Here is a 114048-nt window from a genome sequence, read left to right as displayed (position 1 = left end):
GATGCGGCACCAGCACGCCTTTGGGCTTGCCGGTGCTGCCCGAGGTGAACATTGCATAGGCCACGGAGATCGGCGTCGCCGGCTGCGCGAGTGCGATCATTCCGGCATCATCGTTCCGGGCCGGCAGAACCCCGTCCCGACCGATCTCGACAAGCGCGATGCGTGCGAGATCCGAATCGAACTTCAAGTGCGCGACGTTCTCGGACAACGTCAGTGCAACGCGTGCGCCGAGTTCCTGCAGATGCTCGTTCAGCACCGCTGCCGGGCCGGCCGGGTCGACCGGCACATAGTAGGCGCCGGCCTTCAACACACCGATCATCGCGATCACCGCGCCGGGCGAACGCGGCAGAAGCAGCACAACGGGCGAGCCCGCGAGAACGCCCGACCGGACGAGGCGAGCCGCCAACAGATCGGAAAGCTCGTCGAGTTTCGCGTAGGTATACCGCGCGCTGTCTGCGGCAAGCGCCGTGTGCGTGGCATGACGCCGGACCATCTGTCCGAATCGCTCGAGTATGCTCATCTCCCACCCCGCTGGATCGACACAAAACGGACGCTCGGATCACCGAGCGCCCTGAAGTGAATCGGGACGCACACCGTCATGCTGCCCCCCTGCCGCCGAAGAACTCGACGATAGAATCGTTCACGGCGTTCCTTCCCCGCAGGATTTCGTAGTGGTCTCCCGGCACCACGAGGTGTTGCTCGGCGTTGCGCAACAGCGCGGCAATGACCTGCGAACTGGCGGCACTGACCTGCTCGTCGCGATCGGTCGAGATCAGGCGCGTCGGGTGCGGTACGCCGCCGGCCAGCGCCATGAAGTCGGTACCGCGATAGGATAGGTAGTTCAGCCCGTGGCGGTACAGACGCGCCGCCGACGAAAACGGCATGCGTACCTCGTCATCGAATTCGGTCCTGGATGACGCACGCACGCGGCTCGCTGCGAGCTTCTCGCATAAGGCGGCCGCGTAGTTGATACCTTCCGCCGCCAACGGCAACAGACTGTCGACCTCCCTTTGAAAATTCGATTGCGGGCACACCGCGGGACTGAGCATGTACTCTCCGCAAACCAGCGCAAGGCGATCGATTCGACTCCCCTCGATGGTCGCGGCTACAAGTGCGATGCCGGCGCCCGAGCAAAATCCGACAACCCCCGTCTTGCGCACACCGAGCGCGTCCAGCACCGAACACATGTCTCGCACATGCGCCTCGGGCGTCAATCCACTCTCGTGCGGACCGGGAGGCTGATCGCATAGCGAGCGCCCTTGCCAGGTGACCACGTTGAATTCACTCGCCAACAGCGAGCAAAGCGTTCGGGCGGCATCGACACGAAGCCCGAACGGAAGTATCAACGTCAGGAACGGATTAGTTTCAAGCCAATCGCCATGAAGCGCGCGCAGCTTCTTTCCGTCAGACGCCGTAACGGACAATTCGTACATAGGCAAGGGTTTCGAACGAAACGGGATGTCTCTCGTGGCCAACGATCAGTGCGATGGATGTCGCCTAGGCTAGTGCAGCAGCTTCCAGCCCGCCTCGTGATACACCAGGAACGTACCGATCGTGCGACGCATCGACGAGCACCGCTCGACCGCGTGCAGATTGCGGCTATTGAATATGCACAGCTGACCGCTCCTTGGCCGCACGGTCAGCGCATCGACGCCATCAAGCACGCCCAGCGTCTTGTTCATCGCATACTCTTCAGCCCACTGGTCGAGCTGCCGACGCGATTCCGGGCGGATGTTCCACAGCACGAAGCCCGCCTCGTTCTCGGCCTTCTGTATCGTGATGAATGCGCCCAGTTGCTCGAGATTGAGCCGAAACGGCCACCGCTCGGCGTCACGCCCGAAGTCGATGCAGTCGCAGTGCGGCGCAAAGCTGAACGGATCGCCTTCAAAAGGAGGATATTCACGCTTCGTGGCCAGCATGAATTGACTCCAGTTCCCGAATTGCAGGGTTTCCGCACCCAGCTCCCGCATGAACAACTGAATGAAGCGCGTCTCGCGCATGTTGATGTTCGCGACACCGGCATGACCGAAGTACTCGGCGACATTGTTCACCAGGGCCTCGGAATTCGAACGCTGAAGCTGACCGAGCGTGATGCCCGTGGCATTCAGCGCGCGGTGGTACTGATGATTGCGCAAATCGGGAAAGCCACGATCGTTCCACCATGCATCGATTTCGCCAGGCTCGACCACGTCCAGCAATGCCACGGCAACTTCCCGATCACGCACGCATTCGGCGGCCTCGCGTAATGTCATGGGCCTGCGGACGTCATACCCGTCAAATGTCATGAATCGGCCACCGAACACCGTTTCCATTTCGCATTTCCAGAATAGTTGAATGACTTTCGCACACCAGCAAACCGGCGGGTCTTGACTTGAAAATCAAAACGCGTCGATGCACACATGCCGGTATAAGCAGCTTTATTGCTATTGAATCGGACTACTACACAACACGACGATTCATCGATCCGTTTTCAGTCGCATGTCATGCCGGATTCGCCGTGGCAAGGGCAGTGACGGAGAAGCACACTCCGTTGCCCGCCGGCCCGGCACACCCTCTTCGTGGTGGAAATACTCTATCCCGGGCCAGCTGCATGAGTAAAGTGCGGCGACGCCCGCTCGACCGCGCAATTCAGTTGATATTGCTGCGCGACGGCACGCCATCGATCGGCGTGGTCGCCACGCGGCCCGTTCGGCCGCAAACCCATACACGACGGGAATCCAGCGCATTTCATCACCATTTTTCGTGAGCGGGAACCCGGTCCGATCCACGCCACTTTTCGACCGGTCTTGCTCACACCGGCCACTCGCAGCTGAGCAAAATTTCGATACTAGTGCGCAATTTTCGTAAAGAAGCGGACGAACGGCCATCGCTATGCTTCACAGCTCGACACCACGATTTGCCTTCATTTTCGAGAGGGGAAAATGGACGTTCTCTCAGAGCAAGACAATGCGCTACGAAACGACGAATTCCTTTCACTCTTTCCGAGAGGCGAATGCCACGGGACATTCGGCGAACTGATGCAAGGTGTCCTGCCGGACAATCGGCACTTTCTGGTCACGTTGCCGGTCAATCTGAAGAGCGTCGTCGAATTCGAGATCACTGGCTCCGATCACGTCGCCGTGGATGTCGGATTCAAGACCAAGGCCTGTCGCGCGGTTCAGGATTACCTGCGCCTTCACGATCTTCCGCCAGGCGGCATGCTGCATTTCAAGTCGATGTTCGCCGTGGGCAAGGGGCTGGCGAGTTCGTCGGCCGACATGGTCGCGGCAGTCCGTGCCGCCGCGTACGCGTATGGCCGAACGCCGGCACCCGAGACCATCGAGTCGATCCTTCGTTTCATCGAACCGACGGACGGCGTGATGTACGACGGCATCGTCTCGTTCTTCCACCGTGAAGTGAAACTCGACGAGCGGCTCGGCAAGACTCCCCCGCTCGTGATCGTCAGCGCGGATCGCGGCGGCGAATGCGACACGATCGAATTCAACCGGAAGAGGCGCGATCCGTCCGCGGAAGTGTGCGACGAATACAGCAGAATGCTGGCGCGCATGAAAACGGCGGTTCGCGACCTCGATCTACCCGAGCTCGGCGAGATCGCGACTCGCAGTTGCGAGTTGTCGCAGTCGTTCAATCCCCACCCACACATCGGCATCCTGCGCACGCTGCGCAACGAGACCAACGCGCTCGGTCTAGTCGCCACCCATTCGGGAACGTGCGTGGGGTTGCTCTACGACGCCAACGCCGCCGAGACGGGAGCATCGGCAGCGCATGCACAGGCGCGGCTGCACGCACATCGAATCGAATCCATTCAATACACAACGGTATAGGAATCGCACATGCTTCAATACGAATCGTCGCTCGATGCAATGCAGGACGCCGTGCTGTTTCCAATCGAACGCGCCCTGCACATGTTGTCTTTCAAGGCGATGAAGATCGTGCCGGCCAATTACATCATCAACAAGGCGCGCACGCGCGGCGAATTGCAGCCGGGAAAAACCGTCGTGGAGACATCGAGCGGTAATTTCGCCCTCGGAATGGCCATCGTATGCAACCGCTTGAATCACCCCTTCGTGGCAATCGGCGATCCCGTGATCGACCCGACATTCAAACGCCAGCTCGAAATGCTGGGCGGCCGGGTGGAAATCGTCACGGACAAGAAAGGCAGCCAAGGATATCAGAAGGCACGACTGGATCGGCTGCATGAAATTCTCGCTGCCGAGCCGGGAGCCTTCTGGTGCCGGCAGTACGACAACGAGAACAACGCGCTCGCTTATGCCAACATCGCGCACGAACTGCTCGACACGATCGGCCCCCGCCTGATTCTCGTCGCACCGGTTGGCTCCGGCGGATCAAGCTGCGGTATCACGACAGCACTGCGCGCGGCAGGCGCCGACTGCACGCTCGTCGGTGTCGACACTTTCAACAGCGTCCTGTTCGGCCAGATCGACGGCCCCCGCAAGCTGCGCGGTCTCGGCAACACGATCATGCCCGGCAATCTGAAGCATGCGCTGTTCGACGACGTGCATTGGGTCAGCGCGGAACTTGCCGATCATTTCACGCGCAAACTCTACAAGTCCACCGGACATTTTCGCGGGCCGACCACCGGCGCCGCATTTGCCGTGGTCCGATTCGTGCGCAACCGATATCCGGACACGCCGATCGTCTTTCTGAGCCCGGACGACGGTTCCCGCTATGTCGACTCGACTTTCGCCAGCAACGACGACAGCCCTGCATACGATCAGCTCCGGCCGGTCCAGATCGAGCAACCGACTGCTTACGACGCCGATACGGAATGGGCGTGGATGAAATGGAATCGCGCGGACATTCACCGGTTTCAATGAATCATGGCGATCGTCTACATCGAATCGAACACCACCGGGTTCGGGCAGAGCTTGCTCGATGTGTCGTTGAACTACGACGAAACCTGTTTCCTCGTGCGCGACCGTGCACGCTATGCTTTTCTCGACCGATTGTCGCCGGACGTTCGCGTGATCGATTGCGACACGCAGTCTGTCGACACGCTCGAGCGTATCGTCGGCGATCTTCCCGACGTGCGTTATGTCGCGTCGACGAGTGATGGATTCATCGAGAACGTCGCACGATTGTCCGAGCGTCTCTGCCTGCCCGGCAATTCGGAGGCGGCCGTCGCCTTGTGCCGGGACAAGTTGCGGCTTCAAGATACGTTACGCGACCATGGCGTCCCGTACCCGTACACCGCGGCAATCGAATCGGCGAATGCTGCGCGCAAGCTAACCTATCCGGTCATCGTGAAGCCCAGACAGGGCACGGGCAGCATCGGCGTGCGCCTGGTCGAACGGGAGCAGGATTTTCCGGACATATCCGATAGCGCGTTCATTTGCCAGCGCTTCGTCCCGGGGGTGGAGTTCTCCGTCGAATCGTTCAGCGACGCCGACGGCCATCATGTGCTCGCGGTGACACGCAAGTTCCTGACCAAGCCGCCGCATTTCCTCGAACTGGCGCACGTCCTGCCGGCGAACCTCGATGCGGCCACCCACGCCCGCATCGTCGATACCGTCCGTCGCGCGCTTCACGCCGTCGGTTATATGTTCGGTCCCGCGCATACGGAACTGAAGGTTCACGGCGACACAATCAGCATCATCGAAATCAATGCGCGCCTGGCAGGGGGCATGATTCCCCGTTTGATGGAGCGTGCCTATGGATGGTCGATCGCGGATCTGTACGTACGCAGCCATCTCTCGGGTCGCAGCCAGTTTGTCGTGCCGACACCCGCGCTGCACAGCGCCGTCGCGTTCGTCGTGCCGGAAGTCGGGCGCCGCTATGTTGGTATCGATTTCCCGGACGATTGCGCCGATGCGGGACTGTTTCGCGAGGAAGGCGTCAACGCAGGCAAGTTCGACTTTTCGGATCGCGCCGGCTACGTGATTTCATTCGGACCGAGCGCCGGCTCCGTGCTCCGGAACGCATTGTCGCTACGGAGGCGTTCACGCGTACTGTACGACGATCCGGACCGGGAGATGCCGGACCGCGACACGATTCACGATATCGTCTACGAACACTCCCCCCCATGCTTCGGCAAGCTTACGGTTAATCTTCTCGCGATCGAAAAAGCCCATCTGATCATGCTGCGGGAACAGTCGATCCTGAGCGCGGAGCAGTTCCACTCGCTGCGAGAAGCGGTGATGGCGCTGGAAGCGAATCCGGCGTTGCTGCGGGAACACGTTTCCGGTCGCGGAGATTACTTCGACTACGAGCAGTACGTGATCAGCCGTTGCGGACGAGACACGGGCGGCATGGTTCAGGCGGCGCGCTCGCGCAACGACATCAATAGCACGCACCTTCTGCTGACCATCCGTCAGGCGCTGTCGCAAGTCACGCGCCGGGCCATTGATCTCGGCGAGGCGCTCGCACGACGCGCTGCGGAGTCAGCCGACGTTCCGCTGCCGATCTATAGCCAGTACCAGACCGCCATGCCAGGGTCGGCAGCACACTATCTCGTCGCACAGTGCGATATCTTGCTCGGGACGCTCGACGCGCTGTCCTCGCTGCGCGACGGGTTGACATCCTCTCCGCTTGGCGCCTGCGCGGGTGCGGGCACGACGTTTACCACCGACCCGCGACGCACGGCGAACCTGCTGGGTTTTTCGACGGGGCCGCTCAATTCGCTGAGCGCGATCACCGACAAGAATCCGGCACTGCGCTGCGCCTGTCTGCTAACCGAGCTGAGTAGCAATCTGAACCGTATCGCCACCGACCTGCAGCTCTGGTCGATGCGTGAAATCGGGATTGTCACGTTGCCCGACGGCATGTACGGCGGGTCGTCCAACATGCCGCAAAAGCGCAATCCGTATCTGCTCGAATGGTTGCGCCTTGGTCACGACCGGATCGCCGGACATTGCGCCGGGGCACTGTCATCACTGTCGCATTTGCCGACCGGTAACTCCTATCAGGCAAGTCGCACCGCGGTGGAAGCGGTCAGCGCGATGAGCGGACTCGTCATCGACATGCTGAAGGTGCTCGTCTATGCGATAAACGAAATCCAGTTCGACGCCAACGCCGCGCGCCGCGCAATCGACATGGGCAATGCGGGCGCGACACTCGTTGCAGAATCGCTTGTGCAGCAACACATGGCATCGTTCAGGGACGCCCACGCGGCTGTGAGCCGTGCGCTGTCAAACACGCCTGATGCTACGCAGGATGTGCTCGACACCGCCGCGGGCACAATGCTCGACCGCCTCCATGTCGAACTGGAAAGCGCAACCGTATTCGATCGCCTCGACAGCGGCGGCGGGCCGTCGACGCGGAACACGCGCGCCGCACTGGCGACGCTCGCCGCGCGTTTGCTGGATCAGCGTAGACGTCAGCGATTGCGCGAGTCGCGCGCTGCTGCGGCGAAGCAAGCGCTCGATCACCGCTTCATGAGTATCCGCGCATGACCGACATCACACTGCTTTGCTCGGATGGCCCGCATCATTTGTACCTTGCCACGGAAATACTGAACGCGTTCGGACAGGTTCGCGTCATCGTCGAGCCCGGGCGCGAACAGGCATCGCGCCTGCTTCGCAAGGGCCACTATCGCGCGTATTTCTGGACACGTTACCACGAATGGCGACGCAAGCTATTCGGCTATGACACTTACCGCCGCCGCTACTTTCTTCGCGACGACGGGCCGCAAACATGGGACGCGCTTCGACGGCATGCCGGCGTGCGGTATCTGGAAACGTCGTGGATCAACGACACGATCGTGCTCGACGCACTGCGCGAGAAAATCTCCGATGTCTATATCGTGATGGGTACCAAGAAAATCGGCACGGCCGTGCTGTCGCTTGTCCCGTCCGATCGCATCGTCAATATCCACGGTGGTCATTTGCCGTACTACCGCGGCAACCACTGCTTCTTCTTCGCGCTGCATCACGGCGAACTCGACAAGCTGAGCACGACGATTCATCGGGTGTCCGCAGGTCTCGACACTGGCGCCATCATTAGCCGTCATTCGGTTCGGCTCTCTCCGGACGACAATTCGGAAACGCTCTATTCGCGTGCCGAGCGTGCCGCGATGGACAGCCTCGTTGCCCGCCTGAAGCGGGATTCCGATATCGCCACATGGAACAGCGAACCTCAGCCGGACATCGGTTCGACCTATCGCATGCGCGATCGCGGCCCGCTGGTCGAACTCGTACATCACCTCAGCGCCGTCCGCCGGCGGCTTGCGGTGGGCGCGAATCGCGGCAAGGAGACCGGCTAGATGAACGTTGACGACGCGCTGGTCGGCAAGCTGCTCCAGATCATGCTGTTTTCGATCCCGCTGATCATCTCTCCGGGGCCGAACAACCTGATGACGACCGCCAACTGCGCGCAATTCGGATACCGGCGCACATTGCCGTCGCTGACCGGCATCTCGTTCGGCGTGTTCGTATTGTTCATGGTCGTCGCGCTCGGGTTGTTCAGCGTGATGAACCGTTACCCATTGCTGCACCCGGCGCTGAAAGTGATTGGTTCCGCGTACATCCTGTACCTGGCCTACAAGCTCTACACGTCGCAGTCGGACAATGCCGAAAGTCGTTCGATCGAACATCCCATTACGTTCGGTGAGGCTGCCCTGCTCCAGGTCGTGAACCCGAAAATCTGGCTGCTCGGCGCCAGCGCGACGTCGACGTTCCTGCCGCTGACGGGGAACGTCTACATCGACGCGACGCTCCTGTCGCTCACCCTCGGGCTCGTCTTCTTCCCATGCAACTCGCTGTGGGCGGTAGGGGGCCTCGTGATGTGCCACGTCCTGAACGGCAAGACGCTCCAGCGCATCCTGGCGCTGCTGTCCGCCTCTTCGATCGCGTTCCTGCTTTTCTGAAGGCGGCCGCACCACCCCATTTTGGAGACGCTCACCCGTGAAGCACATCGTCCTGGCTTTCTGCACGAATCTCGACAAAGATCCGGTATCGGCGCGCGTGCTGGCGCGACTTCTTGCGGTCGGCATCGACTGGCAAGTCGAAGGCACCGTGGACGGACGTCCGATACTGCACACGCAATCCGGAGGCGTACGCTACGACCTGTTGCAACTCGACGACGTGTTCAGTCACAACTATCGACGCTACGCTCCGCTGGTAAACACCGGCTTCGGCGATGCGGACGCGATCGTGATCGTCAACTGGCACGAAGGGAAAAACGCGCCTGATCGCATCTTCACGATTCAGACGACCGGCGACATGGAAAGCGGTACGTTCAGCCCGGTCGATCCCGCCATTGCACGCAGCCTGTTTCTGACGGTCGAACACGAGCGCCGGCAAGCGGGCCTGGATTCGTACTCGACGTGGATGGAAGCCACGCACTGGTCCGGGCCGCTCTACGGCGCCCAGCCCGGCAGCCTCGTCTCCGCCGTCACGCCGTCGGTCATCGATCTGGAAATCGGCAGCACCGAGGACGCGTGGACGTGCCCGGACGCCGTCGACGTGCTCGCGCGCGCGTTGCTGACGGTGGGCAAGCGAATCGTCCAACCGGCGATCTCGCTGCTCTGCATCGGCGGTGTCCACTTCGAGCCCGGCTTCACGCAACTGCTGCGCGACTACGGCGACACGCAAGGACTCGCACTGTCGCACGTGCTCCCGAATCACTGGCTGGTCGCGCACGGCTACGACGCGCCCGAACGGCTTACGGACCTCGTCGCGTGCGCCCGATCGATCAAGGGCGGCGTGGACGCGATCGCTTTTCACGACAACCTGAAGGCCGCCCACAAGCAGCAGGTGCGCAGTCTTGCGAGCGAACTGCGCGTTCCCGCCCTCTCGCATCGGAAGTTGCGGTCACCCGACCTGGCCGGTTTGATTCGCGACGCGAAAGCCTCCCCTTGACCCGGGCGAGGTCATTTCCCGCGCACGGCGCCGGGAGAATAGCCGTAATGTCGCTTGAACGCGGTAGAAAACCGGCTGTGCTGCGCGTAGCCGCACTCGAGTGCGATGCTCATGATCTTCTGATTGGTGTGTTTCAGCATGTCATGCGCGCGGCGCATCCGCAGCTCGGTCAGAAACGCGTGCGGAGACTGGTCGAACGTGTTCTTGAACTTGCGCAGGAAGTGATAGCGGCTGAGATTCACCAGATCCGCCAAATGTTCGAGCCGCACGATCTCACCGAGGTTGGCGTTGCAATACTCGCGGATCTGGTCGGCCTGCTTCATCGACAGACGGCCGCGCGCATCCACGGGTTCCAGCTCGGCCTCGGCATATCCGCGAATCGCATTGAGCAGAATCCAGCTCATCAGGCTGTCGATGCCTAGCGACAGCGTGTCGTCGCCCCAATCGGCCTGCGCGATGCTGTTCGCCGCCGCACTGATGACTGGGGACGCTTCCTGGAATACCTCGCGGAACCGGTAGGCCTCCGGCGGCTGTCGCAAGGACCGGATCAGGCTGGGCTCCAAACTGGGCAGGTCGAAGTAAATGTGCAGAAAATTGAGGCGCTCGGTAATCCGCCACTGCGATTCGCCTTCGCCAATCGGGAACAGGCAGACCGCGCTCTTAAATCCTCGGCGTACGACGCGCCGCCCATCGACCTGCGCACAATTTTCACCGCCGGACAAATAGATACTCAGCACATTCTCCGTTGAGCGCTTATATTCGGTCAGCGTATTATGACCTGTCCATTCTGACAGGATTATGCCCGACGGCAATTGCATGGATCGAACGGCTTCGGCTCCCGCCGAATTCAATGCACCCCGAACCGTAATCGAATTTGAGCAAGACATGTGTCGCAATCGCAAGTTGTGAATGTGGGTACGAAAAGACGGATTACCCGCTGGAGAGGGGTGCCGCATACGCTTTCTGGAATACGTCGCACCACTCCGGGGAAGCATCCGCCGCCAATACCCGAAGCCAGTCTGTCCCTTTCGGCCAGTGCGGTCATGCCTCGTTAGCTTACCTGAAGTCCACCGGAAGCGGCCGGACAATACATGTCGAATTCGGGCTGAAGTGTCCGGCCTGTCGCGGACACTCGTCGGAGTCGTCCGACGAGTGCATTATGGCGATCGGTCCACACTCTATGCACCAGACGCAGCTCTCCGTATGAAATCTTGCCCGTTTTAAAATTACCGCGCAACGACATAGGTTTTCAATGACGCGAATAATGAGCGATTCGATCCGCCCATTTTTGAACGGACGAGATCGATGACAATTCGATTGCGGATATCTTGAAAAAGCGCCGGCATTGGCGTTAATCGCGTCTCGAAGACACAAAATCTCCGTGACTTCCTGGAACGCGTGATACTGTTCGCGGCTGATCCGCAACCGTGGCGAAAGAGTCACGTTTTCAACACCGCGCCGCTCGTACTCGGCGCATTCGGCGTTGCGTAGGCCGAGTCGCTCGACAGCACGTTCGACCGGTCGAAACGCTGCAGTGATCAGGGGGCGAGTGGGGCTTGACGCAGAATTTCACCTGGACTTCATTGGACAAGGTCTTTTACCAGCTTATCGGGGGCAGCTACTTCGCGGATCGTCCTCGCGACCAAGCAATGCAAAGCGCCGCCGAGTGCCACACTCCGAATAACAGAGCCAGCCTGCGCGCACTCCGCCAATAGGCCTGGTGGTGCCTCCAATTCGCCACTTCATGGAAATCGAATAACCTGCCCCACAGGCGCGCCCCCTGATATCGAACAAAATCGGCGATCCACCATTGCCGCACGCCCCGCAACCGATTCACGCTATTCATCCCCCGCGAGCCCGTTCCCGCCGTCGAAGCGCGTAACGCCCGGCAGCGCGCGCAGCTTGTCGCAGATCGCCTTGTATTCGAGTTCCGACACCCGCGCCAGTGCGATGCGCACCTCGTCCTGCTCGCCCGAGTCGTCGGCACGCTGCACGATGAACTGCTTCACGCGCGCACTGTCGGGGCCGAGCGCCGCGTGCAGCGAATCGAACGTCAGCGTGCCGCTCGCAACCGTCAACGCAAGCTGGCGCCGCTGCCGCACCGTGAAATAGCGCCGCTCCAGCGGCTTGATGCCGGCCAGAATGATCAGGATGATGATCGTCGCCGACACCGACGCGACATAGAGCCCGCCCCCCACCGCAAGGCCGATCGCGGCGACCGACCACAGGCTCGCGGCCGTCGTCAGCCCGCGCACGATCTCGCCGCGCAGCAGGATCGAGCCCGCGCCGAGGAAGCCGATGCCCGACACGACCTGCGCGGCGATCCGCGACGGATCGAGCACGACGTGGTCGCTGGTGCCGAGCACGTCGGCGAAACCGAACGCCGACACGATCATGATCAGCGTCGAGCCGACGCACACGAGCATGTGCGTGCGCAGGCCGGCCGCCCACGACAGGCGCTCGCGCTCGAAGCCGATGACGCTGCCGAGCGCCGCCGCGAGCACGAGCCGCATCACGAGTTCCAGGTTGTTGAGCATCCGATTTCTCTCCTTTTTTTGGTGCCGGCCGCGCGGAATGTTTTATCCTTGGCCCCGGCCGCGCCGATTCCCGGGCCGCGCCGACACGTTTTCCGATCCAAGCGCTCAACCCCGCCATGTCCGTTTCCGACTCCGCTTCCGCCCAGGCCGCCCAACTGCGCGACCATTTCGCGCACGTCGTCTTGCCGATCTGGCGGGGTTCAGGGTTCGACCCGGCATTGCACCTGCCGTTCGAGGCCGTGGATCCGGCCACCCACGCGCCGCTGCCCGTGACCCGTTATCGCGCAATGGCGTGCGCGAGGCAACTGTTCGTGTTCGCGCAGGCCGGCGACCCGGCGCACGCGGCCACGCTGTTCGACGCGCTGTGCCGGCACTTTCGCGACCCGCGTCATGGCGGCTGGATCTACAGCGTCGACGCGCAGGGCGCGCCGCTCGATACGACCAAGGATCTCTATACGCACGCGTTCGTCGTGTTCGCGTGCGCCGCATGGCATGCGGCGTCGCGCGACGCCGCCGCACGCACGGTGGCGGAAGAAACCGCCGCGCTGATCCAGGACCGCTTCGCGCCGCGCCACGGCGACGCGTTGCTCGATGCCGCGCGCCACGCCGATTTCTCGTCATCCGGCAGCGGTGCGCTGCAGAATCCGCTGATGCATCTGACCGAAGCGTGGCTCGCAGCCGCCGACGCATTCGGCGACCCGGCGTTCGACGATGCGCTCGCGCGCACCGCGCAGGCCGTCGAGCGCACGTTCGTCGATGCGGCGACCGGCTGCGTGGCCGAGTTGCCGCTCGGGGCGGCCGACAACCGTTTCGAGCCCGGCCATCAGTTCGAGTGGTTCTATCTGGTCGACGCGGCCGGCGCGCGGCTCGCGCAGACCGGGCTTCCCGCCGCGCTGTCGCGCGCGTTCGCGTTCGCCGAGCAATACGGCGTCGATCCGCAGACGGGCGGCGTGTGCGCGGCGCTCGACGCGCAAGGCGCATGCATCGACGGCACGCAGCGGATCTGGGCGCAGACCGAATACCTGCGCGCGCTCGCGACGCACGGCGGCACGCCGGCCTCGGCGCCGCTCGCGCGCCAGATCGAGCGGTTCGCCGCGCGCTTCCTGCATCCGCGCGGCTGGTTCGAGTGCAAGACGGCGGAGGGCCAGGTGTCGCGCGCCGACATGCCGTCGACGACGCCCTACCACCTCGCGACCGCCTACGCGGCGCTGCCGGCCGGTTCGTAACCCGTCGCGGCGAACGACGGCGCCGCGCGGCCGCCCGGTGCGGCGCGTCCGTCGCCCAGCTCGAACACCGACACCGCCTGCATCAGGTGTGCGGTCTGGTCGTTCAGCGATGCGGCGGCGGCCGCGACCTCCTCGACCAGCGCCGCGTTCTGCTGCGTGAGCTGATCCATCTGCGTGACGGCCTGGTTCACCTGCTCGATCCCGACGCTCTGCTCGACCGACGCCGCCGTGATCTCCGCCATCGTCTGCACGACCCGCGTGATCGACGCCGACACCGAGCGCATCGCGTCGCCGGCGCGCTCGACGAGCTCCGCTCCGCCGTTGATCTGCGCGACCGAATCCTCGATCAGCGCCTTGATCTCCTTCGCCGATTGCGCGCTGCGCTGGGCGAGCGAGCGCACTTCGCCCGCGACCACCGCGAAGCCGCGCCCCTGTTCGCCGGCCCGCGCGGCCTCGACCGCCGCGTTCAGCGCGAGGATGTTGGTCTGGAACGCGATGCCGTCGATCACCGAGATGATTTCCGCGATCCGCCCCGAGCTCTGCGCGATGCCGCGCATCCGGTCGATCACGCTGTCGACCACGCCGCCGCCATGGCTGGTGGCTTCGAGCGCCGCGTCGGCCAGCGCGCTCGCCGCACGGGCGCTGTCGGTGTTCTGCCGGACGGTCGCGGTCAGTTCCTCCATGCTCGCGGCGGTTTCCTCGAGCGATGCGGCCTGCGTGCCCGTACGCGCCGACAGGTCGGCGTTGCCGCCCGCGATCTCGCCCGCGCCGAGGTGGATCGCATCGGACGCGTGGCGCACCGTGCGCACGGTGCCCGCGATGCTCGTCTGCATCGCGGCGAGGCCGCGCAGCATCCGGTCGATCTCGAACACGCCGCCCGCCTGCACGGCTTCGTCGAGACGGCCCTGCGCGATCCGCTCGAAATGACGGCCGGCCTGCTCCAGCGGCGCGACGACCGCGCGCCGCGCGGCCGCGTAGATCGCGGCGCTCGCCGCGAGCATCGCCACCAGCAGCACGATGCCGACCGACTTGAACCACAGCATGCCGCCGTCGATGGTGTCGAGCGCGGCGCGGCTCGAGGTGCCGCCATAGTCGGTGAAGCGATGCAGTTCGGCGATGTACGCGTCCTGGAAGCCCTGGGTCGGCTGGTCGAGGAACGCCTGGATATTGTCGGCGTCGAGGAACTGCACGAGCTCGCCCAGCGCGCCGCGCAGCGCGCGATAGCGTTCGGCGAGCGCCGCGACGCGTGCGCGGTTGGTGTCGTCGACCGGCTGCGCGGCCGTCAGCACGGCGAACGCCTTGTCCGCTTCCGCGAGCGACGCGCCCGCGTGGCGGATGATGTCTTCGGGCTTCGGGCCGCCGCGCACCATCCGCGTGCCGGCACGCGACAGGTTGATGCGTGCGTCGAGCAGTTGCTCGGTCGCCCGGCTGGCCGCGTCGACCTGCGCGATCGCGACGTTCGACAGATCGTCGACGCCGCTGCGCGTCGACGCGAGCGTCCAGAAGCCGAGCGCTTCGATCGCGAACAGGAAGAGACAGAACACGGTCAACACGCCGAGCAGACCCGACGCGAGCTTGATTTTTCCGAACATGGAGGATTTCCTGGAGAGCGGACGATGAGGCAATGCCCCGGCATTAGCGGCATTTCTTCGTCGGAATTTAGGCGGACTGCCGGCAACGCAGGTCAATCGCGCGCTTCGCACGCGCATTCGCGTCGAATCGCCCGCAAACGCGGAAGATCTTGGGCATTCGGCGCAATAATCGCGTCGCATCGCACCGGAATTTGCCCGAAACGCGAACGAATTTCCTTGCTTATCCGCAGCCCCCTTCCTAGAGTTCAGCGCAAGCGGCACTCATTTGGAAGGAAGTTCGATGACCGACATCACGGACCACGCGCGCGGCGCATTGCGCGCGCAACCGTTCAGCATGCTGCTGGGCACGGAGCTGATGCATATCGGCGACAACGAAGTGTCGCTGTGTCTGCCGGTGCGCGAGGAACTGCGGCAGCAGCACGGCTTCGTGCACGGCGGCGTCATCAGCTATCTCGCGGACAACGCGCTGACGTTCGCCGGCGCGCTCGTGCTCGGTCCGCGCGTGATCACCGCCGAATACAAGATCAACTACCTGCGGCCGGCCGTGAACGGCACGCTGGTCGCCCGCGCGAAGCTCGTCTACGCGGGCCGGCACCAGGCGACCTGTCAGTGTCACGTGTTCGTCATCGACGGCGATCACGAGCGGCTCGTCGCGATCGCGCAAGGCACGATCAATCGCGTCGGCGACGGAAAGGTGCCGGACAGGCCGGAGGAAACGGCGTGAGACGACGCCCGTCGCGAGGTCAATGAGAGAACGCCGAACACGCAGCGCGTGTCGCGCTAGCGCTTCATCGCGGCAAGATAGACCGCATCGCGCTCGCGACGCCCCACCGCGACTACCAGTACGACGACTTCCGTATCGCGCACTTCGTACACGAGGCGATAGCCGATACTGCGCAGCTTGATCTTGTAGCGGTCCGGATGACCGTGCAGCTTCGCCGAAGGAATGCGAGGGTTCTCGAGCCGTTCGACGAGTCTGGCCTTGAACTGATCGCGAATGGTGCGATCGAGCTTCCTCCACTCCTTCAACGCAGATTCGAGAAAGGCGAGCTCAAAGGTCATTCAACTTGACCTTGACGGCTTTCTCCTTGGCGCGCGAGTCGGCCAGCACGTTGTCTTCGATATCTTCGAGACGTTCGACCATCGCCTCCCATGTCTTCGCCGGAATGCAATAGAACGCGGGTTCGTTGTGATTCAGGATCGCGACCGGGAACCCCTCTCCCGCCGCCACGGTTCCCATCGGGTTCCGCTTCAGCTCCGAGACGCTCGCCGTCACGCTAGCCAGGATGGTATGGGGCATGTCTGCTCCTTTTTCGATCGAATTTATATTGTACTTTATTTGACACTATATTTAGTGTGATATTTGGTGCCAAACAGGCGGTACCGAATTCGCTCTCGACCCGTGAAGTTTGATATCCCTACTCGGCCCCGTCCCCCGCCAGCGGCATAAACCGCGGCGCCACCCGCGCCCGCACGTTGCCGTGCTCGTCCGTCCGATAGATCCCGCGCGCCGCGTTGTGCGGATGCACGGCCGCGTCGGCCACGCCCAGCACCGGCGCGAAACACGCGTCGGTGCCTTCGAGCAGCGCGCGCCAGTGCGCGGACGGCTGCTGGGAGAACACCTGCGCGAAACGCGCCTTCAGCGCGGGCCAGCGCGCCCGGTCGTACTGCGACGCGGGATCGACGTCGGTCAGCCCGAGCCGTTCGACCAGCAGCGCATAGAACGGCGGCTCGAGCGCGCCGATCGTCACGCATTCGCCGTCCGCGCAGCGATACACGTCGTAGAACGGCGCGTCGTGGAACAGGCTCGGCTGCGCGCCGTCGAGCTGCCCGTTCGCGCGTGCCCACAATGCGAGCGACCCGAGCATCGACACGATGTCGACGATCGCGCCGTCGACCACGCGCCCCGGCCCGCCGCCGCGCACGTCGAGCAACGCACAGACGATCCCGAACGCGAGCCCGAGCGCGCCGCCCGCATCGCCGACGACGGTCGGCGGCACGCCCGGCCGGCCGTCGCGCGGCGCGGACAGCGACAGCAGCCCGGTCAGCGCGACGTAATTCAGGTCGTGCCCGGCCGCGGCCGCGAGCGGGCCGTGCTGGCCCCAGCCCGTCATGCGTCCGTAGACGAGTTTCGGGTTGCGGTGCGCACAAGCGTCGGGCCCGAGGCCGAGCCGCTCCATCACACCGGGCCGCAACCCTTCGATCAGCGCATCGGCCTGCGCGACCAGATCGAGCGCGGCGTCACGCCCGGCCGGCGCCTTCAGGTCGAGTTCGACGATCGTCTTGCCTTCGCGCAGCAGGTCGCCATCGCGGGCCTGCAGCGCGTCCGGCGCGCTCGTGCGGCCGGACGGGCGTGCGACCAGCGTGATGCGTGCACCCATACCGGCGAGCATCCAGCCCGCGAGCGGGCCGGGGCCGAGCCCCTCGAACTCGACGATGTGGATGCCGGAAAGCGGCGCGTTCAATGGCATGGCGACCTCGCTGAAATGCAGCCGGGACAGGAACGGCGAAACGTTCCGATTCTATGCGAATGCGTGCGCGCGCCGGCTTCGCGCGGCCAGAGCCTGATCACGGTAATCACGGGCTTGCGCTGGCCTCCCGAACGAATTTCTCCGAACAGAGAGGCGTGAACGCGCCCTAGCGAGGCCCGTCGCCCGCGCGCTCGGCCAGCGCCGCCCGCATCGCGCGCACGATCGCGTCCCGATGCGGGTCGATCCGCTCGACGGGCCCGGCCACGCCCATCGCCAGCGGCAATCCGTTCCAGCCGTCCGCGATCACCATCGAGATCATCGCGGCGCCCTGCGTGACGGTGTGCGCCGAATAGGAATAACCGAGCCGGCGGGTCTGTTCGACCTTGTCGAGCACGACGTCCTCGTCGATCGTCCTGCCCGACTTCCCGATCCGGCGGATGCTGCGCGACACGAGCCGGCGGATCGCGCTGTCCGGCTGAATGCTCAGCAGCGCCCAGCCGAGTCCCGACATGCAGATCTCGCGACGCGTGCCGATCGGCGCATAGAACTGCACCGGAATCGAGTGCGAGCCTTCGACCGCATCGATGTACTGCACGTACAGGTCGCTCTGCACCGCGATCACGACCGCCTCGTGCGTGCGCGCCGCCACCCGCTTCGCGACGGCATGCCAGTGCCGCCGGCTGCCGGCCGCCGAATCGACCAGCGCTTCGCCGAGATTGACGAGCCGCGCGGTAGGCGCATACGCGTGCGTCGCGTCGTCGTACGCGAGGTAGCCGAGCGTCTTCATGCTGGTCAGCAGCGCCGCCGCGCTCGACCCCGGATACCCGCAGCGCGTGGCGATCTCGCGCACGCTCAGCGGCCGCTGCAAGGTGCTGAAGAGTTCCAGCACCTCGAACACGCGCGCTGCGCTCTTGACCACATTTCCGCTCATCCCGCCTCTCCGCAGCGACCGGCGCAGGCCTTCCACGTATGTGGAACGGAATTTCCCGCCGCCAACCGTCGTGACGATACTAGGCTTCGGCCCGCGGCGTGAAGCCCCGCGGCACCGAACACACGGAGACACCATGGCAGCCTTTTTGATCCGTGAACGGCAGGGCGCGATCCTGACCGTCACGATGAACCGTCCCGACACCCGCAACGCCATTTCGGACACCGACGCGATCGACGCGCTGACCGACTGCTGCGACGAAGCGAACCGCGACGAATCGATCCGCGTGCTGATCCTGACCGGCGCCGGCACGACGTTCTCGTCGGGCGGCAACGTGAAGGCGATGCGCGCGTTCGCGGAAGCAGGCCCGCATGATCCCGCCGCGATCCGGACCAGCTATCGCCGCGGCATCCAGCGGCTCGCGCACGCATTCCAGCACCTCGAAGTGCCGGCCATCGCGGCGGTCAACGGCCCGGCCATCGGCGCCGGCACCGATCTCGCGTGCATGTGCGACATCCGCATCGCCGCCGAGCGCGCACGCTTCGCGGAAAGTTTCATCGCGCTCGGCCTCGTGCCGGGCGACGGCGGCGCGTGGTTCCTGCCGCGGATCGTCGGCGCGGCGGTCGCCGCGGAAATGTCGTTCACCGGCGACGCGCTGGACGCGCAGGCCGCGCTGCGCTGCGGGCTCGTGTCGCGCGTCGTGCCCGATGGCGACCTCCTCGCGCATGCGCACGAACTGGCCGGCCGCATCGCCCGTCATTCCGGCACCGCGCTGCGCCTGACCAAGCGGCTGCTGCGCGAAGGCCGCCACGCGAGCCTCGACTCGCTGCTCGACCTGTCGGCGTCGTACCAGGCGTTCGCGCACGCCAGCCCCGAACATCGCGCGGCGGTGAACGCGTTGTTCGCCGCGCGCGGCTGAACCCGCGACGCATCGCGGCCGTGCAGCCGGCGCATGCCGGCTGGCCCGTCGAATCCACAACGAAGGAGACATCGTCATGACCAGCAACAACGAAGGCGCGCTCGCAGGCGTGCGTGTGGTGGACCTGAGCCGCGTCTATGCGGGGCCGTTCTGCGCGCAAACGCTCGCCGACCACGGCGCGGACGTCGTCAAGATCGAGCCGCCGCAAGGCGACGAAACGCGCGACTGGGGGCCCGCGATGCCGAGCGGCATCTCCAGCTACTACTGGGGTCTCAACCGCAACAAGCGCAATCTCGCGCTCGACCTGTCGCATCCCGACGGGCGCGACGTGCTGTTCCGCATGCTCGAGACGGCCGACGTGCTGATCGACAACTTCAAGCAGGGCACGCTCGAACGCTGGGGCATCGGCTACGAAGACTGCCTGCGCGCGCGCTTTCCGCGCCTCGTCCACTGCTCGATCTCCGGATACGGCACCGACGGCCCGCTCGCGCGGTTTCCGGGCTACGACGCCGTCGCGCAGGGCCTCGCCGGCTTCATGTCGATCAACGGCGAGCCGGGCGGCATGCCGCTCAAGGTGCCGTTTCCGGTCGTCGATTACGCGGCCGGCCTGAGCGCCGTCTCGACCATCCTGATCGCGCTCGTCGAGCGGACGCGCTCCGGCCTGGGGCAACACGTCGACATCGACTTGTTCAGCACCGCGCTGTCGATGCTGCACCCGGTCAGCACGAGCTGGATGGCGACCGGCGACGTGCCCGTCGCGACCGGCAACGTGTACGGCGCGATCGCGCCGTACGGCGTCTATCCGTGCAAGGACAAGCCGGTCGCGACCGGCGCCGGCAACAACCGTACGTTCGCGCGGCTCGTCGAGGCGCTCGGCGTGCCCGAGCTGGCGCGCGATCCGCGCTTCGCGACCAATGCACAGCGCGTCGCGCATCGCGATGCGCTCGACACGCTGCTCGGCCGGTTGACCGCCGAACTGCATGCCGACGACGTCGTCGAGCGACTGCTGCACGCCGGCGTCGCGACGGGGCCGGTCAACACCGTGGCCGATGCGTTCGGCCATCCGCAGGCGGCGCGCAACGCGATGTTCGTCGATACCGATACGTACACCGGCGCGGGCATCCCCGCCAAACTGTCCCGCACGCCCGGCGCGATCCGCCGGCCGCCCCGGCCGTTCGCCGCCGACACCGACGCCGTGCTCGACGCATTCGGGATCGATGCGGCGCGCCGCGACGCGTTGCGGCAGGCGGGCGTGCTGCACGACACGCGGGCGGACGCCGCCGGGAGCGCGTCATGACCACCCCGCGCTCGTTTTCCTCGCTGACGGACGATGCCCCGTCGATCCTGCGTGACGACGCCGACGGCATCGCATGGCTGACGATCCATCGCCCGCACGTCGCCAATGCACTGTCTGCCGAAGCGATCCGTCGCCTGTGCGAAGAACTCGTCACGCTCGACGACAACCCGTCGATTCGCGTCATCGTGATCCGCGGCGCGGGCGAACGCGCGTTCAGCGCCGGCGTCGACCTCGGCGATCCCGAGATACGCGGGATGCAGCCGATGCGCGGGCTCGCGCGCAACGTGCACGAGCTGATCCTGGAGCTGCGCAAGCCGACCATCGCGGCCATCAACGGCTACGCCATCGGCGGCGGCTGCGAAATCGCCCTCGCGTGCGATCTGCGAATCGCCGCCGATCACGCGACCTTCGCGCTGCCCGAAGCGCGGGTCGGCATGGGCGCGAACTTCGCGAGCGTGCTGCTGCCGCGCATGTTGCCGCGCGCGATCGCGATGGAGCTGCTGTTCACGGGCCGCCGCTTCGATGCGGACGAAGCGCGGCGCGCCGGCCTGCTGAACCGCGTCGTGCCCGGCGCCGCGCTCGACGACACCGTGCGCGAACTGGCGCTGACGATCGCCGCGAACGCGCCGCTCACGATCCGCCGCATCAAGGAAACCGCGACGCGCAGCCAGGGGCTGCCGGTGGCCGCCGCGCTGCGGCTGGACGTCGGCCTCGACGTCTACGCGAGCGAGGACCGGATCGAGGGCGCCCGCGCGTTTCTCGAAAAGCGCAAGCCGGTGTTCAAGGGACGCTGAGCCCGGCACGGCATCGCGGCCCCTCCGCGCGCACCGCTCCCAGAACGCGGGCGCGCCCAAAAAACATGGACGGAGACACCTTCATGCAACGGAAAGCATTCCTGGTCGGCGTGTGCGTGCTGTGCGCCACGTCGGCGCACGCGTCGTCGGTCACGCTGTACGGGATCGTCGACAGCTACGTCGAACTCGATCGCATCGGCAGCCTGTCGAGCGTGCGGCAAAGCGGCGGCGGCTCGTCGACGAGCCGCTTCGGACTGACGGGCGTCGAGGATCTCGGCGGCGGCACGTCGACGAAATTCGTGCTGGAAAGCGGCTTCTCGCCGGCCGACGGATCGTTCCAGGGCGGCACGCTGTTCTACCGGCAGGCGTACGTGTCGCTGCGGAACACGCGCTACGGCGACCTGCGGCTCGGCCGGCAATACACGCCCGCGTTCTACGTCGTGTACGACGGCGACCCGTTCGGGCTCAACGAACGGATGTCGCCGCTCGCGCTGCTCGCGACGTCGACGGACACGATCACGAGCAACACGACCCCGCCGATTCCGCGCTTCAACCAGGCGGCGTCATATCTGAGCCCCGACTGGAACGGCCTGCGCGTGATGGCCACGTACGGCTTTCCGACGCCGAATGCGCTATCGACGCAGGCCGGACGCAACTACGGCGCCGGGCTTCAGTACCGGATCGGCGGGCTCTACGTCGGCGCCGGCTTCCAGGGCGATACGTCGTCCGGCAGCCTGGCGCCCGTCGTCGCCCCGTCGACGACCCGCCACTACGTGTTCGCGGCCAATTACGCGTTCGCGCGGGTCAAGCTGTACGCCGCGTTCCTGTACGGCGTCGGCACGGCGGCGCGGCTGCCCGCGTTCTCGACCGCGAGCGTCGGCGCGTCGATCGACGTCGGCGCGCTCGATCGCATGCTGGTGTCGCTCGTGCGCCGCGACGTGAAGGGCTCGGCGAACGATGCGACCGCGCTCGGCGTCGGCTACGACCATCCGCTGTCGAAGCGGACGTCGCTCTACGCACGCTATCTCTACATGAAGAACGGCGGCGACGCCCGCAACACCGTCGTCGCCGGTCTGCAACCGCATCCGGGCGGCACCGAGCAGGTGTTCGCGCTCGGCATCTCCCACCGCTTCTGACGGAGTGCCCATGACCCCGACCCTTTCGACCCGCCCGAGCGCCGTCGACGACGGTGCGCCGCAGGCGCTCTACCGCCGGATCTCGCGCCGGCTGCTGCCGTTCCTGATCCTCTGCTACACGCTGTCGTTCATCGACCGCATCAACATCGGCTTCGCGCACGCGCAGATGGCCGCCGAACTGCACTTCTCCGACGCCGTCTACGGGCTCGGCGCGGGCATCTTCTTCATCGGCTACATGGCGTTCGAGATTCCGAGCAACGCGTGGCTCGCGCGGATCGGCGCGCGCCGGACGATCGCCCGGATCATGGTGCTGTGGGGCCTCGGCTCGGCCGCGACGATGTTCGTCGCGACGCCCGCGCAGTTCTACGCGTGCCGCTTCCTGCTGGGCGTGTTCGAGGCCGGCTTCTTCCCCGGCATCCTGTTCTATCTCGGCGCGTGGTATCCGCCGCGGCAACGCGCCAAGGCGTTCGCGCTGTTCATGACCGCGCTGTACCTCGCGGGGCTGATCGCGGGCCCCGTGTCGGGCGCGATCCTGTCGTACTTCGACGGCGTGGCCGGCCTGAGCGGCTGGCAATGGCTGTTCGTCGTGGAAGGGCTGCCGAGCAGCGCGCTCGGCCTCGTCGCGCTGCGCTTTCTCGACGACCGGCCGGACGACGCACGCTGGCTGTCCGACGCCGACAAGGCCGCGCTGCGCGCCGCGCATGCGCAGGCCGAAGCCGGTACGCCGGCCGCGCACGCGGCGCAGCCGTTGCTCGCGCATCGCGATTTCTGGCTGCTGTGCGCGGCCAATTTCGCGATCGCGGCCGCCGGCTACGCGCTCGTGTTCTGGATGCCCGTGATCCTGCATCGCGGCGGCCTGCATGGCGCGATGCAGATCGGGCTGCTGTCCGCGCTCCCGTATCTGTGCGGCATCGTCGGCATGCTCGCGATGGGCTGGCGCACCGAGCGCCGGCGCGAATGGCGCAAGCACGGCGCCGTCGCGATGTTCGCGTGCGCGGCGGCGCTCGCCGCTCTCGCGACCAGCGCCGGCACGTCGCATCTGATGATCGCGCTGTGCATCGCGGTCGCCACGCACGCCGCGGCGCTGCCCGCGTTCTGGGTGCTGCCGGGGCTCGCGCTGCCCAAGCGTGCGATGGCCGTCGCGATCGCGGCGATCACGATGACCGGCGCGATCGGCGGGTTCGCGAGCCCGTTCCTGATGGGCGTGCTCAACACGGCCACCGGGTCGATGCGCAGCGGGCTCTATTTCAATGCCGCGCTGCTGGCGGCCGGCGCGCTCGCCTTGCTCGGCACGCTGCGCGCCCGCGCGGCGGCGCACGCGAACGCCGGCTGACGGCGCGACTTCTTCCTCCCCTGTACGGACCCACCCTGATGAATTTCGAACTCGAACTCGAACACCGGATGATCCGCGACCTCGTCGCACGTTTCGTGAAGGACGAACTGATTCCGCTCGAAGCGGCGGTGATGGCGCGCGAGGCCGACGGCCAGCGCTTCGGGCTGCTCGCCGACGAGCGCGCGCACCTCGACGCGCGCTCCCGGCAACTCGGCCTGTGGGGACTCGACGCACCGCTCGACGCGGGCGGCTCGGATCTGCCGGCCGTCGCGATGGTCGGCGTGAACGAGGCGATCGGCACGACCGTCACCCCGTACATCCTGCCGCCCGATTCGCCCAATCTGCGAATGCTGTGCGACGCGGCCGACGATGCGCAACGCACGCGCTATCTCGAACCGTACGCACGCGGCGCCACGCGTGCGGCGATGGCGATCTCCGAGCCCGGCGCCGGCTCCGATCCGGGCGCGCTGTCGACGACGGCCGTGCGCGACGGCGACGGCTGGGTGCTGAACGGCCGGAAGATCTGGATCAGCCACGCGGCCGAAGCCGACTGGACGATCGTGATGGCGCTGACCGATCGCAACAAGGGCAAGCGCGGCGGCATGTCGGCGTTCATCGTCGATCGTGGCACGCCGGGCTTCGTCATCGAGCGCCGGATTCCGATGATCGGCGGGCTGTCGACCTACGAGATCGTGCTCGAAGACTGCCGCATTCCCGCAGCGCAACTGCTGGGCCGGGAAGGCGCCGGCTTCGCGCCGATGCAGGCCCGGCTCGCGAACCGGCGGCTGGAGATGGCCGCATGGTGCATCGGCCGCGCCGAGCGCGCGGTGGCGCTGCTGTGCGACCATGCGAAGCAGCGCACGACCTTCGGCGTGCCGCTCGCGGAGCGTCAGGCGGTCCAGTGGTGGGTCGCCGACGCGCTCACGCAGATCCACGCATGCCGCCTGATGACCTACGAAGCGGCCGCGCGCGTGGATGCCGGGCAGGATGCCCGCACGCAGATCTCGATGGTCAAGGTGTTCGCGACCGAAATGGCGTGGACCGTCATCGATCATGCGATGCAGACGCTCGGCGCGATGGGCATGACGAAGGAAATGCCGTTGCAGCAGATGGCCACCGAGGCGCGACTGATGCGCATCTTCGAAGGCCCGACCGAGGTGCACCGCTGGGTCGTCGCGCGTAGCGTGCTGTGACCGCGGCGCGCCGCCCACTTCCACGATGGAGCCTGCATTGAAGACCCTGCATCTCGTCGATCCCGAAATCCGCCCGCTGCTCGAGACCTGGCCGACCGTCACGCTCGACGCCGACAACCTCGCGCAGTCGCGCCGGCGCGTGCTGCCGCTGCCGGCGCCCGACCCGGCCGGCAGCACGCTCGAACGCCGCACGGTGCCCGGCCCCGCCGGCGCGCCGGACGTCCCGGTCCTCGTCTATCTGCCCGACGGCCACGCGCGCCCGCTGCCGGCGATCGTCCACCTGCACGGCGGCGGCTTCGTGCGCGGCGCGGCGAGGGATCTCGAAGCGGTGCACCGGTCGCTCGTGACGCAGCTCGGCTGCGCTCTGATCTCGGTCGACTACCGCCTCGCGCCGGAAACCGTGTTTCCCGGCGCGATCGAGGACTGCTATGCGGCGCTCGCGTGGGTGTTCCGTCACGCCGACACGCTCGGCCTCGACGCCGCGCGGATCGGCGTGGCCGGCGAAAGCGCGGGCGGCGGGCTCGCCGCCGCGCTGGCGCTGCTGGCGCGCGACCGCGGCGAATTCCCGCTCGCGTTCCAGCACCTGATCTATCCGATGCTCGACGATCGCACCTGCACGCGCACGCCGCATCCGCATGCCGGCGAATTCATCTGGCATGCGGCCAACAACCGGTTCGGCTGGACCGCGCTGCTCGGTCATGCGCCGGGCATCGACGGCGTGTCGCCGTACGCGGCGGCCGCGCGCGCCACGCGGCTCGACGGCCTGCCGCCCACGTTCCTGTCGGTCGGCTCGCTGGACCTGTTCCTCGACGAGAATCTCGACTATGCGCAGCGCCTGCTCCGCGCGGGCGTGCCGACCGAGCTGCACGTGCTGCCCGGCGGCGTACACGGGTTCGACATCGTGCCCGGCGCGCGCATCTCGGAAACGGCACGCCGCCTGAGCCACGACGCGCTGCGCCGCTTCCTGCACGGCTGACGAAAACGACGCGGGCGGCCGAAGCCGCCCGCATCCGCGCCGGTACCGACGACGATCAGAACGCGTCGCCCGGCACACGCACCCAGCCTTCCATCAGCACGCGCGCGCTGCGGCTCATGATCGCCTTCGTGACGGTCCACTCGCCGTTTTCCCGTTTCGCTTCCGCACCGACGCGCAACGTGCCCGACGGATGGCCGAAGCGCACCGCGTTGCGTTCGCCGCCGCCCGCCGCGAGATTGACGAGCGTGCCCGGAATCGCCGCGGCCGTGCCGATCGCGACCGCCGCGGTGCCCATCATCGCGTGATGCAGCTTGCCCATCGACATCGCGCGCACCAGCAGGTCGACGTCGTCCGCATTCACGCGCTTGCCGCTCGAGGCGACGTAATCTGCCGGCTTCGCGACGAACGCGATCTTCGGCGTGTGCTGTCGCGTCGCGATTTCGTCGAGCGTGTCGATCAAGCCCATGCGCAACGCGCCGTGCGCGCGGATCGTCTCGAACTTCTCGAGCGCCTTCGCGTCGCCGTTGATCGCGTCCTGCAGCTCGGTGCCCGTATAGCCGATCGCTTCCGCGTCGACGAAGATCGTCGGGATGCCCGCGTTGATCATCGTCGCCTTCAGCGTGCCGACGCCCGGCACGGCCAGATCGTCGACGAGGTTGCCGGTCGGGAACATCGAGCCGCCCGCGCCTTCTTCCTCGGCGGCCGGGTCCATGAATTCGAGCTGCACTTCGGCGGCCGGGAACGTGACGCCGTCCAGCTCGAAGTCGCCCGTCTCCTGCACCGCGCCGTTCACGATCGGCACGTGAGCGACGATCGTCTTGCCGATGTTCGCCTGCCAGATCCGCACGGTCGCGACGCCGTCGCGCGGCACGCGCGCCGGATCGACGAGGCCGCCGGCGATCGCGAACGGGCCGACGGCCGCGGACAGGTTGCCGCAGTTGCCGGTCCAGTCGACGAACGCGCGGTCGATCGCGACCTGCCCGAACAGGTAGTCGACGTCGTGGCCCGGCCGCGTGCTCGTCGACACGATCACCGTCTTGCTGGTGGACGACGTCGCGCCGCCCATCCCGTCGATCTGCTTGCCGTACGGATCGGGGCTGCCGATCACGCGCAAGAGCAGCGCGTCGCGCGCGGCGCCGGGCGCCTGCGCGGCATCCGGCAGATCCTGCAGCCGGAAGAACACGCCCTTGCTGGTGCCGCCGCGCATGTAGGTCGCGGGAATCCTGATTTGAGGAATATGAGCCATGTCTGTGTTCTCAATGTGCGTCGTTCAGGCGGCCTGCGACGATTCGAGGAAGTCCTGCGCGAAACGCTGCAGCACGCCGCCGGCCTCGTAGATCGACACTTCCTCGGCCGTATCCAGCCGGCACGTCATCGGCACCTCGACACGCTCGCCGTTCCTGCGGTGAATCACGAGCGTCAGGTCGGCGCGCGGCGTGCGCTCGCCGATCACGTCGAAGGTCTCGGTGCCGTCGATGCCGAGCGTCGTCCGGTTGGTGCCCGGCTTGAACTCGAGCGGCAGCACGCCCATCCCGATCAGGTTGGTGCGGTGGATCCGCTCGAAGCCTTCGGCGGCGATCGCCTCGACGCCCGCGAGCCGCACGCCCTTCGCGGCCCAGTCGCGCGACGAGCCCTGGCCGTAGTCGGCGCCGGCGATCACGATCAGCGGCTGCTTGCGATTCATGTACGTCTCGATCGCTTCCCACATCCGCATGACCTTGCCTTCCGGCTCGACGCGCGCGAGCGAGCCCTTCTTCACCGCGCCGTCGACGACCGCCATCTCGTTGATCAGCGTCGGGTTCGCGAAAGTTGCGCGCTGCGCGGTCAGGTGGTCTCCCCGGTGCGTCGCGTACGAGTTGAAGTCTTCTTCCGGCAGGCCCATCTTCGCGAGGTACTCGCCGGCCGCGCTGTTCGGCAGAATCGCGTTCGACGGCGACAGGTGGTCGGTCGTGATGTTGTCGCCGAGCACCGCGAGCGGGCGCATGCCCTTCAACGTGCGCTCGCCGGCCAGCGCCCCTTCCCAGTACGGCGGGCGGCGGATGTACGTGCTCTGCGCGCGCCAGTCGTAGAGCGGCGCCGCGCGCTCGCCGGCGTCGGCGCCGCGCGCGAACATCGGCTCGTAGACCTTGCGGAACTGCTCGGGCTTCACGCTCGACGCGACGATCGCATCGATCTCCTCGTCGCTCGGCCAGATGTCCTTCAGCGTGACGGGCTGGCCGTTCGGGTCGTGGCCGAGCACGTCCCGCTCGATGTCGAAGCGGATCGTGCCGGCGATCGCATACGCGACCACGAGCGGCGGCGACGCGAGGAACGCCTGCTTCGCATACGGATGAATGCGGCCATCGAAGTTGCGGTTGCCGGACAGCACGGCCGTCGCGTACAGGTCGCGATCGACGATCTCCTGCTGGATCTTCGGGTCGAGCGCGCCCGACATCCCGTTGCAGGTCGTGCACGCGAACGCGACGATGCCGAAGCCGAGCTTCTCGAGTTCCGGCAGCAGGTTCGCTTCTTCCAGATACAGCTCGACCGCCTTCGAGCCGGGCGCGAGCGAACTCTTCACCCACGGTTTGCGCGTGAGGCCCTTCGCATTCGCGTTGCGCGCGAGCAAGGCCGCCGCGATCACGTTGCGCGGGTTGCTGGTGTTCGTGCAGCTCGTGATCGCGGCGATGATCACCGCGCCGTCTGGCATCTGGCCCGGCTGCTCTTCCCACTGGCCGGCAATGCCGCGCGCGGCGAGATCGGACGTCGGCAGCCGCTTGTGCGGGTTCGACGGGCCGGCCATGTTGCGCACGACGCTCGACAGGTCGAACGTCAGCGTGCGCTCGTATTGCGCGTTGCTCAGCGTGTCGGCCCACAGGCCCGCCGTCTTCGCATACGTCTCGACCAGCTTCACCTGCTCGTCGCTGCGGCCGGTGAGGCGCAGGTAGTCGATCGTCTGGCCGTCGATGAAGAACATCGCGGCCGTCGCGCCGTATTCGGGCGCCATGTTCGAGATCGTCGCGCGATCGCCGAGCGTCAGGCTCGCCGCGCCTTCGCCGCGGAACTCCAGGTACGCGCCGACCACCTTTTCCTTGCGCAGGAACTCGGTCAGCGCGAGCACCACGTCGGTCGCGGTGATGCCGGGCTGGCGCTTGCCGGTCAGCTCGACGCCGACGATGTCGGGCAGGCGCATCCACGACGCGCGGCCGAGCATCACGTTCTCGGCTTCGAGGCCGCCGACGCCGATCGCGATCACGCCGAGCGCATCGACGTGCGGCGTGTGGCTGTCGGTGCCGACGCAGGTGTCCGGGAACGCGACGCCATCCTGCGCCTGGATCACCGGCGACATCTTCTCAAGATTGATCTGGTGCATGATGCCGTTGCCCGGCGGGATCACGTCGACGTTCTCGAACGCCTTCTTCGTCCACTCGATGAAGTGGAAGCGATCCTCGTTGCGGCGATCCTCGATCGCGCGGTTCTTCGCGAACGCGTCGGGGTCGAAGCCGCCGCATTCGACGGCGAGCGAGTGGTCGACGATCAGTTGCACGGGCACGACCGGGTTCACCTTCGCCGGGTCGCCGCCGCCGTCCGCGATCGCGTCGCGCAGGCCGGCGAGATCGACGAGCGCCGTCTGCCCGAGGATGTCGTGGCACACCACGCGCGCCGGGAACCACGGGAAATCGCGTTCGCGCTTGCGCTCGACGATCTGCTTCAGCGACTCGGCGAGGATCGCCGGATCGCAGCGGCGCACGAGGTTTTCGGCGAGCACGCGCGACGTGTACGGCAGCGTGTCGTAGGCGCCGGGCGCGATCGCGTCGACCGCGGCGCGCGCGTCGAAGTAGTCCAGCGACGTGCCGGGCAGGGGTTTGCGGTAGGCGGTATTCATGATGTGGGGCGGGAATTCGGGGTATGACGCGCCGCGCGCGCCGGCCGCCCGCCTCGCGGGCGCCGGTGCGCGCGGCGGACGTGTCAGCGCTTCTCGATCGGCACGAACTGCAGGTCTTCCGGGCCCGTGTAGTTCGCGCTCGGGCGGATGATCTTGTTGTCGATGCGCTGCTCGATGATGTGCGCGCTCCAGCCCGACGTGCGCGAGATCACGAACAGCGGCGTGAACATCGCGGTCGGCACGCCCATCATGTGATACGACACCGCGCTGAACCAGTCGAGGTTCGGGAACATCTTCTTCGCGTCCCACATCACCGATTCCAGGCGCTCGGCGATGTCGTACAGCTTCAGGTCGCCCGCTTCCTTCGACAGCTTGTGCGCGACGCCCTTGATCACCTTGTTGCGCGGATCGGAGATCGTGTAGACCGGATGGCCGAAGCCGATCACGACTTCCTTGTTCTCGACGCGGCGGCGGATGTCGGCTTCGGCGTCGTCCGGCGAGCTGTAGCGGCTCTGGATCTCGTACGCGACTTCGTTCGCGCCGCCGTGCTTCGGCCCGCGCAGCGCGCCGATCGCGCCGGTGATCGCCGAGTAGATGTCCGAGCCCGTGCCCGCGATCACGCGGCCGGTGAACGTCGACGCGTTGAATTCGTGCTCCGCGTACAGGATCAGCGACGTGTGCATCGCCTCGACCCACGACTTCGACGGCGTCTTGCCGTGCAGCAGGTGCAGGAAGTGGCCGCCGATCGAGTCGTCGTCGGTTTCGGTTTCGATGCGCTTGCCGTTGTGCGAGAAGTGATACCAGTACAGCAGCATCGAGCCGAGCGACGCCATCAGGCGGTCCGCGATGTCGCGTGCGCCCGGCAGGTTGTGGTCGTCCTTCTCCGGCAGCACGGTGCCGAGCACCGACACGCCCGTGCGCATCACGTCCATCGGGTGGGCCGACGCCGGAATCTGTTCGAGTGCGGCCTTCAGCGCGCTCGGCAGGCCGCGCAGCGCACGCAGCTTGGTCTTGTAGGCAGCCAGTTCGGTCAGGTTCGGCAGCGTGCCGTGCACGAGCAGGTGCGCGATTTCCTCGAATTCGCACGATTCGGCGACGTCGAGAATGTCGTAGCCACGATAGTGCAGGTCGTTGCCGGTCTTGCCGACCGTGCACAGCGCGGTGTTGCCGGCCGTCACGCCCGACAGCGCCACCGACTTCTTCGGCTTGAATGCGCCTGCGGCGGCCGGTGCTGCTGCGTCTTTCGTCTCGCTCATGTTTCCGTTCTCCAATGGGGATCTATCTCGGCCGGGGCCGGCGCTGCGGCGCGCCCCGGCTTCATGCAATGCGTTCCGGGAACCGCGTCCCGGCGCGCGGGCGCATTACTTCTTGCCCTGCGCGAACAGTTCGTCGAGCTTGCGCTCGTATTCGTGATAGCCGAGGAAGTCGTACAGCTCGGCGCGCGTCTGCATCGTCGGCACGGCTGCCTTCTGCGTGCCGTCGCGGCGCAGCGTTTCGTAGAAGTTCAGCGCGGCCTTGTTCATCGCGCGATACGCGCCGCAGCAGTACAGCGCGATGTCGACGTTCGCCTCGCGCAGCTCGTCGACCGTAAACAGCGGCGTCGAGCCGAATTCGGTCAGGTTCGCGAGGATCGGCACCTTCACGGCCGCCTTGAAGCGACGGTAGTCGTCGAGCGTCTTCATCGCTTCCGGGAAGATCATGTCCGCGCCGGCTTCGACGTACGCGACCGCGCGCTCGATCGCCGAATCGATCCCTTCGGCGGCGGCCGCATCGGTGCGCGCCATGATCACGAACTGATCGTCGGTACGCGCATCGACCGCGGCCTTCACGCGATCGACCATTTCCTCGGTCGGCACGACTTCCTTGCCCGGGCGGTGGCCGCAGCGCTTCTGGCCGACCTGGTCCTCGAGGTGCACGGCCGCGACGCCGGCGTTGATGAACGAGCGGACCGTGCGCGCGATGTTGAAGGCGCCGCCCCAGCCCGTGTCGATGTCGACCAGCAGCGGCAGGTCGGTCGCGTTGGTGATCCGGGTCGCGTCGATCAGCACGTCTTCCATCGTGCTGATGCCGAGGTCGGGGATGCCGAGCGAGTTCGCCGCGACGCCGCCGCCCGACAGGTACACGGCCTTGAAGCCGACGGCCTGCGCCATCTTGGCCGCGTACGCGGTGATCGCGCCGACCACCTGCAGCGGCTGCTCCGCCGCGACTGCCGCGCGGAACTTCGCGCCGGCGCTCTGAAGATGCGTATTGCTCATGAACGGCCTCCTGATGGAATGCCCGATAACAGCAAGGACCGGGCCAGCGTGCGAAACGTCGCTAACTCACTGATTCTTAAGCAACCGCCGAGGGCGTTGCATCGGTCGCTCATTTCAATTCGGCAATTTCATGTTTCAAAAATGAAATCACACGCGCATAATCGGCCGTCATGGACCTCACTTCGACCAAGCCCGTCGGCCCGGCCGACCGCGCCGTGCGCCCGCGCATCTGGGCGATGGGCATCAGCCGCCTGCGCGACCTGTTTCGCGAGATCGCCGGCGAATTCGACGAACGCGCCGACGTGCGCATCGTGACGCGCGCGTACGAGGACGCGCTGAGCGCGATCGCCGAGGCCGGCGCCGCGCGGCCCGACGTGATCGTCGCGGCCGGCTCGAACGGCGGCTTCCTGAAAACGCGCGCGCAGGTGCCGGTGGTGGTCGTGTCGCCGACCGGTTTCGACGTGATGCAGGCGCTCGCGCGCGCAAGGCGCGACGCATCGCGGATCGCGCTCGTCAGCGCCGGCGAAACGCCGCCCGAGGTGCGCCGCTTCGTCGCCGCGTACGGCCTCGACGTGCAGTTTGCGTCATATCAGTCCGCGCAGGAAGCGGAAGCCTGCGTGCACGACCTGCGCGATCGCGGCATCGAGACGATCGTCGGCCCGGGCCTCGTCACCGACCTCGCGGCCAGCGCCGGCATGGGTGCAGTGTTCCTGTATTCGCATGCGTCGGTGCGCAAGGCGGTCGAGACGGCGCTCGAAGTCGCATATGCGACGCACGCCGAGGCATTCCGCCGCCAGCGGCTCGACACGCTGCTGCAGCACCTGCGCGACGGCGTGGTCGCGCTCGACGCGCACGGCCGCGTCGAGGCGATCAACGAACGGCTCGCGTCGGCGCTCGGGGTCGAACCGGCGGCGGCCGTCGGTCGCGCGCTCGTCGACCTGCGGCCCGAGCTGCGCACACTGCGCGGCGAAGACGGCGACGCGCTCGCGACGATACGCGGCGTGCGCTACGTCGTGCATCGCGGGCCGCTGGTCGATCGCGGCGTCACGTCGGGCAGCGTGCTGACGTTCCAGGAATCGCGTGCGGTCGAACGGCTCGATCGCGCGTTGCGTTCGCAACCGACCACGCAGCAGTTCGCCGCACGCTACGCGCTCGACGACGTGGTCGGCGCATCGGCGCCGATGACGCGCGTGCGCGATCTCGTGCGCCGCTACGCGAAATCCGACGCGACCGTGCTCGTGCTCGGCGAAAGCGGCACCGGCAAGGAAATGATCGCGCAGAGCCTGCACGCGCTGTCCGCGCGGCGCAACTATCCGTTCGTCGCGGTCAACTGCGGCGCGTTTCCGGAAGCGCTGCTCGAGAGCGAACTGTTCGGCTATGAAGAAGGCGCGTTCACCGGCGCGCGGCGCGGCGGCAAGACCGGCCTGTTCGAGGCCGCGCACCGCGGCACGCTGTTTCTCGACGAGATCGGCGAGATGCCGCCGTCGCTGCAGAGCCGGCTGCTGCGCGTGCTGCAGGAGCGCGAGGTGATCCGCCTCGGCTCGACCGAGCCGATCCGCATCGACGTGCGCGTGATCGCCGCGACGCACCGGCCGCTGCTCGCGGCCGTCGAGGCCGGCACGTTCCGCGCGGATCTCTATTACCGGCTCAACATCCTGAACGTGGGCCTGCCGCCGCTGCGCGAGCGCGCGGCCGACATTCCCGCGCTCGCGGCGACGCTGCTCGTGCAGGCCGCACGGCGCGAGCCGCGTCTCGCCGAACGCGTGCGCGACACCGACGACGCGCTGCGCGTGCTCGACGCGACGCAGGCGACGCTCGCGCGCTACCGCTGGCCCGGCAACGTCCGCGAACTGCAAAACGTGGTCGAGCGGATCGCGGTGGAACTGGCCGAGGAAGTCGACGAAGGCGATCCGGGCGCCGCGTGCGCGGCGCTCGCCCCCGGCGCGCTGCAGGCGATCGCACCCGAGCTGTTCGCCGCGCCGCCCGACGCGGCCGACGCCGATGACGCACAAACGCTGCATGCGCGCCGCCGTCGCGCGGAAGCCGACGAGATCCGCGCGGTGCTCGACGCGTGCGGCGGCGACCGCGACCGCGCGTGCGCGATGCTCGGCATCAGCAAGACGACGCTGTGGCGGAAGTTGTCGGCGAAATAGGTTCGGGCCGCCCCGTCATTCGGCCTTGTGATAGTGGCGATACGCCTTCGCGCGATTGCCGCACGACGACATCGAGCACCAGCGTCGGCTGCCGTTCTTGCTGTCGTCGATGAACAGCCACTGGCATGCATCGTTCGCACAGCGCTTGACCTTCGCGAGCCGCGTGCCGCCGAGCAGGTCGATCGCCGACCACAGCACCGGGCTCAACAGCCCCGCGAGCGTGGCGCCCGACGCGTCGATCCGCCACGCATAGCGACCGTCGACGCGCGCCAGCGCAACGCGCGGCGACGCTTCCGCCAGAAAGCCGCCGAGCAGCGCGAGATCGGCATCCCGCGGCTCGCGCTGCTCCGCCTGGGCGTGAAACAGCCGGTATAGCGCCTCGCGCAACGCGAGCGCCCGCGCGAGCATCGTCGGCGCGTCGCCCGTCCCTTTCCCTTCGCCGGGCACGCGACATGCGTCGGCCAGCCCGGCCGGTACGCCGGCCTGTTCGCGGCACCACGCCAGCAGGTCGTCCAGCGTGCCGAAGGTTTCCGTCGGCGGGTCGCTGCCGCGCCAGTACAGCGTGTTCGCGAAATCGAGGCTCAGCGTTTCGGGCGGCGCCGGGATCAGGCAGTCCGTCGTGACGGAAGGTTGCGTTTTTCTCATGACGCGATCGTATCTAACCACCATGTCGGTTGACAAGCGCCCGAGCGATTTCTAACATAACCAGCATGGTGGTTAAAAACAGGTTGACTGCACCCGCTCCCCCTTCGACTCAAGGAGACACAGATGATCGATCGTCTTTCGTTCAGCGTTATCCACAAGCCCACCGGCCGCACGTACGACGACATCGCGCTCGGCGCGTTTCGCTACAAGCGGTTGGCATGGTGTCTATAAGCAGGTTCGCCGCACTGACGTCCCCCCTCAGTTCAAAGGAGCCACAGATGATCGATCACCTTTCGTTCGGCGTTGCACACATCGACCGCAGCCGCACCTTCTACGACAGCGCGCTCGGCGCACTCGGCTACAAGCGTCTGTATAGCGACGACGGCGCCATCGGGTACGGCACGACCGAGCCCGAACTGTGGTTGCAGCACGCGGCTCGCCCCGTCGTCGCCGATCCCGATTCGGGGTTGCACCTGTCGTTCAAGGCCGCGTCGCCGGTCGAGGTCGACGCGTTCTACCGCGCCGCGCTCGAGCATGGCGGCAAGGACAACGGCGGGCCCGGCAAGCGCGAGCACTACGGCCCCGGCTATTACGCGGCGTTCGTCGTCGATCCCGACGGGTATCGGCTCGAAGCGCATTGCGAGCTCGACAACGTCGTCTGATCCGCTTCGTCCGGCCCCGGACGAACGACAAAGGCCCGATTCCGCATCGCGCGGAACCGGGCCCATGGTTTCGGTTACCTCGTCGTTCGGCGCGCGCCGGTCGCGGCGGCGGTCATGCCGACGGGTCGGGTAGCATGGCCGGCGCGCGGGTGGCGGCATGCTCCAGCCGCCCGCGCCGCTCACCCGCTTATTGCGCGTTGCGCGTGCTCTGCAACTGCTCGCCGAGCCCTTCGATCCCGAGGCGCACCACCTGGCCGGCCTTCAGGAACACCGGCGACGGCTTGATGCCCATGCCGACGCCCGGCGGCGTACCGGTCGTGATCACGTCGCCCGGCTGCAGCGTCATGCAGGTCGACAGATACGCGATCAGTTGCGCGACCGTAAACACCATCGTGCGCGTGTTGCCGCTCTGATAACGGTGGCCGTCGACTTCGAGCCACAGGTCGAGACGCTGCGGATCCGGCACTTCGTCGCGCGTGACGAGCCACGGGCCGAGCGGGCCGAACGTGTCGAAGCCCTTGCCCTTGTCCCACTGGCCGCCGCGCTCGAGCTGCCATTCGCGCTCGGACACGTCGTTGACGACGCAGTAGCCCGCGACGTAATCGAGCGCGCGCGCTTCGTCGACGTCCTTGCACGTCGCGCCGATCACGACACCCAGTTCCACTTCCCAGTCGGTCTTGACCGAACCCTTCGGGATATCGATGCCGTCGTTCGGGCCGCAGATCGAACTCGTCCACTTGCCGAATACGACCGGCTCCTTCGGCACCGCCATGCCGGCTTCGGCCGCATGGTCGGCATAGTTCAGGCCGATGCCGATGAACTTGCCGACGCGACCGACGCACGCGCCGATGCGCGGCTCCCCGGACACGAGCGGCAGCGTGGCGGGATCGATCGCGCGCAGCCGCGCGAGACCCGCGTCGGACAGCACATCGCCGGCAAGATCCGGCACGTGCGCGGACAAGTCGCGAATCCGGCCGGCCGCGTCGAGGATGCCGGGCTTTTCCTGGCCGGACGGGCCATAGCGAAGCAGTTTCATCGTGCTTAACCTCTGTTGTCGAATGGGACAGGATACCGGCCGACGCGGCCTTTCGCGGCCGCGCGCCGGACGGGTCGTCGATCGTCGAGTGCACGCGTCGGCGCCGCCTGCGGCATGCCGTCGACGCGCGAGCGTCGCGCGGGCGCAGCGATCGCGGCGCCGTACGACGGTACGGCGCGCATCGAACGGGCGGCCGCCGGTCTGCGCATCGGCGACGACGGCCCGGCATCCGCGACGCGTGCCGGCCCATGCCGGCCGGCTGCACGCGCGGCCGCGCCGTCGCTGGCCCGCAAGCCTTTGTACCATCGGCCGCGCGCCGTGAATTGACGCGCGACGGATACCGACTATTGGTGCGCCTGCCGGCGCTGCGGCGCAGCACCCGCCGCACCCGCGTCGATCGATCGGCCGCCGTTCGCGGCAGCGCCTGCCATCGGTGCATGAATACTGGCTATTCGGGGTGCCCCTGTCATCGAAAACGTTTGCCCATCCGTTCTTGTTCGGTAACGATCGGTAAAAAGACGCTGCATTGCACACTGTATGTTTATTGCTAAGCTCGCACGGATGGCTTCCATCGCCATCCGCGCGGCCGCCCTATCCGCGTGCAGAACCGGCCAGCGTGCGTCGCCAACCGATCGACGGTAATCCCCCAACCTCACACCGACAATGCAGACAACCAACGACCCGCTTCCCGGCTGCGACGCACGGGAATCGATGGCCGCTATCGACCGCTATCGCGCACCCGCGCTCGACAAGGGCCTCGACATTCTCGAACTCCTGTCCGAGCAGAAGGAAGGACTCACCCGCACCGAAATCACGAAGGAGCTCGGACGTAACGCGAGCGAAATCTACCGGATGCTCGAACGCCTCGTCGCGCGCCGCTACGTGATGCGCTCGACCGGCGGCGACCGCTACACGCTCAGCCTCAAGCTGTTCGCGCTTGCGCACCGGCATCCGCCGATGAACCGGCTGATCGCCGAGGCGCTGCCGCCGATGCAGCGTTTCGCCGATGCAGCCGAGCAGTCGTGCCACCTGTCCGTCTACGATCGCGGCAACCTGCTCGTGATCGCGCAGGTGGACGGGCCCGGCCCGTGGGGCGTGTCGGTCCGGCTCGGCTCGCGCGTCGGCCTCGCCGATACGGCGTCGGGCTGCATGATGCTGGCGTACCAAGGCCCCGAGCAACGCGCGCACATGCTGGCCGAGCACTGCAAGGTCAAGGGCGAGGCGCCGCTGAACGAGCAGGAGCTCGCGAATGCGTGTCAGTCGATCCGGCAGTCCGGCTATCTCCGCCAGGACAGCCGGCAAGCGTATGGCGTGACCGACCTGACCGTGCCGATCCTCGGGCCGGCCGGCCACGCGATCGCGGTGCTGACGTGCCCGTACATGCGCCGCATCGATGCGCACATGGCGCCGTCCGTCGACGTGGTCGTCGACGCATTGCGCGATACGGCCGCTTATCTGTCGATGTGCCGCACCGAGACCTGCTGACGCGCGGGTTACCCGACAAAATGCACGGGGCACGGCGCGGCGGCGCCGGCTCCGGGTGTGCGCGACGCCCGTGCGGTGCCCGATGCGCGATGTCGCATCGGGCGCCCGCGGCGCTACGCTAGAATAGCGGCCCTCTCAAAAACTACGGCGGCCGGTTGTCGCGACCGTCGTGTCCGATGGATGTCATGGCCAAACTTCTGAACGATCAAGAATTCCAGCGTTTCTCCGAACTTCAGCAGAAGCAGGCAAGCTTCACGATCACGCCCGAGGAAGCGGACGAGTTGCGCGATATCGTCGCGCGCGCGCAGAAAAAGCGCGACGATCGTGCCGCCGCAATGCAGGCGATCGAAAACTACATCGAGCAGTTCGACATCACGCCCGACGAACTCTTCTCGCCCGAGCAGATCGGCGACGCGGCGCGCACCTACGGGCTCATCACGGCGACCAAGAAGGAACGCACGCTGCCGCCGTCGATCACGTTCAACGGCAAGCCGTACCAGTGGACCAAGACGCTTCCGGACGACGTGCGCGGCGCACTGTTCGACGCATTCACGTCCGGCGAGTCGGTCAAGCGCTTCATCGCGATGCCGAAAGACACCGCGCGCTGTGCGCTCACGATCGCCCGCCTCGAGCGCGAAACCGGTGCAGTCTATGCCGATGCGCACCTCGAGGAACTCGCGATTTCGCGCGACCAGGTGAACGACGCGGCGGCGAAACTCGCTGCGTGAATGTAATCGCGGGCACGGTTCCTGCGTGCCCGCACCCGCGCGTCACGCCGGCACGGGCCGGCGCCGCGCCCACGGGAGCCGCGCGTTCGCATGCTCCCGAAAAAGCTCACCTGAGCATCCCGCAAGCGCTCACCACGGTCTCCCGAAAAGCCTCACCCGAGACTCGCGAAACGCTCACTGACGGCTCCCGAACGTCCTCACCCATCGCTCCCGCAAGTGCTCACCGAAGCCTCCCGGAAAGGCTCACCGGCCTCTCCCGCAGGTGCTCACCGACCGTTCCCGGGAGAGCTCACCGAACGCTCCCGTATCGGCTCACCATGCTGCCCCGGAAAAGCTCACTCGCCGCTCCCGAAAAGTCTCACCTTGGCGACGGCGTTGAAAACGCGAAGCCGGAGTGCGGTAGCGAATGCTTGCAGGCGCATCGGTGGAAACGGCTGCAGCGGACGAATATCGCAGCACGCCATGCATGCGTCGCGGTATCGCTGCGACCGACAGGTCCGACACGTTGCCGGGCGCCATGCTTCAAGGCCGGCTCAAACGATTTGCATTCCTTATTTAGCGTGCGGCATGGCGAAATGTTCGGACGCGTCGGCGCCCTGCGTTGCCCCAAGCGCCAGACCTGAAACCGACGCCTACGGCTGCAATTTCATCCTGAAACCCACGACGCCAGGCTCCTCCGTCGTCGACACCGCAAACCCGCACGATTTCGCGAGCGAGATCATCGCCGAATTCTCGCGCAGCGCCTCGCCGACCATCCACGCGGTGCCGCGCGAGCGCGCGTAGTCGATGATGCGGGTCATCATCAGCCGGCCGAGCCCCTTGCCCTTTTGATCGGGCCGCACCGCGATCGCGAACTCCGCCGTCTCGTTGTCGGGATCGGCGACTGCACGCGCGACCGCGAGCGTGTGGTCGCGGCCCGACACATCGGTGAAGGACACGATGAAAGCCATCTCACGGTCGTAATCGATCTGCGTCATGCGCGCCACCTGCGAATGATCGAAGCTGCGCACCGCGCCGAAGAAACGCATCCGCAGATCTTCCGGCGTCATCGCGCCGAGCAGCTCGTTGTGAGCGGCCTCGTCTTCCGGACGGATCGGACGGATCGTCACCGTCTCGCCACGCCACTCGAGCGTCTGCTCGAGGTGCCGCGGATACGGCATGATCGCGAGCCGGCTGCGCCCCGAAGCCAGCGTGATGCGCGGCGCGACCACCCATGTGCGGTCGGGCAGCACGCGCAGCGTGACCGACATCGCAACGACTTCGCGCACGTCGCACACGACTTGCGACAGTGCCGTCAGCGCATCGAGCGTCGGCTCGACGGGCGTGCTGCGCGCATACGGCGAACGCTCCATCACCGCGCGGGCGAGCACCGTGTTCAGCGGCGGCAGGCCGTAGACGACGAACGGCGCCGATACGCCATCGGCCGGTGGCACCGCATAGCGAAACACCGGACCGAAGTTCGAATCGTCGTACATGTCGACCGTGATGTCGACGACCTTCTTGCCGGCCGGTTCGTCGGGCTGCTCGCCTTGCAGACCGAAACGGGACAGCCAATGCAGCGCGGCTTCGCCGGCCAGTTCATGCTGACCGGCTTCGACCATGCGGCGTGCGTCGGCCTGGGCGGACGCCACGCACTCGGCCGGCTGCGGCGGCGTGCCCTCCGGCGTCTGCATCAGCAACTGGCGCCCGAGGTTGTAGTCGACGAGACGCGCATAGGCGCGTGCGAGCCGCTGCGGCGTCGTGTGCACCGGAATGCCGTTCGCGTGCAGCGCGTCGCGCGTCGCCGCGTCGACCGCGCCGAAGAAACACGCGAGGATGCCGCGATGCGCATGCTGCCGCGCGTCGATCAGCGTGCGCGCGACCGAATCGGCCGGCGCGCTGTGCGAAGTGGAATGAACGACGAACAGCGTGCCCGTCTGCGGAAACGGGGCGAGCGCCTTGATTGCCGCGGCAAAGTGCTCGGGGCGCGCATCGTCGCCCAGCGTGAGCGGGTTGCCGGGCGCCGCGAGGTGCGGCAGCGCGGCCGCGACGGCCGACGTTGCCGCGGGCGACCAGTCGGTCAGCACGTCGCGCACTTCGGCGACCGCATCGACCGCGAGTTTCGCCACGCCTGCATCGCTCGTCACGAGCGTCGCCGCGCCCCGCGCGGTGACGCGGCCGACGCCGAGCGTCTCGATTTCGTCGAGCAGATCGTCGAGCGCATCGACGCGCACCATGCCCGCGCGCTGGAACGCCGCCGTGTAGAGCGCATCGCCGGGATCGGCACGGCCGGTGCGCAACGCGAGCACCGGCTTGTTGCGTGCGGCCGCGCGCGCCGCCGACATGAACTTGCGCGCCGCGCGCACGGTATCGAGCTCGAGCAGGATCGCGCGCGTGCCGGGATCGCTCGCCAGATAGTCGAGGACGTCGCCCGCATCGACATCGGATTCGCTGCCGAGCGCGACGACATGCGAAAAGCCGAGGCCCCGCGCATCGGCCCAGCCCAGCACCGCGTTCGTCAGCGCATTCGATTGCGACACCCAGGCGACACCGCCCGATCGCGCCGTATAGGCAGGCGCGCCGAAATGCGCATGCCGCGCGGGCGACGACACGCCGAGACTGCCGGGCCCGACGATACGGAGCACGAACGGCTTCGCCGCCTTCAGCGTGCGATCGACCGCAGCGCGATCGGCCTCGGTGCGCGCCTCGCCGACAATCACCGCGACGCGCGTGCCGAGCTCGCCCAGCTTGCGCACGATGCCGGCCCAGGTCGCGGGCGGCGTGCAGATCACGGCAACCGACGGCGGCGTGGGCAGCCGGTCGACATCGGAGACGACCGCATGCCCGTCCAGCTCGCGATATTTCGGATTGACCGGCCACACGGGCCCCTGGAACGCGCCGTCGAGCACACGCGACCACACCATCGCGCCGATACTGCCCGCGCGCGACGACGCGCCGACGATCGCCACGGACCTGGGCTGGAACAACGCATCGAGATGGCGAACGGTCACATCGGCTCCCTGCGGTGACGAAAGACGACACGATCGGCATGCGGCCACGCAGGCCGTGCGCCGATCGACGCGAACTCCAAGCATAGGCGAAGCGCCCGCGACTGCCTATATGCCGAACGGCCGACTATTCGACGGCCGTCAATGCTCGCACCATGGACGGCAACCCACGCTGCCCGGCGTCGCAGCGCCAGTTCTTCGCGCGATGCACGCAGCGCGGCACGTCACGCGGCACGACGCTGCAGCCGCTTCTCAAAGGTGAGGATTTACAGGAGCCATGGTGAGTATCTTCGGGAATCGCACGACACACCGCGCCAGCATGCGAAAGGTGATGAAAATCCGTGTCGGGCAGGCACCGCGAAAAGCGCGAACGACAATGCGCATGCATTGCGCCATTACGCGGGTGTTTACGGAAATTCGCCGCAATATGCGGCCGGATCGCGGCGAATTCGCAAAACGGGATCCGTTAATTGCGCGACGTTGCACTTCAATTCGCCGGGGAAAAGCGCATGACGATTGCGCCCAAACAAAACGGTGCGAAGGCCGCAGGGCCGTTCGCACCGTCGGTCGGCACGCGAAAGGTGAGGATTTTCGGGAGTCAGTCCTTGATCAGGAAACGCCCGCGATTCTTGCCCAGCCATGCCGGCGCCCGCCCGCGGCCGCTCCAGGTTTCACCTGTCTTCGGGTTCAGGTACTTCGGCGGCAAGGTTCGCTTGGGCTTCGCGGCGGTAGCGGCGGCAGCGGCGGCAGCGGCGGCAGCCGATTTTGCCGGAAGAAAACCGAGCTCTTCCGGCGTAATGTCGTATTCGTCGATTTTCGCGCGGATATGCGCAATCGCATCGGCAATCGCCTTTTCGCGTTCCTTGTCGATTTTTTGCTGAAGCCGTTCGAGCTGCGCGCTCAGTTGCCTGTAGGTCGCCATATGGATGGGACTCCATGAGTGTTATTCGTGAAAAACAAGTGACTCAAAGCAAACGGAAAAGCGCTTCGCCCGATCGTGATCTCCTCGGCCGGTCATTTCGGGATCAATAACCGCTCTTCTTCTTGCATGCGAAGAGAAGATTTCGCACGGCGTCATCCGTCGATTGCTGGATCACGTCGAAATCGCCGTTGCACATGGCCCGGGCATTGTCGGTGCAATTGCTCCAGTCGCTGCCGGTGCATTGCACCTGAGTGGTCGGACGCCCGTCCGACGTGAACAGTGGAGCACTGCCACCGCACCCGCCGAGCCCGGCAACCAGAACCCCCATCACGGCCGCCCGAGGCCACCAACAGACCGACGCAAGCATGTGTTTCATCGTTCTTCCCGTCAACCTTTTTTTGAATGTCGCGAGTATGCCATGGGCAGCCCTTCGGCCGTCAGTCCGGCGTGCGCTCGGGTTGCCCGCGCGCCTTGTACGGCAAGCGCTTGCGCGGATCGTCGGTGATGCGAACGAAAACCTGCTCGACGTCCGGAAGCGCCTCGAATTCGCGTTGCAGCGCCTGACGATCGAGCGTCGTATCCGCGCATCCTTCGACGTAGACGAAACGTCGCTGCACGGTGATCCACAGGCTCGTGCCGCGCAGACGATCCGAGCCGGCGAAGTGCGCCTTCGCCGCATCGGCGATCGACGCGTCATACATATACGAGTTCGGCTTCGTGCAGCGATGGGCGAGCCAGCAGGTCGTGCCGCGTTCGGCGCGGTAGTGCGCATCGTCCGTCATCTCGGCGCGCGTCATCCACGGGCCGAGCGGCAATGGGCATTCGGCCACGTCCTGCGACAGCGCGACGAACGGATCGCCGTACCAGTTGCGCCGCGCGTCGGGCGCATCGGCGTCGCTGGCCTGCGCGAGTGCGGCGCTCGCGAGCAACATGGTGAGCCATCCTGCAATGCCGATCCGCTTCATCGCGATCTCCCGTTCGATGCGTTACGTCGAGCCGCATCGGCATCGCCGATCGGCCTACCGGTCGATACCGAGCGCCGCCAGTTTCTTGTACAGCGTCGCGCGACCGATCCCGATACGCGCGGCCGCTTCGACCACTTTCCCGTCGCAGGCCGCCAGCGCATCGGTCAGAAACTGGCGCTCCCAGGCCGCCAGCGCATCGGCGTACGAGGCGGCCGGCGCACCGGATGCCGTCGACGCATCGCCCGCGCGCTGCTCGGCCGGCGCCGCGGCGACTCGCTGCATCGGCGCGGCACCCTCCGGCGAGATGCGCACCGGCCCGAGAAACGGCGCGAGCGCACGCGCATCGATCACCGAACGGTCCGACAGCATCAGCGCGCGTTCGAGCGTATTGCGCAACTCGCGCACGTTGCCGGGCCACGGATACGCGCACAGCATCCGCAGCGCATCGTCGGTCAGCTCGCAGTGCGCGGCGCGCCCGTGCTGAGCCGCCAGCTCCTCGAGCGTCGCGTAGACGAGCGCGGCGATATCCGATGCGCGCTCGCGCAACGGCGGCGCATGGATCGTCAGCACGTTCAGCCGGTAATAGAGATCCGCGCGAAACCGCCCGGCTGCCACGAGCGCCGGCAGGTCGGCCGACGTGGCGGCAATGATGCGCACGTCCGCGCGCACGATCCGGTTCGAGCCGACCGGCTCGAACTCCTTGTCCTGCAGCACACGCAGCAGCTTGCCCTGCAACGGCAGCGGCATGTCGCCGATCTCGTCGAGAAACAGCGTGCCGCGATCGGCCAGCTCGAATTTTCCGACGCGCCCCTTGCGATCGGCGCCGGTGTACGCGCCGGGCGCCGCGCCGAAGAATTCGGTTTCGAGCAGCGTGTCGGGAATCGCGGCGACGTTGACGGTCACGAGCGGCTGGAGCGCACGCGCCGATGCCGCGTGTATCGCGTGGGCGAGCAGCTCCTTGCCGGTGCCCGTCTCGCCGAGCAGCAGCACCGGCGAGTCGACCTGCGCGGCGCGGCGCGCCTGGCGCTTGGTCTCGAGGCTCGCGGCACTCGTGCCGACGAAGCTCGCGAACGTGTATTTCGCGCGGCGCGCCTGGGCGAGCGAGCGCTGCGTCGCGATCAGTTGCTGCTGAAGCTGCGCGTAGCGGGAAAAAATCGGCGTGAGCGTCTTCAACTGGTCGAACAGCGCGAAGCCGATCGCGCCGACCGTCTCGCCGGCCTCGTTCTTCAACGGCAGGCGCGTGACGACGAGCGGCTCGCGGCCCGTCTCCATGATGTCGAGCAGGATCGGCTGCCCGGTCGACACGACCTCGCGCATCAGGCTGTTCGGAATCACGGCCTCGCAATCGAGGCCGACGGCCTGCTGCGGATCGGCGAAACCGAAGCGCGCCGCATAACGCTCGTTCATCCACACGACGCGCGCGTCGCGATCGACGACCACCGTGCCCGCGCTCGAATCCTCGAAGGTCCGGAACAGCGACTCGGCAGCGCGCCGCAGCACGTCGCCGTAGTTGACGGGCAGGCGGGCCCAGTCGTTCATCATCGTGTCTTCGTCTCCGTTTATCGTCGGCCGGGTGTCTCCGGAACGAGACGGATTATCTCATTCCGGAGACATGCCGCAATGCGGTGTCCGGGAAAGCCCTGCACGATGTCGACGGTCGACCGGATGGCCAAAACGTCTCCGGATGGAGACGTTTTATGTAGAATCGTCAGACCTACGCCGGCGCGGGCCCGCCGGCCGCCGGCGGACCCATGTCCGGCGGCGCAATCCGGCCGATGGCACGAAACCTGCACGAACCTGAGCCGGTCCGCGGCGCACCGCGCGATCGAACAACAACCAAAGCCATTAGGAGACTCCCTTGTCTTTCGTGATCGTCCTCGCCGCGCTGGCGTTCCTGATGTTTGCCGCGTATCGCGGCTACAGCGTGATCCTGTTCGCGCCGATCGCCGCGCTCGGCGCGGTGCTGCTGACCGACCCCGCCGCCGTCGCACCGGTCTTCTCCGGCATCTTCATGGAGAAGATGGTCGGCTTCGTCAAACTGTATTTCCCGGTCTTCATGCTCGGCGCCGTATTCGGCAAGGTGATCGAACTGTCCGGGTTCTCCGAGTCGATCGTCCACGCGGCGATCCGCTACATCGGCCGCTCGCGCGCGAATGCGGTGATCGTCGCGGTGTGCGCGCTGCTCACCTATGGCGGCGTATCGCTGTTCGTCGTGGTGTTCGCGGTCTATCCGTTCGCGGCCGAACTCTACCGCCAGAGCAACATCCCGAAACGGCTGATGCCCGGCGCGATTGCACTCGGCGCGTTCTCGTTCACGATGGATTCGCTGCCCGGCACGCCGCAGATCCAGAACATCATCCCGACCACGTTCTTCAAGACGACTGCCTGGGCCGCGCCCGCGCTCGGCACGATCGGCTCGCTGTTCATCATCGTCGTCGGCCTCGCGTATCTCGAATGGCGCCGCCGTTCGGCGATGGCGAAGGGCGAAGGCTACGGCACGTCGCTCGTCAACGAGCCGGAGCGCGTCGAGGCAACGGCGCTGCCGCATCCCGCACTGGCGATCCTGCCGCTGATCCTCGTCGGCGTGTCGAACTTCGCGTTCACGAAGCTGATCCCGCAGTGGTACAGCGCCGCGTCTTACACGGTCGCGCCGGAAGTGCTGCCGGGCGTGCACGCGCCGGTCACGACGTCGATCAAGACGGTCGTCGCGATCTGGTCGGTCGAGGCCGCGCTGCTGCTCGGGATCGTGCTGGTCTTGCTGACCGCATTCAAGCGCGTCAGCGGTCGCTTCGCGGCCGGCTCGAAGGCCGCCGTCGCCGGCGCGCTGCTCGCCGCGATGAACACCGCGTCGGAATACGGCTTCGGCGGCGTGATCGCCGCGCTGCCGGGCTTCCTCGTCGTCAGCGATGCGCTGAAGAGCATCCCGAACCCGCTCGTCAACGCAGCCGTGTCGGTCAGCTCGCTCGCGGGCATCACGGGCTCCGCGTCCGGCGGCATGAGCATCGCGCTCGCCGCGATGTCGGACCTGTTCATCAAGGGCGCGCAGGCGGCCAACATCCCGATGGACGTGCTGCACCGGGTCGTCGCGATGGCGAGCGGCGGCATGGACACGCTGCCGCACAACGGCGCGGTCATCACGCTGCTCGCCGTCACGGGCCTCACGCACCGCGAGTCGTATCGCGACATCTTCGCGGTCACCGTCATCAAGACGCTCGCGGTGTTCTTCGTGATCGCCGTGTACTACGCGACGGGGCTCGTGTAAGCCTCGGCATCGGGGCGGCGCTGCGTGCGCCGCCGTCTCGCCTTTCAGGATCGGACCGCATGCGCACCGGAACGGATTCCGGCAAGCGCATCCGGTCCGATTTTCATTTCCCTACGCCAAATCGACACGCCGGCAGTCGTCCGGGCCATCGCTCGCCCCCGCCCCCCACGCATTGTTACCCGCAGCAAAACACTGCGTTGGGCGCGATCGCATTTTTCAGGCGCCTGCCTCGGCCTACACTGGTTTCAACGTCTCGCGGCGCTTCGACGAACGAAGCGCCGCGATTCACCGGAAATCGTGGAGGTCCCCATCATGAAGCGCCTGATCCCAGCCATTGCCGCCGTCCTCGCCGTGTCGGCCCCGTTCGCCGCGCACGCCCAGTCGAACCAGCCGCTCACGCGTGCGCAGGTCCACGCCGAAGTCAAGGCGCTCAAGCAGGCCGGCTTCCAGTCGAGCGACTGGTTCTATCCGGCCAGCATCGTCTCCGCCGAAGCGAAGATCGCCCGTCAGCACGACGCCGGATACGGCAGCGATCGCGGCGCGTCGTCGGAGTCGGGCCGGTAATCGTCGGCCCGCCCGGCGATCCCCCCGCGCGCCGTTACGCCTTCACGGGCTGGATCAGCTTCGCGCACGCCGCCGCCTGCGGATCGCCCGCCGGCAGCTTCCCGCACACGCCGTCGAACTGCTTCACGACCGACCTGACCGACGCATCGTGCGCGCCGCTGCCGCGCCAGCGGTTCAGTTGCGTGACGACCTTGGTCAGCGCGCGCAGGTTCGCGCCGTAGAACGCGTCCCGGGTCTTGTCGGCCTGCGCGAGCACACTGGCTGCAATCCCTTCGATGCGCGCCGAATCGTCCGGCGCCAGTTCGACCGCATTCGCAAAGTAGGTCGCGCCCCAGCGCAGCTTCGTCGCCGGCCCGCTCGCCGCGTCGTACGCCTTGCGATACCAGTCGAGCGCGGCCGCCTTGTCGCCGCGCGCCTTCGCGTTCGCGGCCAGCCCCGACATGAAGTAGTACGGCGTGGACGAACGCGGCAACTCGGCCTTCAGCAACGCATCCGATTCGTCGTACAGCCCCGCGTCGGTCAGCGTGTCCGCGCCTTCGCTGACGAGCGCCTGCCGCTCGTACGCGTTCGCCGCGCGCTGCACCGATGCGGCGATCTGTTTGCGCGCGGTGTCGGCCAGCGCCGGTGCGGCGGGCGGTGCGCCCTTGCGCGCATCGCCGCGCGCGAGCAGCACGCGGCCGTGCAGCGCCATCAGCCGGTCGATCGACGACAGCGTGCCGTCGGTCGACAAGCGCGCCAGCGCCGTGTCGTACGCGCCGCGCAACTTCGCGCGCTGCGCGTCGTCGCCGCCGAGATACGCGACCACGCGCGCGGGCGCCGCGACCAGCACGTCCGAATCGGCCCGCGACAGCGCCGGATCGCGCAGCACCGTGCGCAGCGAATCGGCAAGCGCGGCCTTGTCGAGCGCACCGGCCTGCGCCGGGTCGTCCGACGCGGCGACCACCGCCGACTTCAGCGCGAAACGCGCCGATTCGGCTTTCGCACCCGCCGCCCGGGCGCGTTGCGCGAGCGACTGCAGCGTCTCGGCGACGCGATCGGCCGGCACCGGCAACGCGCCGTCGGTATCCCACGAATAGTCGGCCAGCAGGCGCCATTCGTCCGGCGTCAACGACGCGCCGTTCTTCAGCGCCGTCGCGAGCGTCTGCCGCACCGGATGCGCGGCCGTCATCCCGAGCGACAGCGCCTGCATGTAGCGGTCGAGATCGGCTTCGCCCGGCAGCCGCGTCACTTCGGTGCCGTCGGGGCGGAACAGGATCATCGTCGGATAGCCGTGCACCTTGAAACGCTCGCCGAGCTTCTGCGCGCTTTCGGTATCGCCGTCGAGATACACGGGCACGAAGAACGACGAACGCGTCTTGAATGCCTGCTGGCTGAAGATCGTCGACTTCACCTGGTTGCACGACGGACACCATACCGCGCCCCAGTACAGCAGCAGCGGCTTGCCCTCGCGCTTCGCGAGCGCGAACGCGGCATCGACGTCGCCGTGTTGCCATGCGATGCCGGGCGGCAGATGCGCACCGTCGGGCAATGCGTTCGCCACCGGAGCGCCGGTGGGCGCGGCAGCGGCAAGCGCGGCACTGGCGGCAGCGAACAGACAGGCGGCGGTGAGATTGCGAAGAACGGTTTTCATCGAAGCGGGTTCCGTTGAAAAAGACGGTTTCAGGGGGATGCCGCGCGCACAACGAGGGCCGCGATGCGATGGCGATGAAGCCGGCCGACCTGCAGCGCCGCGCACGCATCGATACGGAAAAACGAAGCCGACCGCGGCGACCGGCAAATCGTTCGACGATACGACGGGTACAGCCGAAGGAAAACGAACGAATTCTCGATTGAATATGACGCGCGGCGTCGTGCCCGCGTGCCGTCACGTCCGCGACGGCCGGCCCTTCATTGCCGCGCCCTGAGCCGGGCCATGTGATACACGGACGCATGCACGCCGTCGCGCAACGCGTAATCCGGCGATTCGCCTTCGATGCGGAAACCGTGTTGCTCGTAGAGCGCGATCGCCGCACGGTTGTCGGTAAACACGGTCAGTTCGAGACGCGTGATGTTCAGCCAGTTCTCCGCGAGATCGATCGCGGCCGCGAGCAGCCGGCCGCCGATGCCGCGCCCGTGATAGGCCGCGTCGACCATCATGCCGAGCGCCGCCGCGTGGCGCCGGCGCGGATTCGGCTCGGGATGCAGGCCGAGGTGGCCGACCACCGTGCCGTCTATTTCGGCAACGAGGCTCACGCCGTGCTCGCGCACGTCGTCGAGCCGCTTCCGCCATTTTTCGAGCGACGGAAATGGCTGCTGCAACGTATTCGTGTACACCGCGGGATGCGCGGCGATCTGCCGGATCGCGTCGACGTCGTGCGTCTCGCTGTGCCGGATCCTGATATCGGTCATGGGTGGGCCGGTTCCGAAAAGTCGCGCCGAACGCGCGGACTGCGCACGCGCGCAGCAACGCATCGAGCTTAGCCGATTTCACGCATTTGAAACATGGGCGTCACGCCGTCGCGCGTCAGGTTGTATCCGCAACGAAGCGAGTGCATGCCATCCCCACGAAATCCGGAAAATTCTGACCGGTCGCGCCTGCGACGACCGGTAATTTCTTACCGTTTTCAATCCCGCATTCATGCGTGAACGAATCGTTGCGCACGCAACGTCACGCACGCGACATGCGATGTCATTTCTTCATCACGTCGACGTCATGTCGCGCCCCTAGACTGGGCGCCGCCCCAGCCCGGCGTGCGTCTGGCCGGTGTGTGCCGATACCTGCCCCGCGCATCACGCGCATGTAGCACGCAGGATCGCGACAGCGAGGCCGCGGCATCCGCGCGACGTCGCGCGTCGGGCGCGATACGCGCCGCGACGCAGGGCCGACACCCCAGGCACGCACGCATCGCGGATTGTCCCGGGGCGGGACGCCGCGCGGGCGCCGCCGGACGAACTCACGAACGCTCCCACCCTCACAGGATCCGAACGCCATGACGTCACGCCGCAAATTCCTTCAGCAGACCGCCGGCTCCGGCCTCGCCGCCGCCGCGCTGTCCGCGTTTCCGCCGAGCATTCGCCGCGCGCTCGCCATTCCCGCCTTCCACGAAACGGGGACCATCCAGGACGTCAAGCACGTCGTGCTGCTGATGATGGAGAACCGCGCGTTCGACAGCTACTTCGGCACGTTCAAGGGCGTGCGCGGCTATGGCGACCGCTTCGCGGTGCCATCGCCGAACGGCCGCGACGTGTTCTATCAGGCGTACACGAAGGCGGCGCCCGCCGCGACCGTGACGCCGTATCACCTCGACGCGCGCCAGGGCAACGCGCAGCGCGCGGGCGGCACGCCGCACACGTGGGCCGACGCGCAGGCCGCGTGGGATCACGGCCGGATGAACCGCTGGCCCGACGCGAAGACGCCGCTGTCGATGGGCTATTACGACGCGGCCGAAGTGCCGTTCCAGCGCGCGCTCGCCGATGCGTTCACGCTGTGCGACCACTACCACTGCGGGATGCACACGGGCACGATCGCGAACCGCCTGTTCTACTGGAGCGGCACCAACGGCCCGAACGGCATCAGCCCGGCCGACGGCAGCCGCGTGAAGATCGCCGCGTTGAACAACCAGTTCAACGGCGGCAACGACATCGGCCCGTCGAGCCAGGGCTGGACCTGGACGACCTATGCGGACCGGCTGCAACGGGCGGGCGTGAGCTGGAAGGTCTACCAGAGCCTGATCGACAATTTCGGCTGCAACGAGATGATGAGCTTCCGCCACTGGCGCGCGGCGATCGAGCAGATGCCGGCCGCGCGCCGGCCCGCGTACGTCGCGTCGACGGATATCACGCAGCCGGTGACGGCGGCCGGCGCGTTCTACGACCCCGCGATCGACGATCCGCTGAGCCCGCTCGCGAAGGGCTTCGGCAACACGATGCCGTACGGCTTTCTCGAAACGTTCCGCGACGACATCCGCAACGGCAAGCTGCCGGAAGTGTCGTGGATCATCCCGCCGTCCGCGTACAGCGAGCACCCTGGGCCGTCGAGCCCCGCGCAGGGCGGCTGGTACGTGCAGGCCGTGCTCGACGCGCTGACGGCGAATCCGGAGGTCTGGAGCAAGACCGTGCTGCTGGTCAACTACGACGAGAACGACGGCTTCTTCGACCACATGCCGTCGCCGGCCGTGCCGTCGCGCAACGCCGACGGCACGCTCGCGGGCGGCCATACGCTGTCGGCCGCCGACGTCGCGGTCGAATACCACGACTTCACGCCGGCGACGTCGAGCCAGCCGGCGACCGACGGCCGCCCGTACGGCCCGGGCCCGCGCGTGCCGATGTGGATCGTGTCGCCGTGGAGCCGCGGCGGCTGGGTCAACTCGCAGGTGTTCGACCATACGTCGACCCTGCGCTTCCTCGAGACGCGCTTCGGCGTCGCGGAGCCGCAGATCGGCGCGTACCGCCGCGCGGTGTGCGGCGACCTGACGAGCGCGTTCAATTTCCGCACGCCGAACAACGAGCCGCTGCCGACGCTCGCGGGCCGGACGACGAAAAGCCAGGTCGACGCACTGAGCGCCGCGCAGCAAACCGCGCCGAAGATCGTGCCGCCCGCGACGCCCGCGCTGCCCGCACAGGCGACCGGCGTGCGCCCGTCGCGCGCGTTGCCGTACGAACTGCACGCGAGCGCGCGCACCGATGCCGGCGCCGGCACGGTCACGCTGAAGTTCGCGAACACCGGCCGCGCCGCCGCCGTGTTTCACGTCTATGACAAGCTGCACCTCGACCGGCTGCCGCGGCGCTACGTCGTCGAGCCCGGCAAGACGCTGCACGGCGACTGGGCCGCGCGCGCCGACGATGGCGGTAAATATGACCTGTGGGTGCTCGGCCCGAACGGCTATCACCGCCGCTTCACCGGCGACCTGAGCCGCCTGGCCGGCGCGCGCGCGCCGCATCCGGAAGTACGCGTCGGCTATGCGGGCGCGAGCGGCAACCTCCACCTGCGGCTGCGCAACGACGGCGGCGGCACGGTGCGCTTCACGGTGAAGTCGAACCAGGTCTACGGGCCGCTATCCGGACACGGCGGAAACGACGACCACGGTCATGGCCGCGACAACGAAAACGGTAACGGCCAGGATCGGGGCAACGGCCATGGCGCCGGCACCACGTGGACCGTCACGGTGCGCGCCGGCGACCAGTCCGAACTGCACTGGAAGCTCGACTCGACCGGCTACTGGTACGACTTCATCGTCACCGCCGACAGCGACGCGAGCTTCTCGCGCCGCGTGGCCGGCCGCGTGGAAACCGGCCGGCACTCGGTCAGCGACCCGGCGATGGGGCTCGCCGACCGCTTCTGACGCCACCGCGGCGACGCGCGGCGCAGCGCGTGTCGCCGCCCGCGTCGGCGTGGCCGCGAATGCCGCTCGGGGGACCGGTTCCCGCCGGCGCCCGATCCAGCGCAGACGCCCGCCCGGCGCGGCTCAAACATCAGAAGGATCGGTGGTTCAGCCCTCATTTCACCCCACGAAAATGCTCCGTGTTGCGGCCCGTTCGCGTTAAACTGCATCAAGCCGTATTCAACAAAGACATCTTTGCCGCCAAGGCATCCACGACACGAGGATAGGTTCGATGCGCACTACCGGCTCATCCGGGGCAATGACCCTGCTCACCGAACACGACGCGGCCGACGGCCGCGAACTGCGCTCGCTCCGGCTCGAAGCGACCGGCGACGGCAAGAGCGTGCTGCTGATCGAGATCGACGAACGCAAGCCCGGCATCCACCGCGAAGTCCGCTACGAGATCACCCCGGCCGAACTGATCGCGGCGATCCGCTCGCACGGCGCCGAGCTGCCCGGCGAAAACCACGGCGCCGCATCGCTCGCCCGCACGCCCTCCTGATTCCGAACGGTGAGCCGCGCGCCAAGCGTCGGCTCACCCACATCCCCCTGCCGCCGTCAGGCGCTTTGCATCATTCCCGCCGCTGCGTTGAAAAAGGCCGATAATCGGCCCATCTGCATTTCCCGCCCACGCGTTTCCTTTTCGGCCAGCCGTCATGCTCCTACGTGACCTCGTCGCCCAGTACGGGCCGCTTCTCGTGTTCGCCAACGTGCTCGCGGCGGCCATCGGCCTGCCGGTGCCCGCGATGCCGACGCTCGTGCTGTTCGGCGCGATGTCGGCGATGCATCCGGCGATGATCGGCTCGCAGCTCGTGACGGTCGTGGTGCTGTCGGTGCTCGGCGCGCTGATCGGCGACACGGTCTGGTACGTCGCCGGGCGGCGTTACGGCGGCACGACGCTGAAGACGATCTGCCGGCTGTCGCTGTCGCGCGATACCTGCGTGAAAAAGACCGAACGCTTCTTCGGCCGCTACGGCGTGCGCGTGCTCGCGGTCGCGCGCTTCATTCCCGGATTGTCGCTGGTGTCGGTGCCGATGGCCGGTGCGCTCGGCACGCGCTATCGCACGTTCGCCGGCTACGACGCGCTCGGCGCCGCGCTGTGGACGATCGTCGGGCTGATCGCCGGCCTCGTGTTCTACCGGCAGATCGACTGGCTGTTCGCCGGCGCGAGCCGTCTCGGCCGTGCGGCGCTGCTCGTCATCGTCGCGCTGCTCGCCATCTATGCGGCCGTGCGCTGGATGCGCCGCCGCGCGCTGATCCGCCAGCTCGCGAACGCGCGGATCGGCGTCGACGAGCTCGACGTGCTGCTGCGCGACACCGCCGCCCCAGTGGTGCTCGACGTCCGCTCGCCCGAGCACCGCAAGCTCGACCCGTTCGCGATTCCCGGCGCGCAGTTCGCCGACGAGCGCCAGATCGGCGACATCGTCGCACGCTACCCGCTCACGCAGAAGTTCGTCGTGTATTGCTCGTGCCCGAACGAAGTGACGGCCGCGCTGATGGCGAAGCGCCTGCTCGATGCAGGCTTCACCGACGCACTCGCGCTGCGCGGCGGCCTCGACGCATGGCGCGACACGGGCCGCCAGCTCACGTCGCTCGTGGAAGACGTGCCCGCCGCGAACGATTCCGTCACGGGATGGCACAAGCCGGCCTGATCGCGTCGATCGCGGGCCGGCCGTGCGAGACAGGGGGCCTTGCGCCCCCTTCCATCAGAACGCGTGCAGCGGCAGGTTCACGACCAGACGGTACTCGGTGTTCGACGCGTCCGAGTAGTGCGCGGAGCCGTTGTGCCACATCGCGATGAACGTGACCTTCGTGTTCTTCAGCTTGCCGCTCTGGAACGTGTACGACGGGATGAAGCCGAACTCGTGGTGACGGCCCTGCACCGGCGCGCCGTTGCTCCAGTAGATGCTCGACTTGCTCGGGTCGTTCGCCGCGCCCGCGCTGCCGTCCGCCCCCCAGCCCGTCACGCCCCACACCATCGCCTTGAAGCCCGGCAGGCCCGCTTCCTTGCCGTAGAACGTGTAACGCAGCTGCAGCGATTTCTCGTGCGGGGCGTTGTAGTCGACGTCCATCGAGTTGGTCAGGAAGATGCCGTTCGTTTCGTTCAGGTAGTCGAAGAACTGGTCGCCGAGCACTTGCTGGAAGCCGAGCAGCAGTTCGTGCGGGCCATGCTGGGCCGCCAGCGACAGGCTGTACGCGTTGTTGTTGATCTTGCCTTGCAGCGCATCGCCCGTGTCGTGCGTCGAGTAGACGTTGCCGAAGCCGGTCCACTTGATCGTCTGCGGGCTGCCGATGCTGTGCTTCACCGACGCGTAGTACTGATGCCACACGTCGTCGGCCTGGTTCGCGTACAGCGCGACTTCGCCGTTCGGCGAGTAGTCCCACGTGCCGCCGACGTAGGTCAGGCGATTGATGCGCGTGCCGCCGTATTGCGTCGTCAGGTTGGTGAGCGTCGTATGGCCGCGCGCGTCGGTCTTCGTGAAGCTGCCGGCCTCGAGCATCACGTTCTTGAATTCGTTGCTGACGAGCGTCGCGCCGAGGAACGTCGGCGGCAACGCACGGTTGTCGTGCTGCTCCATGAACGGGTTGTCGACGGCCTGCAGACCGTACTTGACCACCGTGTTCGAAATGCGCGCCTTGACGTCGTAGATGCCCGGGTAGGCCCACGCGAGCTGGTTGCCGCCGCCGCCGCCCTTCGCGATGTGCACCATGCTGCCGGCGCCCTGACCGCCGTCGAGCTTCAGCGCCGCATACAGCGACGCGTCGAAGCCGATCCCGATCAGGCCGGTCGTATAGCCCGACTCGAAGTTCGCCATCGCGCCCTGGACCCACGCATGGCGATGCGGCCCGCCCTTGGCGTCGAGCACGTCCGCATAGTTGCGGAACAGGAAGTCGAGATGGCTGTCGGCGATGAAGCCGTTCGATTTCGACTGCGCCGACGGCTCGTCGGGCGGCGTGACGGCCTGGGTCGCCTCGGCGTTGACAATGGCGTTCGGCGTCGTTGCCTGCGCAACGGCTGCGCCGGTACCGGCAGCCGGCGCGGCCTGCGCGACCGTCAGCGGCGCGCTCGCCGCGTCGTCGGCGTGCGCGACACCCGTCAGCGAAACGCCGGCGAGCGCCGGCAGTCCCCATGCGAGCAGCATCTTCGATGCCGTCCCGATCGTCTTCTGCTTTTTCATCGTAATAATTCTCGTCTCGTGTTGATATCGTCCACACCGGTTGCGATCCGCTCCCGGCCCCCCGGCGAGCCCGGCTAAGGACGCGCCTGTACCCGCGGCGCGAAGATCGTTCGCGCCGCACCTACCCCTGTTGACCTGCCTTGGTTATGTTTGCTGCGTCACTTCACATCACGCCGCGCCCGCGCGGATGCACGCGACGCGCGCCGCCGACCCCTGCCGCACTTCCGGCAGCGGCACGTCCTGCGCGCACGCGTCGATCGCGACCGGGCAGCGCGTGCGGAACGCGCAGCCGGACGGCGGGTTGAGCGGCGAGGGCATCTCGCCCGCCAGCAGCATCGGACGGCGAGCACGCTCGCGCGCCGGCTCCGGCGTCGGCGCCGCATCGAGCAGCGCCTTCGTGTACGGGTGTTGCGGCACGCCGTACACGTCATGCCGCGTGCCGAACTCCATCACGCGGCCGAGATACATCACGAGCACGCGCTGGCTGATGGCCTTCACCACCGCCAGGTCGTGCGCGACGAACAGATAGGACAACGACAGTTCGCGTTGCAGATCGCGCAGCAGGTTCACGATCTGCGCCTGGATCGACACGTCGAGCGCCGAGACGGGCTCGTCGCAGATCACGAGCTGCGGCTCGCCGATCAGCGCGCGCGCAATGCCGACGCGCTGGCACTGCCCGCCGGAAAATTCATGCGGATAACGCAGCAGGTGATGCGCGTTCAGGCCGACGCGTTCGAGCATCGCGATCACGCGGCGGCGCACGTCGGTACGGCCGAGGCCGGGCTGATGCGTGACGAGCGGCTCCGCGACGACCTGCTCGATCGTCATGCGCGGGTCGAGCGACGCGAGCGGATCCTGGAAGATCATCTGCACTTCGCGCCGCATCGCGGTGCCGCGCAGGTGATCGGGCGCGACGGCCTGGCCGCGCCATTTCACGGTGCCGGCCGTCATCGGCACGAGGCCGACCAACGCGCGCGCGAGCGTCGATTTCCCGCAGCCCGATTCGCCGACGAGCCCGACCGTCTCGCCGCGCCTGACGTCGAACGACACGCCGTCGACCGCGCGCAGCGTGCCCTTCGGCGACCACGGATAGCCGCCGAGCGGCACGCGAAAATGCACCTTCAGATTTTCGACGGACAGCAGCGTGTCGTCCGTCGCGCCGGCTTGGCGGCGTTCATCGACGCTCATCGCAGACCTCCCGTCAGATCGGCCACCGGGCGGTGGCACGCGCGCACCGCGCCCGTGGCGCCATAGGTTTCGAGCGCCGGGCGCGCAGCGGCGCAGCGTTCTTCCGCATACGTGCAGCGCTTCGCGAACGCACAGCCGGCCGGCGCGGCGCCGGGCATCGGCGGGTTGCCGGGAATCGCGACGAGCGGCGCATCGTCCGCGTCGGTCAGGCGCGGCAGCGCATTGAGCAGCCCGATCGTGTACGGATGCGACGGCGCCGCGAAGATCGATTCGGCCGGCGCGTATTCGACGGTGCGGCCCGCGTACATGACCATCACGTCGTCGGCGAGGCCGGCGACCACGCCCATGTCGTGCGTGATCAGCACGATCGCGGTGCCGCGCTCGCGGTTCAGCTCGCGCAGCAGGTCGATGATCTGCGCCTGCACGGTCACGTCGAGCGCGGTGGTCGGTTCGTCCGCGATCAGGATTTCCGGCTCGGACAAGAGCGCCATCGCGATCATCACGCGCTGGCGCATGCCGCCCGAGAACTCGTGCGGATACATGCGGATGCGGCGCGCCGCATCGGGAATGCGCACCGATTCGAGCGCCTCGATCGCGCGCTTGATCGCGGCCTTGCGCGACAGCTTGCGATGCAGTTGCAGCGTCTCCGTCATCTGCCGCTCGATCGTCAGGAACGGGTTGAGCGACGTCATCGGATCCTGGAAGATCATCGCGATCCGGTCGCCGCGCACCGCGTTCAACGCGCGCGTATTCATGTCGAGCAGGTTCTCGCCGCGGTAGCGCGCGGTGCCGGTCGTCGTGCCGTTGCCAGCCAGGAGGCCGAGCAGCGCCATCACGGTCTGGCTCTTGCCCGAGCCCGATTCGCCGACGATGCCGAGCGTCTTGCCGGCTTCGAGCGAGAACGACACGCCGTTCACGGCGTCGATCGGCGGCGCGTCCTTGCGCGTGAAGCGCACGCCGAGGTTTTCAACTTCCAGCAGTGCAGCCATTTCAGCGATCCTTCGGGTCGAGCGCGTCACGCAGGCCATCGCCGACGAAGTTCACGCAGTAGAGCGTCACGCACAGCATGACGGTCGGGGCCAGCAGCAGCCACGGCATCGATTCCAGTTTCTGCGCGCCGTCCTGGATCAGCACGCCCCAGCTCGTCATCGGCTCCTGCACGCCGAGGCCGAGGAACGACAGCACCGACTCGGTCAGCACGATATTGGGCACCGAGACCGTCGCGTACACGACGACCACGCCGAGCAGGTTCGGCACGACGTGACGCAGCACGATCGACGCCGGCGACACGCCGATCGCGCGCGCCGCATCGACGAACTCGCGGTTGCGCAGCGACAGCGTCTGGCCGCGCACGACACGCGCCATGTCGATCCACGAGAACGCGCTGATGGTCAGCACGACCAACATGAACGAGCGGCCGAACAGGGTCATCATCAGGATCGCGATCAGCAGGTACGGGATCGCGTACATCATGTCGACGATGCGCATCATCACGGAGTCGACGCGGCCGCCCGCGAAGCCCGCGGTCGCGCCCCACGCGACGCCGAACAGGCCCGACACGAGCGTGCCGAGCAGGCCGACCTCGATCGATACGCGGCCGCCGATCAGCGTGCGCACGAGCAGGTCGCGGCCGAGCTCGTCGGTGCCGAACCAGTGCTGGTTCGCCCAGGTCGGCGGCAGGCTGATCGAGGCCCAGTCGCTCGCGGCGGGATCGGCCGCGAGCAGCCACGGGCCGGCGAAACAGGCGAGCGTGATCAACGCGAGCAGCACGAGGCTGAACACGGCCGCGCGGTTGTGAAGGAAGCGCGCGAACGCCAGCTCGAGCGGCGAGCGCGAACGCGGCGGCGAATCGGTCTGCACGGGCAGGCCGACGACGGGAGTGGTCGGGGTCATCGCTGTGCCTCGCTCAATAACGGATGCGCGGATCGAGCCACGCGTACGCGAGGTCGACCAGCAGGTTGAACAGCACCGCGAAAACGGTCGTCAGCACGACGAGGCCGAGCACCAGCGTGTAGTCGCGGTTGATGGCGCCGTTCACGACGAGCTGCCCGAGGCCCGGCAGCGCGAACACCGATTCGGTGACGACGGCCGCCGTGATCGACGTGATGCAGACCGTGCCGAACAGCGACACGACCGGCATCAGCGCGGGCTTGAGCGCGTGGCGCAGCACGATCGTCGAGCCCGGCAGGCCCTTCGCGCGCGCGGTGCGGATGTAGTTGCTCGACAGCGTCTCGATCATCGAGCCGCGCATCACGCGCGCGAGCAACGACACGTTGATGAAGGTGAGCAGCACGATCGGCAGCAGCCGGTACTGCCAGCCGCCGTCGCCCCAGCCGCCTGCCGGCAGCCAGCCGTTGCCGGCCGACGTCTTCAGCAGGATCGCGAAGATCCACACCAGCACCGGGCCGAGCACGAACGGCGGCACGACGTTGCCGAAGTTGCCGATCAGCATCACGAAGCGATCGATCACGCTGTCGCGGCGCACGGCCGCGACGGTGCCGAGCAGCACGCCGAGCACGATCGAGATCGGGATCGACACGCCGCCCACGCCGAGGCTCACGGGCAGCGCCTTCTTCACGAGATCGTTCACCGACCAGTCGACGTAGCGAAACGACGGGCCGAGATCGCCGTGCAGCAGCGAGCCGAGATACAGCAGGTACTGCTTCCACAGCGGCTCGTCGAGGTGATACTTCGCGTTCAGGTTCGCGAGCGTCGCGGCGGACAACTGCTTCTCCGTATCGAACGGGCCGCCGGGCGTGAAATGCAGCAGCAGGTAGCAGACGGTGATGACCGCGAGGATCGTCGGCACCGCCCACAACGTGCGCCTCAATGCGTAGGCCAGCATGATCGCTCCGCTCAGTGCTTGATCAGGTACATGTCCTGCGAAGCACGCATGTCGATCACGTTCTTCAGCGAATAGCCGCCCACGTAGGGCTTCACGAGACGGTCGGCCGAATACTGGAACAGCGGCACCATCGGCGTGTCGTTCATCGCCATGTCGTGCGCCTGCGTGAGCAGCGCGGCGCGCGCCTTGTCGTCGAGCTTCTGGTTGCCTTCGTCGACGAGCGCGTCCATCTGCTTGTTGCAATAGCCGACGGTGTTCTGCGAGCTGCCGCAGCGGATCAGGTCGAAGAAGGTCATCGCGTCGTTGTAGTCGGCGAACCAGCCGTCGCGCGCGATCTGTACCTTGCCGTCATGCCGCTGCTTCATCAGCACCTTGAACTCGACGTTCTCGAGCTTCGTGGTGATGCCGAGCTTCGTGCGCCATTCCGATGCGGTAAACAGCGCGACCTTCTTGTGCAGGTCGTTGGTGTTGTACGTGAGCGTGAACGACAGCGGCTTCGCGTCCGAATAGCCGGCCTGCTTCAGCAGGTCCTTCGCGGTCGCGATGCGCTTGGCCATCGGCCACGACGCCCATTCCGGCGTGAACGGCTGCACGCCCTTCGTGCCGTTCGGCATCAGCCCGTACATCGGCTTCTCGCCGGCCTGCGTGAGCTTCGACGTGAGCACGTCGCGATCGATCACCATCGACAGCGCCTGGCGCACGCGCTTGTCCTTCAGCGCCGCGTCGCTGTTGTTCAGGTAGTAGTAGTAGGTCGCGAGCTGCAGGCCCGGGCGCAGTTCGCCGCCGAACTGCTTGCTCACCTGCTGGAAGATGCCCGACGGGATCGAGTAGCTGTAGTCGATCTGGCCGGCCTGGTACATGCGCATCGCGGTTTCGTCGCTTTCGATCGGCAGGTACGTGACCTTGTTGATCACGACCTTCGACGCGTTCCAGTACTTCGCGTCCTTCGTCGCCACGATGCGGTTGTTCGGCTGCCAGTCGACGAGCTGGTATGCGCCGTTGCTGACGATGTTGCCCGGGCGCGTCCATGCGTCGCCGAATTTCGCGACCACGTCCTTGTTCACCGGCGCGAGCGGCGCCATCGCGGTCAGTTCGGGGAAGAACGCGACCGGCACGTCGGTCGTCACCTCGAGCGTGTACGGATCGACGGCGCGCACGCCGAGCGTCGACGGCGCGGCCTTGCCGGCGATGATGTCCTTCGAGTTCTTGATGAACTCGACGAGGATCGTGTATTTCGAGCCCGTCTTCGGATCGACGAGGCGCTGCCACGAATAGACGAAATCGGCGGCCGTCACCGGCTGGCCGTTGCTCCACTTCGCGTCGTGGCGAAGCTTGAAGATCCACGTCTGCGGCGTCTTGCGTTCCCACGACAGCGCGACGCCCGGCACGACCTGGCCGGCCGCATCGATGCGCGCAAGCCCTTCGAACAGGTCGAGGCCGATCGTGTTGCCGGTCCACGATTCGATGTGCGCCGGATCGAGCGACTCGACTTCGGCCGGCACCTGACGCGTCAGGTCCTGTTGCGCGGCGAGCGCGACGTTCGACGGAACGGTTACGGCGTGGGCGACGGGCGTCGTCAGGGCGAGCGCGGCCAGCACGGCCGACATGGCATGCAAGGATTTCATCGTGGCGGTCTTGAGAAGGTGGTTCGGTGGGCGTCGCGCGGCGGATGCCGCGGCTTACGCGTGAGACGCTGACGGGAGCAGCGATCGAGGAGGCCCGTGGTTCTCGTATTGCATGTTAGTATTCCTTACATTTCTTTCGACGGGCATTCCGTCGAAGAAACGAAGGAATACCCGTGCGTTAGAACAGTCGCGGCGTACCGACCCAGACCACCACCGACTCGATCTTCGCGGTGTTGACCCAGCTGTGCGGGACCGTCGACTGATAGTGCGAACTGTCGCCGGCCTGCAGGACGAACGTCTTGCCTTCCAGCGTCAGCGACACTTCCCCTTCAATCACGTACAGGAACTCCTCTCCTGCATGTGTCGTCACCTCCGACCGCTTCTGCCCCGGCGGCATCCTCACGAGGATCGCCTCCAGCTGGCGTCCTTCGGACACGTTCGTCAGCCTCGCGAACAGGTTCGCCGAATCGGCAAATCCGAAGAAGCGCAACTGATCGCCTCGGCAAACCGAGCGTTCCTCGCTCGGCGTATCCACGAAGTACTGCACCGTCACACCGAGCGCATGCGCGATACCGGCCAGCGACGTCAGCGACGGCGATGCGAGCCCGCGCTCGACTTGAGACAGAAACGGCTTCGAAATCCCCGCGGCGGTAGCGGTGTCGTCGAGCGTGCGCTTCAGACGTTGGCGCAACGCGCGAATCTTGCTGCCGAGTGCGACAGCGTCTGCCGATCGCGAGTTTTCAGTGGGGGGAACCATAGCAGGCCGAAAAGTGGTCGTCAAAAAATGTTTGATGGAAAGTAACTAAGTTAATTCGAGATAGCTTAATCTTCGGGTTCGCACACGCCTTCGGCGTTGAGCCCGGTGCACTAAACAGGGCCCGAAGCGAGCGAAACGACGCGCTATCTTGCCAGACTCGCCGGCTTCACAGGCAAGCTGCAAGCGGCTCTCCGGGAATCTGCGGAGAACGGGCGCCAAGCTTACAAGTAGATGATGAGACAAATGTTCCTGAAAGCTGCTGCCACATCGGGAGTTTCCCTAAGTGGCGCGGACCTGACGCACCGGACCGGCAAACGTTACCATTCGCGCGCCGGTCGGGGCCGCGCTCCGCCTCGTCGGGCGGAGTCCGACCCCGGCCCGGGCCACCCGCCCGACTGCTCCATCGCCGACGCAAGCCTACCCGGCCACAGTGCTCCGGCGCCAGTTCGACCCTCAAGGCGACGCGCGATCCGCGCCGTCCGTTTCAAACGAGATTGATGATGCACGCACCTGTTTCACAGACCCGATCGTTTACGACGGTCTTCCTCATCGAAATGTGGGAGCGCTTCGGCTACTACGGCATGGCCGCGCTCCTGGTCCTCTTCATGGTCGACCGCCTCGGCTTCACCGACAGCCACGCGAACCTGACCTGGGGGGCATTCACCGCACTCGTCTACGCCGCGCCGTCGATCGGCGGCTGGATCGGCGACAAGGTGCTCGGCGCGCGCCGCACGATGATCATCGGCGCGTGCGTGCTGTGCGCCGGCTACCTGATGCTCGCGGTGCCGAACGATCACCTGACGTACATGTACGCGTCGCTCGGCGTGATCGTCGTCGGCAACGGCCTGTTCAAGGCCAACGCGGCAAACCTCGTGCGCCGCATCTACGAAGGCGACGACGCGCGCATCGACAGCGCGTTCACGATCTATTACATGGCGGTCAACATCGGCTCGACGGTGTCGATGCTCGCGACGCCGTGGATCAAGGATCACTGGGGCTGGCACACCGCGTTCGCGGTCTGCTGCGGCGGCATGCTGCTCGCGATCCTCAACTTCATGCTGATGCACCGTACGCTCGCGCACGTCGGCTCGCAGCCGGACGACGAACCGATCCGCTGGAAGCGCCTCGGCGCGGTCGCGGCCGGCGGCGTCGCGCTCGCGCTGATCACGCTGTACGTGCTGCAGCACAAGCAGCTCGCGGTCGCCAGCGTGTGGACGGCCGCGTTCGCGATCCTCGCGATCTTCGCGTACATGATCGCGAAGTCGGAGCGCTCGGAACGCGCGGGCCTGATCGCGGCGCTCGTGCTGATCGGCCAGGTGATCCTGTTCTTCATCTTCTACGTGCAGATGTCGACGTCGCTGACGCTGTTCGCGCTGCGCAACGTCGACCCGCGCTTCATGCTGTTCGGCACGACGCTGTTCACGTGGAGCGCCGCGCAGTTCCAGGCGCTGAACCCGATCTGGATCATGCTGCTGAGCCCGGTGCTCGTGTGGGTCTACAACGCCGTCGCGAAGGGCGGCCGCGACCTGCCGGTCGCCGCGAAGTACGCGCTCGGTTTCGGCGCGGTCGCCGCGGGCTACCTGGTGTTCACGATCAGCGGCCGCTACGCGGTCGACGGCCGCGTGTCGTCGTGGTTCATGGTGTGGGGCTACGGCCTGTACTCGCTCGGCGAGCTGCTGGTGAGCGGCCTCGGCCTCGCGATGATCGCCCGCTACGTGCCGGCGCGCATGAGCGGCTTCATGATGGGCGCGTATTTCGTCGCGACGGGCGTGTCGCAGTATCTGGGCAGCGTCGTCGCGAACTTCGCGCAGATGCCGTCGCACGAACTGCCGGCCACCGAATCGCTGCCGCTCTACCTGTCGCTGTTCGAGAAGCTCGGCTGGCTCGCCGCGATCGGCATGCTGCTCGCGCTGCTGCTGCTGCCGCTGATGAACCGCCTGTCGCGCCAGCATCAGCGCTGCGCGGAAGAGCGCCGCGAGGAAGCGCTGCAGGCGCAGGTCGCCGCCGCGCAGTAAGTACTATCCCTCGGCGTGCGGCTTGCACGCCACATTCTCCCGCCAGGTGCGCGAACGCGTCCTACACTGGTTGCAGGCAATGCATCCGCTTCGCGAGATGCGCACGGGTGGGAGAGCACGATGAAAAGCAAGACGACGCGGCTTTTGAGGATCCTGTCGGACATCCGGCACGCGCAGCGCTGCACCGCGATGCGCGCCGCCCGGGCCGCGGCCGAAGCCGACGCGGTCCTCGCGGAGCGCGACGACCCGGCGCAGGACGAACGCGACGACGCCGAAGCCGACGACGCAACCGCCCCGCCCCGCTCCCGTATCGGCTCACCTCACTGACGCCGCGCGGCACCTGCCGCGCCGCATGCTCCCTCGCGCGCGCCTACGCCGCCGCGCCGCGCCATCGCGCGATCCACGTTCCCGAACCGGCCACCGCCATCATCAGCCCGAGCGCGCACGCGTCGGCCACGAGGCCCACGCCGACATGCCGCAGATCGGCGCCGCGCACGACCGGGTGCAGCAGCGAGTCGATCACGAGCGAGATCGCCGCACCCGCGACGAAGCAGATCAGCCCGCGCTGGCCGACCGCCACGACGGGCCGCACGCCCTGCGCGATCCGCGCGATCCAGCCGAAGCGCACGCAATCGGCCATCAGCCACGCGACGGCCGCGAAGCTCACGACGCGCGGCAGCGCGAGATCGCGCTTGAGCACGCCTTCGGGCACCGGCAGCCCCGAGAACAGCTTGTAGCTCGCACAGCCGAGCACGATCGCGCACGCGAGCCCGGTTGCCGCGGCGCCCCAGCGGCCGAGCGCGATGTGCCGGTAGAACGGCTGGCAGCGCGCGAGCACGCCGGCGACGAACATCAGTTGCCACGCGAACGGGTTGAAGCTCCAGCGGAAGCCGTCGGTGTCGAGCAGCTCCGGGCCGAGCCAGCCCGCCGCGAGCCACGATGCGGCGCTGATCGCGACGAGCAACCACGGATGGCGCCGCGCGAACGGCACCAGCACCGGCGACGCGAGCGCGAACAGCACGTACATCGGCAGCACCGACGCGAGATACGGCTGGCGCTGGAACGTCAGCAGCTCGGCTGCGCCCGTGAGCGGCGACGCGAGCATCACGCTGACGTCGTCGAGCGCGAGGTTCGGCGCCTCGATGCCGTAGTGGTCGAGCACGGCCGACACGACGAGCATCAGCGTCGACGTCGCCAGAAAGGCGCGGTAGATCTGCATCGCGCGCCGCACGAAGCGCCGTTGCGCGGCGCGCGCGCCGTGCCGCTCGGCAATCGCGCCGTACGCGCTCGCGGTCGCGAAGCCGCCGAGGAACACGAACACCTCGGCCGCATCGCACAGTGCGAACGCGTGCAGCGTTACGCGCGACAGCACGCTCGCGCCGATGTGATCGACGACGATCATCAACAACACGAGCCCGCGGAAGAAATCGACTTCGATGAGGCGGCCGCTGCGCGACGACGGCACCGTGGCGGAATGCAACGGCCTCAACGACATGAGCGCACCTGTGCGGCGGCGGTGCGACGCGCACCGGAGAAGGGATCGGAAAAAAGCAGGCGAGCGCGATCGGCGGCGATACGCGTATGCTCGCATCGCGCCAACCCGGCCGGCCCGGCACGGAGATGACCGTTCATTGAAAAGCTGCATACGAAGGGAAGTCGGTCAGATCAGTTTAATGACCGATCAGGGGAGACCCTAAGTAACAAAGTGCAACCGAATCTTCTCTTCGATTACAAGCACGCGCGTTGCGCGGCGAAGCAGGCAGCGTCGCCAGATTCGCGTCAGCGCGGCGCCAGTCGGCGGTCAGTATCGAGGGATTCGGCGGAGCAACGAGCACGACTCGGCGGTCGACGATGCACGCGATGCGCGGCACGTTCCGCACGGCCGGCGCATCGTGACGACGCGCTTATCCGCGCGCGGGCAGGCGCCGCATCAGCATCGCGCTGTGCCAAGCGGTCAGCGCGACGGCGACCCAGATCGGTCCGTACGTCGCGAGCTGCGCGACGCTGAGCGTCTCGCCGAGCAGCAGCAGCGACACCACGACGAGCAGCACGGGCTCGACGTAGCCGAGAATGCCGAACAGCGCCATCGGCAGCATCCGGCTCGCCTTCAGGTAGCTCGCGAGCGCGAGCGTGCTGAGGATGCCGAGCCCCGGCAGCAACGCGGCCCACAGCGTCGGATGGCCGGCGACACGCGTCGTGCTCGTCGCGACCATCGCCAGCGCGATCGGGCACAGCAGCACGATCTCGATCGCGAAGGCCGCCAGCGAATCGGCGTTGATGCGCCGGCGCAGCACGAAATACGGCGGATAGCCGAGCGCGACGACCAGCGTCGGCCATGCGAACGCGCGCGTCGCCCACACCTCGTGCGCGACGCCGAGCGCCGCGCACCCGACCGCCGCCCATTGCAGCGGGTCGAGCCGTTCGCGATAGTAGAAGCGGCCGACGAGCACCATCGTCAGCGGCAGCAGGAAATAGCCGAGCGACACTTCGAGCATGCGCCCGTGCAGCGGCGCCCACAGGAACAGCCACAGCTGCACGCCGAGCAACGCCGCGCTCGCCGGCAGCGCGATCAGCAGGCGCCAGTCGCGCGCACCGCGCCGCGCAAGCTCGACGAGCGCCGGCCAGCGGCCGCGCAGCGCGATCAGCGCGAGCGCGCCCGGCGCGGTCCACACGACACGCCACGCGAAGATGTCGAGCCCCGTGAGCGGCGCGAGCAGTTTCGCGTAAGCCGACATCAGCGCGAACAGCGTCGACGCCATCACCGACAGCATGAGGCCGCGCCCGGCTTCCGGATACCCCGTCATGATCCGTGCCGTGCCGCTTACTGCTGCTGAAAGCGCTCGAAGCGCCGCTCGGTCTGGCGTTCCTCGAAGGTCACCTCGGTCACGCGCGCGGCGGGCGGCCCGTGACGCAGCCATGCGAGCATCCGGTCGATCTGCGCGCCCGGTCCCTGGATCATCGCCTCGACGGTGCCGTCCTCGAGATTCGCGACCCAGCCGCGCAGCTTCAGCGCATGCGCCTCGCGCACCGTCGCATGACGAAAGCCGACGCCCTGCACGACGCCGCGCACCCGCACGTAGTAGGTCTCGATCCGTTCGTCCAGTTCATTGCGGCTCATCGCGTCGCCCTCCCGTTGCATTCAAGCCCGGCATTGTAGTCGCGTCGGCCGCTTCGCACACGCGCCGGCCGGGCGTCGCCGCACGCGCCGACCACGTACAATCTCGCCGATGCCCAACCGCCGCGCCGCCCGCGTGGCCCTGAAGGAAACGCATGACTGATACTTCCCGCGATCTCGTTCTCGTCACCGGCGCGTCCGGTTTCGTCGGCTCGGCCGTCGCGCGCATCGCGCAGCAGAAAGGCTATGCGGTGCGCGTGCTCGTGCGCCCGACCAGCCCGCGCACGAACGTCGCGGATCTCGATGCCGAGATCGTCACCGGCGACATGCGCGACGAGGCGTCGATGCGCGCCGCGCTGCGCGGCGTGCGCTACCTGCTGCACGTGGCGGCCGACTACCGGCTGTGGGCGCCCGACCCCGACGAGATCGAGCGCGCGAACCTCGAAGGCGCGGTCGCGACGATGCGCGCCGCCCGCGCGGAAGGCGTCGAGCGGATCGTCTACACGAGCAGCGTCGCGACGCTGAAGGTGACGAGCGCCGGCGACCCGTCCGACGAGAACCGGCCGCTCACGGCCGAGCAGGCGATCGGCGTCTACAAGCGCAGCAAGGTGCTCGCGGAGCGCGCGGTCGAGCGGATGATCGCCGACGAAGGGCTGCCCGCCGTGATCGTCAATCCGTCGACGCCGATCGGCCCGCGCGACGTCAAGCCGACGCCGACCGGCCGCATCATCGTCGAGGCCGCGCTCGGCAAGATTCCCGCGTTCGTCGACACGGGGCTGAACCTCGTGCACGTCGACGACGTCGCGCACGGCCACTTCCTCGCGCTCGAGCGCGGCCGGATCGGCGAGCGCTACATCCTCGGCGGCGAGAACCTGCCGCTGCAGCAGATGCTCGCCGACATCGCGCAGATGACGGGCCGCAAGGCGCCGACGATCGCGCTGCCGCGCTGGCCGCTGTACCCGCTCGCGGTCGGCGCCGAAGCGGTCGCGAAGTTCACGAAGAAGGAGCCGTTCGTCACCGTGGACGGGCTGCGGATGTCGAAGAACAAGATGTATTTCACGTCCGCGAAGGCCGAGCGCGAGCTCGGCTACCGTGCGCGCCCGTACCGCGAAGGGCTGCGCGATGCGCTGGACTGGTTCGGCTCGGCGGGCTACCTGAAGTAACACAAAGCGGCGCACCTCGCGCCGCTTCGCGCACTTTGTTACACGTCGCGCACGGACCGGTATCGGCGCAGCGGTTAAAATCGCGGGTCTTACGCAGAGAAGACACGCATGAACCTGAACGATCAGATCGCTTCGCTCGCCACGGGCGTCGATCAGCTCCTCCACGATCACCACGCCGCCCAGCAGGCGGCCCGCAGCGCGGAAGCCTTCGCGCGCGCCGCGGCGGCGGAAGCCCGGGCCGCAGCCGAGCGCCACGCGGCGGCGGAAGCCGAAGCGCAGGCCGCCGCGCAGCGCCACACGGCCGCTGCCGCCGATGCCGAAGCCGCGCAGCGGCGCCACGCCGACGCCACCGCCGCCGCCGAAGCGGCTGCCCAACGTCATACGGATGCGGCCGCGCAAGCCGAAGCCGCTTCCCAGCGCCATGCGGAAGCCACCGCGCTGACCGAAGCGCTCGCGCAACGTCACGCGGATGCCGAAGCCGCGTCGCAGCGCCACGCGGCGGCAATCGCCGAAGCCGAGGCCGCCGCGCAGCGCCATCACGCCGCCGCGACCGAAGCCGAAGCGGCTGCGCAACGCCATGCCGCGGCGACCGCCGAAGCCGAATCCGCCGCGAAGCGTCACGCGGAAGCGACCGCCGAAGCCGAGGCCGCCGCGCAACGCCACGCGGCCGCGATCGCCGAGGCCGAGGCGCTCGCCCAGCGTCACGCGCAGGCGCTCGCCGACACGCAGGCGGCCGCCCAGCGCCACGCCGAAGCCACCGCCGAGGCCGAAGCGATCACGCGGCGTCACGCCGAAGCGATCGCGCAGGCCGAAGCCGCCGCGCAACGCCACGCCGAAGCCACCGCCGAAGCCGAAGCCATTACGCGGCGCCATACCGAAGCGATCGCCCAGGCCGAAGCGGCCGCGCAGCACCACGCGAAGGCCATCGCCGACGCCGAAGCGCTGGTCGAGGCCGTCGTCACGGAAGCCGCGACGAACGCGGTTACCGCCTCGGCCGCGACAGCCGATGTCGTCGAGCCGGCAGCGGCGGCGCAAGCGCCCGCGAACGCGGCCGCGCCGGCGGTGACCGAAGCGGCCGAAACGGTCGAAGCAGCCGACGCCCCCGCCGATACCGAGACCGCACCGATCCCGGCGGCACAAGCCGAAACCGCGGTTGAAGGCGGCATCGCTCCTGCGCCGGCCGACAAGGCGACGCTGCACGTCGCGCGCCCGTCCCAGAACGAACTCACGCTGACCATCAACGGCGAATCGATCACGCTGCATCCGGAGCAACTAGGCCAATTGATCGAGGAACTCGCGCACGCGCGCGCGTCGATGCAGCCGGAGCCGCCGCCCGGCATTCCGGCCGGCTGGCGTTTCGTGACGACGAAGAACCCGATGATGGCCGTGCAGAAGCAGTCGAACGGCGACCGCCTGCTGGTCGCCCGCCATACGGGCTACGGTTGGGTGCCGTTCACGTTCTCGCCGGACGTCGTGATCCAGATGTACATGATGCTGACGCAGCGGTAAGCGCGCGCATCGGCCGGCAACCGGCCGGAAAGCAAACAGCCCGAATCGGCTTGCGTCGATCCGGGCTGTGTGTTTTCAGGGTTCCGGTTGATCGGGACGGCCGGTATCGGTCGGCGTAACTCAGCGCTCCACCGGCGCCTGGACGCGCGCCTTCCACTGGCCGCCCTTGCCGCGCCAGTACCGCCACGCGGACGCGAACGTCGCGCCGACGTAGAACAGCGCGACGAGCGGCAGCGCGGGCGCCCACAGCGGCGAGCGACGGTAATAGCGCAGCATCGGCGCATACGCGGCGCACATCGATGCCCACGCGAGCCACGCCGGCCATGCGCGCGCGCCGTAGGCGAGCGCGGCGACGGGCGGCACCAGGTAGATGATCGTCATCCCGAGCAGCGTGCCGGCCAGCAGCAGCGGCGAATAGCGGAGCTGCGTGAACGCGGTGCGCGCGATCATGTTCCAGATGTCGCGCCAGCTGTCGTACGGGCGCAGCGACACGCTGCGATCGGCGAGATCGAGCCGGATCGGATGGTGGCCGCTGCCGCGATGCTTGATCTGCGCGGCGAGGCTGCAGTCGTCGATCAGCGCGCCGCGAATCGATTCGATGCCGCCCGCTTCCTCGAGCGCCGTGCGCTTCACGAGCATGCAGCCGCCGGCCGCGCCGGCCGTCCGGTTGCGCGGGTTGTTGATCCACGAGAACGGGTACAGCTTCGCGAAGAAGAACACGAACGCCGGGATCAGCGCCTTTTCCCAGAACGAGTCGCAGCGCAGCCGCACCATCAGCGACACGAGATCGCGATTCTCGGCCTGCGCACGCGTAACGAGCTGCGCGACGGCGTCGGCCGGATGGCCGATGTCGGCATCCGTCAGCAGCAGGTAGTCGGCCGGCAGGCCGAGCGTCTGCACCGCCGCGATCCCCTGCGACTGCGCCCACACCTTGCCCGACCAGCCGGCCGGCAGCGGCTTCGCGGTCAGCACCGTCAGCCGGTCGGCGCGGTTGATCGCGAGCGCGGCCGCGCGGGCCGCGTCGGCGGTGCCGTCGTCGCTGTGGTCGTCGACGATGATCAGATGGAACGCGCCCGGATAATCCTGCTCGAGCAGCGAAGTCGCCGCGCGGGCGATCACGTCGGCTTCGTTGCGCGCCGGCACGACCGCCACGACGGCCGGCCAGCCGGCTTCGGCCGCGGCGCCGCGGGCGTCGGGCGGCAGCGGCCGCGCGGGCTGCGCGCGCCAGAAGCCGCCGCGCGCGACGAGCAGCACGATCCAGATCACCAGCGACAGGCCGGACACCAGGAAAGCGATCGCCAGCATCATCGGCCTGCCTCCTGCCGGGCGCCGGCTTCGGCGGCATGAATAAGGGTCGGGAACGAAACGCCCAAATCCGCATGGGCGGACGGGCAATACGCGTAAGAATCGACGGTCATCGAATGGCCTTGAAATGAGCGCGATGGCGGGCAGCCGGAGCGGCCGACCGCGAAACCGCGCAGTTTACCGGGTTCCGGGCGGGCCAGCGCCGACGCGGCTCTCCCGCAATTGCAACGGTTCGACACGGCGCCGAAGCAAGGACGGCGCGATAGGGTTAAAATGCGCGATTAATTCGGGGTTCCGGGGCCTGGCCGGCCGGTTCGTTCCTGCCTTCATAACACCAAGCCGGGGCGAGCAAGCGTGTGCCAGCGCCTCGACCCCGGCGTCTGTCGTCGGAGTTCGCTCACTTATGCGAGTCATCCTTGCCCAGCCCCGCGGCTTCTGTGCGGGGGTTGTCCGTGCGATCGAGATCGTCGATCGCGCGCTGCAACAGCACGGTGCGCCGGTCTATGTGCGTCACGAGATCGTGCATAACCGGCATGTCGTCGAAAATCTGCGTAATAAAGGGGCACGATTCGTTGAGGAACTCGACGAGGTGCCGCACGGCGCCGTCGCGATCTTCAGCGCGCACGGCGTCGCCCAGACGGTCGAGCACGACGCGCAAGCGCGCGGGCTCGACGTGCTCGACGCGACCTGCCCGCTCGTCACGAAAGTGCACGTGCAGGGCCGCCAGTACGTCGCGGCGGGCCGCCGGCTGATCCTGATCGGCCACGCGGGCCACCCGGAAGTCGAGGGCACGATCGGCCAGATTCCGGCCGAGGTGATCCTCGTGCAGAGCGAAGCCGAAGTCGATACGCTGACGCTGCCCGTCGATACGCCGGTCGCGTACATCACGCAGACCACGCTGTCGGTCGACGACACGCGCGGCATCATCGAAGCGCTGCAGCGCCGGTTCACCGACCTCGTCGGCCCGGACACGCGCGACATCTGCTATGCCACGCAGAATCGCCAGGCCGCCGTGCGCGAGCTGAGCGAACAGGTTGACGTGCTGCTCGTCGTCGGTGCGACGAACAGCTCGAACTCGAACCGCCTGCGCGAGATCGGCACCGAAAGCGGTGTGCCGAGCTATCTCGTCGCCGACGGCTCGGAAGTGAAGCCCGAATGGTTCGCGGGCGTGCAGACGGTCGGCCTGACCGCCGGTGCGTCGGCGCCCGAGGAAATGGTCGAGGATGTAATCGGCGCGCTGCGCGCGCTGGGGCCCGTCGATGTCGCGACGATGGCGGGCCGTGAAGAAAAAGTCGAATTCAAGTTGCCGGCGAAGCTCACGCAAGCTGTCGCCCGCGAAGTTTAAGGAGGACATCCCTTGTCTATTCCGCTGCTCCAGCAAGTCCGTGTCGGCGCCTACATCGTGCGCCAGCACCTGTCCGGCAACAAACGCTATCCGCTCGCGCTGATGCTCGAGCCGCTGTTCCGCTGCAACCTCGCGTGCAACGGCTGCGGCAAGATCGACTATCCGGATCCGATCCTGAACCAGCGCCTGTCCGTCGAGGAATGCCTGCAGGCCGTCGACGAGTGCGGCGCGCCCGTCGTGTCGATCGCCGGCGGCGAGCCGCTGCTCCACAAGGAGATGCCGGAAATCGTCAAGGGCATCATGAAGCGCAAGAAGTTCGTGTACCTGTGCACGAACGCGCTCCTGATGGAAAAGAAGATGGACGACTACCAGCCGAGCCCGTATTTCGTCTGGTCGGTCCACCTCGACGGCGACAAGGACATGCACGACCATTCCGTGTCGCAGGAAGGCGTGTACGACAAGGCGGTCGCGGCGATCAAGGAAGCGAAGCGCCGCGGCTTCCGCGTGAACATCAACTGCACGCTGTTCAACGACGCGATCCCCGAGCGCGTCGCGAAGTTCTTCGACACGCTGCGCCCGATCGGCGTCGACGGCATCACCGTGTCGCCGGGCTATGCATACGAGCGCGCGCCGGATCAGCAGCACTTCCTGAACCGCGACAAGACGAAGAACCTGTTCCGCGAAATCCTGAAGCGCGGCGAAGGCGGCAAGCGCTGGTCGTTCAGCCAGTCGTCGCTGTTCCTCGACTTCCTGGCCGGCAACCAGACGTACAAGTGCACGCCGTGGGGCAACCCGGCGCGTACGGTGTTCGGCTGGCAGAAGCCGTGCTATCTGGTCGGCGAAGGTTACGTGAAGACCTTCAAGGAACTGATGGAAACGACCGAGTGGGACAACTACGGCGTCGGCAACTACGAGAAGTGCGCGGACTGCATGGTCCACTGCGGCTTCGAGGCCACGGCCGTGATGGACACGATCTCCAACCCGCTGAAGGCGCTGCGCGTGAGCCGCAAGGGCATCAAGACCGACGGCCCGTTCGCACCGGACATCTCGATCGCGAAGCAGCGTCCGGCCGAGTACGTGTTCTCGCGCCACGTCGAGATCAAGCTCGAGGAAATCCAGCGCGCCGGCAAGGGCAAGCTGCAGAAGCCGGCGAAGTCGGCGACGGCCGCTTAAGCGCGTTGCACCGTGCGAAGGTTCGCGCCTTCGCAACGGCCGCGCATTGAAAAGCGCCACGGAGTTCGCTCTGTGGCGCTTTTTGTTTTGACGGACGCCGAGTGACGCATTGCGCTTGCGCGCCCGCGTGCGGCGGCTGCCGTCGATTGCCTAGCTTCGCGACTCCGCCGCGGCGATCAGTTGCCACGCGGTCGGCCCCGGATCGAGCAGCGGGTCGGACGGTGGATCGAGATCGTGCGGATGCGCCTCTTCGGACGGCAACGTCTGCGCTTTCGCAATACCGATCTCGTCGCCGCACACGGTGCATCGATAGATGCCCGCCACCGTCACCTTGCTGCCCGGCGGCAGGTTCTCGCTGAATGCGCGACCACTTCCGCACGTGAAGTAGCCGCCGCTCCTGTATAGCGCCATCGCTCCTCCTGACTGAAACGAATGCGTTCGCGTCGACACGCACGTTCGTCGCCAACGCGAGGATGGATCGTCATCGCCCGGCTCGCCGGGGTTCCAGTCATGTCATTAGACGGCGCGCGGCCGCGCGAAGGAATCAGACGCGTATGAAACACGGCCCGCGGGCCGCCACTCAATGCAGAACGGCCGGTTCCCGCATCTTCGCCGCGGCCTGCGCGACCAGCCCCGGCTGTTCGGCCGTAGCGAACGTGCAGACATGACGCCACAGCTCCGCCAGCCGATGCCGCGTGAGCGTCGCGACGCATGCGTCGTTCGCGGCGAGCACGCGTTCGAGCACCGCGCATTCGTCGTCGTGCAGCGTCCACGCACCGCTTTGCGCGGCGCGCGCCACGCTCGCGTCCAGCGCGCGCTCCGCGTCGACGCAGAGGTCGACGGTCGCATCGGGAGAAACCGCATCGTCGAGCGCGAGGAACACCAGATACACGCTCGTGCGCAGCCGCATCAGCAACGTTTCGCTACCGTGCTCGCCGCGCAGCGCGACCAGCGCCATGTGGCATTTCAGCGAGATGTCGCGTGCATGCGCGGGCGGCAGCGGCAGCAGCCATTCGCGCGTCAACGGCGGATGGCGGCGGCCTTTTCGGGCAGCCTTCATGATTCGCCCCCGCGCGCGGACGCGCCGTCCTCCGCCGACCCGCGCCACGCGCCGCGGCACGCGACGGCGCTGCGGCCCGCGTCGCGCAGGGGGTTCGCCCGGCGTCGCATGCCGTGCACATCGGCGCGCCGTCGCGTCGCGCACGCTTGCGGCAGCCTGCGTATCGCCGACGCACGCAACACGCCGCACCATCGGTCGGGGCATGCCATGTTCGTCTCCTGAGTCAAAACGTGTTCTCGCCCTTCAGGTAGTACGCGGTTTTCACGAAGAACGCCTTCACCGGATGGCCGCTCTGCGCGTCGCGGGCCGCCCGCGCTTCCATCGCGGCCTTTTCGTCGCGCCACCGGTCAGGCATCGGGTTGTTCACGCGCTCGAGCGCCCGCTGCATCGCGAGCGGATAGTTCTGGTTGCCGGCCGTCGTCGCGCGATAGCCGGCACGCGTCATCTGCATCAGTTGCACGTCGGTTTCGGCACGCGCCGCCGACCAGGTCAACGGCGCGGCATGCGGCGTGTCGCCGGCGCCGATCGACTGCGCGAAGCCGACGGCCGGCAGCGCAGCGAGTGCGCAGGAAAGAACGGCAACGGGAACGAGTGATCGCATAGTGGCCTCCAGATGGTTGTCCCCGCATCGATCCATCATCGATGCGTTGAAATCATCGTATGTCGGGGCGCATGTCGCTTGAATAGCCGAATCCGCAATTGTTATTTTCAGCCGCGCATTCGGCGTGCGGACGGCGTCGCTCGCGAATCCCGTCGAAATGGAATTTCTTTATTTCATTCAACGATCTGATCGAATCTTTACCGGCGATTCGGCGGGTGCTCATTCCGCTCTTTCGATTTCGGAAATGACGTGTTGCCGGTGCGATTCCGGCCGGCGCGCCTGCCCGCAAGGCTGCGGCGTGCTATCGCGCACGCGGATACCGCGGAGACGACCGCATCGGATCAGCCGATTCTTCGATATAGGACAAATCATCTGCATCGGCTTGCCGGACCGAGACACGACGCAATCGGCGAGGACGCGCGATAATCACGCATCGGCCGTTTCGCACGGCATCTCCGGCATTTCCCTTTTTAATCGAGTCTCTCCATGGCCGCCCTCGACACTACCGCCATCGACAGCTGGCACGCGCACGTCTATTTCGATGCGGCGAGCCGCGACGCGGCCTGGGCGTTTCGCCAGGTCGTCGACGCGCGGTTCGGCGCGGCCATCGAACTCGGTCGCTTTCACGAACGCCTCGTCGGCCCGCATCCGGCCTGGTCGTACCAGATCGCGTTCGGCGCCGCGCGATTCGACGACATCGTGCCGTGGCTCGTGCTGAATCACGGCGCGCTCGACATCTTCCTGCATCCGAATACCGGCGACGACCTGCGCGACCATCGCGATTGCGCGGTGTGGATCGGCAAGTCGCATGAGCTGAACCTCGGCGCGCTGGGCGGCTGACGGGCCTGCGGACCGAGCGGTCTGCTGCGCGAGGGGCTTGCGGGCGGCACGAACGTGTCCGGCACATGCGGCATCCACGTTTCGGCCCGCGCTGAAACGTCCGGCGGCATCGCGCCGATACAGTGGTGCCGTTATCCACGCGTGCCGCCACCGCCATGACCCTCGCCGACCACACCGATGCGCACCGCATTCATCAGAGCTGGCACGCCGCCGTCGTCGCGCGCGATCTCGACGCGCTGATGTCGCTCTACGCGGACGACGCGATACTCGAAACGCCGCTGATCGTCGTCGCGCTGCCCGGCCACGGCTCCGGCATGCTGCGCGGCAAGCCCGCAATCGGCGAATTCTTCGCGGCCGGCCTGCGCGATCCGGGAAACCGGCTCGGACGCTGGTACCGCACCGGCGTGTTCTTTTCGAACGGACGGCAACTGACGTGGGAATATCCGCGCGCAACGCCGGACGGCGATCAGGTGGATCTCGTCGAGGTGATGGATCTGCGCGACGGGTTGATCGCGCATCATCGCGTGTACTGGGGATGGGTCGGGTTCAACGTGCTGCGCGGCGCAGCATCGACGGCCGAGCGCGCATGACCGCCGCCGCGCCGAAGCGCTCGCTCATGCGGCACGGCGCGCCGCTCACGCGACATACATCGCGACGCTGACGAACTGGCACAGGCTGCCAGCCAGCACGAACAGATGCCAGATGCCGTGGCCATGGTGAATGCGTTCGTCGTTGATGAAGAAGTAGATCCCCGCGCTGTAGATCACGCCGCCGGCCACGAGCCATGCGGTGCCGATCGGCGGCAGCGCATGGATCAGCGGCCGCACGGCGACGAGCGCGAGCCAGCCCATCAGCACGTACAGGATCATCGACAGCAGGCGCGTGCGGCGCCCAAGCGTGAGCTCCTGCACGATGCCGAACACGGCGAGCCCCCAGCTCACGCCGAACAGCGACCAGCCCCACGGGCCGCGCAGCGTGACCAGCGTGAACGGCGTGTAGCTGCCGGCGATCAGCAGGTAGATCGCCGAATGGTCGCATTTCTGCAGAATCGCCTTCAGGCGCGGGTTGCGCACGCTGTGATACGCCGTCGAGATCGCGTAGAGCAGGATCAGCATCGCGCCGTACACGCTGAAGCTCACCACCTTGTACGGATCGCCTTCGAGCGCGCCCATCGTCACGAGCGCGACGAGACCTGCCACCGACAGCACCGCGCCGACGAGATGGGAAATGCTGTTGAAACGCTCACCGACATGCACGACGTGTTCTCCTGCGGGGGCCATCGGAAAAAAAAGAAGCCCTATGATACCGGCGGCCGGATATCGCCGTGCTGCGCCCCGGCAAACGGCTGGCGTGCGCCGTGTGATGCGCGGCCGGCCCGCCCCCCAAAAAAAAACGCCGCGATAGCCATCGCGGCGCTTTCCGTTTCGATACCGAACCGATTCGTCAGTTCATTGCAACATTGCAACGGCCCGGTTCAGCAACACTTCCCCGCCCCGGACCCGTACCGCGCATTCTGACGCTCGCGGAAGAATGCCTCGTACGTCATCGGCTCGCGGTCCGGATGGGTGTCGCGCATGTGCGCGACGTAGGTATCGTAGTCGGGCAGGCCGACCATCAGCCGCAACGCCTGCCCGAGGTAACGCCCCGCGCTGCGCAGATCGCCGCCGAGATCGCTGAACATCGCGGCCTCCGCTTCAACGTCCGCTGCCGAGCGCCTGCGCGGCCGGCATCGCTTCGTACGGCGTCTCGCGCACGGTCGGCTTCGACTCGCGGCGCGCGCGCAGCACGGCGATCACGCCGTACACCGCGATCGCCACGACGACGAAGATGAACAGCCCGGCCAGCGCCGCATCGATGTAGTCGTTGAAGATGATGCGCTTCATCTGCGCGATCGACTTCGCCGGCGCGAGCACCTTGCCTTCGTCCACCGCGGCCTGCAGCTTCGCGGCGTGCGCGAGGAAGCTGACCTTCGGGTTCGCGTCGAAGATCTTCTGCCAGCCGGCCGTCAGCGTGCAGATCAGCAGCCACGCGGTCGGCACGATCGTCACCCACGCATAGCGCTCGCGCTTCATCTTGAACAGCACGACGGTGCCGAGCACCAGCGCGATCGCGGCGAGCATCTGGTTCGAGATGCCGAACAGCGGCCACAGCGTGTTGATGCCGCCGAGCGGATCGACCACGCCCTGGTACAGGAAGTAGCCCCACGCGGCCACGCACAGCGCGGTGGCGACGAGGTTCGCGGGCAGCGATTCGGTGCGCTTGAGCGCCGGGTGGAACGTGCCGAGCAGATCCTGCAGCATGAAGCGGCCCGCACGCGTGCCCGCGTCGACGGCCGTCAGGATGAACAGCGCCTCGAACAGGATCGCGAAGTGGTACCAGAACGCCATCATCGCTTCGCCGCCGATCACCTGGTGCAGGATGTGCGCCATGCCGACGGCCAGCGTCGGCGCGCCGCCCGCGCGCGCGATGATCGTCGTTTCGCCGACGGCCTTCGCGGTCTGCGTGAGCATGTCGGGCGTCAGCACGAAGCCCCATTGCGTGACGGTGTTCGCGACGGCTTCCGGCGTCGAGCCGAGCACGGCGGCCGGCGCGTTCATCGCGAAGTAGATGCCCGGCTCGATCACGCACGCGGCCACCAGCGCCATGATCGCGACGAACGATTCCATCAGCATCGCGCCATAACCGATGAAGCGCGCGTTGGTTTCGTTGTCGATCAGCTTCGGCGTCGTGCCCGACGAGATCAGCGCGTGGAAGCCCGACACCGCGCCGCACGCGATCGTGATGAACAGGAACGGGAACAGGTTGCCCGACCACACGGGGCCCGTGCCGTCGACGAACTTCGTCAGCGCGGGCATCTTCAGCTCCGGTGCGACGACCAGGATGCCGATCGCGAGGCCGAGGATCGTGCCGATCTTCAGGAACGTCGACAGGTAGTCGCGCGGCGCGAGCAGCAGCCACACCGGCAGCACCGACGCGACGAAGCCGTAGCCGATCAGGATCCACGTGAGCTGCGTGCCGCTGAACGTGAACCACGCGGCGAGGGTCGGCGAATCGTGCACGTGCTGACCGAACGCGATCGACGCCATCAGCAGCACGAAGCCGATGATCGACACTTCGCCGATGCGGCCCGGACGGATGAAGCGCGTATAGACGCCCATGAACAGCGCGATCGGAATCGTCGCGGCGACGGTGAACGTGCCCCACGGCGAATTGGTCAGCGCCTTCACGACGATCAGCGCGAGCACCGCGAGGATGATCACCATGATCAGAAACGCGCCGAACAGCGCGATCACGCCGGGCACCGTGCCGAGCTCCATCTTGACGAGATCGCCGAGCGAGCGGCCGTCGCGGCGCGTCGAGATGAACAGCACGATGAAGTCCTGCACCGCGCCGGCGAACACGACGCCGGCCAGGATCCACAGCATGCCGGGCGTGTAGCCCATCTGCGCGGCGAGCACGGGGCCGACCAGCGGCCCGGCGCCGGCGATCGCGGCGAAGTGATGGCCGAACAGCACGTACTTGTTGGTCGGCACGTAGTCGAGGCCGTCGTTGTACTTGACCGCCGGCGTCATCCGCAGCCCGTCGAGCTGCATGACCTTGCTGGCGATGAAACGGCTGTAGAAGCGATACGCGATCAGATACACGCAGACTGCGGCGATCACGATCCAGAGGGCACTGACGCGCTCGCCGTGTGCAAGCGCGATCGTGCCGAATGCGAACGCGCCGAGCAGCGCGACCGCGATCCAGAGCAGGGTACTGGAAGCCCGATTCATGGCGTCTCCTGGTCTCCAATGTGTTTTTGAGTGGATGCGGCGAGGGGCCGAACCCGCGTGACGTCGATGCGTCGTGCCGCGGCCTCGCAGAGACCGCGGCGATGGGCCGTAGTATTCCGCGCGACGGGGGCCGCTTACAAGCGGATAACTACGTATGAGGATCTACGTAGAATTACGTAGATGCGTGGCGCCTGCATGCCATCGGGCCGCGATTGCCCGCGACCGGCGAGCCACGTACAGTATTTGCCTGCCTCCATTCCGGAACCGCCATGCCGATCGGATTTCAGAAAATGAACGCGAATGGCGATGACTTCGTCATCGTCGACCTGCGCGGCCGGGAACACGATCCCGCGCAGCGCATCGATCGCGACCTCGTGCGGCGCATGGGCGATCGGCGTCGCGGCATCGGCTTCAACCAGCTCGCGGCGATCTCGGACGGCGACGATGCCGCCGCGCGCGTCGCGTTCTGGAATCCCGACGGCTCGGCGCTCGATACCTGCGGCAGCGCGACGCGCGGCGTCGCATGGAAGCTGATGCGGGAAACCGGCGCGGCGTCGGTCGTGCTGCGTACGAATCGCGGGCGCCTGCACTGTGCGCAGGGGGCGGATGGGCTGATCGAGGTCGAAATGGGCGCGCCGCTGGTCGACTGGCGGAACGTGCCGCTCTCGGAAGCCGTCGACACGCTCGCGCTGCCGCTGCCCGGTGCGCCGGCCGCCTGCAGCATGGGCAATCCGCACTGCACGTTCTTCGTCGACAACGTCGCTGCGCTCGACATCGAAGCGCTCGGCCCGCCGATCGAAGCGCATCCGCTGTTTCCGCTGAAGACCAACGTCCATTTCGTGCAGGTCCTCAGCCGCACGCATGTCCGTCTACGTATCTGGGAACGCGGCGGCGGCGTGCCGCTCGGCTCCGGCTCGTGTTCGTGCGGCGCGGTGGTCAACGGCATCCGGCGCGGGCTGCTCGACGACACCGTGCGGGTGACGTGCGACGGCGGCGACGTCACCGTTCGATGGGACGACGCAGGCAGCGCGTTCCTGAGCGGGCCGGTGACGTTCGGGTTCGACGGAGTGTGGCTGTGACGCCCGACGACGCACGAACTTTCCACGCGCTGCGCCCGCGCCTGCAGAAGATCGCGTATCGGATGCTCGGTTCCGTCGCGGATGCCGAGGACATCGTGCAGGACGTGTGGCTGCGCTGGCACGACGCGGCGCGCGACAGCATCGAGAACGCCGAGGCGTGGCTCGTCGCGGTCACGACGCGGACGTCGATCGATCGCCTGCGCGCGGCGAAGCTCCGGCGCGAGCACTATACGGGTATCTGGCTGCCCGAACCGGAGCTCGGCGAATCGCCCGCGACGCCCGAGGAAATGACGGAGCGCGCGAACGACGTGTCGGTGGCGTACCTGCTGTTGCTCGAACGGCTGACGCCGGAAGCGCGCGCGGCGTTCCTGCTGCATGAAATCTTCGAGTTCGACTACGACCGGATCGCCGACGCGATCGGCAAGACCGAAGCCGCATGCCGGCAGCTCGTCAGCCGGGCCCGGGCGCGGCTGCGCGACGATACCCTGCCGCGGCATGCGGTGCCGCACGAAACGCATCGCCGGCTACTGAAGACGTTCACGCAGGCGCTCGCGCAAGGCGACTTCCCGTCGATCCAGGCGCTGCTCGCCGAAGATGCGATGCTGATCGGCGACGGCGGCGGTCACGTCCAGAGCTTCCCGAAACCGATGGTCGGCGGCCGGCGCATCGCTCAACTGTTCTATGCGACGTGGTTGCGCTGCGGCAGCGGTGTCGAGATGCGGCCGGTCGTGCTCAACGGCCAGTGGGCGCTGCTGCGCTTCATCGACGGGCGGCTCGAAGCGGCGATGGCGTTCGAGACCGACGGTACGCGCATCGGCCGGATTCTCGTGCAGCGCAACCCCGACAAGCTCGCCCGGATCGCGGCTGCCTGCGCCGCCGGCTGACGCGTGCATCGCGCGCCGGCCGCGGTCGAGCGCGGATTGGTGCAGCGCGCGCAACACGATGCGTCCCCGTGCGTGGCTACCGCCCGTCGGCGCACACTCCTAAGATGATTTCGCGCGGCGCCCTGCCGCCCACGACACCCGCGCAGCGCGGGCCAGCCTCTTCGTCGCCAGGAGAAATCATGACGCAGCGTATCAACTACATTCAACAGTCGCCCGAGCTGTTCAAGAAATTCCTCGAACTCAGCAATCAGTTGCGCAACAGCGCGATCGAGGAATCGATCCGGGATCTCGTGTCGCTCCGCGCATCCCAGATCAACGGCTGCGCGTTCTGCGTCGACATGCACGTGAAGGAAGCGCGCATCCACGGCGAGCGCGAGCTGCGCCTGCACCATCTGGCGACGTGGCGCGAATCGACGCTCTTCTCGCCGCGCGAGCGGGCCGCGCTCGCGTGGACCGAAGTCCTGACGACACTGCCCGAGCATGGCGTACCGGACGACCTCTACGAGCGCGTGCGCGGCCAGTTCTCCGAAAAGGAATTGTCGGACCTGACGTTCGAAGTGATGGCGATCAACGGCTGGAACCGCGCGAACGTCGCGTTCCGGACCGTGCCGGGCTCGTCCGACAAGGCGTTCGGCCTCGACAAGGCGAATCTTGCCTGACGGCCGGCCGCCACCCTCCTTCGCTGCCGGCCGTCGGCCGGCGGCCCACCGGAAGCCACCACCATGATTCGCATGACACACGTGATCGCGTCCGCGCTCGTCGTCGCGGGCGCCGCGACCGGCGCCGCTCGCGCGGCGCCCTCGGCCATCGTCACGCCGCTGATGACGAAGCCGCTCGACGCGTACCCGGGCAAGGAAGCGCTGATGATCTCGGTCGAGTATCCGCCCGGCGCGGTCGATCCCGTCCACCGCCACCACGCCGACGCGTTCGTCTATGTGGTCGAGGGTTCGATCGTGATGCAGGTGAAGGGCGGCGAGCCCGTCACGCTGAAGCCGGGCGACACCTTCTACGAGGGCCCGAACGACTTGCACACGGTCGGACGCAACGCGAGCCGGACCCGGCCCGCGAAGTTCATCGTGCTGCTGTTGAAGGACAAGGGCGCACCCGTGCTCGTGCCGGAAAAATAGCCGGCTCGCACGTCGCCCGCACCCTGTTTGAAAAAATGCGGCGGGCGGTGTCACAGGCAGCAGCGCTGAAACGTCTAGTCGCATACGGACACCACGATTCCAGCGCCTCCATGCCCGACACCTCCATTCGCCGCCCCGATGCCGACGATCCGTTCGCGCGCAGCTTCTCGACCTGCTATGCCGGCGTGGTCACCTTTCTGGCCGTCGTCACCGAAGGCAGCTTCGCGCGCGCCGCCGATCGCCTCGGCGTCGGCCGCTCGTCCGTCAGCCGCCACGTGCAACGGCTCGAGGACCGGCTCGACGCACGCCTGTTCCAGCGCACGACCCGCAGCGTGTCGCTGACGCGCGAAGGCGAGCTCTTCTACGAAAACTGCCGGCCCGGCATCGAGCATCTGGCGCAGGCGCTCGAGGACATGCGCGAGCTGCGCAGCGGGCCGCCGAGCGGACACCTGCGCGTCGGCTCGACGCCGGGCTTCGGCCGCAAGGTCGTCGCGCCGCTGCTGCGCGATTTCCATGCGCGGTATCCGGACATCACGCTCGACCTGCTGTTGAACGACCGGCCGGCCGATTTCTCCGCCGACCGCATCGACGTCGCGTTCCGCGACGGCCGCATGGAGGACAGCGCGATCGTCGCGCGCCGGCTGATTCCGATGCAGATGATCGTCTGTGCGTCGCCGGCGTACGCGCACCGGCACGGCTTGCCGCGCCACGTCGACGACCTCGCTCGGCATCGCTGCATCAACCTGTGCACCGCGTCGGGCCGCGTGACGGAATGGGAATTCAGGATCGACGGACTGACGCAGCAGCGCCAGCTCGCCGCGCATCACACGTTCAACGACATCGACCTCGTCGTGCGCGCGGCGCTCGACGGGCTCGGCATCGCGCAACTGCCGGCGTACCAGGTGTGCGACCTGCTCGCCGACGGCCGGCTGGTGAGCTGTCTCGGCCAGCATGCGCCGGACGACGGCGGCCACTACCTCTGCTACCTGAGCCGCAAGCACCTGCCCACGCGCATCCGCGTGTTCATCGACTACATGATCGAACAGACGCGTGCGCGCGACCTGCAGTGCCCGGCCACGATGACGACGATGGCGCCGCTGGAGACGGTCGATTGATGCATTCGCAGCAACACGGTGAGGGCTTGCAGCCCTCTACCGGATCACGCGGCGCATGCCTACGATGCGGGCTGTTCGACACGCACGCGAGTACGGCGCTGCGCCGTTCGGCAAGATACCGGCCCGATCGTGCGAGCGCGACGGTCGCCGGTTTCGGCAGGTTCAAGCGGCGCGCATGTCGCGCGCCCGTTCAAGGAGAGCAATCGTGAAAATCGTCGTGATTGGCGGTACCGGCCTCATCGGCAGCAAGGTCGTCAGGAACCTCATCGCACGCGGCCACGACGCGGTGGCGGCCGCGCCGTCGACCGGCGTCGATACGATCACGGGTACGGGACTGGACGACGCGCTCGCCGGCGCGGAAGTCGTCGTCGATCTCGCGAATTCGCCGTCGTTCGAGGAAGCGGCCGTGAAGGCCTTCTTCGAGGCGTCGGGGCGCAACCTGTTCGCCGCGGAGCGCGCGGCCGGCGTGCGCCATCACGTGGCGCTGTCGGTGGTCGGCACCGACCGGCTGCAGCAGAGCGCGTATTTCCGCGGCAAGATCATTCAGGAAAACCTGATCCGCGACGCAGGCGTGCCGTACACGATCGTGCGCTCGACGCAGTTCTTCGAATTCGTCGGGGCGATCGCGCAGGCTGGCACGCAAGGCGACACGGTCCGGTTGACCACCGCGCACTTCCAGCCGATCGCATCGGACGACGTCGCGGCCGCCGTGACCGACTTCGCGCTCGACGCGCCGCGCAACGGCATCGCCGAGATCGGCGGCCCCGAGCGCGTGCGGATCGCGGATCTGGTCGAGCGTTTCCTGGCGGCCACGCACGATGCGCGGACGGTGACGCGCGATGCGGGCGCCGACTACTTCGGCGCGCTGCTGCAGGACGACACGCTCGTGCCGGCGCCCGGCGCACGCCTCGGCGCGACGACCTTCGATGCATGGTTCCGGCAGAACGCGCTCGTGCGCTGAACGCCGCAGCCGGATCACCCACGCCATGACGCCGCTGCGCCCGCCGCCGCTGTCGCTGCTCGACCGGTATCGCGGACGGGAACCGCAGACGCTGTACTCGACGACGGTGACCGTCACGGGCGGGGCGGCCGAGCACGGCCGCGCATCGGGCGTCGCCCGTTCCGACGACGGGCGCCTGGACATCGAGCTGCGCCTGCCGTCCGCGCTGGGCGGCCCCGGCGACGGCCCGAACCCGGAACAGTTGTTCGCCGCCAGTTATGCGGCGTGCTTTCACGGCGCGCTGAGCCTGCTGGCTGCACGGGCGGGCGTGTCGATCGCCGGCGCATCGGTATCCGCATCGATCGACTTCTGTCGCGATCCGATGGACGGGCTGTTCATGCTGAACGCGAACATTCGCGTGCGGCTGCCGGGCGTCGAGCGCGCGGTGGCGGAAGAACTCGTCCGCAATACGGAGCGTTTCTGTCCGTACACGAAGATGGCGCACGAGGGAATCAGCCACGTCGTGGCGCTCGCGCCGGCGGACGATGCGCCCGAACGCTAAACGGCACGCACATTCAACCCATCGTCTTCACGAGAAAGTCATGCAGTCATTCGACAACAAGGTAGTCCTCGTTACCGGCGGCGGTGCCGGCATCGGGCTGGCAGCGGCCGTCGCGTTCGCACGCGAAGGCGCGCGCGTCGTCATCACGGGCCGCCGCGAAGATGCGCTGTCCGCGGCCGCGCACAGCGCGCCGGGCATCGACTACGTGGTCGCGGATGCCGGCGATCCGGCCGACGCCGCGCGCACGATCGACGAAGCGGTCGCACTGGCGGGGCGGCTCGATGTGCTGGTCAACAATGCGGGCGCGGGTGCAATCCTGCCGCTCGAGCAGGCTACCTTCGAAGCGATCAGTGCGATCTTTTCGGTCAATACGCTCGGACCGTCGATGCTCGCGACCGCCGCGTTGCCGCACCTGAAAGCAGCCCGCGGCAGCATCGTCAACGTGTCGAGCACGTTCGGTCACAAGGCCGCGGCGCTGTTGTCGCACTATGCGGCGAGCAAGGCCGCGCTCGAGCATCTGACGCGCTGCTGGGCGCTCGAGCTCGCATCGGCGGGCGTACGCGTGAACGCCGTCGCGGCGGGTCCGACGGAAACGGACTTCCTGTCGGAACGGATGAAGCTGTCGGTACCCGAGATCGAAGCGATCAAGGCGCAGGAGCGCGCGCGCATTCCGCTGGGCCGGCGCGGCGAGCCCGCGGACGTCGCGAACTGGATCGTGTCGCTCGCATCGCCACAGGCGGCATGGATGACGGGGCAGGTGATCACGGTCGACGGCGGACTCGACGCGACCTGACCGTCGCGAGGACGCGCGGCACGCAACGGACGACGCGTGCCGCGCAAGGTGGCAGATCAGTGCTTTTCGTCGAGCTTCTTCGGCTTCGGCGGCGACGGCACCTTCGCGTACTGGAACGCCGGCGTGGCCTTCAGCGCCTCCTTGGTCGCACCGGGCAGATAGATGTTGCCGTTGCGCACGTCGAGCGACGCGATCGGCACCGCGACGTCGTGCGCGGCCACGCCGAGGAAGCCGCCGGCCGACACGATCGCGGCCGACACCGAGCCGTCCGGCGCGACGATCAGGTCGCGCACCTTGCCGACTTTCTGGTTCTCGTCGTTGTACACGGTCTTGCCGAGCACGCTCTTCTTCACGCTCCAGCCTTCGAGCAGCGCCTGCGATTGCTCGACGGTCACGCTGATCGGCTGCGCGCCCGCGATCTGCGCGTGCGCGCCGACGCTCGACGCGAGGACGGTTGCTGCGAGGAGGGTCTTGTAGAACTTCATATGCGTTGCACTCCGGTTCGGTTGTTGTGGATTCCGGGAACGAAGCGACACGGGCGCAACGGCCGATCGGTGAACACCCTGCGGGTGGCCGCCCCACGGGGGGCCGCCCCGCGGATGGCCGCCCCGCGCTTCGTCAGTCGCGTGGCGGCCGGCCGCGCCGCCACGGCGTGTGTGCGTGGCGGACCGGCGTGGCCGGGCCGCAGCGTGCAACACGTCGTTCATGGTAGCGGCAATCGACGGATCGTGCGTTCGGAGTGCGATGCGGCAGGTGGAACGAACCGGATCAAGATCAAAGACCACGCAGAACAGACGCGCGCGCGGCGCGAAAAAATGACGCCGCGGCCCGTCGATCAGGACAACCTCGCAGGCGGCCACCCGATCTTCGCGGCGCGCCGAACGACGCGGTGGCGGCCGCGCCGCCCCGCTGCGTCACGCATTGCGCGAATACACCCTGCGATGCCGCACCGCCTCCGCCAGCACGTCGAGCACCGGCTCCGTCTGCGTCCAGCTCAGGCACGCATCGGTGATCGACACGCCGTACTGCAACGGCACGCCCGGCTTCAGATCCTGGCGGCCGGCCTCGAGATGGCTCTCCACCATCACGCCGACGATCCGGTGCTCGCCCTGCGACAGTTGCCGCGCGAGATCCTGCGCCACCTCGATCTGCCGCTCGTGCGACTTGTTCGAGTTCGCATGCGAGCAGTCGACCATCACCTGCTCGCGCAGGCCGGCCTTGCGCAGCACCGCGCAGCTCGCTTCGACGTGCGCCGCATCGTAGTTCGGCCCGTTCTTGCCGCCGCGCAGGATCACGTGCGCATCGTCGTTGCCGCGCGTCTCGAAGATCGCGGCCATCCCCATCTTCGTCATCCCCATGAACGCATGGCTCGCGGCTGCGGCGACGATCGCGTCCGACGCGACCTGCACGCCGCCGTCGGTGCCGTTCTTGAAGCCGATCGGGCAGCTCAGGCCCGACGCGAGCTGGCGATGGCTCTGGCTCTCGGTCGTGCGCGCGCCGATCGCGCCCCACGCGATCAGGTCGGCGATGTACTGCGGGCTCAGCAGATCGAGGAATTCGGTCGACGCCGGCAGGCCGAGCGCGTTGATGTCGAGCAGCAGTTGCCGCGCGGCGCGCAGCCCTTCGTTGATGCGGAAGCTGCCGTCGAGACGCGGATCGTTGATGTATCCCTTCCAGCCGACCGTCGTGCGCGGCTTCTCGAAGTAGACGCGCATCGTGATCAGCAGGTCGTCCTTCAACGCGTCGGCGGCAACCTTCAGGCGGCGCGCGTAATCGAGCGCCTGGTCGTGATCGTGGATCGAGCACGGGCCGACGACGAGCAGCAGCCGGTCGTCGCGACCGTGCAGGATATCGCCGATCGCGCGGCGCGTATCCTCGACGAGCGTCTGCGTGGCGGCCGGCACCGGCAGTTCGTCGAGCAACAGCGCCGGGGAAATCAGCGGACGCACGGCGCCGATGCGGACGTCGTCGATGCGCGTGGTGTCCTGCGTCGCGTCGGCGCTGCCTACCTCGCGATCGTGGGAAGGATTGTCGAGGTTCTGCATGGCGATTCTCCGGGGACGTCTGTCTGGAATGATGGGCAGGCTCGATTATGGCACCCGCGCTCGCGCCGATCCTGAGACCGGGCGGTGCGCGTTACCTCGTACCGGGCGTCGCGCTGAAGTAACGCGGCGGTGCGCGCGCACCACCGCCATTGCGTCAGGAAGCGATCAGCCCGCGTCGCCCTGCGCGTCGGCGTCGATCCCCAGTTCGCCGGCCATCCGCCGAACCAGCGCATTCAGCCGCGCCACTTCGTCCGCGAGGCGTTTCTGCTCGGCCTTCAGCGCTTCGAATTCGGAAGGCGGCACCGCCTCCGCACCGCCGGCATCCGCGCTCGCGAAATCGGCCACGTTCACCGCGCCGCACATCAGATGCATCCAGCGATTCTCGCGCGCGCCCGGTGCACGCGGCAGCCGGACGACGAGGGGTTGCGCGCGCGCCGCGAGTTCGTCGAGGAACGCCTCGACCGACGAGATATCCGCGAAGCCGTGCAGGCGCGCGCTGTTCAGGCGCAACTCGGCGGCCGTCTGCGGGCCGCGCAGCAACAGGATCGTCAACAGCGCGATCGCCTGGCTCGGAATGCCGAGCACGCGGTTCATGTTGTGCTCGAAACGCGGCACGCGGCTGCTGCTGCCCTCCATCACGAGGCTCAAGTGCTTCAGCCCGTCGAGCGCGGTCGTGACTTCGTCCTCGCTGACGTTCATCACCGGCGAGCGCGCGGTTTTCTGGTTGCAGCCCGCGGTCAGCGCGTTCAGCGACAGCGGGTAGGTATCCGGCACCGTGTGCTGTTTCTCGACGAGCACGCCGAGAATGCGGGCCTCGAGAGGCGTGAGTTCGCGAAGAGCGCGGGGCGTGGGCGTATCCGGCGTGGTGTTCATGAGTGGCGTCGCAGCGTGCAGCAGGTGAAGGGAAACGGTCGCGGCCCGTCCGGCGTCGCGCACGGGCGAGCCATATGATAGCTCGCGACGCGTGGCCCGGCGCCACTCGCCGCACCGGCGCGCGCACGCGCCGCGGCGGGCTTTCGTCGGACGTAGCGGCGCGCCCGATAGCGGGCGACGACGCGGCGACCCATGTGCACGGCGCCGCAGATTCGTCCTTCGCGCACGCCCGGGCGTTTGCGCGATGCGCATGCCGGCGCTACGATAGACGTTCATCCCGATATCAGCGGCGCCGCGCGCGATCGCCTTCACACGTCGATACCACGCATCGCCCGCGTTGAACGCGCTGCACCATGCCGCGCGCCGCTCGTCAAACCCGTTCACGCCCTCACCGGTTCACCACCATGACTGCATCTTCTCCCGCACCCGTGCGCGCCATCGTCACCGGACACACGCGCGGCGTCGGCGCGGCGCTCGCCGAACAACTGCTGCAGGAAGGCATCGCCGTGCTCGGCGTGTCGCGCAGCCGTCATCCGTCGCTCGCGTCGCAGGCCGGCGAGCGCTTCGCCGAAGTCGAACTCGACCTGTCGGACTCGAAGACCATCGCGACCTGGCTGGCCGGCGACACCCTGCGCCGCTTCGTCGACGGCGCGTCGCTCGTGCTGCTGTTCAACAACGCGGGCATCGTCGATCCGATCGGCCCGCTCGCCGCGCAGGACCCGGCGATCGTCGCCCGCGCGGTCGGCCTGAACGTCGCCGCGCCGCTGATGCTGTCGGCCGCGCTCGCACAGGCCGCGTCGGCCGCGACCGAATGCCGGATCGTGCACCTGTCGAGCGGTGCGGCCCGCAACGCGTATGCGGGCTGGAGCGTCTACTGCGCGACCAAGGCCGCGCTCGATCACCATGCGCGCGCCGTCGCGCTCGACGCGAACGGCCCGCTGCGCATCTGCAGCGTCGCGCCGGGCGTCGTCGACACGGGCATGCAGACCACGATCCGCGCGACCGGCAAAGACGATTTCCCGATGCGCGAGAAATTCGACGAGCTGAAGTCGAGCGGCGCGCTCGCGACGCCCGAGGCAACCGCCCGACAGCTGATCGGCTATGCGCTGAGCGACGCATTCGGCAACGAGCCGACGGCCGACGTGCGCAACCTGCCGACGAAGTAAGCATCGGACGCGGCGCGTCACCCTTCGAGCCGCTTCGTCCAGTCTTCGACCTGCCGCGCCGTCCGGCGCTTTTCCAGCATCCTGCGCCAGCCGGGCGGCAGCACCGGCACGTCGCACAGCGCATCGAGCGCGGCCATGTCGAGCGTGCGTCGATACAGCACGTCGAGCACCGTCGACAGCGGCCATTGCGGGTAGCGGCGCGCGTGGAGCGCGAGCACATCGCCCGCCGCCACCCAGCCCTCCTGCAACACGCGGTAGTACCAGCCGGTCCGGCCGCTTTGCTGCACGAGCGCCGCCATCCGCGGATGATCGAAACGCGCGTTGAGCTTCCAGCACGGCTGCCGCGACTGCGACACCTGGAGCACCGCGCCGCCGAGCGTGAACACGTCGCCGAGACACACGTCGTGCTCGGTGATGCCGCGCGTCGACAGGTTCTCGCCGAACGCGCCCGGCCGGGCGAGCACGTCGCGCGCGCCGATCTGCCCGGCCCACCACGCATAGTGATCGTGCGCATAGTGATGAACGGCCTTGTCGGGACCGCCGTGATGCCGCGCATCGGCCGGCGTGTCGCCGGCGAAGCCGAGCGCGCCCAGCCACAGGCGCGCATCCGCCGGCTGCTTGTCGATCGCGCTTGCGTGCGGCGTGCCGGCGAGCGGACGGCTCGCGCCGATCCGCACCGCGCCGATGGCGACCGCGATCGCCGGCCGGGCGTCGTCGCTCATGCGGCCACACCGTCCGGCAGCGCCGCGAGCAGTCGCTCGAGTTCGCGCGTGCGTGCTTCGCCGAGCGGCAGCAGCGGCCGCCTCGGTTCCCCGGCGTCGAAGCCGCGCAACCTCAAGCCGGCCTTCACGGTCACCGGCAACCCGCCGTTGACGATGAACTGCAGCAACGGCAACTGCGCGTGAAAAACCGATCGGGCGCGTGCGAGATCGCCGGTCCGCATCGCGTCGAACAACGCGAGCGGCAACGCGGCATTCAGATTCGGCGCGGCCGTGCACCATCCGGCCGCGCCCGCGGCCAGCGCGGCGAGCGCCATCGGATTGCTGCCGTTGTAGAACGGGATCGTCCCGCCGCTCAATTGCGCGAGCCGATGCATCCGGCCGATGTCGCCGGTGCTCTCCTTGACCATCGTCACGTTGTCGACGGTGCGGCAGATCGTCGTGATCAGGTCCGGCGACATGTCGACGCCGCTCGTCGCCGGGTTGTTGTACAGCATGATCGGGATACCGATCGCTGCACCGATCGCGCGGTAGTGCGCGACGATCTCGTCGTTGCCGAGCTTCCAGTACGACACCGGCAGCACCATCACCGCATCGGCGCCGGCCCGCTCGGCGAAGCGGGCACGGCGCACCGCGCCCGCCGTGGTGAGATCGGAAATCCCGACGACGGTCGGCACGCGCCGGCGCACCGCACGAATCGACGCGGTGGCGACGGCCTCCCATTCGGCATCGGACAGGTAGGCGCTTTCGCCGGTACTGCCCAGCGGGGCGATCGCGTGAACGCCGTCGGCGATCAGGCGCTCGATCAGCGCGTCGAGCGCTTTCAGGTCGACGCCGCCGTCGGCGGAGAACGGCGTAACCGGGTAGGCAATGATGCCCTTCAGCAGAATCGTCACGATTCGTATTCCTCAATGATTGTCTGACAGGATCGAAACGGCACGCTCGTTTACGCGATGCAGTCCCGATGCGTACGCAACGCGCGGCGCGCGTAGTAGTCGAACGTCACCGCGTCGCGCTTCGGCTTCGAGATCCAGTCGTGCGCTTCTCGCGCGAGCGCGGGCGGTACCGGCTTGATCTCGCCGGCCGACATCGCGAGCAGTTGCAGCTTCGCGGCGCGCTCGATCAGCAGCGCGAGAATGCACGCCTCCTCGATCGTCTTGCCGACCACGAGCTGGCCGTGATGCGACAGCAGGATCGCGCGCTTGCTGCCGAGCGCCTTCGAGATGATCTCGCCCTCCTCGTTGCCGACCGGCACGCCCGGCCAGTCCTTCAGGAACGCACAATCGTCGTACAGCGGGCAGGTGTCCATGTGCGACACCACGAGCGGCTGCTCGAGCATCGACAGCGCCGCGACATGCGCCGGATGCGTGTGGATGATGCAGTTCACGTCCGGGCGCTCGCGATAGATCCACGTATGGAACCGGTTGGCCGGGTTCGGAATGCCTTCGCCATCGACGACGTCGAGATCCTCGTTGACACGCAGCAGGTTCGCGGCCGAGATCTCGTCGAAGCCGAGCCCGAGCCGCTGCGTGTAGTAGGTGCCGGCCGCATCCGCGCGGCAGGTGATCTGCCCGGCCAGGCCGGAGTCGTGGCCGGCGTCGAACAGGATCCGGCACGTCAGCGCGAGCTTTTGCCGCGCGGACCAGCCGCTGTCGCCCACTTCGTTTTCAAGGCGCCGCTCCGCCAGCGCGACCAGCGCTTCCTTCGTCAAATTCAGCGTTTCCGCCATGTTCGCCTCCTGAATGCCCCGGGTCCGCCGCGCCGTCCGCGGCCGTTTCCCCGAGCGCATGACACACAATACACCGAATGACACATTGTGTCATGCGTTACAATCGGTTTTTCAAAGGACACCCGGCGCCCCATGACGATTCGCCTGAAGCTGCTCAGAAAACAGAAAGGCTGGACGCTCGACGTGCTGGCCGAGGAAACCGGCCTCACCAAGAGCTACCTGTCGAAGGTCGAGCGCGGCCTGAGCGTGCCGTCGATCGCGGTCGCGCTGAAGCTGTCGAAGGCGCTGAACGTCGACGTCGAACAACTGTTCTCGGAAAGCGGCAACCGCGAGCTGATCACGGTCACGCGCGCCGGCGAGCGCACCGCGATGGGCGCGGCGGCCGACAGCCACGCGCACCGTTTCGAGAGCATCGCGGCCGGGGTCGCGCCGAAGAAGATGCTGCCGTTCGTCGTGCATCCGCCGCACGAATTCGTCGCGTCGACGTTCCGCGAGCACGAAGGCGAGGAATTCCTGTTCGTGCACAAGGGGCGGGTCGAAATCGAATTTCCGAACGAGACGGTGCAACTCAGGGCCGGCGATTCAGTCTATTTCAACGCACTCATTCCCCACCGCACGCGCAGCCTCGGCACCGCGCAGGCGGAGATTCTGGTCATCGTCAGCCACGACGACTAGCCTCGTCACTTCTTCGCGCAAGGATCTTCCGATGGTCACCAGGGCCACCGCACCGTTCCAGCAGATCAAGACGCTCGTTCGCCAGAACGTCGAGGCCGGCGACTGGCGCCCCGGCGACCGCATTCCGTCCGAACTCGATCTCGCCGCGCAGTTCGGCGTCGCGCGCATGACGGTCAACCGCGCACTGCGCGAGCTGACCGAGGAAGGGGTGCTGAAGCGCATCGCGGGCGTCGGCACGTTCGTCGCCGAGGTGAAGCCGCAGTCGAACCTGCTGATGATCGCGCATATCCGCGACGAGATCCGTGCGCGCGGGCACGAGTACCGCTGCCGCGTGCTCAGCCAGGCCCGCGAGCCCGCGTCGTTCGACGTCGCGGCCGCGTTCGGCCTGCCGGTCAATACGCCGGTCTTTCATGTGGTGTGCGTGCACGAGGAAAACGGCCGCCCGATCCAGCTCGAGGATCGCTACGTCAACCCGGCTGCCGCGCCCGGCTTCATCGATCAGGATTTCCAGATCGAGCCGCCATCCGAGTACCTGTACAACAACGTGTCGCACTACGAACTGGAAATCGAACACGTCGTCGACGCGTCGCTGCCCACCGGCGAACAGGCGCGGCTGCTCGACATGCGCGCCGACGAGCCGTGCCTCACGCTCACGCGCCGCACGTGGACGGACGGGCTGCCCGTCACGTTCGTGCACTTCCTGCATCCGGGCAACCGCTACCGGCTCGGCTCGCGCTTCAAGCCGGGCGCGGGGCGCCACCCGACCTGATCCTTCGTCGCACGCCCCCGACACGCACGGCGGCCGTTTCGTCATGAAACGGCCGCCGTGTTCATTCGTGACGTCGAGTCAGATCGCGCCAACCTGCCCCGCGTCGCGCGACCACACGACCGGAAACAGCGGGTGATCGAGCGGCGCGCCGTCGGGCAACTGTTCCGCGAGCCCGGGAAAATCGGGCGACGTTTTCCAGCGGCGCGGCGCGTGACGGACATCGTCGCCGACGAAGCGGATCGAGAACGCACGCCGGCGGTTCCGCGTGCCGCCCGACGCATGCAGCGTGAGCATCCGGAAGCACACCATGTCGCCGGGTTCGAGCGCCCAGCGGCGGATCGGGAAGGCCGCACGGTCGGCTTCGATGTCGGGCAGATCGGCGAGGCTGCCTTCCGGGAACCACTTCGCCTCCTTGTCCATGAACGTGCGCGGCATCAGCCACGGCCCGAGATGCGAGCCGGCGACGAATTCCAGCGTCGATTCGAGCGGCACCGGGTCGACCGGAATCCACATGCTGACGTTGTCGTCGCCTTCGATGTTGTAGTACGGCTGGTCCTGATGCCACGGCGTGCGCTGCCGCGTGCCGGGCTCCTTCACGAGCAGATGGTCGTGATGCAGCCGCACGTTGTCCGTGCCCATCAGCGCGGCGGCGACCGACGGCGCCGGCGAGCGCACGATGAAGTCGCGATACGCGTCGTTGTGCTGCCAGTTGCAGAAATCCTCGAAGAACCAGCCCGGATCGTCGGGCCGGCTCGCGACTTTCGCGCGTTTGCTCGGCTGCGCGAGGTTCGCGTCGATGCCGGCCCGCAACGCGGCCACTTCGTCGGGCGAAAAGATGCCCTTGATGCAGACCGCGCCTTCGTCGCGGAACGCGGCGATCAGTTCGGGCGTCACGGCTTGCGCGACGCGCTCCTGGATACTCGTCATGGTGTACCTGTCGATCGAATGGGTCACGGGGTCACGGCGCCGAAGTCAGTTGCTGCTTCGCGTCATAGATGTCGAAGTCGAAGTATTTCGCGGCGATCTTCTGGTACGTGCCGTTCGCGCGAATCGCGGCGATCGCGTCGTTCAGCCGCTTCTTCATGTCGGCGTCGCCCTTGCGTATGCCCATCGCGACGCCGTAGCCGGTGATCCGCACATCGGTCACGTCCGGGCCCGCGAACGCGTAGCCCTTGCCGCGCGGCGTCTTCAGGAACGAGTAGCCGGCTTGCGTCTTGTCCTGGAAGGTCGCGTCGAGGCGGCCGTTGACGAGATCCTGATACACCTGGTCCTGATTCTGGTACGAGACGATCGTCACGCCCTTGGTCGCCCATTCGGCCTTCGCGTACGCCTCCTGTGTCGTGCCCTGGTCGATCCCGACGCGCTTGCCGGCGAGCGACGCGGCGGTCGGCAGCAGCTTCGAGCCGACCGGCGCGACGAGCGCGCCCGGCGACGCATACAGCTTGTTCGAGAAGTCGATCTGCTTGAGCCGCTCGTCGGTGGCCGTCATCGCGGACATGATCACGTCGAACTTGCGCGCGCGCAGCGCCGGAATCATCCCGTCGAAGCCCTGCTCGACCCACACGCACTTCGCATGCAGTTGCTCGCAGATCGCATTGCGCAGGTCGATGTCGAAACCGGCGAGCGAGCCGTCGGGCTGCTTCGCCTCGAACGGCGGATACGTGGGATCGATACCCCAGCGGATCGTCGACGTGTCCTGCGCGAACGATGCGAGCGGCGCGAACGCGAGCGCGGTAACGAGGAACTTGGCGGTACGGTTCATGGCGTGTCCTTGAAAGTCTCGACGCGGCGGGCGACGCCGGCGTCCGGTGAAGGCGCCGCGACGGCATGCCGGTGCGAGGCGCGAAAGACGGGGGACTTCGATGAAACTGCGACGCAGTCTAGACCGCCAGATTTCCGAGTGCAAGCGGAAGGAAGCGGAGACGGGATGGGTCGAGGTCCAGCGGACGCGGAAAGACGGGGCGACGCTTTATTTATGGCTGATTTACGGGAATGGCGGGTGTTTACCCTGTTCGACGCACGTCCAACACAGCGGGCGTTTTTCCGGATGCCCACAGGCTAATGATGTCGATATATGCGATCTGAGCGGCGCCTCGAACGAGGCGTGCCTCAGCGAAATCACGATGCGACCTATACCGCCTCGAAAACTCCCGGGAGGCAGTACCCCGGTCGAAAATGTAATATATACTTTACATTGAAGCGCGACGAATCCGCGTGGGGAGGTGAACATGCAACTCTATGAAATCGGTCGGGCCGTCGCCAGGCGGCGGGCCGAACTCGACCTCACGCAGGCCCAACTTGCCAAGCTCGCCGGGTTGTCTCGTCTTACCATCAACCAGCTCGAAAGCGGTAAGGTGAAGGATCTCGGCATCAACAAGCTCATCCCGTTGCTCAGCGTGCTCGGCATCGAACTCCTGGCGCTGCCGCGGCAGGCTCAAAACGGTCTCCACAAGGCCGTCGTGAGTGCGAACGTGAGCTACAAGGGCGAATTGACCGAACGACTGCTGGCCGACGCATTGACCACCGGACGGATTCCTGAAGGATACGAATCGCAGTTCTCCGTCATCCTCGACGAAGTGCCGCTGCGTGTCGTCGTGAAGGCGGCCGAGGAAGCCGCCGAGCGCTCGGGCACCCCGCTTCGGACCATCTGGAAAAACCTTGCCGCGTGGTCGAAGGATCTCCATCTGTATCGGGACGTATGGGCATGACCGCACCATCCACGTTGCCCGACGGACCGTGGCAGGGTCTTTTTCGCCACGCGCTGACACTGGTCGACGAGATACGGAAGCACGGCACGCCGAATCCGTTCTGGACGTTCGGTGGGGGCACGGTTCTCATGCTGCGCCACGGCCATCGCGTCAGCAAGGACGTGGACATCTTCGTACCCGACCCGCAGTATCTCGGGTACGTGAATCCCCGCATCAGCGACGCCGCGTCCGACATCACGATGGACTACGAGGAACACGCCAGCTTCGTGAAGCTGGTGCTGCCCAACGGCGAAATCGACTTCGTCGTCTCCCGGAATCTGACGTCTCCCGGCTACGACGAATGGATGCTGATGAATCATGTCGTCAAGGTGGAGACTTCCGCGGAAATCGTCGCCAAGAAAATGTGGCATCGCGGCGATCGTCCGACCGCGCGGGATCTGTTCGACCTGTGCGTAGTCATCGAGCGCGAGCCGGAAAGCCTGATGGAAGCCGGTGCGTTCCTCGTTCGGCATCGCGACACGTTTCTGCGTCTGCTCAACGAACATCGCGCGTTCGTACAGCCGCGCTTCGACGCCATCCGGACACTCGACTACACGCCATCGTTCGACTATTGCGTCGAACTGGCCGAAGCGTTCCTGCGGAAACTCCCCGACAGCACGCCCGAACCAAAATCGCGCGCCCGCTAAGACTTGCGCCCCTCCCGCCCCCACCCGATCTCCGCCGCCCGTGGCGTCGCGCCCCCCCCGCCGGGTCCGGCGAAACCGCGATTGCCCGCGATGGGCGGCCATGTTAAAAGTCGTCGCACGCATTTGAAAACGAAATGCTCGAATTCACAGAAGTACAAAAATGAATAGACCCCTGTTCGACATCGACCTGTTGCGCGCGCTGGTGATGGTCGCCGACTGCGGCAGTTTCACGACGGCTTCCGCGCGCCTGCATTCGACGCAATCCACGGTCAGCCAGAAGGTGCGCCGGCTCGAGGAAATCGCCGGCCACCGCCTGCTCGACCGCGGCACGCGCGACGTGCGGCCGACCGACGCGGGCGTGACGGTGCTCAGCTATGCGCGGCGCATGCTCGCGCTGAACGACGAGATGCTGGAGGCGCTGTCGGGCGCGACGGTCGCGCTGACGATCCGGCTCGGCGTGCCCGACGATTTCGCGGCGGGCCGCACGACCCATGCGCTCGCGGCGTTCAAGCGCGAGCATCCGCAGGTGAAGCTCGAAGTGACGTGCGGATTGAGCCGCGACATCAGCGCCGCGTACGATCGCGGCGAACTCGATCTCGTATTGATCAAGCAGCGGCGCGACAGCCGCGAGGCGGTCGTGCGCTGGCCCGAGAAGCTGCGCTGGATCGACAGCGCGAAGCATCCGTCGATCGATCTCGACCCGGTGCCGATCGTCGTGTTCCCGCCGCGCGGGCTGTACCGCGACGACATGATCAAGGCGATCGAGGAGCGCGGCCGCCGCTGGCGGATCAGCTTCACGACGTCGAGCCTGAGCGGGATCCAGGCAGCCGTCGCGGACGGCCTCGGCATCAGCGTGCTGCCCGCGCGCGTGGTGACGGACGAGCATGTGGTGCTGACCGCGAAGCAGGGCTTCGCGCCGATCGAGCACATGGACATCGCGATCCTGCACCGGCCGACGGCCGACCCAATGGTCGGCGCGCTGACGAAGACGCTCGCGGCGATGCTGGAACTCGAAGGACGGTAAGCGAAGCGCGCCCGATCCGGCCGCACGGCTCCGCGTCAGAACATCGTGTTGCCGTTCGCCGCCTGCTCGGGCACCGGCTGGTTGACGTCCCAGTGTTCGACGATCTTGCCGTGCTCGAGCCGGAAGATGTCCATGATCGCGCTGCCGCGCGTGCCGGGTTCGCGCACCGCGTGCACGTGCAGGATCACGTAGTCGCCGTCGACGAACGCGCGTTTGATCTCGCTGTGCGACTGCGGATATTTGTCGCGCAGAAACGCGACGAACTGGCGAAAGCCGTCGCGCCCGTCGGCCGCGTTCGGGTTGTGCTGCACGTAGCGATCGCCGACATACGCGAGCGCGGCGTCCGCATCCTTCTCGTTCAAGCCTTTCTCGTAGAACGCCAGCACCGTCCGGCGATTGGCCTCCTGCTGCGTGTCGCCCGCGCCGGCTGCGGCGGCATGCGCGGCCGTCGCCGCGAACATCGCCGCCGCGATCCATCGTGTCGTCCGTCCTGCTGCCATGCGTCGCATCTCGATCTCCCGGTCGAATCGTTGAAGGCCCGATCATACCGAGGACACCGCCCATGCACGCCGGACGCGTTGACGCACCCGAGCGGGCCGCCCGCACTCACACCAGCGCGCCGTTGCGCGCGACGATCTTCCCGGACGACACGACGAGACGCCGCACCGGCCGCGCGACGACGGCCTCGGCGAACGTCAGCGCATCGACGAGCACGACGTCCGCGCGGCAGCCTGGCTGCAGCCCGTAATCCGCGAACCCGCAGCCGCGCGCCGCACCGTGCGTCACGCAGTCGAGCGCGACTTCGAGCGCATCGTCGCGGCGGAAATCGTTGCGCATGCCGATCAGCATCGCGCGCTCGAGCATGTCGGGCGAGCCGTACGGCGTCCACGTGTCGCGCACGCCGTCGTTGCCGCCGATCACGGTCACGCCCGCCGCACGGCACGCGGCCAACGGCGGCACCGGCACCGCGGCCGGCGCGGTCGTGACGATCGCGACGCCGAGCTCGGCCATCCGCGCGAGCAGCGCATCGCGCTCGCGTTCGGCGATATCGCCCAGGCAGAAACCATGGCTGATCGTGACCTTTCCCTGCATGCCGTGAGTCGCCGTGCGCTGCAGGATCAGGTCGAGCGAGTACGCACCCATCGACCCGCGCTCGTGCAGATGGATATCGAGCCCGCGGCCGTGGCGCCCGGCGATCGCGAACAGCACGTCCACCGCCTCGACCGGATCGCCTTCGATCGCACACGGATCGAGCCCGCCGAGCAGGTCGGCGCCGGCGCCGAGCGCGTCGGACAACAGCGCATCGGTGCCCGGCCGCTCGAGGACACCCGATTGCGGAAACGCGACGATCTGGATCTCGACCTGCCCGCGCAGCGTCTCGCGCGTGGCCAGCACGCCGTTCAGGTGGCGCAGCCCGGCCTGGGTATCGACGTCGACGTGGGTACGAATGCGCGTCGTGCCGGCCGCGAGGAATGCGCGCGCCAGCGCGAGCGATGCGGCGCCCGCGTCATGGCCGCTCGTCGCGCGATAGTGGCGCTCGTTCTCGATGCGGTCGACGAGGCGCGGCCCGACCTGGTTGCGATACCACGGCATCCCCCAGTGGGTCTTGTCGAGGTGCGTATGGCCTTCGACGAGGCCGGGCAGCGCCAACGCGCCCGCGCCGTCCTCGATCGCGCAGCCGGCGGGCGCATCGAGCGACGGGCCGACGCGCGCGATGCGATCGCGTTCGATCAGGATATCGAGCGTGGCGTCCGCGTTCGTGCGGACATTACGGATCAGCAGGTTCGTCATGTCGGGTCCGGTCGGGTCGGTCGGTGCAAGGCGGGCACGGCGCGCGCCGTGCCGCCGCTCGGGTGGGTCAGCGCGTAAAGCGCAGCGACGGGGCGAACGGCGCGTCCGTATCGCTTTCGCCGCGGCGGAATACCCAGCGTTCGGCCGGCACGCCCGCGACGGCCGCCGCCGCATTCGGCGCGCGCACCGCGACGAAGCTCGCGTCGCAGCCGACCGCGATTCCGTAGTTCTCCTTGCCGATTGCGCGCGCGCCGGCGTACGTCGCCATGTCGAGCGCGACGCCGAGCGCCTCGTCGGTGTAGAAGCCCGACCGGTAGCCGACCATCATCGCGCGCTGCAACATGTCGCCGTTGCCGTACGGCCACCACGCGTCGCGGATGTTGTCGTTGCCCGCGAACACGTGCACGCCCGCGTCGCGCAGCCGTTGCACCGGCGGGAACGCGCAGTCGCCCGGCGCATTCGTCAGGATCGATACGCCGGCTTCGGCCAACACCGCGGCCGTACGCCGCACATCGTCATCGCTCACCTGGCCGAGCGCGTACGCATGGCTCACGTTCACGCGCCCGCCGAGCCCGGCCGCGCGCGTGCGCGCCGCGATCCGCCGCAGTTGCGCGATGCCGGTTTCCGCCGGTTCGTGCAGGTGGATGTCGATTTTCGCGCCGCGCTTCTCGGCGATGCCGAACACGATGTCGAGCTGGCCGTCCGCGTCGCCGTCGAGCGTCGTCGGGTCGATCCCGCCGACCACGTCCGCGCCTTCGCGCACGGCGGCATCGAGTATCTCGGCGGTGCCCGGGCACGTGATCACGCCGGCCTGCGGAAACGCGACCAGTTCGATGTCGACGATCCCGCGCCATCGTTCGCGCGCGGCCATCACCGCGTGCAGGTTCGACAGGCCCGTCGTCGCGTCGACGTCGACGTGGCTGCGCATCGCGATCGTGCCGAACGCGGCGGCCTGCGCGATCAGCGCGTTCGCACGCTCGACGATCGGCGGCGCGGCCGCGAGCTGGCGCTTCTCGACCGTGAGCCGCTCGCGCAGCGAGCCGACCGGTTCGTGCGGCACCCAGCGATCGCCGACGAAGCTCTTGTCGAGATGGATATGGCCGTCGACGAAACCGGGCAGCACGACGCGGCCGTCGAGGTCGATCGTCTGCGCGCCGGGCGCGGCTGCGCAATCGGCGCCGATCGCGGCGAAGCGGCCGTCGCGGACGACGAGGTTGACGGGTTGGCCGCCGGCGTCGACGGCGTTGATGAAGAATCGTTCGGTCATGGCCTGGAATAGGGGGTGGTCGCGGCGCGACACCGGCGCGGACAGGGGAAGGAACCGCAGCCGGCGCGGCGCGACCGTTGGCAGGGAATCCGGCCACGATATCGGACGCCGCTGCCCGAGGCCAATTAAATGTCGCGATGCCGCGCATTCGATTTCGCGATGTGCGGCGCGCAGGCGCCCCGGACCGGGTGCGACGGCGAGCGTGATCGACGGGGAAAGGGCCGACCGGTCGGCGGCCGCGCATCGCCCGCATCGCCCGAATCACCCGCAAGCGGCCGCCGGGAAGCCGCGTCGCCGCGTTGCCGGACGGGGCTTCGACGCCGCGCCCGATCGGCGATTTACGCGGCAACAGACTTTACACGTTGTTACCCGGCCGCACCGGACGCGCATCCGCCCATTCCTTATACTCACGCCGAGTTCGCCACCCGTGTCGGGAATCCATCGGCGGACACGTTGCCGATGCAGGAAACACATGATGCGCATGCCTTCCACGAAGACCGTTCTGTTCGCCTCGCTCGTCGCCGTGGCGGCGCTTCCGCTCACCGCGTGCGTCGCGCCGGGCTACTACGGCGCGCAGCCGGGCTATCCGCAGCAGCAATACGCGACGCCCGGCTATGCGCAGCCCGCGTATTCGCAACCGGGCTACGTGCAGCAGCAGCCGGCGTATCCGAACCAGGCGCCGCAACCGTACGATCAATACGGCAACCCGTCGCAGTACGGCTCGCAGCCGTATGACTCGTATGGCAATCAGCAACAGCAATACGCGAACCCGTACGGCACGCAATACGGCACCGTCGCGAACATCCAGCCGGTCAACGGCTCGGTCGGCCCGTCGGGTGTCGCCGGCACCGTCGTCGGTGCGCTGGTCGGCGGCCTGGTGGGCAACCAGTTCGGCCGCGGTCATGGCCGCGATGCGGCAACGGTGATCGGCGCGCTCGGCGGTGCGGTGGCGGGCAACCAGATCGGCCAGCAGATGGGCGCCGCGCAAGGCCCGAGCAGCTACCGGATCGACGTGCAGGTCAGCGATGGCTCGATGCGCTCGTTCGACGTGCAGTCGCCGGGCAACCTGCGTCCGGGCGACCGCGTGCAGATCAACGGCAATCAGCTGTCGCGCTATTGATTCCCGTCGCGCGCGCGTGAGCGGATCTCGCGCGTGCCGAGCCTTCGGCGTCGGGCGCCGGTTCGGCGCAACGGCACACGCGCCCGGCGTCCCTCGTCGATGGCGGCGCGCCCCGCCGTCATCACCGTCTTCCCGGTTCACGATCGTGCCCGCACCGGGCATCGCGCCGCGACATCCGGATTCCCGTTAGGATAAGGACGATGCATCCCGCGCCCGCCGCAGCGGCGCACGCGGGCAAGCACGCCCCTCAACCGGAATGCCCCCGATGACGATCACGATCCGCCTGCTCGACGCGGCCGACGCCACCTGTTTCCGGACCGTCCGCCTGCGTGCGGTCGACACCGCGCCCACCTCCTTTCTGCCGACGCTCGACGAAGAATCGCAGGTGCCGGTCGACGAATTCGCAAAGCGCCTCACGCCGACGCAGGTACAGGCCGTGTTCGGCGCGTTCGACGGCGACACGCTCGTCGGCATCACCGGCGTGCGCCGCGATGCGCGCACGAAGATCGCGCACAAGGCGACGATCTGGGGCGTCTACGTCGACGCCGCGTATCGCGGGCAACGCATCGCGCAGGCGCTGCTCGACAGCGCGACCGCGCATGCGGCGAACGCATGGGGATGCAGCCAACTGATGCTGTGCGTGAACGAGGCCAACCACACCGCGGAGCGGCTGTATGCCTCGCAGGGGTTCGTGCGGTTCGGCACGGAGCCGCGCTCGATGTGCGTCGATGGCCGCTTCTACGACGAGCACTACATGATCAAGATGCTGGCATGACGCATCGGCGTTCGCGTGCAGGCGCCGACCGGTTGCACGCGAACGCCGCGACGTGACGTCATCTCACCGCGTGTCGGCGATCGTCGCGTTGACGACCTGCCCGGCGATCGTCACGTTCGTCAGCGTCATCGCGCTCACGTTGAACGCATAGATCGGCCCCGGCGACGTGACCGTCGGCGTGCCCGACGCCACCGGCGTGCCGAAGTCGCAATTGGCGATCGTCACGCCGGAGATCGGCTGCACCGCAGGCGTGGGCGGCGTGCCGTTGTAGTCGAACGCGACCGGCCCCTGCGCGACGATCGCCTGGAAGCACGACGCGCTCACGCCGTTCAGCGTCACGTTGCTCGCCTTCACGTCGGCGATCGTCACGTTCTGCACGACCGGCGCGCGCGTGCGCACCGCATCGTTCGCCGGCTGATAGTCGCAGTCGAACGTGACGATGCCGCCCTGCGCCGCGGACGGATTGCCGGCCGACGGCGTGACGACGCCGAGCGGGACGCTCGCGTTGACCGGGCTGCCCGCGAGCAGCGCACTGCCGTAGCCGCCGCCCTTCAGCGTCACGCCGTTCGGCAGCGAGACGCCCTTCACGTGGAAATCCTTCACGTAGCCGCCGCGGTTCATGTTGGTCTTCACGCGAATCGCGATGTTCAGCGGGTTGGTCTGCCAGTTCGCGTTCAGCATCGACAGGTTCGTCGCATAGATCTGCTCCACGCCGCCGCCCATCTCGCTACCGAGCGTGATCCCGCCGTGCCCGCTGTTCATCGTGCAGTTGCGGATCAGGTGCCGCTTCGCGGGCCCGTATTCGGCGTCGCGGTCCTTGCCCGACTTGATCGCGATGCAGTCGTCGCCGGTGTTGAACGTGCAGTCCTCGCACAGCACGTCGGTGCACGCGTCCGGATCGAAGCCGTCGTTGTTCGGGCCGATGCTGTTGGTCGTCACGCCGCGGATCACGACGTTGCGGCTCGCGGTCGGATGGTGCTGCCAGAACGGCGTGTTCTGGGTCTGGTAGTTCGCCATCAACACGTTCGTGCAGCCGATGAATTCGACCATGCACGGCCGCAGGTAGTGGCCGAGGCCGAAGATGCGTTTCTCCACCGGCACGCCGGCCTCGGACAGCGCAGGCAGGTAGTTCTGGTCCTGCTGCCACGGCGTGACGGGCGACGTCAGCAGCGCATAGAGCGCGTCGGGAATCGCGGGCGCGACGATCCGCAGGTCGACGTTGTTCGGGTTCGCGTAGTTCTGGGCCGGCACCGTCGCGCCCGCGCCGTACGCCCCCGACGAGCCCTTGTAGGTCCACCAGCACACGCTGTTCGCGCCGCTGCCGGAGAACGGCGTCATCGCCTGCCCGTTGAGCACCGACGTCGGGCCTTCGCCGGTCAGCGCGATGTTCGTCGCGTTGCGCGCGTAGACGGGCGCACCGAAGTTCAGGCAATCGTTCGCCTGCCAGCGGCTGTAGTACAGCCGGCCGTTCGCGCCGCAATCGACCGGGCCGTCCTTCGCGTAATCGGCCGGGTTCGGGCTGAAGTAGATCGTGCAGTTCGCGCTCAGATGGAACGTGACGTTGCTCTGCAGCACGATCGGCCCCGCGCAGTACCAGGTGCCGGACGGCACGACGACCCGGCCGCCGCCTTCACGCCGGCATGCGTCGATCGCCGCGAGAAACGCCGGGCGTGCATCGAATGCGCCGGGCGCGACCGTCAGTTCGGAACCGGGGCTGACCGGCGATTTCGCTGCCGGGTACGGCGACGTCTGCGCGACCGTCGCGCACCGGCGCGCGCCGTACTGCGTCACGTCGAAGTCGCGCCCGCGCCGCGCGAGCCGCGACACGTGCGCGAGCGATGCCGCGATGCGCGCCGCCGCGCCGTGCTCGCCCCACACAAGATCGACCGCCGACGCATCGGGCATCGCGCCCTTCGCCAGCGCCCGGGTGGCCGCGAACGGACCGCCGAGCATCGCGCCGCCGGCGAGCGCGCCGGTCCAGCCGATGAAAGCGCGGCGCGATACCCGTTTCGACGCGGGCGATCGGGCGGACGAAGACGAACGGCGGCGATGGGCGACCATGGGCACTCCTTCAGGGTAGAGGGTATCGATGCGCCGGTCGGCGGATCGTTATTTATACGTCGTCGTACTACATGACGCAGTCTAGACGCGATCGGCGCGGCGTATGTATTTGTCGTTTACCCTGTTATCTATGGGGTTACGTATCGTATGTGTGCGCACACTCACATCGACGAATGGAGCTATAGAGATATGTTGTCGTATGTTTATGCGCAAAAACTTCCGCGCAATCTTCTCCGGCCACCACGCTCCAACGGTACGGTTCCTGCCCGTGCGCCGCCGACCCGCCTCGGTAATTCCGCCTCTGGTCAGCCCCGCGCCACCCGCGCTATCGTTTGTCCATTCCCACAGTCCAGGAGCTGCCTTTGCCTACCCGCCACGGAGTCGAGCTCATCCGCGCCCGCGCGCTGTTCGATCGCGAGCGCCAGGCGTTCGCCGAAGCCATGCCGGTTTCCCGCGCGCTGTCCGCGGAGGCGTCCGAGCACTTGCTGTTCGGCGTGCCGTTGCACTGGATGCAGGACTGGTCGACCCCGTTCTCGCTCTACGTGAAGGAGGCCCGCGGCGCGACCTTCACCGACGTCGACGGTCATCGCTACGTCGATTTCTGCCTCGGCGATACGGGCGCGATGTTCGGCCATGCGCCCGAACCCGTCGCCCGCGCGCTCGCCGAGCAGGCCACGCGCGGCTACACGACGATGCTGCCGAGCGAGGACGCCGCCTGGGTGTCGCGCGAACTCGCGCGCCGCTTCCATCTGCCGGTGTGGCAATTCGCGCTGAGCGCGAGCGACGCGAACCGCTTCGTGCTGCGCTGGGCGCGCGCGGCCACCGGCCGCAACACGATCGTCGTGTTCAACGGCTGCTATCACGGCACGGTCGACGACGTGTTCGTCGATCTCGTCGACGGCCGCCCGGTGCAGCGCGACAGCCTGCTCGGGCAGTCGTACGACCTGCTCGCGAACACGCGTGTCGTCGAATTCAACGATCTCGACGCGCTCGAAGCGGCGCTGAAGGACGGCGATGTCGCGTGCGTGCTCGCCGAGCCCGCGATGACGAACATCGGCATGGTGCTGCCCGACCCGGGCTTCTGGGAGGCCGCACGCGCACTGACGCGCCGCCACGGCACGCTGCTGGTGATCGACGAGACGCACACGATCAGCAGCGGCCCCGGCGGCTACGCGGTCGCGCACGGTCTCGAACCGGACATGCTGGTGGTCGGCAAGCCGATCGCGGGCGGCGTGCCGTGCGCGGTGTACGGGTTCAGCGCCGAATTCGCGGAACGCGCGAAGCAGGCGAAGCTGAACGCGCCGCCCGGCCATTCGGGAATCGGCACGACGCTCACCGCGAACATGCTCGCGATGCATGCGATGCGCGCGACGCTCGCCGAAGTCGCGACCGACGCCGCCTATGCGCACATGTTCGCGCTCGCCGCGCGGCTCGCGACGGGCCTCGAGCACGCGATCACGAAACACGGGCTGCCGTGGTGCGTGACGCGCATCGGCGCGCGCACCGAGTTTCAGTTCGCGCCCGTACCGCCGCGCAACGGCACGCTGGCCGGCGCGCAGCTCGACAGCGAACTCGAGCATATCGTGCATCTGTACCTGCTGAATCGCGGCGTGCTGATCACGCCGTTCCACAACATGATGCTCGTGTGCCCGCAAACGACCGCCGACGATGTCGACCGGCTCGTCGCGCAGTTCGATGCGTGTCTGGGCGAACTGGTGTGAGGCGCTGACGCAAGGCCCGGTACTCGCGCGAGCGCGTACCGGGCCCACCCGCCCGCTACGCGGCCCGCAACGCGCGCCGCGCGACTTCCGCGAAATACCGCGCGCCGACCGGCAGAATCTCGTCGTTGAAATCGTACGTCGCGTTGTGCAGCGGCACGCCGCCCTGCCCGGCCGCGTCGCCGTTGCCGATGAACGTGAAATTGCCCGGCACCGCCTGCAGGAACGCGCCGAAATCCTCCGAGATCATCATCGGCTGCACGTCGGCGTTCACCGCATCGGCGCCCGCGACGTGCGCGGCGGCCTGCACGGCCGTCTCGACCCATTCCGGCGAGTTCACCGTCGGCGCGAACTCGTGCGTGTACTCGAACGTGCAGGTCGCGCCGTGCGCGCGGCAGATCCCTTCGCCGATCTCGCGCATCCGCGTGGCCAGCAACGTCTGCACGTCGCGCGAATAGCTGCGCGTGTCGCCCTTGATCGTCACGGTCGACGGCAGCACGTTGCGCAGCCCGTCGGTGATGAATTCCGTGCACGACACCACCGCCTGCCGGCCCGGGTCGAGATTGCGCGACACGATCGTCTGCAGCGCGAGCACGATCTGCGCGCCGATCACGATCGGGTCGATGCCCATGTGCGGCCGCGCCGCGTGCGTGCCGCGCCCGTCGATCCGGATCACGAAATTGTCTTCGCTCGCCATGATGCCGCCCGCACGCGTCGAGAACGTGCCCGCGCGCATGCCCGGCATGTTGTGTGCGCCGAAGATCGCGTCGACCGGAAAACGCTCGAACAGCCCGTCGGCCATCATCGCCTTCGCGCCGCGACCGTGCTCTTCCGCCGGCTGGAAAATGAAGCGCACCGTGCCGTCGAAATCCTTGCGTTCGGCCAGCAACTGCGCGGCGCCGAGCACCATCGACATGTGGCCGTCGTGCCCGCACGCATGCATCTTGCCCGGCGTGCGCGACGCGTGTTCGCGGCCCGGCGCGTGCTCGGCGATGTTCAGCGCGTCCATGTCCGCGCGAATGCCGATCGCGCGCGTGCCCGTGCCGGCCGTCAGGTTCGCGACCAGCCCGGTGCCGCCGATGCCGCGATGCACGTCGAGCCCGAGCGTGGTCAGGATGCGCGCGACGTAGTCCGACGTGTTCACCTCTTCGAAACCCGTCTCCGGATACCGGTGCAGATGGCGGCGCCAGGTCTTCAGTTGGCCGTGCAGCGTGCTTGCTTCGATTGCGTCGGTTTCGTCCATCGCGTTCGCCTCGTCGGTCGTCATGTCGTTCAGGCCGCCACCGCCGCGCGGCCGAGCCACGCGCGCTGGCGCGCGAGCACCGCGTCGGCCGTCTCGCCGACGCACTTCCGGTACACGGACGGCGCGGTCGCCCCTTCCGTATTGATCGCCAGCACCCGCGCATGCGCATCGAGCCCGACCTGCCGTGCGAGCGCCGGGTCGCGCATCAGCACGTCCAGCCCGGCCACGCCGGCCGCGCCCGATTCGCCGGCGACGAGCGGCACGTCGCGTTCGCTGCCGGCCGCGAGGCTGCGCATCGCCTGCACCGCGTCTTCGTCGTCGATCAGCATGAAGTGATCGATGCACATCTCGAGGAAATCCCACGCGAGCGGCGACGCCTCGCCGCACGCGAGCCCCGCCATCACCGAATCGACGCTGCCGGTGGCCTTCGTCGCGCGCCCGGCCAGCGCGCTCTGGTACAGACAATCGGCCTGGCGCGGCTCGACGACGACGAAGCGCGGCCGCTGCACGCCGTCGCGCTCCCACAGGTAGCTCGCGACGCCTGCGGCCAGGCCGCCCACGCCGCCCTGCAGGAATACGTGCGTAAACGGTCGCCCGTCGTCCGCTGCCGCCTGCGCGGCCGCTTCGGCGGCGATCACGCCGTAGCCCTGCATCACGTCGCGCGGAATCGCTTCGTAGCCGTCGTACGACGTATCCGACACGACGTACCAGCCGTTCGCCTGCGCGAGCTGCGCCGCGCAGACGACCGATTCGTCGTAGTTCCCCGCGATGCGCACGATCCGCGCGCCGTACGCCGAGATCGCGCGTTCGCGCTCGGCGTCGACGTTCGCGTGCAGCACGATCACGCACCCGCAGCCGATCGCGCGCGCGGCCGCGGCCAGCGCACGGCCGTGATTGCCGTCGGTCGCGCTGATCACCGTCAGGTCGGCCAGCGCCGACGCATAGCGGCCGGTGACGAGCCCCCGCGGATCGAACTCCTGCGTGCGTCGCAGCCGCTTCACGAGCCGCACCAGCGCGATCGGCGCGCCGAGCGCCTTGAAGCTGCCGAGCGGCGAGCGGCACGACTCGTCCTTCACGCTGACGCTCGCGACGCCGAGCCGCGCGGCGAGATCGGGCAGCGCGCGCAGCGGCGTGCGCGCGTGGCCGACGAGCGGCCAGTGCGACAGCCACGCGCCGCTTTCGTCGGCCGACGCGATGTTCATCACGCGGCGCAGCGCGTTCGGGTAGGCAGTGCGCGACGCGCGCGGGTTGGCGATCAGCATGGCAAAGGGCTCCGGAGCGGGACCGCCGGCGGTCCGTCGGGTGAATCGGATCAGGCAGACGCAGGTTGCGCTCGCCATCGGTTGGAAAAATAATATTGCGTACACTGCCGAATGAAATCGCCAAATCGACGGCTCAGACGCAAAAATTTCTCATTCTTTCGAGGTTCGACCCGCCATCATGACGCCCTCTCTCGATGCGTTCGATCGCAAGCTGTTGATGGAAGTCCAGCGCGACGCGCAGACGCCGCAGGCCGAGCTCGGCGCGCGCGTCAACCTGTCGACCGCCGCCGTGAACCGGCGGCTGCGGCGCCTCGCGGAAGACGGCGTGATCGAGCGCTATACGGCTGTCGTCGCGCCGGACAAGGTCGATCATCCGCTGACGATCGTCGTGAACGTCGAGGTCGAAAGCGAGCAGATCGACCAGCTCGACGCGATGAAGCGCACGTTCGAGCGCTGCCCGCAGATCCAGCAGTGCTACTACGTGACGGGGGAATGGGATTTCGTGCTGATCCTCGCGGTGCGCAACATGGATCAGTACAACGCGCTCACGCGCGAGCTGTTCTTCGCGAACAACAACGTGAAGCGGTTCAAGACGCTGGTGAGCATGAGCCGCGTGAAGGTCGGGCTCGACGTGCCGGTCGACGCCGGCGAGTAAACGCTGCGATGAAACGGCCGGCGCACGACTGCCTGCGCCGGCCGCTTCCCATCGATGGCTACGTCAGCGACAACTGAAGCTCGCCGCCGAATTCAGGTCGCCCGAGCCGTTGTAGCGCGCGATCTGCGGATACGGGCACAGCGGCCGCGTGCGCCCCGCACCCCACGATGCGGGCACGTCCGCGTTCGGCACCGCGTTCGTCGTGTCGCGCGCGGCGGCAACGATCGCCGTCGGCGCCTGCCCCTGTTCGACCCACGCGACGAGCGGCGTCAGCATGTCGAACTGGTCGGCAGCCGGCCCGCCCGAGCAGTGATTCATCCCCGGCACCGGATAGAAGCGTGCAAAGCTCGACGCATCGCCGCCGTTCGCCTGCGCGACCTGCGCGTACCAGTCGCGCGTGTCGTTGAACGAGAACACCGGGTCGCCCGTGCCGTGATAGACGAGCAGCTTCGCGCCGCGCGCCTTCAGCGCGGACAGGTTCGTCTCGTCGGGCGGCGTCATGAACGACCACGCCGATTGCGTGTACACGCCATTCGTCGCGAAGATCGCCGGCGCGTCGTTGTCCATGTCGAAGCCGAGCGCGAAACCGGGCAGGTTCGCGAGCGCCGCGGCGGTTTTCGGCGGCGTCATGAACGTGAACGCCATCGCGGCCGGATCGAGCGTGATCGATGCCGATTGCTTCCACGACGCCCAGCCGCCGGCAGCCACGCCCGGATCGTACGGAAAGCTCGCATACAGCGCCGTGCCCGCGCCGTTGCGCGCCCCGGCGAACACGTTCTCCAGCGCGGTTTTCTGCGCGGGCGTCAGGCAGGCGCCGGTGCGCGTGCCGTTCGCGCAGGTCGGGATATCGGCATCGATGCTGAAGTGCGCCTGGCACGCGGCGACGTCCTGCACCATCCCGTCGGCCGCGCCGTCGAGCGCATCGCATTTGTCGAGGATCTTCGCGCCGACGAACTGGCGCTCCGCATCGTCGAAACCGCTGCGGATATCCGGCAAACCGTTCGATCCGGTGGCCGACGCGATCTTCGCGAACTGCTGCGCGCCGTACATCTCGCCGATCGCCGCCTTCGGCAGATGGAAGCCCGGATCGCCCGCGATGATGCCGTCGTAGTCGGCCGGGTTGCGCACCGCCGTGACCATCGCGTGACGGCCGCCGTTCGAGCAGCCGCCGAAATAGCTGCGATCGGGCGCCTTGCCGTACGCGAGCCGGATCACCTGCTTCGCCATCGGCGTCAGCGCATCGACGGCGCCGTAGCCGTAGTCGATCCGCGCCTGCGGATCGAGGCCGAACAGCGGATTCTGCGCAGCGCTGTGCCCGGAATCCGAGCTGATCACCGCGAAACCCTGGTTCAGCGCGTTGGTCAGCGGCCCGCCGCCGCCGATCTCGCCGGTCGCGGTCACGACGTTGCCGTCGAGCCCGCCGTTCGCCTGGTAGAAGAAGCGGCCGTTCCACGCTTTCGGCAAGCGCATCTCGAAGCCGATCGCATAGGTCTTGCCGTCCACCGCGCTCACGCGCTCGTTCATCTTCCCTGCGATCACGCAGTGCTCGGCGACCGGCTTGCCGGCCACCGTCAGCGCGCCGGCCGCCGCGGTCGTCACCGACGTGAACGACGTGTTCGCATACGCGAGCTTCGCGGCGAGCGCGTCGCAGGTCTGCGCCATCGCGGCCGGCGTCGCAGCGCTCAGGTGCGTGGGCGCGGCACCGATCGAATCGTCGCCGCCGCAACCGGCGAGCATGGCGGCGGCCGACAGCGGCGCAATACAGAGGATTGCAGATTTTCTGTTCAAGATAACTCCCGTTCGGTTCGTCACGCCGGTGAATCAGAACATGTGCCGCACGCCGACCATCGCGCCGAGCTGCCCCATCCCGGCGCCGGGCGTCGTGCCGGGCCCGCCGCCGCTGACCGAGTAGCGGGCGTGCGCGCTGTTCCACAAATACGACGACTGCGCGTAGACGGCCGTGCGCTTGCTCAGCAGATAGGTCGCACGCAGCGTCGCCATCGTCGCGCGCGTGTCGTGCGCGCTGTTGACGATCCGGTAGCCTTCGCCGTCGACGATGAAAGCGGGCTTCACCGCATACGACGCACCGACGAAGAACAGATCCGAATGCGCGCCGGCCGCGGCCGGCGAACCGGTCGACACGCGCCGTCCGATCCAGCCCGCGCCGATCTTCGCGCCGCCCGCCTGCGCATACGCGCTCACGTGCGTGCGCGCGTCCTTGCCGCCGCTGCTCGTGAAGGGGACGGGCGCGACGCCGTCGAAGAAGTTCGCGGCCGCGCCGGTGCCGCCGCGCTGCTCCTCGTACGACGCCGCCGCGCCGAAATACGCGCTGTCGTACTTGAGCATCACCGACCAGTTGCGGCATTGCACCGCGTCGCCCGGCACCTGCCCCGCGCACGTGCCTTGCCCCGGGGAGTTGCCGGTGCCCGCGCCGTCGCGGCCGAACGAATACGCGGCGCCGAGCGTCACGCCGCGATACGTGCCGAGGTAGGTCACCGCGTTGTCGGCGCGGCCGTTCGGCACGTACGCGTCGAACGAGCCGAGCCCGTAGATGTCGGGGCCGATGATGTCCGCGCCCTGCAGCGCGAGATAGGTCATCGTGTACTGACGGCCGAACGCGAGCGTGCCGAAACCGCTCTTCAGCCCGACGAACGCCTGCC

At 67.5% G+C, this 114048-nt stretch carries 108 protein-coding genes (2 of these 108 cut by a window edge); 51 read left to right on the top strand and 57 right to left on the bottom strand.

Features of this window, described 5'->3' with window-relative positions; genetic code table 11:
- The 3 genes from WS96_RS18055 to WS96_RS18045 all read right to left on the bottom strand — a co-directional run.
- Positions 1-520 carry the 5' portion of an amino acid adenylation domain-containing protein gene (locus tag WS96_RS18055; protein ID WP_059834265.1) on the bottom strand. 1091 nt of this gene lie to the left of the window's left edge, so the window shows 520 of its 1611 coding nt (coding positions 1-520); it begins with the start codon at positions 518-520; the stop codon falls past the left edge of the window.
- 76 nt (positions 521-596) lie between these two features.
- A complete protein-coding gene (locus WS96_RS18050) occupies positions 597-1433 on the bottom strand; it encodes an alpha/beta fold hydrolase (protein ID WP_059834263.1) in 837 nt (278 codons plus the stop codon).
- A gap of 69 nt (positions 1434-1502) precedes the next feature.
- Positions 1503-2312 carry a hypothetical protein gene (locus WS96_RS18045; protein ID WP_034205958.1) on the bottom strand — a complete coding sequence of 270 codons (810 nt, stop codon included), beginning with the start codon at positions 2310-2312 and terminating at the stop codon, positions 1503-1505.
- A 609-nt stretch (positions 2313-2921) separates the two neighbouring features.
- On the opposite strand from WS96_RS18045, the gene WS96_RS18040 reads away from it, so the two are divergent.
- From WS96_RS18040 to WS96_RS18015, 6 genes are read left to right on the top strand one after another with little or no spacing between them, the layout of a single operon-like run.
- The gene (locus WS96_RS18040) at positions 2922-3824 is read left to right on the top strand and encodes a GHMP family kinase ATP-binding protein (RefSeq protein WP_059834261.1); all 903 of its coding nucleotides are present in this window, start codon (positions 2922-2924) and stop codon (positions 3822-3824) included.
- Between the two features lie 9 nt (positions 3825-3833).
- On the top strand, positions 3834-4838 hold the full coding sequence (locus tag WS96_RS18035) for a PLP-dependent cysteine synthase family protein (protein ID WP_059834259.1): 1005 nt from the start codon (positions 3834-3836) through the stop codon (positions 4836-4838).
- 3 nt (positions 4839-4841) lie between these two features.
- The gene (locus WS96_RS18030) at positions 4842-7412 is read left to right on the top strand and encodes a lyase family protein (RefSeq protein ID WP_059834257.1); all 2571 of its coding nucleotides are present in this window, start codon (positions 4842-4844) and stop codon (positions 7410-7412) included.
- Positions 7409-8221, top strand: a complete 813-nt coding sequence (locus WS96_RS18025) for a formyl transferase (RefSeq protein WP_059834255.1) — start codon at positions 7409-7411, stop codon at positions 8219-8221. Before WS96_RS18030 ends, WS96_RS18025 begins: the two co-directional genes overlap by 4 nt.
- The gene (locus WS96_RS18020; RefSeq protein WP_059834254.1) at positions 8222-8824 is read left to right on the top strand and encodes a LysE family translocator; all 603 of its coding nucleotides are present in this window, start codon (positions 8222-8224) and stop codon (positions 8822-8824) included.
- 37 nt (positions 8825-8861) lie between these two features.
- Positions 8862-9818: a D-aminoacyl-tRNA deacylase gene (locus WS96_RS18015; RefSeq protein WP_059834252.1), complete on the top strand. Its 957-nt coding sequence runs from the start codon at positions 8862-8864 to the stop codon at positions 9816-9818.
- Positions 9819-9829: 11 nt separating this feature from the next.
- On the opposite strand, the gene WS96_RS18010 is transcribed toward WS96_RS18015, so the two are convergent.
- A complete protein-coding gene (locus WS96_RS18010; RefSeq protein ID WP_257128013.1) occupies positions 9830-10636 on the bottom strand; it encodes an AraC family transcriptional regulator in 807 nt (268 codons plus the stop codon).
- A 1020-nt stretch (positions 10637-11656) separates the two neighbouring features.
- Positions 11657-12355: an MgtC/SapB family protein gene (locus WS96_RS18005; RefSeq protein WP_059834248.1), complete on the bottom strand. Its 699-nt coding sequence runs from the start codon at positions 12353-12355 to the stop codon at positions 11657-11659.
- A 116-nt stretch (positions 12356-12471) separates the two neighbouring features.
- Here WS96_RS18005 and WS96_RS18000 point away from each other — a divergent pair, with 116 nt between their 5' ends.
- Complete coding sequence (locus WS96_RS18000) at positions 12472-13581, top strand: AGE family epimerase/isomerase (RefSeq protein ID WP_034205949.1); 1110 nt, start codon at positions 12472-12474, stop codon at positions 13579-13581.
- Here the strand turns inward: WS96_RS18000 and WS96_RS17995 are convergent.
- The gene (locus WS96_RS17995; RefSeq protein ID WP_034205948.1) at positions 13554-15173 is read right to left on the bottom strand and encodes a methyl-accepting chemotaxis protein; all 1620 of its coding nucleotides are present in this window, start codon (positions 15171-15173) and stop codon (positions 13554-13556) included. The genes WS96_RS18000 and WS96_RS17995 overlap by 28 nt on opposite strands.
- Positions 15174-15453: 280 nt before the next feature.
- Between WS96_RS17995 and WS96_RS17990 the strand changes: the two genes are divergently transcribed.
- Entirely contained in the window at positions 15454-15897 is a 444-nt protein-coding gene (locus WS96_RS17990; protein WP_059499490.1) for a PaaI family thioesterase, read from the top strand.
- 56 nt (positions 15898-15953) lie between these two features.
- Here the strand turns inward: WS96_RS17990 and WS96_RS17985 are convergent, their stop codons facing one another.
- The 4 genes from WS96_RS17985 to WS96_RS17970 form a co-directional block, all read right to left on the bottom strand.
- On the bottom strand, positions 15954-16235 hold the full coding sequence (locus WS96_RS17985) for a type II toxin-antitoxin system RelE family toxin (RefSeq protein WP_059834246.1): 282 nt from the start codon (positions 16233-16235) through the stop codon (positions 15954-15956).
- Positions 16225-16473, bottom strand: a complete 249-nt coding sequence (locus tag WS96_RS17980; protein ID WP_034205945.1) for a type II toxin-antitoxin system Phd/YefM family antitoxin — start codon at positions 16471-16473, stop codon at positions 16225-16227. The genes WS96_RS17985 and WS96_RS17980 overlap by 11 nt, the downstream gene beginning before the upstream one ends.
- 118 nt (positions 16474-16591) lie before the next feature.
- The gene (locus WS96_RS17975) at positions 16592-17644 is read right to left on the bottom strand and encodes a CaiB/BaiF CoA transferase family protein (protein WP_059834244.1); all 1053 of its coding nucleotides are present in this window, start codon (positions 17642-17644) and stop codon (positions 16592-16594) included.
- Between the two features lie 166 nt (positions 17645-17810).
- Entirely contained in the window at positions 17811-18575 is a 765-nt protein-coding gene (locus WS96_RS17970) for an IclR family transcriptional regulator (RefSeq protein WP_059834242.1), read from the bottom strand.
- A 133-nt stretch (positions 18576-18708) separates the two neighbouring features.
- Between WS96_RS17970 and WS96_RS17965 the strand changes: the two genes are divergently transcribed.
- The 7 genes from WS96_RS17965 (at position 18709) to WS96_RS17935 (ending at position 26220) form a co-directional block, all read left to right on the top strand.
- Complete coding sequence (locus WS96_RS17965) at positions 18709-19491, top strand: crotonase/enoyl-CoA hydratase family protein (RefSeq protein WP_059499494.1); 783 nt, start codon at positions 18709-18711, stop codon at positions 19489-19491.
- 76 nt (positions 19492-19567) lie between these two features.
- Positions 19568-20788 (top strand): CaiB/BaiF CoA transferase family protein, encoded by a 1221-nt coding sequence (locus WS96_RS17960; protein WP_059834239.1) that lies wholly within the window; start codon positions 19568-19570, stop codon positions 20786-20788.
- On the top strand, positions 20785-21582 hold the full coding sequence (locus WS96_RS17955; protein ID WP_082720290.1) for an enoyl-CoA hydratase/isomerase family protein: 798 nt from the start codon (positions 20785-20787) through the stop codon (positions 21580-21582). Before WS96_RS17960 ends, WS96_RS17955 begins: the two co-directional genes overlap by 4 nt.
- 83 nt (positions 21583-21665) lie before the next feature.
- Positions 21666-22718: a porin gene (locus tag WS96_RS17950; RefSeq protein WP_059834237.1), complete on the top strand. Its 1053-nt coding sequence runs from the start codon at positions 21666-21668 to the stop codon at positions 22716-22718.
- A gap of 10 nt (positions 22719-22728) precedes the next feature.
- Positions 22729-24051, top strand: a complete 1323-nt coding sequence (locus WS96_RS17945) for an MFS transporter (protein ID WP_059834235.1) — start codon at positions 22729-22731, stop codon at positions 24049-24051.
- 38 nt (positions 24052-24089) lie between these two features.
- Positions 24090-25244, top strand: a complete 1155-nt coding sequence (locus WS96_RS17940) for an acyl-CoA dehydrogenase family protein (RefSeq protein ID WP_059780131.1) — start codon at positions 24090-24092, stop codon at positions 25242-25244.
- A gap of 37 nt (positions 25245-25281) precedes the next feature.
- Positions 25282-26220: an alpha/beta hydrolase gene (locus WS96_RS17935; RefSeq protein ID WP_059834532.1), complete on the top strand. Its 939-nt coding sequence runs from the start codon at positions 25282-25284 to the stop codon at positions 26218-26220.
- Positions 26221-26275: 55 nt separating this feature from the next.
- Here WS96_RS17935 and prpF read toward each other — a convergent pair whose 3' ends face one another.
- The 4 genes from prpF to prpB all read right to left on the bottom strand — a co-directional run bounded on the left by prpF (position 26276) and on the right by prpB (position 32340).
- Positions 26276-27466 (bottom strand): 2-methylaconitate cis-trans isomerase PrpF, encoded by a 1191-nt coding sequence (prpF, locus tag WS96_RS17930; protein ID WP_059834233.1) that lies wholly within the window; start codon positions 27464-27466, stop codon positions 26276-26278.
- Between the two features lie 24 nt (positions 27467-27490).
- Entirely contained in the window at positions 27491-30085 is a 2595-nt protein-coding gene (gene acnD / locus WS96_RS17925; RefSeq protein WP_059834231.1) for a Fe/S-dependent 2-methylisocitrate dehydratase AcnD, read from the bottom strand.
- Between the two features lie 83 nt (positions 30086-30168).
- Positions 30169-31341, bottom strand: coding sequence for a bifunctional 2-methylcitrate synthase/citrate synthase (gene prpC, locus WS96_RS17920; RefSeq protein WP_006491569.1), 1173 nt, complete (start codon positions 31339-31341; stop codon positions 30169-30171).
- Between the two features lie 105 nt (positions 31342-31446).
- Positions 31447-32340, bottom strand: coding sequence for a methylisocitrate lyase (gene prpB, locus WS96_RS17915; protein ID WP_059834228.1), 894 nt, complete (start codon positions 32338-32340; stop codon positions 31447-31449).
- 170 nt (positions 32341-32510) lie between these two features.
- On the opposite strand from prpB, the gene prpR reads away from it, so the two are divergent.
- Positions 32511-34493, top strand: coding sequence for a propionate catabolism operon regulatory protein PrpR (prpR, locus tag WS96_RS17910; protein WP_059834226.1), 1983 nt, complete (start codon positions 32511-32513; stop codon positions 34491-34493).
- 15 nt (positions 34494-34508) lie between these two features.
- Here the strand turns inward: prpR and WS96_RS17905 are convergent, their stop codons facing one another.
- Positions 34509-35162 carry a CGNR zinc finger domain-containing protein gene (locus WS96_RS17905; protein WP_059834224.1) on the bottom strand — a complete coding sequence of 218 codons (654 nt, stop codon included), beginning with the start codon at positions 35160-35162 and terminating at the stop codon, positions 34509-34511.
- A gap of 254 nt (positions 35163-35416) precedes the next feature.
- Here WS96_RS17905 and WS96_RS17900 point away from each other — a divergent pair, with 254 nt between their 5' ends.
- Positions 35417-35800 (top strand): VOC family protein, encoded by a 384-nt coding sequence (locus WS96_RS17900; protein WP_034205930.1) that lies wholly within the window; start codon positions 35417-35419, stop codon positions 35798-35800.
- Positions 35801-35987: 187 nt separating this feature from the next.
- Here WS96_RS17900 and WS96_RS17895 read toward each other — a convergent pair whose 3' ends face one another.
- Positions 35988-36836 carry an ureidoglycolate lyase gene (locus tag WS96_RS17895; RefSeq protein ID WP_059834222.1) on the bottom strand — a complete coding sequence of 283 codons (849 nt, stop codon included), beginning with the start codon at positions 36834-36836 and terminating at the stop codon, positions 35988-35990.
- A 663-nt stretch (positions 36837-37499) separates the two neighbouring features.
- Between WS96_RS17895 and WS96_RS17885 the strand changes: the two genes are divergently transcribed.
- Both WS96_RS17885 and WS96_RS17880 read left to right on the top strand, forming a co-directional pair.
- Positions 37500-38321, top strand: coding sequence for an IclR family transcriptional regulator (locus tag WS96_RS17885; RefSeq protein ID WP_059826281.1), 822 nt, complete (start codon positions 37500-37502; stop codon positions 38319-38321).
- A 176-nt stretch (positions 38322-38497) separates the two neighbouring features.
- Entirely contained in the window at positions 38498-39049 is a 552-nt protein-coding gene (locus WS96_RS17880) for a hypothetical protein (RefSeq protein ID WP_034205926.1), read from the top strand.
- A gap of 632 nt (positions 39050-39681) precedes the next feature.
- Here the strand turns inward: WS96_RS17880 and WS96_RS17875 are convergent.
- The 5 genes from WS96_RS17875 to WS96_RS17855 all read right to left on the bottom strand — a co-directional run bounded on the left by WS96_RS17875 (position 39682) and on the right by WS96_RS17855 (position 45465).
- Complete coding sequence (locus tag WS96_RS17875) at positions 39682-42039, bottom strand: GNAT family N-acetyltransferase (RefSeq protein ID WP_059834218.1); 2358 nt, start codon at positions 42037-42039, stop codon at positions 39682-39684.
- Between the two features lie 595 nt (positions 42040-42634).
- Entirely contained in the window at positions 42635-42958 is a 324-nt protein-coding gene (locus WS96_RS17870; protein ID WP_059834216.1) for an H-NS histone family protein, read from the bottom strand.
- A gap of 103 nt (positions 42959-43061) precedes the next feature.
- Positions 43062-43334, bottom strand: a complete 273-nt coding sequence (locus WS96_RS17865) for a hypothetical protein (protein ID WP_059834215.1) — start codon at positions 43332-43334, stop codon at positions 43062-43064.
- A 61-nt stretch (positions 43335-43395) separates the two neighbouring features.
- Positions 43396-43923, bottom strand: a complete 528-nt coding sequence (locus tag WS96_RS17860) for a BON domain-containing protein (protein WP_059834213.1) — start codon at positions 43921-43923, stop codon at positions 43396-43398.
- Between the two features lie 54 nt (positions 43924-43977).
- Complete coding sequence (locus WS96_RS17855) at positions 43978-45465, bottom strand: sigma-54 interaction domain-containing protein (RefSeq protein ID WP_059834211.1); 1488 nt, start codon at positions 45463-45465, stop codon at positions 43978-43980.
- Between the two features lie 316 nt (positions 45466-45781).
- Here WS96_RS17855 and WS96_RS17850 point away from each other — a divergent pair, with 316 nt between their 5' ends.
- Both WS96_RS17850 and WS96_RS17845 read left to right on the top strand, forming a co-directional pair.
- Positions 45782-47185, top strand: coding sequence for a GntP family permease (locus tag WS96_RS17850; protein ID WP_059834209.1), 1404 nt, complete (start codon positions 45782-45784; stop codon positions 47183-47185).
- 312 nt (positions 47186-47497) lie between these two features.
- Entirely contained in the window at positions 47498-47749 is a 252-nt protein-coding gene (locus WS96_RS17845; RefSeq protein WP_059834207.1) for a DUF4148 domain-containing protein, read from the top strand.
- 34 nt (positions 47750-47783) lie between these two features.
- Here the strand turns inward: WS96_RS17845 and WS96_RS17840 are convergent, their stop codons facing one another.
- Positions 47784-49379: a thioredoxin family protein gene (locus WS96_RS17840; protein WP_059834205.1), complete on the bottom strand. Its 1596-nt coding sequence runs from the start codon at positions 49377-49379 to the stop codon at positions 47784-47786.
- Between the two features lie 14 nt (positions 49380-49393).
- Here WS96_RS17840 and WS96_RS33740 point away from each other — a divergent pair, with 14 nt between their 5' ends.
- Complete coding sequence (locus tag WS96_RS33740; RefSeq protein WP_156443659.1) at positions 49394-49582, top strand: hypothetical protein; 189 nt, start codon at positions 49394-49396, stop codon at positions 49580-49582.
- A gap of 54 nt (positions 49583-49636) precedes the next feature.
- Here the strand turns inward: WS96_RS33740 and WS96_RS17835 are convergent, their stop codons facing one another.
- Positions 49637-50137: a GNAT family N-acetyltransferase gene (locus WS96_RS17835; RefSeq protein WP_059834203.1), complete on the bottom strand. Its 501-nt coding sequence runs from the start codon at positions 50135-50137 to the stop codon at positions 49637-49639.
- Between the two features lie 581 nt (positions 50138-50718).
- Here WS96_RS17835 and WS96_RS17830 point away from each other — a divergent pair.
- From WS96_RS17830 to WS96_RS17820, 3 genes are all read left to right on the top strand, one after another.
- Entirely contained in the window at positions 50719-53070 is a 2352-nt protein-coding gene (locus WS96_RS17830) for a phosphocholine-specific phospholipase C (RefSeq protein WP_059834200.1), read from the top strand.
- Positions 53071-53341: 271 nt separating this feature from the next.
- The gene (locus tag WS96_RS17825; protein ID WP_006480304.1) at positions 53342-53611 is read left to right on the top strand and encodes a hypothetical protein; all 270 of its coding nucleotides are present in this window, start codon (positions 53342-53344) and stop codon (positions 53609-53611) included.
- Between the two features lie 154 nt (positions 53612-53765).
- On the top strand, positions 53766-54761 hold the full coding sequence (locus WS96_RS17820; RefSeq protein WP_059834198.1) for a DedA family protein/thiosulfate sulfurtransferase GlpE: 996 nt from the start codon (positions 53766-53768) through the stop codon (positions 54759-54761).
- A gap of 54 nt (positions 54762-54815) precedes the next feature.
- Here WS96_RS17820 and WS96_RS17815 read toward each other — a convergent pair whose 3' ends face one another.
- The 7 genes from WS96_RS17815 to WS96_RS17785 form a co-directional block, all read right to left on the bottom strand.
- Positions 54816-56288 carry an OprD family porin gene (locus WS96_RS17815; protein WP_059834196.1) on the bottom strand — a complete coding sequence of 491 codons (1473 nt, stop codon included), beginning with the start codon at positions 56286-56288 and terminating at the stop codon, positions 54816-54818.
- 168 nt (positions 56289-56456) lie between these two features.
- Complete coding sequence (locus WS96_RS17810; protein WP_059834194.1) at positions 56457-57476, bottom strand: ABC transporter ATP-binding protein; 1020 nt, start codon at positions 57474-57476, stop codon at positions 56457-56459.
- Positions 57473-58465, bottom strand: a complete 993-nt coding sequence (locus WS96_RS17805) for an ABC transporter ATP-binding protein (protein ID WP_059834192.1) — start codon at positions 58463-58465, stop codon at positions 57473-57475. The genes WS96_RS17810 and WS96_RS17805 overlap by 4 nt, the downstream gene beginning before the upstream one ends.
- A gap of 1 nt (position 58466) precedes the next feature.
- Complete coding sequence (locus WS96_RS17800; RefSeq protein WP_059834190.1) at positions 58467-59369, bottom strand: ABC transporter permease; 903 nt, start codon at positions 59367-59369, stop codon at positions 58467-58469.
- Positions 59370-59382: 13 nt separating this feature from the next.
- A complete protein-coding gene (locus tag WS96_RS17795; protein WP_059834188.1) occupies positions 59383-60321 on the bottom strand; it encodes an ABC transporter permease subunit in 939 nt (312 codons plus the stop codon).
- Between the two features lie 11 nt (positions 60322-60332).
- Entirely contained in the window at positions 60333-61946 is a 1614-nt protein-coding gene (locus WS96_RS17790) for a peptide ABC transporter substrate-binding protein (RefSeq protein ID WP_059834186.1), read from the bottom strand.
- A gap of 178 nt (positions 61947-62124) precedes the next feature.
- The gene (locus tag WS96_RS17785; protein WP_011548888.1) at positions 62125-62703 is read right to left on the bottom strand and encodes a cupin domain-containing protein; all 579 of its coding nucleotides are present in this window, start codon (positions 62701-62703) and stop codon (positions 62125-62127) included.
- Positions 62704-63200: 497 nt separating this feature from the next.
- On the opposite strand from WS96_RS17785, the gene WS96_RS17780 reads away from it, so the two are divergent.
- Positions 63201-64718, top strand: a complete 1518-nt coding sequence (locus WS96_RS17780) for a peptide MFS transporter (RefSeq protein ID WP_059834184.1) — start codon at positions 63201-63203, stop codon at positions 64716-64718.
- 120 nt (positions 64719-64838) lie between these two features.
- Positions 64839-65045, top strand: a complete 207-nt coding sequence (locus WS96_RS17775; RefSeq protein WP_034205909.1) for a hypothetical protein — start codon at positions 64839-64841, stop codon at positions 65043-65045.
- A 43-nt stretch (positions 65046-65088) separates the two neighbouring features.
- On the opposite strand, the gene WS96_RS17770 is transcribed toward WS96_RS17775, so the two are convergent.
- The 3 genes from WS96_RS17770 to WS96_RS17760 all read right to left on the bottom strand — a co-directional run bounded on the left by WS96_RS17770 (position 65089) and on the right by WS96_RS17760 (position 67836).
- Entirely contained in the window at positions 65089-66213 is a 1125-nt protein-coding gene (locus WS96_RS17770; RefSeq protein WP_034205908.1) for an OpgC domain-containing protein, read from the bottom strand.
- 409 nt (positions 66214-66622) lie between these two features.
- Positions 66623-67522: an EamA family transporter RarD gene (gene rarD / locus WS96_RS17765; protein WP_059834182.1), complete on the bottom strand. Its 900-nt coding sequence runs from the start codon at positions 67520-67522 to the stop codon at positions 66623-66625.
- Positions 67523-67539: 17 nt separating this feature from the next.
- On the bottom strand, positions 67540-67836 hold the full coding sequence (locus tag WS96_RS17760; RefSeq protein WP_034205906.1) for an acylphosphatase: 297 nt from the start codon (positions 67834-67836) through the stop codon (positions 67540-67542).
- 152 nt (positions 67837-67988) lie between these two features.
- On the opposite strand from WS96_RS17760, the gene hpnA reads away from it, so the two are divergent.
- A complete protein-coding gene (hpnA, locus tag WS96_RS17755; protein WP_011353724.1) occupies positions 67989-68996 on the top strand; it encodes a hopanoid-associated sugar epimerase in 1008 nt (335 codons plus the stop codon).
- A 108-nt stretch (positions 68997-69104) separates the two neighbouring features.
- Complete coding sequence (locus WS96_RS17750; RefSeq protein ID WP_059834180.1) at positions 69105-70505, top strand: hypothetical protein; 1401 nt, start codon at positions 69105-69107, stop codon at positions 70503-70505.
- A 120-nt stretch (positions 70506-70625) separates the two neighbouring features.
- Here the strand turns inward: WS96_RS17750 and WS96_RS17745 are convergent, their stop codons facing one another.
- On the bottom strand, positions 70626-71813 hold the full coding sequence (locus WS96_RS17745) for a glycosyltransferase (RefSeq protein ID WP_059834178.1): 1188 nt from the start codon (positions 71811-71813) through the stop codon (positions 70626-70628).
- A 400-nt stretch (positions 71814-72213) separates the two neighbouring features.
- On the opposite strand from WS96_RS17745, the gene ispH reads away from it, so the two are divergent.
- Together ispH and hpnH are read left to right on the top strand one after the other, a co-directional pair.
- Positions 72214-73155 carry a 4-hydroxy-3-methylbut-2-enyl diphosphate reductase gene (gene ispH, locus WS96_RS17740; protein ID WP_034205903.1) on the top strand — a complete coding sequence of 314 codons (942 nt, stop codon included), beginning with the start codon at positions 72214-72216 and terminating at the stop codon, positions 73153-73155.
- 12 nt (positions 73156-73167) lie between these two features.
- Positions 73168-74328, top strand: a complete 1161-nt coding sequence (hpnH, locus tag WS96_RS17735) for an adenosyl-hopene transferase HpnH (protein WP_059834176.1) — start codon at positions 73168-73170, stop codon at positions 74326-74328.
- Positions 74329-74478: 150 nt separating this feature from the next.
- Here the strand turns inward: hpnH and WS96_RS17730 are convergent, their stop codons facing one another.
- From WS96_RS17730 to WS96_RS33735, 4 genes are all read right to left on the bottom strand, one after another.
- Positions 74479-74739 carry a hypothetical protein gene (locus WS96_RS17730; RefSeq protein WP_006485063.1) on the bottom strand — a complete coding sequence of 87 codons (261 nt, stop codon included), beginning with the start codon at positions 74737-74739 and terminating at the stop codon, positions 74479-74481.
- Between the two features lie 169 nt (positions 74740-74908).
- Positions 74909-75388: a hypothetical protein gene (locus WS96_RS17725; protein WP_059834530.1), complete on the bottom strand. Its 480-nt coding sequence runs from the start codon at positions 75386-75388 to the stop codon at positions 74909-74911.
- Positions 75389-75611: 223 nt separating this feature from the next.
- Positions 75612-75989 (bottom strand): hypothetical protein, encoded by a 378-nt coding sequence (locus WS96_RS17720; RefSeq protein WP_059834175.1) that lies wholly within the window; start codon positions 75987-75989, stop codon positions 75612-75614.
- Between the two features lie 52 nt (positions 75990-76041).
- A complete protein-coding gene (locus tag WS96_RS33735) occupies positions 76042-76212 on the bottom strand; it encodes a hypothetical protein (RefSeq protein ID WP_156443658.1) in 171 nt (56 codons plus the stop codon).
- 263 nt (positions 76213-76475) lie between these two features.
- Between WS96_RS33735 and WS96_RS17715 the strand changes: the two genes are divergently transcribed.
- Together WS96_RS17715 and WS96_RS17710 are read left to right on the top strand one after the other, a co-directional pair.
- Positions 76476-76829 carry a DOPA 4,5-dioxygenase family protein gene (locus WS96_RS17715; RefSeq protein WP_059826220.1) on the top strand — a complete coding sequence of 118 codons (354 nt, stop codon included), beginning with the start codon at positions 76476-76478 and terminating at the stop codon, positions 76827-76829.
- A gap of 155 nt (positions 76830-76984) precedes the next feature.
- A complete protein-coding gene (locus WS96_RS17710; protein WP_059834173.1) occupies positions 76985-77419 on the top strand; it encodes a nuclear transport factor 2 family protein in 435 nt (144 codons plus the stop codon).
- A 45-nt stretch (positions 77420-77464) separates the two neighbouring features.
- Here WS96_RS17710 and trhA read toward each other — a convergent pair whose 3' ends face one another.
- The 3 genes from trhA to WS96_RS17695 form a co-directional block, all read right to left on the bottom strand.
- Entirely contained in the window at positions 77465-78085 is a 621-nt protein-coding gene (gene trhA / locus WS96_RS17705) for a PAQR family membrane homeostasis protein TrhA (protein WP_059834171.1), read from the bottom strand.
- Positions 78086-78303: 218 nt separating this feature from the next.
- Complete coding sequence (locus tag WS96_RS17700) at positions 78304-78510, bottom strand: YbdD/YjiX family protein (protein ID WP_059834170.1); 207 nt, start codon at positions 78508-78510, stop codon at positions 78304-78306.
- Positions 78511-78523: 13 nt separating this feature from the next.
- A complete protein-coding gene (locus tag WS96_RS17695; protein WP_059834168.1) occupies positions 78524-80602 on the bottom strand; it encodes a carbon starvation CstA family protein in 2079 nt (692 codons plus the stop codon).
- A 269-nt stretch (positions 80603-80871) separates the two neighbouring features.
- On the opposite strand from WS96_RS17695, the gene dapF reads away from it, so the two are divergent.
- The 8 genes from dapF to WS96_RS17655 all read left to right on the top strand — a co-directional run bounded on the left by dapF (position 80872) and on the right by WS96_RS17655 (position 87102).
- Positions 80872-81681, top strand: a complete 810-nt coding sequence (dapF, locus tag WS96_RS17690; protein WP_059834166.1) for a diaminopimelate epimerase — start codon at positions 80872-80874, stop codon at positions 81679-81681.
- A complete protein-coding gene (locus WS96_RS17685) occupies positions 81678-82565 on the top strand; it encodes an RNA polymerase sigma-70 factor (RefSeq protein WP_059834164.1) in 888 nt (295 codons plus the stop codon). The genes dapF and WS96_RS17685 overlap by 4 nt, the downstream gene beginning before the upstream one ends.
- Positions 82566-82744: 179 nt before the next feature.
- Positions 82745-83224 carry a carboxymuconolactone decarboxylase family protein gene (locus tag WS96_RS17680; protein WP_059834162.1) on the top strand — a complete coding sequence of 160 codons (480 nt, stop codon included), beginning with the start codon at positions 82745-82747 and terminating at the stop codon, positions 83222-83224.
- Positions 83225-83287: 63 nt separating this feature from the next.
- Complete coding sequence (locus tag WS96_RS17675) at positions 83288-83692, top strand: cupin domain-containing protein (RefSeq protein WP_034205892.1); 405 nt, start codon at positions 83288-83290, stop codon at positions 83690-83692.
- Positions 83693-83802: 110 nt separating this feature from the next.
- On the top strand, positions 83803-84807 hold the full coding sequence (locus WS96_RS17670; protein WP_059834160.1) for a LysR family transcriptional regulator: 1005 nt from the start codon (positions 83803-83805) through the stop codon (positions 84805-84807).
- 205 nt (positions 84808-85012) lie between these two features.
- Positions 85013-85768: an SDR family oxidoreductase gene (locus WS96_RS17665; RefSeq protein WP_059834158.1), complete on the top strand. Its 756-nt coding sequence runs from the start codon at positions 85013-85015 to the stop codon at positions 85766-85768.
- A 25-nt stretch (positions 85769-85793) separates the two neighbouring features.
- Complete coding sequence (locus WS96_RS17660; RefSeq protein ID WP_059780163.1) at positions 85794-86309, top strand: Ohr family peroxiredoxin; 516 nt, start codon at positions 85794-85796, stop codon at positions 86307-86309.
- 40 nt (positions 86310-86349) lie between these two features.
- Positions 86350-87102, top strand: coding sequence for an SDR family NAD(P)-dependent oxidoreductase (locus tag WS96_RS17655; protein WP_059834156.1), 753 nt, complete (start codon positions 86350-86352; stop codon positions 87100-87102).
- Positions 87103-87158: 56 nt separating this feature from the next.
- Here WS96_RS17655 and WS96_RS17650 read toward each other — a convergent pair whose 3' ends face one another.
- From WS96_RS17650 to WS96_RS17640, 3 genes are all read right to left on the bottom strand, one after another.
- The gene (locus WS96_RS17650) at positions 87159-87587 is read right to left on the bottom strand and encodes a PRC-barrel domain-containing protein (protein ID WP_034205887.1); all 429 of its coding nucleotides are present in this window, start codon (positions 87585-87587) and stop codon (positions 87159-87161) included.
- A 429-nt stretch (positions 87588-88016) separates the two neighbouring features.
- Positions 88017-89147: a 3-deoxy-7-phosphoheptulonate synthase gene (locus WS96_RS17645; RefSeq protein WP_034205886.1), complete on the bottom strand. Its 1131-nt coding sequence runs from the start codon at positions 89145-89147 to the stop codon at positions 88017-88019.
- Positions 89148-89312: 165 nt separating this feature from the next.
- A complete protein-coding gene (locus WS96_RS17640; RefSeq protein ID WP_034205885.1) occupies positions 89313-90020 on the bottom strand; it encodes a YceH family protein in 708 nt (235 codons plus the stop codon).
- Positions 90021-90424: 404 nt separating this feature from the next.
- On the opposite strand from WS96_RS17640, the gene WS96_RS17635 reads away from it, so the two are divergent.
- The gene (locus WS96_RS17635) at positions 90425-91186 is read left to right on the top strand and encodes an SDR family oxidoreductase (RefSeq protein ID WP_059834154.1); all 762 of its coding nucleotides are present in this window, start codon (positions 90425-90427) and stop codon (positions 91184-91186) included.
- A 17-nt stretch (positions 91187-91203) separates the two neighbouring features.
- Here the strand turns inward: WS96_RS17635 and WS96_RS17630 are convergent, their stop codons facing one another.
- Genes WS96_RS17630 through WS96_RS17620 form a run of 3 tightly spaced genes read right to left on the bottom strand, consistent with a single transcriptional unit; the run spans position 91204 to position 93634 of the window.
- On the bottom strand, positions 91204-91908 hold the full coding sequence (locus tag WS96_RS17630) for an MOSC domain-containing protein (RefSeq protein WP_059834152.1): 705 nt from the start codon (positions 91906-91908) through the stop codon (positions 91204-91206).
- On the bottom strand, positions 91905-92801 hold the full coding sequence (locus tag WS96_RS17625) for a dihydrodipicolinate synthase family protein (RefSeq protein WP_059834151.1): 897 nt from the start codon (positions 92799-92801) through the stop codon (positions 91905-91907). Before WS96_RS17625 ends, WS96_RS17630 begins: the two co-directional genes overlap by 4 nt.
- A 50-nt stretch (positions 92802-92851) precedes the next feature.
- Positions 92852-93634, bottom strand: a complete 783-nt coding sequence (locus WS96_RS17620; protein ID WP_059834149.1) for an aldolase — start codon at positions 93632-93634, stop codon at positions 92852-92854.
- 132 nt (positions 93635-93766) lie between these two features.
- Between WS96_RS17620 and WS96_RS17615 the strand changes: the two genes are divergently transcribed.
- Positions 93767-94309 (top strand): helix-turn-helix domain-containing protein, encoded by a 543-nt coding sequence (locus WS96_RS17615; protein WP_059834147.1) that lies wholly within the window; start codon positions 93767-93769, stop codon positions 94307-94309.
- 31 nt (positions 94310-94340) lie between these two features.
- The gene (gene hutC, locus WS96_RS17610; RefSeq protein WP_059834145.1) at positions 94341-95078 is read left to right on the top strand and encodes a histidine utilization repressor; all 738 of its coding nucleotides are present in this window, start codon (positions 94341-94343) and stop codon (positions 95076-95078) included.
- A gap of 78 nt (positions 95079-95156) precedes the next feature.
- On the opposite strand, the gene WS96_RS17605 is transcribed toward hutC, so the two are convergent.
- Both WS96_RS17605 and WS96_RS17600 read right to left on the bottom strand, forming a co-directional pair.
- The gene (locus WS96_RS17605) at positions 95157-96005 is read right to left on the bottom strand and encodes a phytanoyl-CoA dioxygenase family protein (RefSeq protein ID WP_059834143.1); all 849 of its coding nucleotides are present in this window, start codon (positions 96003-96005) and stop codon (positions 95157-95159) included.
- A gap of 31 nt (positions 96006-96036) precedes the next feature.
- Positions 96037-96840, bottom strand: coding sequence for an ABC transporter substrate-binding protein (locus tag WS96_RS17600; RefSeq protein WP_059834141.1), 804 nt, complete (start codon positions 96838-96840; stop codon positions 96037-96039).
- Positions 96841-97306: 466 nt separating this feature from the next.
- Between WS96_RS17600 and WS96_RS17595 the strand changes: the two genes are divergently transcribed.
- The 3 genes from WS96_RS17595 to WS96_RS17585 all read left to right on the top strand — a co-directional run bounded on the left by WS96_RS17595 (position 97307) and on the right by WS96_RS17585 (position 99496).
- Positions 97307-97786, top strand: coding sequence for a helix-turn-helix transcriptional regulator (locus tag WS96_RS17595; protein WP_059834139.1), 480 nt, complete (start codon positions 97307-97309; stop codon positions 97784-97786).
- A complete protein-coding gene (locus WS96_RS17590; RefSeq protein WP_059834528.1) occupies positions 97783-98472 on the top strand; it encodes a nucleotidyl transferase AbiEii/AbiGii toxin family protein in 690 nt (229 codons plus the stop codon). The genes WS96_RS17595 and WS96_RS17590 overlap by 4 nt, the downstream gene beginning before the upstream one ends.
- A gap of 160 nt (positions 98473-98632) precedes the next feature.
- A complete protein-coding gene (locus WS96_RS17585; RefSeq protein WP_034205875.1) occupies positions 98633-99496 on the top strand; it encodes a LysR family transcriptional regulator in 864 nt (287 codons plus the stop codon).
- 35 nt (positions 99497-99531) lie between these two features.
- On the opposite strand, the gene WS96_RS17580 is transcribed toward WS96_RS17585, so the two are convergent.
- The 3 genes from WS96_RS17580 to WS96_RS17570 form a co-directional block, all read right to left on the bottom strand.
- Positions 99532-99996, bottom strand: coding sequence for a nuclear transport factor 2 family protein (locus tag WS96_RS17580; protein WP_373557898.1), 465 nt, complete (start codon positions 99994-99996; stop codon positions 99532-99534).
- Between the two features lie 106 nt (positions 99997-100102).
- A complete protein-coding gene (locus WS96_RS17575) occupies positions 100103-101287 on the bottom strand; it encodes an amidohydrolase family protein (RefSeq protein WP_059834135.1) in 1185 nt (394 codons plus the stop codon).
- A 67-nt stretch (positions 101288-101354) separates the two neighbouring features.
- The gene (locus tag WS96_RS17570; protein ID WP_059834133.1) at positions 101355-102554 is read right to left on the bottom strand and encodes an amidohydrolase family protein; all 1200 of its coding nucleotides are present in this window, start codon (positions 102552-102554) and stop codon (positions 101355-101357) included.
- Between the two features lie 472 nt (positions 102555-103026).
- On the opposite strand from WS96_RS17570, the gene WS96_RS17565 reads away from it, so the two are divergent.
- Together WS96_RS17565 and WS96_RS17560 are read left to right on the top strand one after the other, a co-directional pair.
- Positions 103027-103674 carry a glycine zipper 2TM domain-containing protein gene (locus WS96_RS17565; RefSeq protein WP_059834131.1) on the top strand — a complete coding sequence of 216 codons (648 nt, stop codon included), beginning with the start codon at positions 103027-103029 and terminating at the stop codon, positions 103672-103674.
- A gap of 265 nt (positions 103675-103939) precedes the next feature.
- Positions 103940-104449: a GNAT family N-acetyltransferase gene (locus WS96_RS17560; RefSeq protein WP_059834129.1), complete on the top strand. Its 510-nt coding sequence runs from the start codon at positions 103940-103942 to the stop codon at positions 104447-104449.
- 63 nt (positions 104450-104512) lie between these two features.
- Here the strand turns inward: WS96_RS17560 and WS96_RS17555 are convergent, their stop codons facing one another.
- On the bottom strand, positions 104513-106510 hold the full coding sequence (locus WS96_RS17555) for a glycoside hydrolase family 28 protein (protein WP_059834126.1): 1998 nt from the start codon (positions 106508-106510) through the stop codon (positions 104513-104515).
- A gap of 362 nt (positions 106511-106872) precedes the next feature.
- Here WS96_RS17555 and WS96_RS17550 point away from each other — a divergent pair, with 362 nt between their 5' ends.
- Positions 106873-108231, top strand: a complete 1359-nt coding sequence (locus tag WS96_RS17550) for an aspartate aminotransferase family protein (protein ID WP_059834124.1) — start codon at positions 106873-106875, stop codon at positions 108229-108231.
- 55 nt (positions 108232-108286) lie between these two features.
- On the opposite strand, the gene WS96_RS17545 is transcribed toward WS96_RS17550, so the two are convergent.
- Positions 108287-109471, bottom strand: coding sequence for a M20 aminoacylase family protein (locus WS96_RS17545; RefSeq protein WP_059834526.1), 1185 nt, complete (start codon positions 109469-109471; stop codon positions 108287-108289).
- Between the two features lie 29 nt (positions 109472-109500).
- A complete protein-coding gene (locus tag WS96_RS17540) occupies positions 109501-110733 on the bottom strand; it encodes a diaminopropionate ammonia-lyase (protein WP_059834122.1) in 1233 nt (410 codons plus the stop codon).
- A 178-nt stretch (positions 110734-110911) separates the two neighbouring features.
- Here WS96_RS17540 and WS96_RS17535 point away from each other — a divergent pair, with 178 nt between their 5' ends.
- A complete protein-coding gene (locus tag WS96_RS17535; RefSeq protein WP_059834120.1) occupies positions 110912-111388 on the top strand; it encodes an Lrp/AsnC family transcriptional regulator in 477 nt (158 codons plus the stop codon).
- 63 nt (positions 111389-111451) lie between these two features.
- On the opposite strand, the gene WS96_RS17530 is transcribed toward WS96_RS17535, so the two are convergent.
- Together WS96_RS17530 and WS96_RS17525 are read right to left on the bottom strand one after the other, a co-directional pair.
- Positions 111452-113176, bottom strand: coding sequence for a tannase/feruloyl esterase family alpha/beta hydrolase (locus WS96_RS17530; RefSeq protein ID WP_059834119.1), 1725 nt, complete (start codon positions 113174-113176; stop codon positions 111452-111454).
- Between the two features lie 33 nt (positions 113177-113209).
- Positions 113210-114048, bottom strand: the 3' portion of a protein-coding gene (locus tag WS96_RS17525; protein WP_059834117.1) for a porin. It continues 310 nt past the right edge of the window; only the last 839 of its 1149 coding nucleotides appear in the window; its start codon lies beyond the right edge, outside the window — the gene reads right to left on this strand; it ends in the stop codon at positions 113210-113212.

This window comes from Burkholderia sp. MSMB1835 (genome assembly GCF_001526365.1).
GTDB lineage: Bacteria > Pseudomonadota > Gammaproteobacteria > Burkholderiales > Burkholderiaceae > Burkholderia.
Note: the sequence above shows the minus strand (reverse complement) of the source record. Positions and strands in the feature narration are given on the sequence as shown.

Coding starts and splice junctions, on each gene's coding strand:
- WS96_RS18050 (WP_059834263.1), bottom strand. CDS start 1,433: ATGTACGAATTGTCCGTTACGGCGTCTGACGGAAAGAAGCTGCGCGCG.
- WS96_RS18045 (WP_034205958.1), bottom strand. CDS start 2,312: ATGGAAACGGTGTTCGGTGGCCGATTCATGACATTTGACGGGTATGAC.
- WS96_RS18040 (WP_059834261.1), top strand. CDS start 2,922: ATGGACGTTCTCTCAGAGCAAGACAATGCGCTACGAAACGACGAATTC.
- WS96_RS18035 (WP_059834259.1), top strand. CDS start 3,834: ATGCTTCAATACGAATCGTCGCTCGATGCAATGCAGGACGCCGTGCTG.
- WS96_RS18030 (WP_059834257.1), top strand. CDS start 4,842: ATGGCGATCGTCTACATCGAATCGAACACCACCGGGTTCGGGCAGAGC.
- WS96_RS18025 (WP_059834255.1), top strand. CDS start 7,409: ATGACCGACATCACACTGCTTTGCTCGGATGGCCCGCATCATTTGTAC.
- WS96_RS18020 (WP_059834254.1), top strand. CDS start 8,222: ATGAACGTTGACGACGCGCTGGTCGGCAAGCTGCTCCAGATCATGCTG.
- WS96_RS18010 (WP_257128013.1), bottom strand. CDS start 10,636: ATGCAATTGCCGTCGGGCATAATCCTGTCAGAATGGACAGGTCATAAT.
- WS96_RS18005 (WP_059834248.1), bottom strand. CDS start 12,355: ATGCTCAACAACCTGGAACTCGTGATGCGGCTCGTGCTCGCGGCGGCG.
- WS96_RS18000 (WP_034205949.1), top strand. CDS start 12,472: ATGTCCGTTTCCGACTCCGCTTCCGCCCAGGCCGCCCAACTGCGCGAC.
- WS96_RS17995 (WP_034205948.1), bottom strand. CDS start 15,173: ATGTTCGGAAAAATCAAGCTCGCGTCGGGTCTGCTCGGCGTGTTGACC.
- WS96_RS17990 (WP_059499490.1), top strand. CDS start 15,454: ATGACCGACATCACGGACCACGCGCGCGGCGCATTGCGCGCGCAACCG.
- WS96_RS17985 (WP_059834246.1), bottom strand. CDS start 16,235: ATGACCTTTGAGCTCGCCTTTCTCGAATCTGCGTTGAAGGAGTGGAGG.
- WS96_RS17980 (WP_034205945.1), bottom strand. CDS start 16,473: ATGCCCCATACCATCCTGGCTAGCGTGACGGCGAGCGTCTCGGAGCTG.
- WS96_RS17975 (WP_059834244.1), bottom strand. CDS start 17,644: ATGCCATTGAACGCGCCGCTTTCCGGCATCCACATCGTCGAGTTCGAG.
- WS96_RS17970 (WP_059834242.1), bottom strand. CDS start 18,575: ATGAGCGGAAATGTGGTCAAGAGCGCAGCGCGCGTGTTCGAGGTGCTG.
- WS96_RS17965 (WP_059499494.1), top strand. CDS start 18,709: ATGGCAGCCTTTTTGATCCGTGAACGGCAGGGCGCGATCCTGACCGTC.
- WS96_RS17960 (WP_059834239.1), top strand. CDS start 19,568: ATGACCAGCAACAACGAAGGCGCGCTCGCAGGCGTGCGTGTGGTGGAC.
- WS96_RS17955 (WP_082720290.1), top strand. CDS start 20,785: ATGACCACCCCGCGCTCGTTTTCCTCGCTGACGGACGATGCCCCGTCG.
- WS96_RS17950 (WP_059834237.1), top strand. CDS start 21,666: ATGCAACGGAAAGCATTCCTGGTCGGCGTGTGCGTGCTGTGCGCCACG.
- WS96_RS17945 (WP_059834235.1), top strand. CDS start 22,729: ATGACCCCGACCCTTTCGACCCGCCCGAGCGCCGTCGACGACGGTGCG.
- WS96_RS17940 (WP_059780131.1), top strand. CDS start 24,090: ATGAATTTCGAACTCGAACTCGAACACCGGATGATCCGCGACCTCGTC.
- prpF (WP_059834233.1), bottom strand. CDS start 27,466: ATGGCTCATATTCCTCAAATCAGGATTCCCGCGACCTACATGCGCGGC.
- acnD (WP_059834231.1), bottom strand. CDS start 30,085: ATGAATACCGCCTACCGCAAACCCCTGCCCGGCACGTCGCTGGACTAC.
- prpC (WP_006491569.1), bottom strand. CDS start 31,341: ATGAGCGAGACGAAAGACGCAGCAGCACCGGCCGCCGCAGGCGCATTC.
- prpB (WP_059834228.1), bottom strand. CDS start 32,340: ATGAGCAATACGCATCTTCAGAGCGCCGGCGCGAAGTTCCGCGCGGCA.
- prpR (WP_059834226.1), top strand. CDS start 32,511: ATGGACCTCACTTCGACCAAGCCCGTCGGCCCGGCCGACCGCGCCGTG.
- WS96_RS17905 (WP_059834224.1), bottom strand. CDS start 35,162: ATGGTGGTTAGATACGATCGCGTCATGAGAAAAACGCAACCTTCCGTC.
- WS96_RS17900 (WP_034205930.1), top strand. CDS start 35,417: ATGATCGATCACCTTTCGTTCGGCGTTGCACACATCGACCGCAGCCGC.
- WS96_RS17895 (WP_059834222.1), bottom strand. CDS start 36,836: ATGAAACTGCTTCGCTATGGCCCGTCCGGCCAGGAAAAGCCCGGCATC.
- WS96_RS17885 (WP_059826281.1), top strand. CDS start 37,500: ATGCAGACAACCAACGACCCGCTTCCCGGCTGCGACGCACGGGAATCG.
- WS96_RS17880 (WP_034205926.1), top strand. CDS start 38,498: ATGGATGTCATGGCCAAACTTCTGAACGATCAAGAATTCCAGCGTTTC.
- WS96_RS17870 (WP_059834216.1), bottom strand. CDS start 42,958: ATGGCGACCTACAGGCAACTGAGCGCGCAGCTCGAACGGCTTCAGCAA.
- WS96_RS17865 (WP_059834215.1), bottom strand. CDS start 43,334: ATGAAACACATGCTTGCGTCGGTCTGTTGGTGGCCTCGGGCGGCCGTG.
- WS96_RS17860 (WP_059834213.1), bottom strand. CDS start 43,923: ATGAAGCGGATCGGCATTGCAGGATGGCTCACCATGTTGCTCGCGAGC.
- WS96_RS17855 (WP_059834211.1), bottom strand. CDS start 45,465: ATGATGAACGACTGGGCCCGCCTGCCCGTCAACTACGGCGACGTGCTG.
- WS96_RS17845 (WP_059834207.1), top strand. CDS start 47,498: ATGAAGCGCCTGATCCCAGCCATTGCCGCCGTCCTCGCCGTGTCGGCC.
- WS96_RS17840 (WP_059834205.1), bottom strand. CDS start 49,379: ATGAAAACCGTTCTTCGCAATCTCACCGCCGCCTGTCTGTTCGCTGCC.
- WS96_RS17835 (WP_059834203.1), bottom strand. CDS start 50,137: ATGACCGATATCAGGATCCGGCACAGCGAGACGCACGACGTCGACGCG.
- WS96_RS17830 (WP_059834200.1), top strand. CDS start 50,719: ATGACGTCACGCCGCAAATTCCTTCAGCAGACCGCCGGCTCCGGCCTC.
- WS96_RS17825 (WP_006480304.1), top strand. CDS start 53,342: ATGCGCACTACCGGCTCATCCGGGGCAATGACCCTGCTCACCGAACAC.
- WS96_RS17820 (WP_059834198.1), top strand. CDS start 53,766: ATGCTCCTACGTGACCTCGTCGCCCAGTACGGGCCGCTTCTCGTGTTC.
- WS96_RS17815 (WP_059834196.1), bottom strand. CDS start 56,288: ATGAAAAAGCAGAAGACGATCGGGACGGCATCGAAGATGCTGCTCGCA.
- WS96_RS17810 (WP_059834194.1), bottom strand. CDS start 57,476: ATGAGCGTCGATGAACGCCGCCAAGCCGGCGCGACGGACGACACGCTG.
- WS96_RS17805 (WP_059834192.1), bottom strand. CDS start 58,465: ATGGCTGCACTGCTGGAAGTTGAAAACCTCGGCGTGCGCTTCACGCGC.
- WS96_RS17800 (WP_059834190.1), bottom strand. CDS start 59,369: ATGACCCCGACCACTCCCGTCGTCGGCCTGCCCGTGCAGACCGATTCG.
- WS96_RS17795 (WP_059834188.1), bottom strand. CDS start 60,321: ATGCTGGCCTACGCATTGAGGCGCACGTTGTGGGCGGTGCCGACGATC.
- WS96_RS17790 (WP_059834186.1), bottom strand. CDS start 61,946: ATGAAATCCTTGCATGCCATGTCGGCCGTGCTGGCCGCGCTCGCCCTG.
- WS96_RS17785 (WP_011548888.1), bottom strand. CDS start 62,703: ATGGTTCCCCCCACTGAAAACTCGCGATCGGCAGACGCTGTCGCACTC.
- WS96_RS17780 (WP_059834184.1), top strand. CDS start 63,201: ATGATGCACGCACCTGTTTCACAGACCCGATCGTTTACGACGGTCTTC.
- WS96_RS17775 (WP_034205909.1), top strand. CDS start 64,839: ATGAAAAGCAAGACGACGCGGCTTTTGAGGATCCTGTCGGACATCCGG.
- WS96_RS17770 (WP_034205908.1), bottom strand. CDS start 66,213: ATGTCGTTGAGGCCGTTGCATTCCGCCACGGTGCCGTCGTCGCGCAGC.
- rarD (WP_059834182.1), bottom strand. CDS start 67,522: ATGACGGGGTATCCGGAAGCCGGGCGCGGCCTCATGCTGTCGGTGATG.
- WS96_RS17760 (WP_034205906.1), bottom strand. CDS start 67,836: ATGAGCCGCAATGAACTGGACGAACGGATCGAGACCTACTACGTGCGG.
- hpnA (WP_011353724.1), top strand. CDS start 67,989: ATGACTGATACTTCCCGCGATCTCGTTCTCGTCACCGGCGCGTCCGGT.
- WS96_RS17750 (WP_059834180.1), top strand. CDS start 69,105: ATGAACCTGAACGATCAGATCGCTTCGCTCGCCACGGGCGTCGATCAG.
- WS96_RS17745 (WP_059834178.1), bottom strand. CDS start 71,813: ATGATGCTGGCGATCGCTTTCCTGGTGTCCGGCCTGTCGCTGGTGATC.
- ispH (WP_034205903.1), top strand. CDS start 72,214: ATGCGAGTCATCCTTGCCCAGCCCCGCGGCTTCTGTGCGGGGGTTGTC.
- WS96_RS17730 (WP_006485063.1), bottom strand. CDS start 74,739: ATGGCGCTATACAGGAGCGGCGGCTACTTCACGTGCGGAAGTGGTCGC.
- WS96_RS17725 (WP_059834530.1), bottom strand. CDS start 75,388: ATGAAGGCTGCCCGAAAAGGCCGCCGCCATCCGCCGTTGACGCGCGAA.
- WS96_RS17720 (WP_059834175.1), bottom strand. CDS start 75,989: ATGCGATCACTCGTTCCCGTTGCCGTTCTTTCCTGCGCACTCGCTGCG.
- WS96_RS33735 (WP_156443658.1), bottom strand. CDS start 76,212: ATGAGCACCCGCCGAATCGCCGGTAAAGATTCGATCAGATCGTTGAAT.
- WS96_RS17715 (WP_059826220.1), top strand. CDS start 76,476: ATGGCCGCCCTCGACACTACCGCCATCGACAGCTGGCACGCGCACGTC.
- WS96_RS17710 (WP_059834173.1), top strand. CDS start 76,985: ATGACCCTCGCCGACCACACCGATGCGCACCGCATTCATCAGAGCTGG.
- WS96_RS17700 (WP_059834170.1), bottom strand. CDS start 78,510: ATGTTCAGCGATCTCGGCGGCGATCTGCGCAGCGCGGGGCGTTACCTC.
- WS96_RS17695 (WP_059834168.1), bottom strand. CDS start 80,602: ATGAATCGGGCTTCCAGTACCCTGCTCTGGATCGCGGTCGCGCTGCTC.
- dapF (WP_059834166.1), top strand. CDS start 80,872: ATGCCGATCGGATTTCAGAAAATGAACGCGAATGGCGATGACTTCGTC.
- WS96_RS17680 (WP_059834162.1), top strand. CDS start 82,745: ATGACGCAGCGTATCAACTACATTCAACAGTCGCCCGAGCTGTTCAAG.
- WS96_RS17675 (WP_034205892.1), top strand. CDS start 83,288: ATGATTCGCATGACACACGTGATCGCGTCCGCGCTCGTCGTCGCGGGC.
- WS96_RS17670 (WP_059834160.1), top strand. CDS start 83,803: ATGCCCGACACCTCCATTCGCCGCCCCGATGCCGACGATCCGTTCGCG.
- WS96_RS17660 (WP_059780163.1), top strand. CDS start 85,794: ATGACGCCGCTGCGCCCGCCGCCGCTGTCGCTGCTCGACCGGTATCGC.
- WS96_RS17655 (WP_059834156.1), top strand. CDS start 86,350: ATGCAGTCATTCGACAACAAGGTAGTCCTCGTTACCGGCGGCGGTGCC.
- WS96_RS17650 (WP_034205887.1), bottom strand. CDS start 87,587: ATGAAGTTCTACAAGACCCTCCTCGCAGCAACCGTCCTCGCGTCGAGC.
- WS96_RS17645 (WP_034205886.1), bottom strand. CDS start 89,147: ATGCAGAACCTCGACAATCCTTCCCACGATCGCGAGGTAGGCAGCGCC.
- WS96_RS17640 (WP_034205885.1), bottom strand. CDS start 90,020: ATGAACACCACGCCGGATACGCCCACGCCCCGCGCTCTTCGCGAACTC.
- WS96_RS17635 (WP_059834154.1), top strand. CDS start 90,425: ATGACTGCATCTTCTCCCGCACCCGTGCGCGCCATCGTCACCGGACAC.
- WS96_RS17630 (WP_059834152.1), bottom strand. CDS start 91,908: ATGAGCGACGACGCCCGGCCGGCGATCGCGGTCGCCATCGGCGCGGTG.
- WS96_RS17620 (WP_059834149.1), bottom strand. CDS start 93,634: ATGGCGGAAACGCTGAATTTGACGAAGGAAGCGCTGGTCGCGCTGGCG.
- WS96_RS17615 (WP_059834147.1), top strand. CDS start 93,767: ATGACGATTCGCCTGAAGCTGCTCAGAAAACAGAAAGGCTGGACGCTC.
- hutC (WP_059834145.1), top strand. CDS start 94,341: ATGGTCACCAGGGCCACCGCACCGTTCCAGCAGATCAAGACGCTCGTT.
- WS96_RS17605 (WP_059834143.1), bottom strand. CDS start 96,005: ATGACGAGTATCCAGGAGCGCGTCGCGCAAGCCGTGACGCCCGAACTG.
- WS96_RS17600 (WP_059834141.1), bottom strand. CDS start 96,840: ATGAACCGTACCGCCAAGTTCCTCGTTACCGCGCTCGCGTTCGCGCCG.
- WS96_RS17595 (WP_059834139.1), top strand. CDS start 97,307: ATGCAACTCTATGAAATCGGTCGGGCCGTCGCCAGGCGGCGGGCCGAA.
- WS96_RS17590 (WP_059834528.1), top strand. CDS start 97,783: ATGACCGCACCATCCACGTTGCCCGACGGACCGTGGCAGGGTCTTTTT.
- WS96_RS17585 (WP_034205875.1), top strand. CDS start 98,633: ATGAATAGACCCCTGTTCGACATCGACCTGTTGCGCGCGCTGGTGATG.
- WS96_RS17580 (WP_373557898.1), bottom strand. CDS start 99,996: ATGGCAGCAGGACGGACGACACGATGGATCGCGGCGGCGATGTTCGCG.
- WS96_RS17575 (WP_059834135.1), bottom strand. CDS start 101,287: ATGACGAACCTGCTGATCCGTAATGTCCGCACGAACGCGGACGCCACG.
- WS96_RS17570 (WP_059834133.1), bottom strand. CDS start 102,554: ATGACCGAACGATTCTTCATCAACGCCGTCGACGCCGGCGGCCAACCC.
- WS96_RS17565 (WP_059834131.1), top strand. CDS start 103,027: ATGATGCGCATGCCTTCCACGAAGACCGTTCTGTTCGCCTCGCTCGTC.
- WS96_RS17560 (WP_059834129.1), top strand. CDS start 103,940: ATGACGATCACGATCCGCCTGCTCGACGCGGCCGACGCCACCTGTTTC.
- WS96_RS17555 (WP_059834126.1), bottom strand. CDS start 106,510: ATGGTCGCCCATCGCCGCCGTTCGTCTTCGTCCGCCCGATCGCCCGCG.
- WS96_RS17545 (WP_059834526.1), bottom strand. CDS start 109,471: ATGGACGAAACCGACGCAATCGAAGCAAGCACGCTGCACGGCCAACTG.
- WS96_RS17540 (WP_059834122.1), bottom strand. CDS start 110,733: ATGCTGATCGCCAACCCGCGCGCGTCGCGCACTGCCTACCCGAACGCG.
- WS96_RS17535 (WP_059834120.1), top strand. CDS start 110,912: ATGACGCCCTCTCTCGATGCGTTCGATCGCAAGCTGTTGATGGAAGTC.